The following is a 115,343-nucleotide window of genomic DNA, read 5'->3' on the forward strand; positions in this document are numbered from 1 at the left end:
TAATCTTTTGCGCGACTTTGGCATCGGTCGAGTACACGATACCAAGCGGTGCTTCGCCCTGTTCTACCAATGCTAGAGCGGCGCGGACATTGTTTGCTCTCGCCAGCAGTGGCTCGGCGGTTTTCCAAAGATTCAGGTTTTCAAGCGCTTGCTTGGCGTATTGTCCGGCTGGGACATGATCTGGGTCGCCCACCGCTAAGCGGCTGCCATTGACCGCGGCCTTAATATCCCAATCGCTGTTTAGGGTGACTTGGTCTACTGGGCTATTCTTTTCGGCAATCAGCACTAAGGTATTTTTTAACAGGGTAATGCGGCTATTGGCATTGACCGCCTTGGCCTCGACGAGGTAATCCATCCATTTTTGGTTGGCGGAGATAAACAGATCGGCGGGCGCACCATTAGCGATTTGTTTGGCGAGCGTTGAGGAGGAGGCGAAGGAGAAAATCACTTTCCTTTGATGTTCCTTTTCGTACTGCTGGCCAATCTCATTAAGCGCATTCGTGAGGGATGCGGCGGCAAAAACCGTCACTTGTTCTTGGTCTGCGGCAAAGCTGATGCTACAACTGAGTGCTAAGCCAACGACTGAGGCTGTGGTAAAACGCAAAAAGTGTTTGAGCGAGATCATGGTGTTCCTCCGTGATAAAAAGTGATCGTTATATATCAATCTATATATCGATCGTTCAAGTCCCGATGCGTAAATTAGTGATCTCGGCTCGGTTTATTGGCGAAAACGCTAATACCTCGGCGGAGAATTCCGACCGAACGTATTGGTATCTCAAGATTGATCGGGGACAATAGCATTCACTTAAGCTAAGGCGCGCAGGAACATGGACTTACACGCACTATTGACATTGTCATTGGGGGACAAACCCTTCGCCAATCCTCGGCGGATAGCTTTGTTGCGCCAAGTGGCTAATACTGGGTCTATCAGCCAGGGCGCTAAGTTGGCGGGGATCAGCTATAAGGCCGCGTGGGATGCAATAAACGAGATGAACACCACTATGCCCGAGCCCGTCGTCAGCAGTGAAAAGGGTGGTAAGGGCGGTGGTGGCGCCAAACTTACCGAGTTTGGTGAGCGTTTACTTAAGGTGTATTCCATCACCTCGCAGGTGCAGGAAATGGCGCTGTCGGCGTTGCTTGATGATTCGGTCGATATGCACAGTTTGTTAGATGTGATGGCGCATTTCTCCCTTAAAACCAGTGCTCGCAACCAATTAACGGGGCGTATCCACAGCATTGAGCCACTCGGTTTGAATGACAGCCTGAAGGTGACATTGGCGGGGGGGCAACAGATCCAAATCTCAGTGACCCATGCCAGTTTTGAGCGTCTGCAGTTAGCTTTGGACCAATCGATTTTATTGTTGTTTAAGGCACCCGCAGTGACGGCCAGTCGTGATGCCTGCCAGAGCGCTGGGCAAAATTGTGTCAGTGGGCACTTACTGAGTGTGACTGAACTTGCCGATAAGGCTGAACTAGCCATAGAAATTGGTGGCAAAGAGATTATCTATTCGGTGATGCCACTGGCCGATATTCAAACGCTCAACGTAGGCGAGCCATGCTTTGCCTGCTTTGATGCCACACAAGTGATTGTTGCCAGTATGAATTAAGGCATTAAGCTAAGATGCTAGGCATCCCTTGGTAGGCCTTTTTGAATGACCCGAACCAGTCGCTCCGTTTTACGGTTATTGGCTTGTGAGCCGCCCGCATGTTGCTGTGCTAGGGCCCAATCGATATGTTCTTTCACCATTTTATCGACATCTGCTTGGGCTTTACGTTGCTCAAGGGCAGTGATGATTTGCGGCGAACTCGGCGCATTGCCTAGGGCGACGGCGATATTGCGTAGCCAGCGCTGATGACCAATACGGCGAATGGCGCTGCCTTCGGTCTGTTTAAGAAACTCGGTTTCGCTCCACGCAAACAAGGTGAGCAGTTCAGGCTGCTTGAGTTTAGGCCGAATATGGAAATCACTCTCCTGAGTCAGCGGCGCCTCGCGATTGACCGGACACACCAACTGACAATCGTCACAACCGTAAATGCGATTTCCCATTAAGGGGCGAAACTCCTCGGGAATGGCACCCTGTAATTCGATTGTGAGATAAGAAATACAGCGCCGTGCATCCACGGTATAAGGCTCGACTATGGCGCCTGTCGGGCAGGAGGTGATGCAGGCCACGCAGGTGTTGCAGTCTTCTTGGATCGGAATGTCTACGGGTAAGGGCAGGTTGATCAGTAATTCCCCGAGGAAGAACCAACTGCCAGCATCGTGATTAAGGATAAGTGAGTGCTTACCTGTCCAACCTATGCCAGCTTTTTCGGCGAGTGGGCGTTCTAGCACTGGGGCCGAATCGACAAAGGGCCTGAAGTCGGCGGCATCAAACCCCAAGGCGACAAGCTCGCTACTGATTTGATCGCCCAGCTTTTTTAAGCGGGCACGGATAAGTTTGTGGTAATCCCTACCGCCTGCGTAACGCGAGATATAGCCCATATTCGGCGAGGCTAAGTTAGTGGCAAACCCCGCCTCTGGCGGCAAATAATCCATCCGAGCAGAAATCACTCGAACTGTGCCAGGGTGCAACTCGTGGGGGCGGGCACGCATCATGCCATGGGTGGCCATGTAGGCCATTTCTCCTTGATATCCTTTATCTAACCACGCTTCCAACTTAGCTTCTTCCGCGGTTAAATCGGTGTCACAAATCCCTATTTGGGCAAAACCGAGCGCCTTTCCCCAGTTTTTAATTTGTAAAGCGAGGCGGGATAGGGTGGCTGCATCGGGAATATTGGCGGGAGAGGTTGCTGTGGTTGACATGGAAGCTGCGTTGAACTTAATAAGATGGCGCTATGATAGCAGTTTTAAGCCGCTGCGGACGAGTTTAGTGTTTAGGGCATTTAAGCCAAACAGCAATTGTTACTTTCTTCTGTGCGTAAATCAGATCTATGATTAAGATTAAACTTCCCCTTTGGTCTTGCCTATGTTATCCGCCATCTCCAAGTACTGCTATCGATTGTTATTAGGTGTGAGCTTAGGTTATTCAGGGCTAAGCTTTGCGATAGTGGCTCCAGTGCGTTTAGTCACAGAAGCTTGGCCGCCTATGAGTTTTGAGCAAGATGGTGTACCCACTGGTTTTGGGGTGGAACTGGTGAATATGCTGCAAGCTCGCCTTGGACAGCAAGAAAAGATTGAAGTATTGCCTTGGGCGCGGGCGTATTCGATCGCGAGTACAACGGCAAATGTGCTGCTGTTTGCGACATCTATTAGCGATGAGCGGGAAGCCAATTTTGATTTTATTGGTCCCATCGCGACTAGTAACATTACTCTTTACACCAGAGCGGACGATCCTATCAGCATCAATCACTTGTTGGATGTGAATACGGCGGGAATTGTTGGTGTGTATCGAGAGTCTGTGGGGGCACAACTGTTGCAACAGCAGGGAGTTAATGCCCTCTTAGTGGCAAGTTTTCCACAGCAATCGGCTAAACAGCTGTTGTTTTCGCGGATACGATTCTGGTGTCAGGCTGATCTGGCGGTAAAGCATATACTTGAAGATGTTGGGGCGAAGGACTCGGCTATTAAACCTGTTTATATTATCGCTGAAATCCATCTTTATCTTGCTTTCTCGAAGGGGACACCTGCCGAGACTGTGCAGCGTTGGCAAGTTGAGTTAGAAAAGCTAAAAGAGTCAGGGGAGTTTGCAAAGGTCTATCAAAAATGGTTTGGTGCACTGCAGCCCCCCCTCGAAAATCAGATTTTTTGGCGTAAAAATAATTCAGCTAGCAGGTAAGTTCCGCAGCTTTAACACAGTTTCTTCCGGCATTTTTGGCTTCGTACAGCGCGCTATCTGCCCGTTTCAGTAAACGGGCAAAGCTTTCATCTTGAGGCTTTGTCTCTGGACATAAGGTGGCAACTCCTGCACTAACAGTCAGTTTTAACTCTTCCGGTAAATTAATGGTGCCGTAACGGCTGATTAAGCTTTGTAATTCATGGGCCAGATCCCAAACGCGTTCAGCGCTGGTATTGGGTAATAAGATCAAAAACTCCTCACCGCCGATCCTGCCGATTTGATTGCAGTCAGCGGCAAATTCTTTGCAGGCCTGGGCTATGGTTAAAAGTGCTTGGTCGCCAATTTCGTGGCCGAAGTTATCGTTGATTTTTTTAAAATGATCGGCATCGAAGATGATGATCGAAAAAGGCATTTGCTGTTTAAGCGCTTGCTGAAAATACTGCTCTGCTTGGGCGTATATATGCCTGCGATTAGGCAATTGGGTGAGATAATCGGTTAAGGCGATGGTTTGTAGTTGGCGGTTTCTGTGCACTTGCTTATAGGCAAATAGCGATACTATGCCCAAAATACAGCCCGTCAACAGCAGAATGATAAGCTGTAGTGACTTATTTTTTTCGAGCAAGGCTAATTCTTGCTCTTTTAATTTTTGATTATCAATCAATCGCTTGTTTTCAGACTCGATCCTACTGGTATCAAATTTTACTTTTAATTCAGTTGTCTGGTGAGCCGTGGAGTTGTTATCAACTTTCTTCGTTAGATCAACAAATTGCTGCAGAGTATAGTAGGCTTGCTGTAAGTCCCCCATCGCAGCATAGATATCACTCTTGAGTTGTAACAGTTGAATAAGACCACGGTCATTATGCATGGTCCGAAAAGCATTTTCGGCTGAGGCTAGTTCAGTTAGCGCCTCTGGGTAAAGAGCTTGTTGATAAAGGATTTTTGCCATAAAAAGCTTCATAAAACCATAAGCTCCGGGCTCTTTCTCTGTAATGTCGAGTGCAGCCTCCTTTAAATAGTTTTCCGCTTCCTGTAGCCGGTTTAATTGAATAAGACTGTAGGCTATATTCGTTGCATTTATTGCAGCCACAAGCTTGTACTTGTGATCTTTAAAATATTGGTAACTAAAGCGAAAGTTCTCTATTGCTTGCTCATGCTCCCCTATTTCATCTAGGGCGAGTCCAATATCTGAAGTTACACCAGCAACTTGATCCATATTGCCATTTTTTAAATATAACTCTTTGAGTTTTTGATAGTATTTTATTGCGCTTTCAGGGTCGCCATAGCGTCTAAAGCTGGTGGCAATATCGGTCAAGTTTATATTGGCCCAGCCTGTGAGATTTAATGATTCATAAAGCCCTTGGGCGGTGACAAGATCGTCTAATGCCTCTGAAAAGTCACCAATATAGGAGTGTAGTGCTCCACGAAGACTGCGGGCATCGGCAATGAGTTTTATATCTTCATGCGCGTATGCGCTTTTCACGCCTTTATTATAACCTTCCATAGCTCCGCTAATATCACCACTTAGCTGTAAAAACCAAGCATGGCAAAGGGTTATATCGGTAATAAAATGGGCCGAAGCGGTAGATGGAATATGTGAGAGCATTTGCTCGGCATAATTAAGCGCGTTAGTTATTTGGCCTTCATCATCTGAAGGTTGGCTCCAGCACTTGATTTGGTTCAGTTTTTCAATACGTTCTATATCATCACTTGAGATGTACTGCTCTAGTAAAGCAATATTTTTCTCGATGGCTTCACGGGACATTGTCTCGCCGCTATCAAATAATTTGAATATTTGTTCGACCTGTGGCGGCTCTTCAGCTAAAGCTAGGTATGCTTGCCCTGTGAAGAGGAGTAGTGCTATGGCAAAGAATCGTCGGCAATATCGCAAGAGATAGATTTCCTGTTCACTTTGAAACAGATAGCTAACTATTATCCTAACATAAGTTTTTCACTAATTGTTTACATTGTGTATTGGCAATTTTTGCATTCATTCCGCTATCAAGGTATAAACGTCGCCTTGGATCTCACCCAATAAGGAAAACCCTTGAAAAAATTACTCTGTGCCGCACTGTTACTGTTCACGGGAGCGAGTTGGGCAAACTCGGATGATATCGAGACCTCGGGCGATGTGGTTCATTTACTCCTGCCGGCGACGGCTTTGGGCGCGACCCTATTCTATGAAGAGGGGAATGAAGGCTCGTGGCAATTACTTAAAGCAGCAGTCTCGAGCCGAGTCATAGTCGAAGGGCTTAAGCTGGGTGTCAATAAGGATAGACCCGATGGCAGTGGTGATGATTCTTTCCCATCCGGGCACACCTCGGATAGTTTTATGGCAGCCACGTTTATTCAGCAGCGTTATGGCTGGCAATATGGTCTGCCGGCGTATCTTGCGGCGACTTATGTGGGTTATACCCGAGTCGAGAGCGATAAGCACTATTTAGAAGATGTCCTCGCCGGCGCTGCCATTGGCGCACTGGCGGGTTGGTATTTTACTGAGCCCTATAAAGGGATCACTGTGACACCTTTAGCCCACAATGGGGTTTATGGTTTGTATATTAGCGGCCAATTTTAAGCCGCTTAAGTTAAGAGAGAAATTATGGCTGAAGTATCAGTTGAGTATCGCGAAACCGCCGAGCGGATTTCTTACAATGTTGCCAATAAAGTGTTACCTATGGCGAAATTGCCCGAGAGCCTATTAGCGGCCTATCAAGGTTTATGTGCCGAGCTGTTAGAAGACAGAGAAACTAAATTTAGCCAAGCGTGGGATGCGTTACCCGCCAGTGCGCGTAATTTAATGCCACAGGCTGAATTCCATGGTTTTTATATCGCTAATGCTTGGTTGCAACTCAGCCGTGTTGCACAGGAGATTTCTGAGCAGGCGGATACGGACGAAGCGATTAACGAGAAGGAATACAATGGGATATTTACCCGTTTGGCCGATGAGTCGCTCAAAGAAAGCCTGCGTAAGTTGAAAAAGGCCCGCACCGATCGCTCTATGCTCAATAGCTTTAAACAGGTGATGGCGCCTTAAGCTGTGAGTTTGACCTAATAAAAAGCCCGTCGATTGACGGGCTTTTTATTGGAATAATGTCTGAAATTAGAAAGAAGTACGCTTATAACGGCGGTACTCTGGCTTCCAGAAATTATCTTCGATAGATTGCATCAGCAGCTCATCACTCGCAGGCAAGGATAAGCCTTGCTCAATCGCCACTTTACCGACGGCGAAGGCAATATGCTTACTCACTGAGTGAATATCTTCCAGCTTTGGCAGGAGTGGCCCTGAGCCATTAATGGCTAACGGTGAGCATTCGGCGAGCGCGCGGCTCGATGCCATTAACATCGCATCGGAGACATGGCGGGCACCCGAGGCGAGTACACCTAAACCAATGCCTGGGAAGATAAAGCTGTTGTTACATTGCGCGATTTCATAGGTCTCGCCATCAACAACCACAGGTTCGAACGGGCTACCCGTTGCCACTAAGGCTTGGCCAGACGTCCAGTGCAGAATGTCTTTTGGCGTCGCTTCAACACGGCTGGTGGGGTTTGACAGTGGGAAGATAATTGGGCGTTCGCAGTGGCTATGCATGGCACGAACAATTTCTTCGGTAAACAAACCCGGTGCGCCCGATACGCCAATCAGCACCGTTGGCTTAGCGTTATTGACCACATCGAGCAGTGAAATATTGTCGCTGAAGTTATTCCAGTTGCTGATATCGGCACATTTTTGGGCCAATTTTTGTTGGAATGGCAACAGGTTAGGCATGTTGTCGAGTAGCAGACCCCAACGGTCAACCATGCAGACTTGGCTACGGGCTTGCTCGTCGCTGATCCCTTCAGACACCATTTGCGCAACGATAGCTTCGGCAATACCGCAGCCTGCGCTACCCGCACCTAAAAAGGCAACTCGTTGTTTGTTCAGCTCTGTGCCCGCGGCTTTACAGGCGGCGAGTAATGAACCCACAGTCACAGCGGCGGTGCCTTGAATGTCATCGTTAAAGCAGCAGTAGCGATCCTTATAACGCTCAAGGATTGGCATCGCATTCTTTTGGGCAAAATCTTCGAATTGGATCAGAGTATCTGGCCAACGTACATGCACGGCTTGCATAAAGGCTTCGATAAACTCGGCATACTCTTCGCCACCAATACGCGGATGGCGCCAACCCATGTACATAGGATCTTCCAGCAACTGTGGATTGTCGGTACCTACGTCTAAGGTTATTGGCAGTGTATACGCGGGACTGATCCCACCACAGCTGGTATAGAGTGACAATTTACCAATCGGGATCCCCATGCCGCCAATACCCTGGTCGCCTAAGCCTAAGATGCGCTCACCGTCGGTCACAACGATGATTTTTACTTTTTGGCGAGTCGAGTTATTGAGGATGTCGTCAATTCTGTCTTTGTTTGGGTAAGAGATGAACAGACCACGGTTACGGCGATAGTTTTTCGAGAAGCGCTCACAGGCCAAACCTACCGTTGGGGTGTAGATAATTGGCATCATTTCGCTGATATGATTTTGCACTAAACGATAAAACAGGGTTTCGTTGGTGTCTTGAATGTTGCGCAGATAAATGTGCTTATCGAGATCGTTATTGAAACTTCTGAACTGATCGTAGGCGCGCGATGCTTGTTCTTCAATAGTTTCAATGGCATAGGGTACTAAGCCTTCGAGGTTAAAGAAAATACGCTCTTCTTCAGAAAATGCACTGCCCTTGTTAATCAATGGCGCTTCAAGAATGGCAGGTCCTGCAAACGGAAGATAGAGGGGGCGTTTATTATCGTCCATGGGTAACCTTTGAGTTATTGTTTAAGTGGTTCGGTACGTGCTTGAGACGTGCTATAGGTCACGTAAGGTTATCACGAAATGTGATCTTTGTTGCCTGTGTCGTGCGCTATTTGTGGCTTTTTTGCAGCACAGGCAATTCTTACTGTTTAAAACAGAGTTCTGTTAATTGATTGTAAATACATCTGCCAAGCAAAAGCTTGTTTAACGGCGAGATAAAAACAAAAACGCAGCCAAGGCTGCGTTTGTTATTTTAAGCGGAAGAAACATTAGACTCCGCGGTATTTTAGCGATAAGCCACGGATAAAGTTGCGCAGGATCTGATCGCCACAGGCTTTGAAGTTTTTATGGTCCGGGTTGCGGAACAGGGCACTTAATTCAGATTTAGACATTTGCACTTCGGCGAGCGCTAGGGTGGCCACAATATCTTCCTCACGCATTTCGAGGGCAACACGTAATTTTTTGAAGATTAAGTTATTGTTTAATTTTGATACTGGTTTAGGAATTTCAGCACCTTCACGTAGACCACGCTTTTCGATGATTAGACCATCTAAAAACTGACATAGGGTGGTATCGTTACAGGCTTTATAACCTTCTTCCTCTTCTTTGCGCAGTAAGTTAATTATCTCTTCGGTGGAGACTTCTCTACCCACTTTGGCAAAAATCTTAATCATTTTGGCGTTGCTAAAATCGAATACGAAGCGCAAACGGCGCAAAATATCATTGTTTATCATGGTCATCTCTAGGCGCGGCTGCGCAGTCTGGTTTAAGAGCAGATAGTATATACCCAAACAACCTGAAGATGCAGGATTCAGCGGTATTTGTGGTGTTAATCATTAATATCACGCTAGCGTTGAACACCTGCTAGGCCTTTACCCAGTACCAGTAAATAAAAAGTACGGCAAAAATAAGTAAATAACTTAAGCCTATCCAAGAGAGGCATTTCATTTTTGTGCCGTAGCGGTCAGCTTCTGGGAGTTGGCTGCTGGTCATTAGACGATAATTTAACCATGCAAAGACCACTGTGGTCATAAAGGCCAAGATCATCACAAACTCCAGTAATGGCAGCAGTGCGCCCTTAAAAAACAGGATTAATAACAATCCTAACGCACTGACACTGAGCATAATGCCTGTCAGAAGTTTATCCGCTTGTACTTCTGACACTACTGACTTGGAGAGTAGTTGCCAGCCCATGTTCAAGGTGCGGCTATAGCCATCGATGACGGTGACAGTGGTGCTGAAAATACATAAAAACGCCACTATGCCAATCAAATATCTGCTTTCACCGCCCATGACTTGGCTATATAAGTTGATTAACTGATTTGCAAATTGGGCACCCGATTCAGAAAAATGTTCGCCGCTGCCATGCATTACCAGGGCGCCCAAGGCCAGAAAGACCACTGCCAGCAGGGCGGTGACGATATAGCCTAAGTTAAAATCGAGCAGAGCTTGTGATGGTGTTACCGGCGAAGTCTTTTGTTTTTCCAGCAACCACAATGAATTCCATGCGCTGACTTCAATCGGCGCTGGCATCCATCCCATCATCGCGACTAAAAATCCCACATGGGCCCACTGCCAAGGTGAGGGCGACACAAACTGACTTTCCAGTGCTTTCATATGATCAAATGCCAGCGCGACCGCAATTAAAGTGGTGAGCGTCAGGGCAAACATAATGATTTTGGTCAGTTTATCGAGCAGAGAATAATGCCCTAAAATCAATAACAACAGTGAGCTTATTAGCACCAACAGCGCCAATACATCAATAGGTAAGGGGATAAACTGGGTGAGCATAGCGGCAGTTAACATGCACACACCCGCAGTACTGGCGATAGAAGCTATCACATTGAGGACTGTGAATAGCCATAGATAACCCCGACCTTGCTTAAGATATCCATGCAGTAAACTTTCGCCCGTGGCTGCGGTGTAACGCGCACCTGCGGCAAAGAAGGGGTATTTCAGCAAATTTACGCCAAGAATGACCCAAGCCAATTGCCAACCAAATTCTGCGCCGGCGCGAGTGGATGATACTAAATGTGAAGCCCCAATCGCGGCGGCGGCCATCAACACTCCCGGTCCCATGGCTTTTATGCCAAGGGCGAGCTGTGCAGTCCAATTGATGGAGAGTGGTTTAACTTCAGAGTTGTCCATGGCGTGGTGCGTACTTCCTTATCGGTGAAAATATATCTGTTTGATATTAATGCATACATTCTAAATTTGAATCGAATTAACTGTTAAGCATCGTGTTTGGATGCGAGTAAGCCTTCGATACGTTTTAAACTGGCGGTTATTTCGACAAGCTGGCCGAGTAGCGCATTATCGTTTGTAGCTGGTAATGCTTCAGATTGTGGATGCTTGTCACTCAAGCGTTCCTTCTGCTCCAAAATCTGTGCTCTAAAACTAGGGGCATCGACTATGCCCACTAGACTGATTAAGGCACCCGTTCCCGATTGTCCAGCAGTTTCGACTGTGAGTTTATGTAATCCCATTAGGCGCATTATGGGACCTTGGATTAAGGCGATATCGGTAATTTTATCCAAGGGAACGGTATTTTCGGTGCGGGTTAATATGCCTCTGCGCACGATCAGCTTTTTGCTGGTGAGACGCGCGCTCATATTGTTGATATAGCGACGCGTCCCCCATAAGCCAATAGGAAACCAAAGCAATAACAAAGGTATACCTACAATGCTTAGGGTGAAGTAAGCGGCCCCTGCGAGTAACCAATACATGCCTAAGTTGGCTTCAAATTCAGCTTCATGAATCGTTTGTTCTTGCATTTTCGTCCCTATTTTATGCAGTGAGTTGTTAACTATCTTGAGATGTTTGTGCTGAAAAATACATGGTTTTTATTAGTAACAAAAGTTTAACTTTTTTCAGTGGGCCATTGACTTTGTTTCACAACACATTACCTTGAATATTGTTAATAAAAAGTTGAATTAAAGTAAATTAATTCCAACAATACTAAAGTTAGGGAATGCAAATGAAAAGACCTCAGATTCTACCCAATGCTTGTGCTATCGCGATCGCAATGGCGTTTGCCCCGAATGTTAGCTATGCAGCTGAAAATGGTGCTGATAAAGTTGAACGTATTGAAGTGACGGGTTCTCGTATTAAGCGTACCGATATTGAGGGACCGTCGCCGATACAATCCATCGGCAAAGAAGATATTGCTAACATGGGGTTTGACAACCTGCAGCAGTTACTCGAGCGGATGCCTGCGAACGGTGCAGGTGCTTTCTCTACGCGTGGTAACAGCCAAGACTCGACCGCAAACGGCGGAGCCTCGATCAGTTTACGTGGCTTAGGCCCTGACGCCACCCTGGTATTGATCAACGGTCGTCGTGTCGCGGCAAGTGCTTTTGCTGAAGGTATCACTAACTCCTTCGTCGACATTAACAACATTCCGGTTTCAGCGATTGAGCGAATAGATATTCTGAAAGATGGTGCGTCGGCGATTTACGGTTCCGATGCGATTGCGGGCGTAGTCAACATTGTCTTGAAAAAAGACATCGAAGGGATTGAGGTTAACTTAGGTTACGGCGACACCCCTGGTACGGGTTACGATGAAACCACTGCGAGTGTTGTCTGGGGAACCAAATCCGAAAAGGGCAGTGCATCTATTATCCTTGATTACTTTAAAAACGAAACGCTGTCAGCGACCGATTTAGGCCGTTTTGGCACTGCGGATCAAAGTCCTTATGGTGGTGAGGATTTTCGTTCTTCCCGTGGTTTCCCCGGTTATTTTTATGTTGATGGCGTGAAGACTATCGACCCATCCTGTCCGCCCGATCGCGCAACAGCCAGCGGCAGTTGTCTATTCGACTACGGCCCTTACAACCTAGTGATCCCTGAAGCTGAACGTATCGGGGCTATTGGTCAATTCGATTACCATTTCAATGACGATTTAACTGCTTTCCTCGAGTTAGCGGCGCAACATAACTCTTCTATTGCGGGTGGTGCGCCCACACCTCTGGATGAAGATGCGGCCTTAACTGTACCGGGTACCCACCCTAATAATCCTTGGGGCAAAGATATTGAAATCGGTCGTTTCCGTACTGTGGATGCGGGCGCACGCCGTTGGGATATTGAGTCTGATACCCTGCGTTTAGTTGCTGGGTTACGTGGCACTATCAAAACTTGGGATTGGGAAGCCTCGGTACAACGCGGCCGCAGTGAATCGATGCAAACTGGCGATCGTAGCCAAGGTTGGGTCAGAACCGATTATCTACAAGCTGAGATCGATGCTGGCCGCTACAATCCTTTTGGTGGCACGATGAACTCGCAGGATGTGATCGATGCCATCACGACTAGCCTTGTCCGCCAAGGTTTGTCGAGCATGACTTCATATGCGGCGAACATTTCGGGTCAAGCGTTCACGCTGGCGGACCGCGATATTATGATGGCAGCGGGTGTAGAATACCGTGAAGAAAGCGTGAGCGACGTGCCGGATGAACAATTCCAACGTGGGCTGATTTTCGGTACCGAAGCGGTTTCTGCGGCGGCCTCTCGTGACCAATACGCGGGTTATGTGGAGTTCTCTATTCCAGTGACGGATAACTTTGAGCTGCAACTTGCGGGTCGTTATGACCACTACAGCGATTTTGGTTCAACCACTAACCCTAAAGTGGCGTTCCAATGGGGGATTACCGATGAGCTGACGAGCCGTGGTTCTTGGTCAACGGGTTTCCGTGCACCTTCATTAGCACAAATCGGTTTAGGCCCATCTCGCGAAAGTAGCTTCTTTATCGATACTTATCGCTGCGCCGCCGATGGTGTGGATTGTGAAGCGCTCGACTACAACACTGAATTCCAAGGTAACTCTGAGTTGGATGCCGAAGAGTCAGAAACATGGAACTTGGGGATGATTTGGGCACCAAGCCAGAAGTTTGATATCGGATTCGATGTTTACAGCATTACTCAAGATAACAAGATCGATAAGCAGCCATTGGGTGATATTTACACCGCAAACTGTAATGATCAAAACAGTACTGTGTGTGAGCGTTTAGCACCGCAAGTGGGTCAAACCTTAGGTCCTATCAGCATTATTCACTCAAGCTTTATCAATTTAAGCTCGCAGGATGTGCAGGGTGTTGACCTGTCAACCCACTATGGTCTTGAGTTAGATAACTTTGGTGATTTGAAGTTTGGTCTAGAGTACAGCTACTTACATAACTTCGAAAAAGACGGTCTCGATTACACTGGCGAGTACAAGTTCCCACAACATCGCTGGTTACTCACCACGAACTGGACCATGGATAACTTCGCGGCCAACGTAAACCTGAGTTATATCGGTGAATTCGAAGATACTCCAGATATCGACTTTGATGGCGTGTTAGACTTCGAAACCAACAAGTCTCGTATGGTTGATGCACAGTTATTAGTTGATATGTCAGGTAGTTACCGTTTCAACGAGATGTTTAAGCTGACATTAGGCGTGAACAATGTGTTCGATGAAGAGCCACCGTTTGCGATTGGTGACGGTGATACCGACCTCTATGGTTATGTGATTTCTGTACACAACCCTATGGGACGTTATATCTATACCAAACTGACAATGAACTTCTAATGAGTCATTGGCCGAGTCATTTGAAACGGCGCTTCGGCGCCGTTTTTGTATTTTACTCTGCCGCGACAGAGTGTATCTTCGTTCTCGTTAATCAGTCATCACTAAAAGGACGTTAATATGATCACCTTATATGGCATGCCCCGCAGCCGTGCATTACGAGTCGCCTGGGTGCTAGAAGAGTTAGGCGCCGAGTGGGCCTTTTCGTTTGTGGATATGAATAAGGGCGAGCACCGAAGCGCCGCTTTCTTAACGCTCAATCCCTGTGGCAAAGTGCCTGTGTTAACCGATGATAATCTTGTGTTGTCTGAGTCTGCGGCTATTTGCCTGTATCTGGCGGAGAAATTTGGCAAGTTGTTACCTGAAGCGGGCAGTGCGGCATCGGGTCTGCATCATCAATGGGTGAGCTTTATTATTACCGAACTCGAGCAGCCTCTATGGACCCTAGGCAAGCATAAATTCGCACTGCCGGAAGCGCAGCGTCATCCTTCTATCATGCCTTGCGCTGTGTGGGAGTTTGATAAGGCGGCGGCCTTGGCTGAAGCTATGCTGCCCGATAGTGACTTTTTACTCGGTGACACCTTATCGGTTGCCGATATTCTGCTGGCACATACATTGATGTGGGGCACTTTATTTGAGCAGCAGATCCCGCCTAAATTGGCGGCGTATCGCGATAGAATTGCAGCGCGTCCTTCGCGTAAATCGGCGTTGGCCAAAATGGATGCTGTCGCTGCTGCGACGCAGGCTTAATCTGATTTAGGCATTAAAAACAAAAGGGTAGAAGATTCACTTCTGCCCTTTTGATTAAGTTATTTTGCGTTTATAGCTGAGTCGCCGCCCATTTCGCGCGGCTTTCACGGCTCTCACTTAAGCCATTTTGCTCACGGAATGCCTTGTAGGCTTCGACATCGAGATTGACTAAGCTAACATCCACTTCGAGCACCAGTTTACACTCTTTCTTAATGCGCCATGCCGCTGTGTTGTACAGCTCAGTTAACGGCAGCGAGCTTAAAAATTCCGGATTATATTGGGTGTAAACGGCCTGGGTTGGATACACCACGAAGGCCAAGTGACGCTTAGGCTCTTTCTTAAATAAGGCTTCGATGCCGTCTGTGGTATTGAGCACTTGCATCTCGATAATATCGTCGAGATCTAACAGCTTTTTCTGCGCCAGTTCAGGGGCCTGTGTCTCAGCATTTTCCCAGGCTAATACATCGGCTTCGCTGTGGTTGGTCAGTTGTCCTACTTGAGCCGCACTGAGGCTGAGTGATTGGCGTAAGTAGCTCATTTCGATGGCGTTCAAGCCAATATTTTTAGACATAATGCGGTTCTCAAGTTGATAAATATAAAATCTCGGTAAAATCAGTATTTGTTTTTAAGCCAAATATCTTCGACCCATTCCCAGAAGGATTCCCAATAAGTATCGGTAAAGTCACCGTTTTGCCAGAAATGAACTTGGCCATCCTGATCGATACAGTAAAAGTCATCGCCCAATTGGCAGATGGCAATCAAGTCCCTCGGCAAGCCGATTGACCAAGCATAGCAGGTGACTTCGGGTAAATAGGTGTGCGAATAGGGATCGGCTGCGGTCACAGGCTCAATCGCGCCATAAATCACATCACTGGCATGGAGTAGGTATTCCTTTAATTCCCGAGGCAGTGGGATCAGAATCTGTTCCTCAACCTCCACTAACTGCTCGAATGTGGGTAACTCGAGTGGCACAGGTACGGTTTCACTGCGTTCTTGGAGTTGCTCAATAATGTCGTGCATGGAATGTCCTTAAGGGTCGCCTTATGGCGCGGGATTATATAGTGAAACAAGGCTGGATGCGAGGGAAGGGCTGTGAGCTTGTAGCAGGGATAGTTCGGCTTTTGTTTGCGTATTTGCAGCAGTGACGCTTTGGGCTAAGTCTGGTGTGACTCCGTAAAAAAAAGCGCTGGCATCTGTTTTCACAAATAGCCAGCGCAACAGTGGAAGTGGTACAGAGGTAAACGGTAAAGCGATTAAATAAACGAGCGATTAAGCAACTGAGTTAGTGAGCAGCAGTCCTTCATCGACGCGTTTATAGTTAAGCCATGCTTTGTGATACAGCTTATGGGACTCTTGGCGCAGCTTAGCGATCTGTGCCGTTTCAAATTCACTTAATGCACGTTGCTGTTTTATCGCATTCGCTTCAATCTGCTGAACCTGTTCATAAACTTTGTGTTCTGGGCCGCTTTTTATGTCGGCAATATCCTTAAGGTGCAATTGGACCTCGGCAATCATGCCGCTTTCGGGCAAACGCACCAGTAAGTTAAGGTCACGATAACCTGAGGCTTTAGGCTCGGCGAAACGGTTTTTCTGTTTTACGACCTGAGCTTGCTCGCTTAAGGCGTAATAGCTTTGCATCAGCTCAGAGATGCTGTTACTGACAATGCTGGCGCGGGCAAGGTCGGTGATCTGGCTGGCATCCCCCTTAAATTTACTGGCGACTTTCTCGGCGGCGCGTTGATAGCTTTTTACGTCGGGCAAAATCACCTGCGCCTGTGTATCCGCAGTGACTCGTTGCAATAAGTTACCTAGCTCATTTTGGGCAATAGGGGCATTTGAATACAGTTTATCTAAACAGCTTAAAGATTGGCGTGGTGTGTCGAAGGTTTGGGTATTTAGTGCATATAGCCCTTGCAGATCATGGCTTTGAGCTTGCCTTGCGCTATAGCTGCTACGTTCGGCTCTGCTGTCATTGATATCTAGAGGATTGGCTACACCAGTGCGGGTCGATAATAAGAGTAGAAAGATAAAAAAGGTACGAAACAACTTATTCATAACGGCCTACTTCCTTATGGGAGTGATACACATCACAGGGATACCATAGGCTGACGTGGCTTAATTAAAGCTGAATCAATGATGAAGACTTGTTCATGTTTGGTTTATACCAATCGTATTAAATATCTGTTCATTCAGCGGGAGTTAAACGGGCTTTAGACAAGGCGAAGGCTTGAAGGCATAGTGGCGCTCTGTCGAAAGCCTTAAACGCAGTATAAAGCACGTTCAACCCCGCCCTGCGGGAGCCTCACAGGCATCTCACTCCCGTGTTACATTGACTTAAAAGGGAATAACCATTTCTGCGTCAATGCGCCTTGGATTGAGATGCCTGTGAGGCTCTGAACTGATTAGATATTTAATGTGATTGGTATTAAGTTCACATTTTTCGCACCTAAAAAAATAGCGCCGCTATTGTGAGCGGCGCCATTGCGCTTTCATGATAATGTCGCGTTAACTACAATCTTGAATTAATTTGTCATTACCAAATTTTTACGCGTTTCTCTGGCGCGATATACATAGCATCACCTGGTTTTACATCATAGGTGGTGTAGAACTCAGGCATGTTAGACAGTGCACCCAGTGCGCGGAATTCCGCTGGTGAGTGTGGATCTGTCGCTACGCGGTTACGCAGGGCTTCTTCTTTGGCTTTTGCACGCCAAATTTGGGTGAAGCCGATGAAGAAACGTTGGTCGCCAGTCAGACCATCGATAACAGGGGCTTCTTTACCATTGAGTGACTTTTTGTACGCGCGGTAAGCAATCGTCACGCCTGATAAGTCACCGATGTTTTCACCTAAGGTCAGGCTGCCGTTCACGTGCAGATCGTCAAACACATAGTAACCATCGTATTGTGCGATCAGGGCTTTACCACGGGCAGAGAATTCTTCTAAGTCTTTCGCTGTCCACCAGTCACGCATATTACCATCGCCATCGAACTTAGCACCTTGGTCATCGAAACCATGGCCCATTTCGTGACCAATTACTGCACCGATACCACCGTAGTTGACAGCGTCATCCGCTTCCATGTTGAAGAATGGTGGTTGCAGAATGGCCGCTGGGAACACGATTTCGTTCATGGTTGGGTTGTAGTAGGCGTTAACCGTTTGTGGGGTCATATGCCACTCGTCTTTATCGATTGGTGCACCTAACTTAGCCAGTGACTTAGCGTGCTCAACTTCGCTTGCGCGTACCGCGTTACCAATTAAATCATCGGCTTTGATGGTCAGCTTGCTGTAATCTTCCCACTTGTTTGGATAACCAATTTTCGGGTTGAATTTCGCTAATTTTTCGGCCGCAGCTTGTTTAGTCGTATCGCTCATCCAAGTCAGATCTTTGATGCTGTCGCCGTAGGCTCCGCGTAGGTTTTCAACCAGTGCTTGCATGCGCTCTTTAGCTTCAGGTGCGAAGTGACGCTTCACGTAAACTTTACCAACCACTTCACCTAATACGCCGTTAACTGCGGCAACACCGCGTTTCCAACGAGGCTCTTGTTCTTCTTGACCGTTAAGGATTTTAGAGAAGAAGGCAAAGTTTTCGTTGTCGAAGTCTTCGCTCAAGTTGCTCGCCGCGTGGGTCAGCACTTGCCATTGCATGTAGGTTTTCCAAGTTGCTAGCTCGGTCGTTTTGAGGACTTCGTTCAGGCCTTGGATATAGCTTGGTTGGTTAACGATAATATCGGTTTGTTTGTCAGCACCTAATGCCGCTAAGTAGCCTGTCCAGTCGATATCTGGCGCTAAGCTTGGCAGATCTTTAACTTGATAAAGGTTATAGGATTTAGTGCTATCGCGGGTTTCAACCACATCCCAATGTTTAGCGGCAATGGCGGTTTCAAGTGCGAGGATAGATTCTGCACTGGCTTTTGGATTGGCAAGGCCAGCTAGCGTGAACATTTTTTCGATATGAGCCAAGTAAGCTTTACGAATATTAACGAAACGCTCTGACTCGTTAAAGTAGTAGTCTTTTTCTGGCAGGCTTAGGCCGTATTGATACAGGTGAGTCGCGTAACGGCTAGAGTTTTTTGCATCGATATCGATGTAGAACGCCATTGGTGTGCCTGCGCCCATGATCTGGCTATGGGCGAAGTATTTAACCAGTTCGTTTTTATCTTTTAAGGCGTTGATGGCATCAAACTCGCCTTTGAGTGGTGTTACACCTAGTTTGTTTAATGTGGCAGTGTCCATAAATGAACGATAAAGATCGGCCACTTTTTGCTCGTCAGTGCCTTCGGCCAGGTTTGGCGTAGCTGCGACTTCTTCGATAATCGCTTTGACATCGTCACGGGATTTTTCACGCAGATCGTAGAAGGCTCCAATGCTAGTGCGATCGGCTGGAATTTCAGATTTTTTTAGCCAAGTACCGTTAACATATTTATAGAAATCGTCCTGTGGACGTACTGATTTATCAAAGTTTTCAAATTCGATACCAGAACCCAATGCTTTAGTGACAGCGGCAGCTGTGGCGGTTTTAGCGGTTTCGGGCGCGCTAACTTGTGCTGGTTTGTCATTACAGGCAGTAAGGCCCGCGATAAGTGAGGCACACAGTCCCCCAATGAGTACTTTTCTCATGTCGTTTCCTTCGAGTTTGTTATTGTGCCCATATCTGGGGCTATTTGGGTTCTAAATGGGATTGCTTCAGGCGCAATGCAACGTATGTTAATGCTTTAGTGGGAATCGAAACAAGGTGATTACACTTTTAAAGATGGATTTATTATCTGGCAGTTGTAACTAAAAATTACCATAACTTAAATTGACCTAAAAAGCAGCAAACATACCGTATGCAAGCATTACCGAGTTAGTAGGTACTTATTTTATTTACGCCGACGCACTGATGTCGTTTTAGTTTAGGCTTTGTCCTTTTATTGATTGGGCTCATAATACGTCAGTTTTCATTTATTGAAGTTGAGTCATCAAGTGCGTTTAGACAAATTTATCTGTGAAAGTACCTCACTTACACGTTCCCTAGCTAAAAAAGCCTTACACCGTGGTGAGATTACCTGTGACGGCGTTGTGGTCAAAGACTCAGGCTTTAAAGTGCTTGAGGGGATGCAAGTATGCCTCGACGGCGAGCCTATTTCCCTCGTTGGTGAGCGTTATCTTATGCTCAATAAACCCGTTGATACGATTTGCTCGACCATAGATGAAGCCTATCCATCGGTACTGAGTTTGCTGGATATCGAAAAGCCTGAAACATTACACATTGCTGGCCGTTTAGATGCCGATACGACAGGCTTGGTGCTTATCACCAGTGATGGCCAGTGGTCGCACCGGATCACTTCGCCCAAAAAAGACTGTGGCAAGCGTTACTTAGTGACGTTAGCCGAGCCTGTGGATGAGAGTCTGATTGGCGTCTTTGCCGCTGGAGTGGAGCTTAGAAACGAGGACGGCCTGACAAAACCCGCGGTGCTTGAAATCATTGAGCCACAGTTGGTGCGTTTAACCATTACCGAGGGTAAGTATCATCAAGTAAAGCGGATGTTTGCCGCGGTGGGCAACCATGTGGTTGGCTTGCATCGTGAAAGTATTGGTAGAATTGAATTAGATTCCGAACTTGCCCTAGGCGAATGGCGCTATCTGACGAGCGAAGAAATCGCTTCGATTTAACACCGTTTGGCTAAAAAAATGCCGCTCCTGATGAGCGGCATTTTTATTGCTATTTTTATCGCTAATTCGTGTTTTCTGATAAGGCTATTGTTTTTTCAGGATCAGATTACCGCTAATAGTGTCCATCTTCACACTGGCGCTACCAGCACCCGTTTGGAAGCTTAAGGATTCATTCGGCACGTATTTTTGTCTTTGTGGCACATCTTGGCTCAAGCTGTTTTTGATTTTGCCGCCTGGGCCGCCATTGAGCTCGAAGCTGGCATCGGGCACATCGGCAAAGCTTAAAGTCATATCGCCACTGACACTTTCAAGATTGGCTTTATTAAAGGCTTTGGCTAGCGACACTTGGGCGTCGCCGCTAACGGTACGTACATTAACTTCTTTAGCGGTTTTAAAGTCGCCATTAATTTCGCCTGAAACCTGCTCGACGTTGACTTTGTCGGCTAAGGTTTGGCTGCTGAGATCGCCACTGACTAAGCGGTATTTTATTTCGCCTTTGCTTTCAGAATCTTTAATCTCGCCAGAAACTGTATCTAACATCACTTTACCTGTTAATCCTTTGGTGGTGATATCGCCTGAGACAGTGTGTAACGTCGGATTACCCCCTAAATTATCGGCGCTGATATTGCCACTAACGGTATTGAGTTCAAGCTCGCCTTGAGTCTGGCTGATTTGTAGATTAGCTGAAATCGTATCGGCATTGAGCTTAACGGTTTTAGGTACTTTAATGGTGAGCTTTGAGCCATTGTTGTCACTGCCGTTATAGTGGCGTGGCATTTTATCTTCGATATTCAGATTGTTACCTTTCTGCTCAAAGACAAAACCTTCGCTTAGCTCATCCAAAGTGCCGGTCACGCTGACTTCATTTTTATCCCAGCTTTGAATTTGCACGCTGCCCCGTTGGATTTTGATTTGCAGCAGAGTATCGCTGCTAATGGGTAACTGCTTATCCACACTTTCAGCGGCGAACACGCTGCCCATAAGGCCAAGGTAAAGTGTTGACACTAATAGACTGGTTTTCGTGAGGGTAAAATGGCTCATATGCTATTTCCTTGTGTTGAGTTTTGAATCGGAAGTTTTTGGCCTTGTTGTAGCAAATCGAGTTCACGTTGTTGCACCCAAAGCCAGAGTTGCCAAAGTTGTTTGTCGGTGGGATTAGCCTGTAATGCTTGATAAATCTGTTCGCCTGCACGACGTAATTCCGCTAAGCCTTGCTCTAACGGAGCGCTAAAGCGGCTCGTTTGCCAAGCGACTACCGTTGGGGTCTGTGCGAGGCTCGTCACCTGGGCTTGATGTGTCTGGGCTATTTGGCTTAGCAAAGCTTGCAGCACTTGCTCATCATCCGCAGCTTGGCTGGCGATTTGTTCTGGGAGCGAGGTTTTTACCGGAGCTTGAGTGTAGAACCCGAAGAACACCGCCAGCACTATAGTTGCGGCAATCGCCCATTGCGCACCTTGTAGTCGCGGCGCTTGGCGACTCGCTGGTTGCGACGCTAATGGCTTATCCATACGTTTTTCGATGCCTTGCCAAAGATCCCGTTCGGGCGTTAGTGTTTTGGGAGCATCATCAATCAACTGCTGGAGCTTGGCCTCGCGAGCATTATTAGATAAGGACATTACAGCATCTCCTGTAGTAATTGCTTGGCTCTGTGGTACTGGGTCTTACTGGTTCCCACGGCAATACCAAGTAATTGTGCAATTTCTTCATGTTGATAGCCTTCAATCGCGCAGAGTACAAACATGATACGCGCCCGCTCTGGCAGTTTTAGGATCAACTTGTCTAACCCTTGATAATGTTCATCGGCGCTTGAATGTTCATCGTCACTCTCCATTGGGATAAAACGTGCCCAAAACGACTTTTGCTTACGGATAAAGCTCAGTGCCTGATTTACACAAATACTGTGTAACCAAGTGGAGAACTGACTCTCTCCCCTAAATTGCGGCAATTTCTGCCACACCAAAATAAAGCACTCTTGGGTGATTTCTTCTGCCTGCGAGGCTTGGCCAGATAATCGCAGTGATAGGGCATATATCCTTGGATGATGGTGTAAATACAGCTGCTTAAATGCGGCTCTATTACCTTGGCTAGCCAAGGTGATGAGGTCAAATTCTGACATTGCATTGTTGAGTGGGAGTCTCCCTGCCGTCACAGCCTTTTCCTGTCATCTGAGTGAATGTTTATAGATTGGACGCTCTGAAAAGCACAAAAGGTTTGTATCCGATAAAAATAAATTTTTTATCAGTTCATTTAGCATCACTTGTTCGAGTTTTATAGTAAAATTAGCGGCAAAAATTTAGAGTTAAGTTTATGAACTTACAGGTTTTATACCAGTTGGTATTCTGAATGATAACTCTATGAAAGTAAAATCACAGACTATACTTCCATAGTTAGACACTTTTCTTGGCTGTTAATGTGAATCGAAAGATGGAGAAAGTTCAGAAGCGGATAAAACAATAAATGAAAAATGAACTTTTTATGTCAGGACAATATTTTCTGTAAAAGACGTGACTCCCAACTATCTTTTTAAGAGATGTTATTTATTAGGGGCTTTTTATGTTAATCCGCTCGAAATTGTTACTCAGTGCTGCCGTATCTGTAACGGCCGTGATAGCCATGTTTGGATTGCAGCTTTATACAAATTCAGTTGAGTCGGAACTCTCCCACGCGGCGCAAAACGTGCTCGAACTTGAGCGTGATGTGTTGTTACTGCGTAAAAATGAAAAGGACTTTTTTGGCCGTAAAGATATTCAATATGTTGAAAAACATAAACAAGTTCATGCCTCAATTGATGACATGATTCCTAAGCTTGAAAAAATCTTTAAAAAATACGATGTACCTATTACTTCCCTCGAAAGTTTTGACCGCAATTTAAATCAATATCAACAGGCCTTTAATGAGGTTGTTCAACTGCAACAAGAAATTGGCTTAACACCCAAAACAGGTCTCTATGGCACCTTAAGAACTGCGGTGCATAATGTGGAATCCATGCTGAAGGAATACGATCAACTTTCTTTGCAAGTTGCCATGTTGCAGCTTAGACGCAATGAAAAAGATTTTATGTTGCGCCGCGAAATGAGCTATGTCGAGACCTTCGATGCCAATATTGCTTTGTTTAATAGCAGCTTAAGGGCATCAAGTTTAGATATTGATGCGCAAAATAAAATTGTTGCATTGATCGAACAATATCAAAAAGACTTTAAAAGCCTCGTTAGTAAAGAGCAGCAACTGGGTTTAGATGAAAAACAGGGCACGATGGCACAGTTAATCGCCGCGAATAAATTAACAGAATCTAGCGCTGATGAGCTGCATAAACTTGCTCTCAAATCTATCGAAGATACAGAAAAGAGCAGCAGGAATATTGGAATCGCTGTCTTTCTGATGATTGCATTAATCCTCGGCATAATTACTTACTTAATAATCCGTAGCATTATTAATCCCGTTGCGCGCATTACACAGGTTATTTCACGCATCGAAGTGAGTAAAAACTTAACCCTAAGATGCGATGCATCAACGCAAGATGAGTTAGGCGAAATTGCACAGCATTTCAATAGCATGGTGGGCAGTTTCCAGCAGCTTATCGAGCAGGTTATTGACTCTGTCTCTACTATCAACACCTCAAGTAAGAGTGTCTCAGAGAATGCCATGCTTGCTTCTGAAGGTGTTGCGCAGCAACTTAACGAAACCGATATGGTGGCTACCGCGATTACCGAAATGGGCGCCACCATTGATGAAATCGCTAAAACGACCGAGCTTGCGGCACTCAAAGCGGGTAAAACCCATGATAACGCTCAGTTGGGGCAAACTGAGGTAGAGCAGACGATTCTTAAAATTAGACAGTTATCTGAGCAAATTAATACGAGTGCTTCAGTGGTGGACGAGCTTGAGCGCGATAGCGAAACCATTGGCAGTGTGCTTGATGTGATCCGCGGCATTGCTGAGCAAACCAACTTACTCGCACTCAATGCGGCGATTGAAGCGGCGCGTGCTGGAGAGCAGGGGCGTGGATTTGCTGTTGTGGCTGATGAGGTGCGTAGTCTAGCGATGCGAACCCAGACATCGACACAGGAGATTGCTAATATTATTCAAACCTTGCAAAGCCGAACCCGTTCTATTGTGCAATTAATGGATGCGAGCCAAAAACAAGGTGCAGAGAGTGCTGAGCAGGCCGCAGCAGCGGGGGAATTACTAAAGCTTATCAATAATGACGTTCGAAACATTATGGATATGAGTACGCAGATTGCTGCTGCAATTGAAGAGCAAAGTATGGTGGCTGCTGAAGTGAATAAGAATGTTGTGGTCATCCGCGATATCGCGGAGCAATCTTCCCATGCAGCCGATGCTAATGCTTCGGCATCGGACGAGTTAAGAACCCGAGCCGAGTATTTGGTGAGTGCTGTGAGCCATTTTAAGATCTAGACGATTATGCATGAGGCGCACCTTGGGGGGCATTTCTATCGCATTTTGAGGCGCGTTTGTGGATGGATAAGGCAGAAGTCGATTCAATCCTAAAATGTAAACTAAGACCAAAGCTAAAACGCGCAAACAAAAAACGCACCTTGAGGTGCGTTTTTTTATGCAAGTGCCGTAAGATTAGTGGCTGAACATTGCAGAGATAGACTCTTCGTTGCTTACACGGCGAATGGCTTCCGCCAATACAGCCGACATCGTCAGTTGAGTCACTTTCGCCACTTTCAGCATTTCAGGGCTTAAAGGTACGGTATCTGTGACGATCACTTCATCGATCACTGAGTTGGTGATATTTTCAGCCGCTTTGCCAGAGAACACTGGGTGAGTTGCGTAAGCAAATACGCGGTTTGCACCATGTTCTTTCAAGGCTTCAGCCGCTTTACACAGAGTGCCGCCTGTGTCGATCATATCGTCAACGATAATGCAGTCACGGCCTTGAACATCGCCGATAATGTGCATGACTTGTGCAACGTTTGCCTGTGGACGACGTTTATCGATAATGGCCAAATCAGAATCGTCTAACAGTTTTGCCACTGCGCGAGCACGAACCACGCCACCGATGTCAGGAGAGACAACCACAGGGTTATCTAACTTCTTCGCAACCATGTCTTCTAATAGCACTGGGCTACCAAATACGTTATCAACAGGAACGTCGAAGAAGCCTTGGATCTGCTCAGCGTGTAAATCACAGGTTAAAACGCGGTCAACACCGACGCTAGACAGGAAGTCAGCAACCACTTTTGCCGTAATAGGTACACGTGCGCTGCGGACGCGACGGTCTTGACGAGCATAACCAAAGTAAGGAATAACAGCAGTGATACGACCAGCAGATGCACGGCGTAGCGCATCAACCATCACGATCAGTTCCATGAGGTTATCGTTAGTCGGCGCGCAGGTGGATTGGATGATAAACACATCGGCACCACGTACATTTTCGTTGATTTGGACACTGATTTCACCATCGCTGAAACGACCAACCACTGCGTCTCCGAGTTTACAAAATAGACGATCGGCTATCTTCTTAGCGAGACTGGGGGTGGCATTCCCAGCAAAGAGCTTGATGTCGGGCACTGTATGAACCTCAGGCGTTTGCTTTATATTTTAGTGGCTAGAGCAACGACGATGCGGGGACGGGAGCGGACCCGTGGGCTATCGTGAAAAAAGTTGCTCTAGAAGAAAGTAGTTTATGGACGATTGAGTCGCACTATGAGCGGCGAAATATTCATCCCTTTTGCAACAAATCCTTGCATATCAGACGGTAATTTCGCCAAGGCTGCGAGAGCTTGCTGCTGCGACGAAAACTCCCCAAACACGCATGCGCCCGTTCCGGTCATTCTCGACGGCGCATATTCTAGCAGCCAGCCTAAGGCCTTGGCAACTTGAGGGTATTTAGATACGACCAGTTCTTGGCAATCATTTCTCCAAGATTGGCTCAGTAAAGTATCAATACCAAGCTTAGGCGTATTACGCGGCAGCTGCGGATCTTGGAATACCGCTGCGGTGGAAACATGGGCGTCAGGGGCAATGATTAAATACCATAATTCAGCGGGATTAACCGTCTGTAAACACTCTCCAACTCCCTCGGCAAATGCAGCGAAACCATGAATAAAAACAGGGATATCGGCACCGAGTTTTAATCCAATTGCCGCTAATTCATCATGAGACAATTGGGTATTCCATAACTGATTCAAGGCGACAAGTGTGGTGGCTGCATCCGAGGAGCCACCGCCTAAACCGCCGCCCATGGGCAGACGTTTATCGAGCCAGATTTCTGCACCGCCAGGATAACCTGTAGATTGTTGCAGTGATTTTGCGGCTCGCAGAATTAAGTTATCGCTATCCGCGACAACGTTTGACATGTCCGAGTGCAAAATCAGTTCAGGTGTGTCAGTCACTCGAAAGTCGAGTTGATCGCAACAGTCAACAAATTGAAACAGGGTTTGCAACTCATGATAACCGTCACTGCGGCGTCCGTTGATATGCAAAAACAGATTGAGTTTGGCGGGAGCTGGCCAATTGCGTGAAATCTCTTGGGACATGCTAAGGTTTTTCTCCGAGCAGTATTGAGGGTTTACCTAAGGCTTGCCATTGATTGAGCTGAAGCTTGAGCTGTAAATCACCGCGTTCGAGCGTTAATTGGTAAGGCACCTTAGCGCCACTTTGGGATTGCCAGCTTAAAAATGTGACTAACCAAGGCGGTGGCGTTTGCACATTTTGCAGTTGCTTAGTTTGACCTGTACTATCAACGGCGATAACACGATCTAAACTGCCAGTTTGTCCTGTGATCCACAGGGGCAAATCATTAATCGGGATAGACCAGCCGCTGACGCGCTCAAGCAAGGCTTGGGCGTTATTATCACGAAAATCTTTGCCATCAATATGTAGGTGAGCCGAGTGAGGCGTCGCCTCCAAAGTCAATACTGTAGTACCTAACATCGTCGTGAGCGTGAGCTCGTCGCGCTCCTCGCTGTGGCGCCAATAGAGATTGGCACTGAGCTTATCTTCAGGTGTGCGGATAGCGAGTTTACCCTGTAGCTCCCACGCTTTAGCTTGGGCTGCATTATCGACCGTAATAGGGCTGAGATCGGTCATAGGCGGCAGTGTTTCACAGCCGCCTAAAAACAATAGTCCGCTCAAGGCGATACAAGAGAAAATGGATTTTGTGAAGCGCTTCAAATTATTCATCTATAACTGATATACCAAAGTCCTTATGATACGAGGGCTTGGAAAGAATACCAATGCCATTTGTAAAATTTCCATTGGCAGTCACTTGGGATAACTTCAGTCGTGCTAATCGGTAATTGTCTATCATTGATAGAAAATTTAGGTAAGAAGTTAGACCTTTATTCGGTTTTGTTAAGCGTATTCTGTTTTTAGTTGGGCCAATTCAGTAGAATGCCCTTATTAAGATAGACGCCAAGAATCTAGAAAAGAGTCAGATGAGCCTTGTAGCAATCGGTATTAACCATAAAACAGCCACGGTAGACCTGCGTGAGAAAGTCGCCTTCTCTCCAGACACAATTCATGATGCCATGAAGAGTCTGGCCAGTCGTACGCGCTCCGGTGAAGCCGTTATCGTCTCGACCTGCAATCGCACTGAGTTGTATTGTAACAATGGCGATGAGGCCGATATCATTGAATGGCTTGAAGAATTTCATGGCCTAGAGCATAAAGATGTCGCGCCCTGCCTCTACAATTATCACGGACAAGAGGCGGTGAGGCATTTGATGCGCGTTGCCTCGGGTCTTGACTCGCTGATCCTGGGTGAGCCGCAGATTCTTGGTCAAGTTAAACAAGCCTTTGTCAAAGCCAAAGAAGCCGGCACTGTCGCCTTAACTATTGACCGCTTGTTCCAAAATACTTTCTCTGTTGCTAAAAAAGTGCGTACCGAAACCGAAATCGGTGCCGCTGCTGTATCGGTCGCTTTTGCGGCCGTGAGCATGGCAAAACATATCTTCTCTTCGCTGTCGACCACTAAGGTACTGTTAATCGGTGCGGGTGAAACGATAGAGCTAGTAGCTAAGCATCTTAAAGATAACGGTGTTGCCTCTATGGTGGTGGCAAACCGTACTTTAGAGCGCGCTCAAAGCATGTGTGAAGAGTTCAATGCTACGGCTATTACGCTGGCACAGATACCAGATTTTCTCCCTAAAGCCGATATCGTGATATCCTCTACCGCCAGCCCGCTACCAATCCTTGGTAAAGGCATGGTAGAAAAAGCGCTAAAGCAGCGTCGCCATCAACCTATGTTATTGGTTGATATAGCAGTTCCCCGGGATATTGAGCCGGAAGTCGCCGATTTGGACGATGCGTTTCTGTATACAGTGGACGACCTGCATAGCATTATTGAGCAGAATAAGGCTTCCCGTAAGGAGGCCGCCGAGCAAGCTGAATTAATTACTGAAGAACAATCTCACCTCTTTATGGAGTGGGTGCGTTCTTTAGAGTCGGTCGATAGTATTCGCGAGTATCGCAGCCAGAGCATGGCGATAAAGGATGAGTTAGTGGAACGCGCCCTGAATAAATTAGCGCAGGGGGGCGACACTGAGCAGGTATTGATTGAACTAGCCAATCGCCTGACCAATAGACTCATTCACGCACCCACCCAAGCCCTCACGGTGGCGAGCCGTCAGGGGGATTTGAATACATTAGGTCAGTTAAGAACAGCGCTCGGATTAGATAAAAACTAAGGTTAGCGAGTTAAATGAAGGAATCCGTTATCCGCAAGCTGGAAGGCTTGCTTGAGCGCAACGAAGAAGTCTTAGCTTTGCTTGGTGATGCGTCTGTCATTGCCGATCAGGATCGTTTTCGTGCGTTATCTAAAGAATATTCTCAGTTAGAAGAAGTAGTTGCAGGCTTTAAAGCCTACCAGCAGGCACAGGCGGATCTCGAGTCTGCTAAGGAAATGCTGGAAGAAGATGACGCTGAAATGCGCGAAATGGCGCAGGAAGAAATCAAGGCTGCTAAAGCTGAACTTGAACGTCTCGAGGCCGAACTGCAAATTCTGTTACTACCAAAAGATCCTAACGACGACACTAACGCCTTTATCGAAATTCGTGCCGGTGCGGGTGGCGACGAAGCGGCGATCTTCGCGGGCGACTTATTCCGTATGTATAGCCGTTATGCTGAAGCCAACCGTTGGCAGCTCGAGATCATGAGCTCGAACGAAGGCGAGCATGGCGGTTTTAAAGAAATCATCGTTAAAGTCAGTGGTGAAGGCGCCTACGGTAAACTCAAATTTGAATCCGGTGGTCACCGCGTTCAACGTGTACCTGAAACCGAGTCACAAGGCCGAGTTCACACTTCCGCAGTAACTGTGGTAGTAATGCATGAAGTGCCTGAAGCTGAGGCGATTTCCATTAATCCTGCCGATCTTAAGGTTGATACTTTCCGCTCATCGGGCGCCGGTGGTCAGCACGTTAACAAAACCGATTCTGCCATTCGTATTACCCATATTCCAACTGGGATTGTGGTGGAATGTCAGGATCAACGCTCGCAACATAAAAACCGCGCACAAGCAATGAGCGTGTTAGCGGCGCGTATCCAAGCCGTAGAAGATGAAAAACGCCGCAGTGCTGAAGAGTCAACTCGTCGTAGTCTGGTCGCCAGTGGTGACCGTTCTGAGCGGATTCGTACCTATAACTTCCCGCAGGGCCGCGTGAGTGAACACCGTATTAACTTAACCCTATATCGCTTAAATGAAGTGATGGAGGGTGACTTGGATGCGATTTTAGGACCGCTGATGCAAGAACATCAGGCAGATTTATTAGCCGCACTCGCTGACGAGCAGGGGTAATTTTGGCTGATCAATCCTGTATCGCCGAGGCCCTGCAATGGGCCTATGTACAGCTAGCTTCAACCTCTGAATCCGCCCATTTGGATGCAGAGGTTTTATTATTGTATTGCCTCAATAAGAATCGTGCTTATCTGTACACTTGGCCTGAAAAAGCCTTGAGCGTAGAACAGTGGAAACGCTTCCAGCAAATGGTGCAACGGCGTCAGCAAGGCGTACCTGTGGCTCACATTGTTGGCGAGCGTGAGTTTTGGTCACTGCCCTTTATTGTGAATGACACGACCTTGATCCCTCGTCCTGATACTGAGATCCTCGTCGAATCCGCCCTCAACCTACCCCTTGAAAGTCATGCAAAAGTGCTCGATCTGGGAACGGGAACCGGCGCGATTGCACTGGCTTTGGCTTCTGAACGCGCCGAGTGGCAAATTACCGCGGTGGATAAAGTGGAAGATGCGGTCGCGCTGGCAAAGGCGAATCGCACTAATCTGAAACTTGAACAGGTTGAGATACTACAAAGCGATTGGTTTAGCGCTATCACTTCCCGTGACTTTGATTTAATTGTTTCTAATCCGCCCTATATCGATGAGGCTGACGAGCATTTACATCAAGGTGATGTGCGTTTTGAGCCACAAAGTGCGCTTACTGCCGCCGATGAAGGGTTTGCTGATCTTTACTACATTGCAAAAACTGCTCGAGATTATTTAAAGCCGAATGGTTATATATTGCTTGAGCATGGTTTTGAACAAGCAGTAAAACTCAGGGCAAAACTCACAGAGCTAGGTTACCAAAATGTCGCTACCGTGCGGGATTTTGGCAGCAACGATAGATGCACTATGGGTAAGTGGATGGGATTGATTGGAATTTAATATTTGCTCCAATCCAGCTGAGTGCCAAAAAACGCCATTGATTACCCGTCAATGGCGTTGTTGTCTATGTATCTGTTGAAATTATTAGTCTTTATAAGCTCATAATAAGACGTCTTAAAATCACATTTTATCTTTAAGAAGACAGCTCCTTTACCATAAAGAATTTGCTGCCAGTTTTGGGATAGGCTTGCTGTACCCACTGCACTCGATATCCGTGGCGCTCATAGAAAGGTTTTGCTTGAAAATCTAAGGTATCGAGCAGAACAAATTGGCAGCCGCGTTGTTTGGCTTTGCTTTCAGCCTCGAGTAATAAGCGTGAGCCGATGTTTTGCTGGCGTAATGCTTCATCCACCCACAGATAGTCGATTAAGAACCAATTGCCGAAGGTCTTGCCGCTTAAGCCCGCAAGTAAGGTGTCTTGCTCATCCTGCAACTTTAAGCCTAGGTTTTGGCGTTGCAGCGTTTGCCAGTGCTGCTGATTAAATTCGACGATTTTTTGCTTTACCGTGTCGGCAAACTCGGTGGACTCATCGTCAATTATCATTAAATTCATCATGGTTTCCTGCAAAGTGCGCGACGGGGCCCGTCTGTGAATCTCGAGTGTTAGGCATTGGTCTGGCGTTATGATTAGGGTAAACTAGCGCCTTTGTCACTGGCCATAAGTATCACAATGGAAACTTTTTACAGTCTTTATCCTGCTGTTAAGCACCTGCACTTAACCTTAATTGCCGTGAGTGTGCTGTTTTTTGTCGTTCGTTTTGTGTTGCATTTACGTCAGTCAGCACTGATGGGCAAGAAGGTCTTTAAAGTCGCTCCCCATGTGATTGACACTTTCTTGCTACTTTCTGGTTTAACTTTGTGCTTTATGATCAAGCAATATCCCTTTGTGGATCCTTGGTTGACCGAAAAGATTGGCGCTGTCGTTGCTTATATTGCCTTGGGTGTAATTGCAATAAAAGCCAACAGAAACAAACTTTTCAAAGTATTCGCCTTTCTCGGCGCTATAGGTTGGTTGGTCTACGCGGCTAAATTGGCGCATTTTAAACAAGCGGTATTATTGGGTTAATGGGTAAATACACTCTGCAAGATGGCATTTCTTTGCCCGAGTCGGCATTGGATGTAGGTGCTCACCTTGGCTTTTCAAACCTCGAAGCGGCGAAATGGGCTTGGTTTGAATTGGCTGGAGCCGTATTAAGTCATTATCTGGTAGATCAACAGCAACGCTTAAAGGCTTTGTTTCGTTGGTTTTATCAGGATTTGGGGTTCTGTGTTCGCGATAATTACTTCAGCACCGAAGCGGCGGACTTAGGCACTTGTCTTATCACTAAACAGGGTAATAGCACCACGCTGGCAACGGTATTGATGCTACTGGCCAAGCAGCTCGATTTAGAGCTCGAGGCCCTGCTATTACCGGGTAATACCGTGCTTCGCAGTAACGTTGGTGGCGTTGTTCGTTATCACGATCCGCTGACGGGTAAAGAGCTGACGAAACACCAGCTGCATGTGTTAGTGCGCGGTGAGTTGGGTAATGCGGCTGAACTTAAGCCAAGTTACTTAAAGGCGGCGTCGGTAAAGAAGCTGATTTCGCGCATGCTGCATGAGCTTAAGGCGGGTTGTATTGTCTCCCATCAATTTGAGGCGGCGATGGAGTGTTGTAACTTGTTGCTTCAGTGGCATCCTGATGATGTGCATTTGAACCGTGAGCGCGCTTTTATTGCGCAGCAACTTGGATGCATTAATGTTGCTGCGGCCGATCTACAACATTTTGTCGATAACAGCCCACACGATCCTGTTATCGAAATCGTTAAGATGCAGCTCAAAGAACTCAGTGAACACGCTGAAATCTATCATTAAATCTTAAAGGAGAGCCTTACAGGCTCTTCTTGTTTTTCTAAAACAATAACTAACCGGGCGAATGGGAAGTTTGCCCACTAACTGCAAACGGCAGTTTTTAGCATAAATACAATAACAACTGTACCAAACAGGGAGAACACACATGGCAAGTACGGCATTAGTTACCAATGACGCGGTAGCGCTGGGGATTTTAGCGACGATTCTGGGATTTGTGTTTTATACCAGTACGAGCAGTCATCCATTTTGGCAAAAGTTTTACCGTTTCATCCCAGCGTTATTACTCTGCTATTTCTTGCCTTCATTGCTAAACACCTTTGGGGTGATTGATGGCCATACATCACAGCTTTATCCTGTAGCTTCTCGCTATTTATTGCCCGCCTGTTTGGTGTTGTTGATTTTAAGCGTGGATTTAAAAGCCATCTTAGGACTTGGGCCCAAGGCTGTGATCATGTTTTTAACGGGCACCATCGGTATTGTCATTGGCGGCCCGATTGCTTTACTCCTGGTGTCATTGATCGAGCCATCGCTGATTGGTGTTGATGGCCCTGATGCGGTGTGGCGCGGTATGACGACCCTTGCGGGTAGCTGGATTGGCGGCGGTGCTAACCAAGCGGCGATGAAAGAAATTTATGAAGTCGGTGGCAATATCTTCTCCGTGATGGTGACAGTTGATGTAATTGTGGCCAATATTTGGATGGCGGTATTGTTGTTTATGGCGTCAAAGGCCAAGGAAATCGATGCTAAAACCGGTGCGGATACGACGGCGATTGAAACTTTAAAGAACAAAGTTGAACAGTATCACGCTGAAAATGCGCGCATTCCAAGCCTACGTGATCTTATGCTAATCGTGGCAGTTGGTTTTGGTATTACGGGCGTAGCCCATATTGCTGCCGATTTCCTCGGCCCGTATTTTGAGGCCAATTATCCTTGGACCGAGGACTACAGTTTTACCTCGAAGTTCTTCTGGTTAGTGGTGATTGTGACCACCATAGGTTTAGCGATGTCTTTTAGTCCTTTGCGCCATTTGGAGGCAGCGGGGGCATCTAAGGTTGCATCGGCTTTCCTGTATATTCTAGTGGCGACCATTGGTTTGCATATGGATGTAAGTAAAGTCCTTGATACACCATTATATTTTTTAGTGGGTACTATTTGGATGATTGTGCACGCTAGCTTTATGTTATTGATTGCTAAGCTAATTAAAGCGCCATTATTTTATATGGCGGTAGGTAGTCAGGCTAACGTGGGCGGCGCGGCATCAGCGCCCGTTGTGGCTGCTGCGTTTCACCCTGCATTAGCTCCCGTCGGGGTGCTGTTGGCCGTATTTGGTTATGTGTTAGGAACGTATATGGCTTGGATTTGTGGCCAAATTTTACAGCTAGTTGCGGTATAGTCGCTCTAGTGCCAATATTCAGTTTTCCGCTGGACAGAGTCTAGTATTTGAGAGAGATGTTGCGATGAGTAATAAAATCATAAAGTTAGGTTCAATCGAAATTGCAAACGATAAACCTTTTGTGCTATTCGGTGGCATGAATGTGCTTGAGTCTCGCGATCTCGCGATGTCGATTGCTGAAACCTATGCCGAAGTGACTCAAAAACTAGGGATCCCCTATGTTTTCAAGGCATCGTTCGATAAGGCTAATCGCTCTTCTGTCAACTCTTACCGTGGTCCAGGCATGGAAGAAGGCTTAAAGATTTTTGAAGAAATCAAAAAGACCTTCAATCTGCCACTCATTACCGATGTGCATGAGCCTTACCAATGTGCGCCTGTAGCTGAAGTGGTTGATATTATTCAATTACCAGCTTTCTTAGCGCGCCAAACAGACCTTGTTGTCGCGATGGCGAAAACGGGCGCTATCATCAACGTGAAAAAGCCGCAGTTTTTAGCCCCCCACGAAATGCGCCATATCATCACTAAGTTTAATGAAGCGGGTAATGATGAAATTATCCTGTGTGAACGTGGTTCATGCTTCGGTTACAACAACCTAGTAGTAGATATGCTGGGTATGGACGAGATGAAGCAATCGGGTTATCCGGTGATTTTCGACGCCACCCACGCATTGCAACGCCCTGGTGGCCGTGCTGATTCAGCGGGAGGCCGTCGTGCTCAGGCGACTGAATTAGCCCGTAGTGGCATGGCATTAGGCTTAGCAGGTCTGTTTATCGAAGCTCACCCAGATCCAGATAACGCTAAGTGTGATGGTCCATGTGCGTTACCTTTGCACCAGTTAGAAAATTATCTGAAGCAGATGAAAGCGATGGATGATTTAGTCAAATCCTTCGAGCCAATTGATACCAGCAAGTAAAAAAAGAGAGGTTAAATTAACCTCTCAAAAATAGCTGGGAGCTTTTGAAGTCAGGCAATAAATTGATTGCCAATAATCATGATGAATAAAGCTTGCGATGAGATGTGACGAGAGGCGATTCCACGCCTCTCTGAACTAGTACATCTGAGCTTGAGTTACTTAGTTTCTAACGCATGTTTTGCCGCATTAGTGCCTGCAATTTTTCCAAAAATCACAGTGTCTGCAACGGCATTGCCACCTAAGCGATTATACCCATGTACACCACCTGTGACTTCGCCAGCAGCAAACAAGCCGACTAACGGTTTACTTTGAATATCGAGCACTTCAGCTTTGGTATCAATGGCGACACCACCCATAGTATGGTGGATACCAGGAGCCACTTTTACGGCATAAAAAGGCGCCTTTTCTAGTGGCAATGGCATTTGTTCGCGAGCAAACTCTTCATCCTTACCTTGTTTAAAATAACGATTGTAGTTTGAAACCGTTTTTTCTAATGAGCTTTCCTTCATGCCTGTAATTTTAGCAAGTTCAGAAACTGTATTTGCTTTTTCAAGCATATCTAAATGGTCATATCCCTGAACCATTTTAGCTTTTTTATAAAGCTCATTATCAAAGACTAACCAAGCATATTGTTCAGGCTGTTTAAGAATGGCATCTGATGCTTTATCGCGAGTAGTTAATTCACTGACAAAACGATTACCATCTTTATTAACCATAATTGCACCTACCCCTCGAACAGTTTCGGAGATTAAAATGCGGCTATCTTTTCCCACAGTTGGATGAGCTTGTACCCAATCAATATCGGTCATACTCGCTCCGATTGCTTTGGCAAGCTCAATACCATCACCAGTGGAAGTAATGTTATTAGAACTAGTCATCCCTTTAAACGTTGGACGATAAAATGCGACCATTTCCTTATTAAAACCATATCCACCGGTTGCTAGAACAACTGATTTAGCAGCAATCATATAGTGGCCAGAATGTTTTCCATGGACGACTACGCCGACAATTTTTTGGTCTTCATCAATCACAAGTTTGACAACTTTAGAATTAAGCCGAGTATCGACCCCTTCTTTTACTGAAGCTTTTCTCAATACATCAATGATATGTGGACCAACGCTTAAACCTCCTGTGGGTCTATGGGTGCGGTCAACTCTTGCGCCACCTGAGCGTTTTAAGTCATCCATGTTTGCACCTAAAGATTCTAACCATTTAATACCATCAGCAGATTGCTCAGCTAATATTTGCACTAACTTTGGATCATTGGCATAGCGACCACCTTTCATTGTGTCTTCAACAAACCACTCAATTTTATCATCCACTTTATGTTCTTTTTGCTGAGCAGTTCCTACTGCATTGTAACCGCCAGCGGCTTTGTTTCCTAATAGTGAAATCCAATGTTTTTCGGGTTTAAATCAAAATAATATTCTGATTACAGATAAACGACTGACGATGAAACAAGGGTTTTAAGCACCATACTGGCGCTCAGGAAGCACTCTGTAGTTATTTGTGCTTTTAGGAAACAAAGCCACCGCCAGCTGCAAGCATAGAGTTACCACCACTAAATGGGCCTTTTTCGAGTAATACTACTTGCGCTCCTGCTTTTTTCGCTGCGATAGCAGCATTAAACCCTGCGCTTCCCGCTCCGACAACAATGACATCCGTCGTTTCTTTTGGACCAGCTGCAATCGCCTTGCTGATTGCATCATTGTCCCAACCTTTATCCCATGGTTCTTTAGATTGTGCACTATTAAAAGGCATCTCAAGCCCTTTAAATGAGTGGCACTCATTACAGTATAATTTGGGTTTTTCATGACCTTTATGGCAGCTTGTACAGTTAATATCACCTAAATGTGATGCGTGAGGATCTAGCTTTAGTTTAGGATTAGCCAAAGCACTGTATTCACCATGACATGATTTACATTGCTGATTTTCATAAGTTTCACTGTCAGATACTTTGCCTGGTTGAGTGTGGCAGCTCTTGCATCCTCCCATTTCTTTATGAAAAGAGGCCAGATCATTTTTGTCATTTGCAGCCCAAGATGCTGTAGAAAAGATTGAGCACAAGACAAAACTTAAAAGTGTTAACTTCATATAATTCTCCAATTATAGTTTTATTGAGGTAATCATCACTTATGATATTTTTTTATTAATTGTTAAATGGTGATGTTGCGCAATAAATTATTATGGTTAAATAAAATTGAAATTGTTTTAAATAATTTTTAATTAATCATTTTTATATTATAGGTGTGATTAAAGTTCAAACGGAATCTTTAACATAGAATTAGCATAATTACGTTTTTATGTTAAAGGATGAAATTTATGAAATATACCAATTGTTTTGTGCCTGTTGCTTTATTACTTTGTTCTAATCAAGCTTTATCTGAGCCCTTAGATTTTTATGGGAGATTGTGGCTTGGTGTATCAAACTCTAGTCATGGTATTTCTGGTAATGAAAGGGTTAATGGTTTTTCACTTGAGAATTTTGCCTCATACGTTGGGATTAAAGGTGATTATGATGTGCATGAAGATTTTAGTTTGATATATAAGTTCGAAGCTGGAGTTGAAAGTTTTGATAATGATGATACAAATATTTTTAAACCGCGTAACTCATATTTAGGCTTTAAGGTTAAATATGGCAGTGTCGTTTTTGGGCGAAATGATACTGTATTCAAAACTTCAGAAGGTAAAGTCGATCTATTCAATATTACATCAAGTGATATGAATATGATTATTGCAGGTAATGACCGGTTAGGTGATTTAGTCACGATCAATACTGCAAAAGTTGCAGGCATGTCTCTTGGCATTACATATGCTTTCGATGATGATTTTAATCAAAAAAATCCAATGCTTGCTGACAATCAAAACAATTATGCTGTTAGTATAGTATATGGTGATCCTTCATTTAAAAAAGGAAATAGTTATCTTTCTCTCGCCTATGCTGATGGACTAAATTTGTTAGAGGCAACAAGAGTTGTTGCTGGTGTTGCTATTTCATCTATAAAAGTGGGGGCGATATATCAGTATTCTAAATCCAGTATCTATGAAAATGTTAAAGGCAATTCATATTTATTAAGTATGAGTATTCCTGTTAATAAATATGATTTCAAGTTTCAGTACCTTAAAGATGATGCTGGTCTGGGGAAAGTTACCAAAAATGCTGGTGCAGATCTTAAAACATTAAATAATAGTGATGCGAGTCAATATTCACTTGGTGTCGATTATAATCTGATGAAGGAATTAACATTTGGTGCAGCAGTAAGCTACTTTGAAGGCGAGTACTCAGATTCAAAAGGTAATAATGAGTTTGACGATACTTTGATTTCTTTTTCAACAAGATACCTTTTTTAGAACATATAAAATAAAGCGGTCTAATAGACCGCTTTATTAAAATTAGATATCAGTCATGTTAAAAAATGTATCTTTCATTTATCTTGTTCCAACTGGAGTTTATTGGGGATGTAGATGCGCATTACGTTAAGGCAGTTAATGATCTTTAAGGCTATCTGTACCGAGAGGCAGATCTCAAAAGCGGCAAAACTGATGCACATGTCAACTCCTGCAGTGAGTATGGCTCTGAAAGAATTAGAGAACTCGCTAGGATGTCGACTGTTTGAAAGAGCTGGTGGTGGCTTGGAGCTAAATGCCCATGGAAAAATTATTCTGCCTTATGCTAATGAAATGCTTAGTAAGGGAAATGAATTAGAGAAGCTTTTTAATTTTGCTGAGGATGGGGTTAAAGGTTGTTTAGTGATCGGTAGCAGTAAAACGGTTGGTAACTATGTTTTATCCAGAAAGATCCCATTATTTAAAGATAAATATCCAGACGTAAAAATTAAACTCATAATAGAGAATAGTCTGGTGATTGAAAAAATGGTATCAGAAAAAGAAATCGACTTAGGTTTCATTGATGCCAAGCCTGCAAGTAGAAATCTAATATGCGATCAATGGATGCAAGATAAGCTTTGCATTGTAAGTGGGTGCTCACATCCTGTAGCAAAGCAAGCATGTTCTAGTCATATTTTAAGTGAACAATTGTGGGTTTTTGACCATGAGTCCTCTCTGTCACATATTAGGGCTGTTCAATTGTTAAAAAGTTTAAACGTTTATGTCAGAAATGACATTTGTATGTCTACTATTGGGGCGATTAAACGTGCAATTGGAACGGGTATAGGTTTGAGTGTTTTACCCTATGTGGCTATAAAAGAAGAGTTAGAGCGGGGGGAGTTATGTTTGATCGATTTGAAAGGATGGGATTATAAACGCACTTATTGGTCAATCCAGCGAGAGTCTGATGAACTTTCATTACAGTCTAATATTTTTTTGAATTTTTTAAATAATGCTAGTTAGAAAGTGGGTGAAATAAATGATTTCTTCAGAATGTGGAATCGTTATGTTTTTAATCTCACTTCTTGTCGTTGTGTTATATTCAAACTCTTCATCTTGTCTTTTTTTTAAACGCTTTTATAGTGTTTTTCCTGTCATGTTCATTTGCTATACCTTACCAGCTGTATTTAGTTTTTTTAATGTGGTAGATGCAAGTAGGTCAAGTGTTGATGACTATTTTAAAGCGCACTTAATTCCATTTAGTTTATTTTTGCTAATTGTGAGTACGGATTTTATTACATTAAAGTCAGTCGGTGGAAAGATTTTATTGATGTTTTTCATCGGAACTGTTGGTGTTTGTATTGGAGGGCCAATTAGTTTATGGATTGGCTCTAAATTATTTCCAGAAGAGCTTTTATGGCAAGGTGGCGATGCAGCATGGCGTGGCATGGCAACATTAATGGCGAACTGGTTGGGTGGTACAGCAAACCAACTTGTAGTCAAAGAAATTCATCAAGTTGGCGAGGCCATTTTTGCAGTAATGATGACGATAAATGTGGTTTTTTCTGGCGTATGGATGGCTATTTTGTTGTTTTTGGCTAAAAAACAAAAAGCGATTGATAGAATGTTGGATGCTGATTTGAACAATTTACCTGTTTTTATTGAAGATGATATAACAAGGTTAAATGGCAAAAAACATTTTATTGGCTGTATGTTACTCATTTCTTTTTCATTATTTATTTTTTTGTTTTGTCATTCGGTCTCCGAATTTTTATCCCTAACAGTGAATAATCGTTTTCCTTATTTATTGCATTATAACCTAGGATCAAGTTTCTTTTGGTCTATGATTTTGTCAACACTTTTAGGTATTTTACTCTCCATGACCTATGCAAGACATGTGTTTGTTAAACAAGTCAGGTTTGTTTCATTTTTTTTTGCTGTACTTTATGATTATGAATATTGGATTAAATATTGAGTTTGCTTCATTTCAATCCATATTCTACTATTTTATTATTGGGTTGATTTGGTTTTTTACTCATATAATTATTCTATTATTATTTTGTTTGTATTTTAAACTGCCCATATTGTATTTTGCTATTGCAAGTCAGTGTAATATTGGGGGAGCAGCTTCAGCGCCTGTTGTCGCGAGTGCTTTCCATCCTAAATTAGGGTCTATCGCGGTTTTAATGGCTGTGTTGGGTTATACATGGGCGTCATTTATTGCATCAATTATTGGCTCTTTCATGCAATTTATACATCCATAATTAATATTCAAATTATTATGTATATTTTCTATTCGTTTTTATAGCGATTATTTAATCGATGACCATACTAGCGTATGATCTCAAAGGCATTTATCAGTCTTTGTGTCGTGTCTAATGTTTCCATGTGGGGTATGATGCTTGTCTTATCTTTTGCGTCGAAGCAAGAGAACATGCTTTGGTGGAAATAGGTTTATGTGGATTTTGTTTACCTTGCTCGCTGCGTTTATGCAGGCGTGGCGCAATGCCTTTCAGAGCCAACTGAGTAAAGAGGTTAAGGTCGCGGGCGTCACCTTAGCGCGGTTTATTTGGGCAGGCCCAATTGCGGCCTTGTATCTTGCACTATTATATCTTTGGAATAATGTCGGCTTACCACATTTTACGGCGGAATTTTTCAGCTTTATTATCGGCGCATCCATGATGCAGATCCTTGCGACCGGCCTGATGGTTAAGCTATTCCAGCAGCAAAACTTTGCTATTGGTGCCGGGCTTGCTAAGAGTGAGGCAATAGTCGCGGCAATCTTAGGAACATTGTTCTTTGGTACCCATTTATCCTTACTCGGCTGGGTTGGGGTTATCTTGGGCGGTATCGCTGTATTTTTGCTGAGTGCTAAGCAGGGGCTTAGGCAGCTATCCCTAAGCACAGTGCTCCTTGGCATTGCCAGTGGCAGCGCCTTTGCGCTGACTTCGCTTTGGGTGCGAGAAGCTAGTTTGAGGTTAGATGTCGGTTTTCCTCATAGTGCGGCTTGGGTATTGTTGTTGGTGATTAGTCTGCAAACAATCGTGCTAGCCAGTTACTTGGTTTTAAAGGATAAAGAAACATTAATCGGCCTGTTACAACGGCCTAAGTTAACCTTGCTGACCAGTACTACAAGTTGTTTTGGATCTATTGGTTGGTTCAGTGCGATGTCGTTACAAACTGTCCCTTATGTGAAAACCTTAGGCCAAGTGGAAATCTTTTTTATGATGTTGATTTCCGCATTCTGGTTGAAGGAACGCGTAAAAATAAAAGAAATGCTTGGTCTAGCACTCATTGCAGTTGCTGCCATACTCGTGATGTGGGGATGAGTATTTGAGCTGTTTTATATTTATCATATGCAACGCAATGTTTAACCAAGATAAATCGCTATAGCGGCAACAAGATAAGGATTCCGGATGCAGAATCGTATTAACAGCCTGTCGTCACTTTTACGCTTATTCATCTCCCAGTACGATCTTTCAGGCAAGCATTTATTCATTATGTTGTCTGTTCCTGTTGTCTTGGCTATCGCATCCAGTTTTATGGTGACGAGTTATTTGGTTGAGAAAAAGGTGCATGAAGTTGGTGAGTTTAATCTCAAACGGCTTGAGGATTTATTAAGCCAGTCTGAGTCAATTGGTCAGTATGCCATCACTCTTAGTCAAGGTGATTGTAGTGATCTCAATGAGTATATGAAGTTTAAGCCCTATTATCGTGGTGTACTGCTTTTTAATGCTTATGGTTTTTATTGTTCATCCACAAATGGTGAAATTGATTTTCCACTGAACACACTCTTACCTGAACCGACCCTAAAAGAGCCTACTTATTTTATTGTTCCTGAAACGCCTGCGCGTTTAGGTGTCCCTGCCATCATTGTTATTGCTACGCAGGCCAACCAAACGAGTGGAGCGGTTGTGATTATTGAAGGGCAATATTTTATCGACAGCTTTATTCAGCCAGAGGTGTTTCCTCGTCCTGTGCTGAATGTGGTATTGGGGTTGAAGGGCGCGACATTGCCGACTGTGCCACAGTTTGGTGATGGGAAAGTTGTTGCCGTAAAGGCTGATAATTCGGAATTGGTGATCCTACTTGAGGTCTCGCAAGCGTTTTTTTGGTACTTCTTCTGGATATCTTTTGGGCTATCGCTCCCCGTTTTTTTGGCATTTACTTGGTTAGTCGGTTTACATCTTTGGCGTAAAAATAACCGCTATTCACTGGCCGACGATATTAGAAGCGGGATCGAAAATAAAGAATTTTTCCTTGTATACCAACCTATTATTTGTACTGAAGACGGTAAGGCTAAAGGGGTTGAGGCATTAGTGCGGTGGCTACATCCGCAAATGGGCTTGGTGCGGCCAGATCTATTTATTCCCATCGCGGAGCAGAGCCAACTGATCGTGCCGCTAACTAATTATATTTTTGAACGCGCTTTAGCCGATTTTAGTCTGTTTTCCGTGCAGCCAGGGTTTCGAATTGGCTTTAACGTAGCGCCTGAGCATTTTATTCAAAGTGATATTGAAGCTAAATTTCGCTATTTAAAGGATGCTTTTTCTCAAATTGGTGTTCAACCTTTGATTGAGATTACCGAGCGGCAGCTATTAACGGCGGATATGTGCGAGCGAATTACAGCATTGCGTGAGCTTGGCATTTTAGTCGCTATTGATGATTTTGGCACCGGACAGACGACCTTATCGCTGCTGCAAACCTTTACCTTGGACTACCTTAAAATAGATAAGTGCTTTATCGATACCATAGGCCAAGATTCGGTCACTTCCCATGTGCTCGATACTATTATCGAACTCTGCCATAAAATGAATTATGTCGCTGTAGCAGAAGGGGTAGAAACACAGGAACAGGCGGATTATTTAATCAGTCGTGATGTGCATTTTCTGCAAGGATATTTATTCGCTAAACCGATGAAATTAGATGAGCTTGCCCTTTGGCTGAAGAAACGCAACTAACAACAACCGTCAGGATAGGTATCCTGACGGTTATAGGTTTTGCGCAGAGGTTGATGTGCTTACAGGCTGTAACCCGTTTCTTCATGTTCAGAAAGATCGAGCCCATTCACTTCTTGCTCACTGCTGACACGCAGTCCTCCAAGGAGTTTGCTAATAACGATAAACAAGAGCCAAGTCACTACTGCGGTATAACTAAAGGTCGCCGCGATACCAATCATTTGGACGCCGAGTTGGTCAATCATAGTGTCGTTAACAGTGGCAAAACCATAGCCGCTAAAGATCCCAAGTTGAGTCGAACTAAAAACGCCTGCGAGCAACGTACCGAGGATGCCGCCTACACCATGGACAGGAAATACATCGAGAGAGTCGTCAATCTTCAATTTTTGTTTAATGTAAACCGTTGAAAAGAAACAGACCACCCCGCCAAGAAAACCAATCACTAAGGCTCCTGCTGGGCCAACATAACCCGATGCAGGCGTGATTGTTCCCAAACCCGCCACCATACCTGTAACGATACCAAGTGCGCTGGCTTTACCAAATTTATACCATTCAATCCCAGCCCAAGTGATGGCACCCATCGACGCCGCCAAATGGGTCGCGAGTATCGCCATTGCCGCTGTACCATTGGCGCCTAAGGCGCTGCCGCCATTAAAGCCAAACCAGCCCACCCACAGCATGCCCGCACCTGTGACAGTCATGGTCAAGTTGTGGGGCATAATCGCTGAGTTTAAAAATCCCCTGCGTGGGCCAAGTACTTTTGCTGCAACCAGTGCCGCTACTCCTGCGGTAATGTGTACGACTGTGCCGCCGGCAAAGTCATAGAGCCCAAGCTCAGCTAACCAGCCGCCACCCCATACCCAGTGGGTGATAGGTGCATAGACTAACAGCAGCCAAGTGCTTGAGAATATGAGTACCGCAGAAAATTTCATTCGCTCAGCAAAGCCGCCGATAATCAGCGCTGGCGTGATAATGGCAAAGGTCATTTGGAATAGCATAAACAAAGGTTCGGGAATGTCACCGCTCATACTCTCACGACCAATGCTGGCTAAAAATGCTTTATTTAGCCCACCGATAAAACCATTGCCTGTATCGAAGGCGATGGAGTAACCCACGACAAACCAGAGTATTGAGGCAATAGCAGCAATCGAAAAACACTGCATTAAAATGGAGAGCACGTTTTTGCTACGCACCAGTCCACCGTAAAATAATGCCAGTCCTGGGAGCGTCATCAGTAATACTAAGGCTGATGAACTTAAAATCCACGCGGTGTTGGCACCACTTAACTGCACCTCATCGGCGAATACTGGAGCGGTAAAGCTACTCGCGATGAGGATAAGTAACGCTTGATAACTGCACTTAGATTTTGGATTGATCATATGGCATCGCTCCCTTCTTCAGAGGTGCGAACGCGGATCACTTGTTCGAGCGGAGTGACAAAAATTTTACCGTCACCGACTTTGCCTGTGCGAGCGGCTTGGATGATGGCTTCGATTACAGCTTCTTCAAGCTCTGAGTGGATCGCGATTTCAAGCTTCATTTTGGGAAGAAAGTCGACAGCATATTCGGCGCCGCGATAGAGCTCTGTGTGCCCCTTTTGCCGGCCAAAACCCCTCACTTCAGTCACTGTCATGCCGTGGACGCCCAGTTGAGTGAGCGCTTCACGTACATCATCAATTTTGAAAGGTTTAATAATTGCGGTGATGAGTTTCAACTTTATTCTCCAACGAACATCAGGCATCAGTTCGTTGGATATAGCAGGAATTAGGCCACAACAATAAACGTTTTATTATCATTATGTTAATAATGTGGTGCACCCAAATAAATCTTATTTTTGCTGCAAAATAGTGCAAAAATAGATGAGCACGCCCTGACTTGGTGCGCGCCCTTGGTGCGTTAAATGTAAAAAAGCCAATTAGGGTGCATTTAAACACTGTTAAGTATTATCGAAAATGATTTTCTACGGCAGGCTTATATTAAATCTATTTAAAATCAATTGAATATGCAGTTATCGTGGTAACGTTATTGCCGAAAGCTGTTTAATAGCGCTGACCATCTTGGCATTAGTTGCTGCACTTAAACTGTGCGCGTTGGCGCGGTCACAAATATAGCCATTAATTTGGTCTATCTCGGTGAGTCTGTGGTTTGCAACATCTTGGTGCATCGATGAGAAGTTTGCGGCTGTGAGTTCAATCACTCGATAGACGCGCTCCTCTAAGAAGTGCCTGTCGAGCTCAATCCCATCATGTGTGGCAACGTCGACTAATTCATCTAGGATACTAGCAATGGTGTCACTAAACTCCGCTTGAGCCAAAGCGCCGTTGGGGCATTGATGCAGCGCCGTAAGAGGATTGATTGCGGCGTTTACGGCCAGTTTTTGCCAAAGACAGGGGATAATCGCCTCAACCCACTCACTGTTTGGGATGGCATGTAATAGGTTATCTCGCAGCGTTTGTGGTAACGCCGGGCCGGTAAAGTGACCCAACTGGGTTAAGCCTTGGCCGGTTTGCTTAACTTGCCAACATGACTGACGTAATACGCCCTGCGAGGTCGTGCCTAAGCTTAGGCCGCGGCCATTTAACATTGGTGCGAGCGCGAGATGTGGCCCCATACCATTATGTAATAATAGGATATGACATTGTGGCGATAACTTGTTGAGTAAAGGACCTATTGCATCAATGACTTGATAAGCTTTTACGCACACAATCAACAGTTGTACTTGCTGTAAGTGGGCTTTGTCGGCGCTAAGCAGCGGGACTCGATAGGACACAGAGTCAGTAACGGCATCGCTTGGGGACAAAGGGCTAAATACCAAGTCTTGCCAATCAGTTGCTTCAAGGTTTGATACCGAGGAGTCCCGTGCAATTAAGCCTACCGCTAATCCCGCCGAAGTCAATTGATGGCAAATCAATTGCCCTACAGCACCTGCGCCTAAAATCGCGATGTTAGTGACTTGAGACTCTATAGCTAATGGCACATCTTGGCCTAACATTATTCTTCCTTGAGTTGTGCGGCACTAACATATTTTCGATAGGCCCAAAGACAAAAATAAAACAAGGCAATACCCGCAAAATCAGCCAACACATCACCTATTGAAGCGCTGCGATAGGGTAGGCGGGATTGCACAATCTCAATTAACATCGCGTAAGTTGCAAGTACCAGTGAGAGCCAATACCACTTAGGACGAAAGGCGAGATAGGTCAGATACGAGAGGCAGAAAAAGCTTCCAAGATGGCCTACTTTATCGATATGGGGGATGCTTTGCGAATAGGTTGGTCTGGAGAACACCAGATAACTGATCACGACAAAGGCTACGGCTAAAGCCAGTTTGAATAGGGTGTGTTTAGTTATCACAAATACAATTTGATTATCTTAGTGTGACGCCATAATAGGAAAATGTGTCGCCAAAGTCATCCCTAAGCCGAGTTTTATCTTGCTGGGACAAAGTTAACCTTCAACTTGGGGGAGGGAGTCGGTAAACTATGGGTATTTACAATCACCTAAGGGGCGGCAACTATGCCTTCATTTGATATTGTGTCTGAAGTTGACGAGGTTGAGTTACGTAACGCGGTCGAAAACTCTCGCCGTGAGCTCAGCGGCCGATTTGATTTTCGCGGTAAAGATGCAAGCATCGATTACAAAGATCATGTGGTGACGCTCACCGCAGAAGACGATTTCCAGTGCAAACAGTTAGTAGATATTTTACGTTCCCAATTGAGCAAGCGTAATGTTGAGCCTTCGACTATGGATGTCGACGAAAAGTCAGTTCACAGTGGCAAGACTTTCTCCCTGAAAGTGCGCTTTAAGCAGGGCATCGAGACGGATATCGCCAAGAAAATCGTTAAGATGGTCAAAGATAGCAAAATTAAAGTGCAATCGCAGATCCAAGGCGACACAGTGCGTGTGACGGGCAAAGCCCGCGATGATTTACAAGCTGTGATGGCGTTAGTGCGTCAAGCAGATCTTGGTCAGCCTTTCCAGTTCAATAACTTCCGCGATTAATCATGAAAATTGGCTTGAGTTCGCGTTAAGCTAACTTAAGCGTGGAAAATACAGTAAGCCCCAAACCTTTACGGTTTGGGGCTTTTTATATCTGATTATTCTTGGTCTGGTCTGGTTTGTTACTGACGTGGGGGGCGTATTTATTCACTAAATGAATAAGTAACAACACAGGAAAGCCTATCACACTGGCAGCGACAAAGAAGTTCACATAACCAAATGCGTCGACATAGGCGCCCGAGAAACCCGCAATAAACTTAGGGAAGAGCAGCATAATCGAAGAGAGCAGGGCGTATTGGGTTGCGCTATAGCCGCTGCTGGTGAGGCTTGATAAATAGGCGATAAAGGCCGCGGTGGCAATCCCCGCACTGAAGTTATCCACCGAAATGGCAAAGGTTAAAAAGCTGACGTTATAACCAATGACCGCTTGCCAAGCAAAGAGCAAATTAGTGACAGCAACCAACAGCGCGCCAAGAAATAATATCTTCATGGTACCGAAGCGGGCTAACAGGACTCCGCCAAAGGCTGCGCCAACCAAGGTCATGATAAGGCCATAGATTTTACTTAAATAGGCAATTTCTTCCTTAGTGAATCCCATGTCCACATAAAACACGTTGGCCATAATCCCCATCACAATATCCGAGATGCGATAGCAGGAAATCAGCAATAAAATCAAGATAGCACTACGGCCATAGCGTTTAAAAAAGTCGATAAAGGGCAGGATGCTGGCGGTATAAATCCACGAGAGACTCGCAGCTATAGGTTTAGGGTAACGCTCGCTTAAGCGTTGTTTGACCGCTAATTCGGTCTCATCGGCGGCGCGAGTATCGACCTGTGGCTCTTGGCTAAAGAGCGTAGTCAAAACCCCAATAAACATCAGTCCAGCCATGACTAAATAGGAAGTTTGCCAAGCGATTAAGTTATATTCGGTATTACCTGGCTCAACCCAAGCAGCGATGGTCAGCGCGCCTGCGGTCGCCACAATCATGGCGCTGCGATAACCTACTTGATAGGCCGCCGCTAAGGCTGCTTGCATTTTTTCGGGAGCCGATTCAATCCGAAAGGCGTCAATCACGATATCTTGGGTTGCAGACGCAAAGGCAACCATTAATGCAAACAAAGCTAAGCGTTCGAGATCTTTAACGGGATCACTAAAAGACATCCCCAAAATTGCACCGACCAGTAACAACTGGGCGAACAACATCCAGCCGCGTCGCCGGCCTAAAAAGCGCGTCAGTAAAGGGAGTGATAATCTATCTACTAACGGTGACCAGGCCCATTTGAAGGCATAGGCTAAGGCTATCCAACTGAAATAACCGATAGAGGTGCGATCGACACCTGCTTCCCGTAACCAAAATGACAAGGTTGAAAAGACTAGCATTAATGGTAGGCCAGCAGAAAAACCGAGTAATAGCAGGATCAAAACGCGTTTATGGTAATAAACACTCAAGGAATCTAAGGTGCGACGAGTAAAGCTGGGTACAGACATATGTATTAGCCGAAGAGTCGAATCCGCCTAGCTTACGGGTAAGATGTGGTTAGGTTCAAGGGGCAAGGTATCTCCTTTTGATACTCAGAGCGATTTTGTTTGCAAAAGCTAAAAATAAAAAGACTCAGCAAGCTGAGTCTTTTAAGAAGGGATTGTTCAAGGTCGGATACCGATACAACCCGAGGGCATTTGGCCTCCCAAACAGAGGAAGTCACAGCACGCATGCAACTGCTGACACAGGTACTGATTGCCGCGGATCATCCAGTCTGGCCACTTACTAAAGCTATGGAGCAAGTGCCAAAACACGGTTTCCATTTCTGTTTGCGCTTCACTTGTTGGAATGAGTTGTTGCCATTCTTCAAGTGTGTCCCATAAATAGAGCTGGATCTCGCAGAAATCGAGTTCATCACTCAAAAACGCTTTCCCATATACTGCAAGTTGGGGCGCTTTATTATCGATAAATTCTTCAATCGTCACCCTTGCCTCCTTTCTTTCTGCTTGTACAGTATAGATGGAGGATTAGGGCTTTTGCTCAAATTTTTTTCGATTATTTTTTGGGGAGTAATTTAGCTGTTTTCAATATGATAGGTGTTACTGGCACATCGGGCCAATTCAGTTTGGCATTAGTAGTGGTCTCTACCACAGCCATGGCTTCGAGGACTTGCTTACCTTCGATCACTTCACCAAATACCGCATATCCCCAACGACGTTTTGATGGGTCAAGCTTTGTATTGTCCGCAACATTAAAATAAAACTGGCGGGTGGCAGAATGGGGCTCATTATCACGCGCCATGGCGATGGTGCCCATGCTATTTGATAAACCATTACCCGACTCGTTGACTATCGGCTTGCCCGCTGGCAACTCTTCTAATTGTGGATTCAGCCCACCGCCTTGCACCACAAAGTCACTGATCACGCGATGGAAAATCGTGTTGTTGTACTCGCCTTTGACCACATAGGTGAGGAAGTTATCAACCGTAATCGGCGCGCGAGTTCTATCGAGTTCGACGACAATCTTACCTAAACTCGTATCAAACTCGACCTGGGGATACAAGCTATCGGGTTGAATGTCGATTGCCGCCCAGCTGCTATAACTTGCACAGAGAACTAAAAGTGCGGATATCCAACGAAACATCATTCTTTCCTTAATCATTATAAACTTGCGCAATTATTGTTGTAGAAACTGGTTTAACTCTGGGTCATTTAGAATCTCCCCTGTGAGTTGACCGAGGAGCTTATTCATATCCATTTCTAAGGTGGCAAAGTCAGGAGTTAATGGGCCTTTTAAGACACCCTTGGCTTTATAGCGTTTGACCAATTCTTGATTGGAATTACGTGCTTGAACTGCGATACGGACGCTGTGTTTGGCTTCGTAGCCAAAGGTCTTTTTGGTGACATCCATCTGTAATTCTTCTAATTGAATTTGAACAGAGTTGGTTGCGCTGGGATCGATTTGGTATCCCGCTTGAGTGAAACCGTTACGAAATACTTCGTCAAGCAATAACTTAGGGGGCTCGCTTGGGCCGACTAAACGGGTTTTGGTGCCTTCTTCCATAAAACGCGCAACGTATTCGGCGTTACGAGTGTCGATTGTGTCTAGTGAGATTTGCAGCGGTCTTGAAGTCTGTTGGCTAATATCTGGAACCTGTGGACTAAATGCCATATGAGTCGGATTTTGGCTCGCGCAGCCTACAAAAAGTAAAGGAAAAGTCAGCGTCAATAATAACCGTTTCATGTGGAATCTCATGCTAGTAAAAAGTGGTTACAGCATACCAGAAATCATCTCTGTTGCCACAATGCATAGGTGTTCAGTTTTTGTACAGGGTTGGGGGCTATGATATGACTACCTCATAATAATGGAATATTAACAATATGAAGTACTTAAAAATAAATGTTTGCGTGTTATTTCTCGCTTTATGTGCTGGTTTTGCTGGTAATGCCAATGCCACCGATTCACCCCATGTGTTAGGCGGCAGCTTAGGCTATGGTACCCAAGAGTTTGAAACTAAAAGCGGTAAATATGATGCGGGTGATACATTTACTGGCGACTTGTATTACCGCTATATGCTCATCGAGCATTTTGGATTTGAAGCAGGATATTTAGCGGGCTCTGGTGGCGTGGCGAGTGCGCTTGTTAGTGCGATCAGTGATATAAAAGACTTAGATTACCAAGGCGTGAGAGCTACTGCTTACGGTGAGTATGCTCTGTCTCGTGGTAATAGTCTGTATGCTAAACTTGGTGCAGCCTACACTAAAGTGAGTTATGAGTTTGAAAAGCAGGAGATGGATTCGGACGATGTGGGCTTTTACGGCGCTATCGGTTGGCAATATCGTTTTCGCTCGGGCTTTGGGCTAAACCTCGAATACCAATATGTGCCGATGAAAGAGTTAGAGTTGCAAGGGGTAAACTTTGGTATCAGCTATCGTTTTTAACGGCTAAGGTGTTCCACTGGATTCGTCAATATTTGATTAAGTGGGTTTGTCTCAACTAAGCGCCTTTGGGCGCTTTTTTAATGGTTTTTTGAGGAAACTAAACCGAACTCCTCTCGGTAACAAAATCACAACAATTTGAGCTTGCACTCTTTTAATGCAATGAATGACAGGTTAGAGTAAAAATTCAACATTAAATAAGAGAGCATAAATGCTCCCTCGAGTGCAAAAGCAAAGGCGAAGTTATGTCTAGGATTATCACCCAAATCGCCCCCGACAGTTTGATCAATGCCAAAGGTCAGCCACATTTTGGTCATTTCGACGGTATAGTCAGTCGCTTAGGTTTAGCGGATTTTGCCTATTTCGATACTATGGATAAGCCCGCATCGGCTTGGGCGAAACGGTTTGATTATAAGCAGTTCCAATTTATTTCTATCGTTACGCCCCGTTATATTATTGGTGTTGCGCTCGCGGATATCGCCTACCTTGGCAGTGGATTTTGTTATTTATACGATATTAAAAACAATAGGTTAACTCAGCAGGACTGGCTAAAACCCCTTGGGTTTGGCTACCGGATGACGCCTTCTCCAGCCAATGGCACGGCAACCATTGGCGGCAAAGGTAAGCGCATAACCTTTAAAATCCAAGAGGGGAGTTGGCATTTAGTCATTGATACTAAAAGCATTCAAGCCGATTTAACTTTACATGCATTGCCTTTAAGTTTACCTATGGCCATGTGTAGCCCCACGGGATACAACGGCTGGACCTATACCCAAAAACACAATGGTTTATCGGTCAAAGGACAACTCACCATAGACCATGAACCGCAGCCATTGAATTTCGCCTTCGCAGGCTATGATTTTTCCGCGGGATTTATGCGCCGAGATACCAGTTGGCGTTGGGCATCGCTGAGTGCGCAAATTGACGACGGAGTGATTGGATTAAATCTTGCTGCGGGCGTGAATGAAACTGGTGCTAATGAAAATGTGTTTTGGATCAATGGTGAGCGGCATTTACTCGGACCAGTGCAATTTGAATTTGACCGTCATGGCCAGCAGGGCACAGATCTCTGGCGTATTCATAGTCACGATGGCCGCGTCGATTTAGAGTTTACGGCGCGAAATTGCCGCAGTGAGAAACGCAATTTTATCTTGCTGAAGAGTAACTTCCGTCAATATCTGGGGCTTTTTAGCGGTTTTATCATTGACAATCAGGGGCGGAAATTCCAACTCAACAATGTATTGGGATTAACCGAGGATCATTACGCTCGCTGGTAGAACATAGGCAAATTTACGCTTTAATACAATAATAACAATAGGATAAAGGTATATGGATATCGCAGCGTTAATTAATCATCCCGAAGTACTGTTACTGGTACTTGCCCCGCTTTTTTTTGTCTGCATGTTGCTGGAATGGTACTTAGGTGACAGAAGACAAAAACTGCCCGTTAGCGCCCGTTACTATCCAAAGGAAGTGTTGTGTAATTTTAGCCTCGCCGCCATGCACCAAGGAATGGATATTTTGGCGGGCTTGCTGATTGCTAAGTTGTATCTGGCGGTATTTGGTTGGAAATTATTCGATATTCAAATGGGGCCAGTGAGTTTTGTGTTGCTGATGATTGCCCAAGATTTTTGCTATTACTGGTTCCACCGTGCGAGCCATAGAGTACGGTGGATGTGGGCGGCCCATGTGGTGCACCATAGTTCGGAGAATATGAATTTTAGCACCGCGTTTCGCCAGAGTTTGATGTATCCCTTCGCTGGTATGTGGGTGTTTTGGTTGCCGTTGGTAATTTTGGGTTTCGACCCTAATTGGGTGGTTTTTGTGGTGCTGCTCAATTTGGGATTACAGTTTTTTGTGCACACCCAAGCGGTGAGAAAACTCGGCCCATTGGAATGGCTGTTTAATACGCCTTCCCACCACAGGGTACACCATGGGCGTAATCCGCAATATATCGATAAAAATTATGCCGGTATCTTGATTATCTGGGACAAACTTTTCGGTACCTTTGTTCCTGAAGAGGAAACCGTGATTTACGGCATCACTAAACCCGTCAACAGTTTTAATCCAATCAAAGTGACCTTTAGCGAATGGCGCGATATGTTTAGTGATGTCACGACTAAGGGGCTGAGCTTTTCAGAGCGGCTTAAGCTGTTATTCGCCCCTCCTGCCAGTCAGCAAAAAGATAAGTGAGTTGCTTAAATTCAGGAATCATCCATCTTCAAATAGTGCAAATGGGTAATTGGAGTCAGATCTTAACCTTGCTAGCCTACTTTTCTTTTTTTGCAAATTAATCGCTGAAAAAATATACAGAATCACGCTTTGGTGGTAATTTTTTGTACAAGTGATTCATCTGAGTAGGTTGTCGTATGGTTGATGAGCCGCATTTAACCTTAGAGGAATTAGCTTGTTTTAGAGAGCTATTTTCCCCCAATCGCATAACCCATAGCACTGAGGACGCTCATCCTGAGCCTTTGGTTAACCATGTATTAACGGTCAAAACCGAGGTGCCACAGGCGCTCGCCTCGCTATTGGGTAAGGCCAAGCTGACCCTATTGGCTGAAGTCGGCTCCTATAAACTCTGGTTTCCCCTTGAGATGCGCCTCGATGATTTTGGCCAATTACAGCCAACTCTTGGGGTGCCTGAAGTGTTAGACGCAAAAGGGGCTGAGCGGAGTTGGCGTTTGACTCAGCCTGAAGATGTGTGGATCTTCGACCAAGATCAGGGTGAACAATGGTCTGTGGTGTCTTTATCTAGTTCTGGCATGGCGATTCGTGCTAAATCACCGCAACAGTTTGAACAGTTGGTCGATAGCCAAGAACTGCAATTACAGTTACCCGATGGTGAAACCATGCGGGTTAAAATCGAGCCTATCCGCCATGAAGAGGGACTGGCGATTGTCAGATTTCAGGCCGAAGCCGAAGAGCGAGAAGCCCTACGTCAATTCCTCTTTAATCGTCACCGCAGTCAATATCCCAAGCTCTATGCCAGCTTGCGCGGATAAGTGAGCCTAGTGGCATAATTCTGTTAGTTAAACTTCAGCCAATTGTTAAAATTTATTCCACTCTCAGGATCTTTGCCGAAGATGTGGCTTTTCCTAGATCCTAACCTGCCAATCTGCTGTGCTATGGATTAGAATAGCCTTGAATTCAAAAACATCAGAGCGAGCGGTATGCACGTACATATTTTAGGAATTTGTGGAACCTTCATGGGTGGTCTTGCACTCTTGGCTAGGGCAAAAGGGCACAGAGTGACAGGCTCGGATGCCAACGTCTATCCACCGATGAGTACGCAGCTTGAAGAGCAAGGTATTGAACTCATTCAAGGTTTTGATCCAAGTCAGTTAGGTGAAGCGGGCAGTTATCCCGATCTTGTGGTGATTGGTAATGCCATGAGCCGAGGTAATCCTTGTGTCGAAGCGGTATTAAACCTTGGGATCCCTTACACCTCTGGACCACAGTTTTTAGCCGATCATATTCTGCCTGAGCGTTGGGTGTTAGCCGTGTCTGGTACCCATGGAAAAACGTCCACCTCAAGCATGCTGGCGTGGATCTTAGAGGATTGTGGTTATCAACCCGGTTTCTTGATTGGCGGTGTGCCACAAAACTTTGGCGTGTCGGCACGTTTAGGTGAATCGGCGTTTTTTGTGGTCGAAGCCGATGAGTACGACAGTGCCTTCTTCGATAAGCGTTCTAAATTTGTGCATTATCATCCCCGTACGCTGGTGATCAATAACCTCGAATTTGACCATGCCGATATTTTTGCCGATTTAGCGGCGATCCAAAAACAGTTCCATCATCTGATCCGTACCGTGCCAGGGCAAGGCAAAGTGATTTGGCCTGCCGATTCCCACGCGGTAAAGCAAACCATTGATATGGGCTGCTGGAGCGAACAAGAGACTTTCCACACCGCTGAGGTAACCAAAGGCTGGCATGCTAAGGCTTTAAGTGATGATTGCCATGAGTTTGAAGTCTTCTTCGATGGTGAATCCCAAGGTGTACTCGAATGGGCACTGATTGGTCAGCACAATATCGAAAACGCACTAATGGCTATCGCGGCTGCGCGCCATGTTGGGGTTAAACCGAGTGCCGCTATCGCGGCATTAACTCGCTTTGTACCGCCGAAACGTCGTCTGGAGCTGTTGGGTACTGTCCACGGCGTCAGCGTATACGATGATTTCGCCCACCATCCAACGGCGATTGCGACCACTATTAAGGGCATGCGTGCTAAGGTCGGTCAAAGCAAAATCACTATCGTATTAGAACCTCGCTCGAACACGATGAAGAGTGGAGTGCATAAAGACACACTGGCTCATTCCATGCTGCAAGCGGACGAAGCCTTTTTATATCAAGCCGATACTATCGATTGGAATATGAAAGAGGCGATGGAAGCGGCGGTGATCCCTGTGACTGTCCTGCATCAAATTGATGATGTTGTCGCTAAAGTCGCAGCCTCGGCAAAAGCGGGTGACACTATCGTGGTGATGAGTAACGGTGGTTTTGGCGGCTTACATAAAAAGCTGTTGGCGGCGCTTGAAGTTAGCCCACAGTTTGTTCAGCAGGCGGACTAATATGGCCTATGCCAAATCTGAGAAAGCCATTAGCTTAGCCTGGACAGGAGCCTCGGGTGCGCCCTATGGTTTGAAGTTATTAGAATGCTTATTAGCCTCGGGCTACCAAGTTTTTTTAATGATCTCAAGCGCTGCACGTGTGGTGCTGGCGACTGAACATGGCTTGCAACTCAGTGCTAACAGCGATAAAGCTAAGGCGCAATTGTTAGAGGTGCTTGCAGAAAAGAATGCGACTTTATCTGGCGAGTTAGTGGTATTAGGCAAGGATGAGTGGTTTTCGCCGCCAGCCTCCGGCAGTGCTGCACCCAAACAAATGGTGATCTGTCCTTGCTCGACTGGGACACTGGCAGCTGTTGCGACGGGAATGAGCAATAATTTGCTCGAGCGCGCGGCAGATGTGGTGTTAAAAGAACGTGGTCAACTGATCCTCGTTCCGCGGGAAACTCCCTTTAATGCCATACACTTAGAGCATATGCTCAACCTATCGCGCTTAGGTGTCACTATTATGCCTGCGGCGCCTGGCTTTTATCACAATCCCAAATCGGTTGAAGATCTGGTAGACTTCATGGTCGCTCGAATCCTCGATCATTTGGGCGTTGACCATGCATTAACGAGTCGTTGGGGTTATGACAAACACTCCCCTACTGACATCGACAATTGAGACTGATATGAAACACACCACCGAAGTGATGATCTCCGCTGAAGAGATTAGCCAAAAATTGGATCAAATGGCCGAGCAAATCAATGCCCACTATGCCAACAGCGAGCGTTTGCTGATGGTGGGATTATTAAAAGGCTCAGTCGTATTTATGGCTGATCTGTGCCGCCGTATTAAAGGCCATGTTGAAATCGATTTTATGTCGGTTTCGAGTTATGGCAATTCCATGACCAGCTCACGGGATGTGAAAGTGCTGAAGGATGTGCAATCGGATATCGCGGGCCGCGACGTGCTGATTGTGGAAGACTTGATTGACTCGGGCAACACCTTAAACAAAGTGCGCGAAATGCTGTTATTGCGTGAGCCAAAGAGCTTAGCCCTGTGCACTCTGTTGGATAAACCCGAGCGCCGCGAAGTGGATGTCAAAGTCGACTTTATCGGTTTTACTATCCCAGATGAGTTTATTGTGGGTTACGGCATCGATTATGCTGAGCAATATCGCAACTTGCCTTATATCGCTAAAGTGGTGCCGCTCGAATAAGCCCAGATGCGTTATGACTCAAACTCCCGCCTAGGCGGGAGTTTTGTTTTGTGTAGAAAGTTGGTCACACCAATGCGGTTTGGTATAACTGACCTATGTATGGTGCTCTATTAGTTATTTTTAATAAATTAATAACTATTTTTTCAATCAATTAGAGTCATAATTCGTTTTTATACAGCTTAGCGTATTGCATTTGCTGTTTTCGTCACCATTTTAGTATTTCGTTTATTCTTTCAGGATCAGGTAGCACTATGGCCAAGCATGCCCATGCTCTCGTACTCGAGGGGCTAAAAAAAACCTACAAAGGCGGTGTAGAAGCGGTAAAGGGCATTAGCCTTACCGTTGAACAGGGAGACTTTTTTGCACTGTTAGGCCCTAACGGCGCGGGTAAGTCGACTACCATTGGGATTATCAGCTCCTTAGTGCAGAAAACCGCTGGCTCTGTGCAGGTTTTTGATTTTGATATCGATAAGCAACTCGAGGAAGCCAAGCTGTGCATAGGTTTAGTGCCACAGGAATTTAACTTCAACCAGTTTGAAACTGTGCTGCAAATTGTGGTGAATCAGGCGGGTTATTATGGCGTACCTAAGGCCGTTGCTCTTGAGCGAGCCCAAAAATACTTAAGCCAGCTGGATTTGTGGGAGAAGCGTAATAGTCAGTCCCGCACCTTGTCGGGGGGGATGAAGCGGCGGTTAATGATTGCCCGCGCCCTGATGCACGAACCTAAGTTACTGATCTTAGATGAACCAACTGCGGGGGTCGATATTGAGCTACGACGCTCAATGTGGGAATTCCTCAAGCAAATTAATCAGCAGGGTGTGACTATCATACTGACCACCCACTATCTTGAAGAAGCTGAAATGTTGTGCCGCAATATCGGCATTATCGATAAGGGCGTGCTGGTGGAGTGTACTAGCATGAAGGCCTTGCTGAGTAAGCTGAATCTTGAAACCTTTATCCTCGACCTTCGCCGCGATATCAATGTCGCGCCCACACTCGATGGCATGGTGTGCCGTTTAACCGATCCGCATACCTTAGAGGTCGATGTGGCAAAGGATCACAATCTCAACGATGTGTTTACCCAATTAACCGCGGCCAATGTGGAAGTGTTGTCGATGCGCAATAAGTCCAATCGGTTAGAAGAATTGTTTGTGGAGTTAGTGAAGAAAACCCAAGGAGCTAAGGCATGAAACAGCTGTATTTTATCGCCTTCAAAAGCATATTAACCAAGGAAATTAACCGTTTTACTCGGATCTGGATCCAGACTTTAGTTCCGCCTGCAATCACTATGACCTTGTATTTTTTGATTTTTGGTAACTTGGTCGGTAGCCGCATTGGCGATATGGGCGGTGTGTCCTATATGGAGTTTATCGCGCCAGGCCTAATCATGATGTCGGTGATCACTAACTCCTATTCGAATGTGGCGAGCTCTTTCTATAGCGCGAAATTTCAGCGTAATCTCGAGGAGTTAATGGTCGCTCCCGTACCTCACTATGTGATGATCGCAGGCTATGTGGGGGGCGGTGTCGCTCGGGGGTTATGCGTTGGTTTAATCGTGACGCTGGTGGCGATGTTCTTTGTCGACATCAGTTTGCACCATGCAGGCTTAGTCGTTATGACGGTATTTTTAACCTCAGTGTTATTCTCCTTAGGGGGATTAATTAATGCGGTATTTGCCAAGAGTTTCGATGATATCAGCATCATCCCGACGTTTGTGCTCACGCCATTAACTTACCTTGGTGGCGTATTTTATTCTCTGTCGTTACTGCCATCCTTTTGGCAAGGCGTTTCGGCACTGAACCCTGTGGTCTATATGATCAACGTCTTCCGTTATGGTTTCTTAGGTTTTGCCGATATCAGCATTCCGCTTTCTATTGGCATTATGGTGGGCTTTTGTGCCGTACTCTGGGGTGTTGCGTATTACCTGATATCCAGAGGCATAGGGTTGCGTTCGTAATCCGGTTCTTGTTGATACCATCATGTCTCACGTATTTCAGGACGGGACATTGAATAATAAAAAGGGAGTCATTTAGACTCCCTTTTGTTTACTTATATGAACAGATTACTTCATACGACGACGCATTGCCGCCAGAGGTAATAACAACGCCGTTAACCAACCCAGCGCACCGCCGGAGGTACCACCAGCATTGTTTGCTTTTGTTGTTTTAACTGTCACTGTTGATGTACCAGTATTACTATCATCTACCCCATCAGATGCGACAACGGTAAATGTGTAAACGTTGTCACCTGCAGGGGCTGTAAATCCAAGTTTATCTGAGCCGTTAACAAAACTTATTGCAGGACCAGATGTTTGCTTCCAAGTGTAAGTTAAAGTATCGCCATCAGCATCTTTACCATTTGCTAGCAAGGCTACATATGAGTTCTCAGTAGCATTTGCACTGGTAGGAGAGACTGTTGGCTTAGTGTTATTAATCAACACTGTCACTTTGGCTGGTGCAGAGGCATTCCCCATCGTATCTAGAGCAATAACTTCAACTTCCATAGTTTTGCTTTGCTGATTAATTACAGCGTCGTCACTTAAGCGTACTGTTCCATCTTTAGCAACCAAAACCATACTGCTATTCGAGCCTGTAGTCACAAATTCGGAGAACGGGCTTGTCAGCATATCAGGGTCAGTCGCTTTTATTTGTCCTAATACGGTTCCAGCAGCAGTACCTTTCTTAACTGATAGTGTTAAGTTTTCTACCGTTGGCGCTGAGTTACCTTCATCAGTGGTATTAGCTACAACAGACATAGAGCCTGAGTCCGACAGGAACATAAAGCCTTTAGCGTTATCACCAACTTGAGCTTCTAAAATCGCACTTTCACCTGGTTTGAGTTCAGTGACTTCTTTTCCATCGCTATCCACTAACATGGCTGATGTTCCTGAGCCATCAAGTACAAGCGATGCAACAACACTGTCTTCATCACCAGAAGGTGTCGGAGCCCAATCACTGTCTTCTACACGGTAACGAACTTTAATGGTTTTACCTAAGTCTGCTTCAGTTAACCCCATGTCTTCAAAACACACTTTGCTGGTTAGGAAGTCATTACCTGTGACGTGGAAAACAGGCTCAAGCGTACCTGATGAGGTGCCATATTTAGCCACTAAACCATAGATTGATCTTGGATAGGCATCATTAAACCAGTTTAGGTTTGCGGTTGCTGCTGTGTAGTCCCAAACACCGTCATTGTTGAGGTCATAGTCTACGTCATAACTGGCCACTAACGCATGAACGATAGGATCGCGCATTTGTAAGGTGTTATAGATTGCAATGCCAGTATCACATGAGCTACTGAGCAACAGTTCACTCGATGCATTTAACAAGTCATGGCGTTTAGATTCGTCGACAGGGCTTGTTGCGATCAATGGAGCTGTAAATGGATCGGTAATTGAGGTTGCACCAACGTTGGTTAGTGTACGAACTAAACCGTCTTCAGTGACTTCAGTTTCAACTGAAATTGCCGCCGCTGCTTTAGGTAACACGTGGTATACCAAGTGGAGTGCTTTCGATTCACCATCCATGAACTCAATTGCACCATCGTATTCAGATAGCGTCAGTGCTACTGATGCATCTGCAGCAGTTCCGTCTAGTTCATATGATGAGGTTAGCGTCCATTCTGGCAACTTAGTTGGATCAATCGTTGCAGTAACATCAAAATCAACGGTTTGTCCGGCAGGAATAGTGACACTGGCTGGTAATGCAAAACTTAAGGCGCCTGAATCAAGATCGTTTTGGAAACGTTGATCGACTTTTAAGGTGTAAGTTTTTTCAGCTGCAGAGAAGTTTTTAACAGTAACTGTCTTAGTGATTGATGTGGTTTTGTTGAGCGCTAATAAGCCAAAGGCTAACGCCGCTTGTTTGGTGTCTTTATTCCAAGCCGCAACGGGCAGATTAATGGCTTTTTCTACGTCAACTAAACCTGAACCGATATAGCTGATAGGTGCAAGCTCTGTATCAGGGTTGATTTCTTTAGGTTCCAGCGTTACATCAAGGTTAGCCGCGTTCATGATGGTCGCTTTTACCTCAAATGCATTGCGATTAGGTAAGGCTTCACGAATGATACTGACGGCACCTGCAGTAATCGGGCTAGAGAATGATGTGCCGCTGATTGGACTTAATCCTTCACCTAATCCTGGGTGTGCGGTGAGAATATCAGTACCAGGTGCGGTGATCTCAGGTTTTAAGGTTCCGCCGATTGATGGACCTCTTGACGTAAAGGTCGCAATGGCACCTGCGGTAGTGACTTCAGTTGATGTAATACTAAATGGAACATCGCCAGATGCGAGTGCAGCTTTGATTGCATCGCCATCTTCCTTAGAAACCATTACCGAAGGAATGGTGATCTTGTCGTCGGTCCCGCCCATCACAATCGCACCAGCATTGGCTGCGTTGTTAGCCACAATAACAAATGAGGCTCCTTTTAGTTGAGCATTTAGTACCTTAACTGTAAAACCACAGGTTCCGCGGTCAATTAGCACCGTTTTGCCTGTTAAATCTTCAGTATAAGCCGCGCAGCCATTTTTATTGGCAGCGGGGTAAACAATCGGTGCAACGGTATTTGTGAAGCTATAAGCATTGGATTTATTAAATCCAGCACCAATTGCTGTGACTGTATTACCCGCTATGGATGCTTCAATTTTGCCAACTTTAGTCGTTGGATGCGTCATTGCGCCAACAGAAAGAGCGCTATTAGTGGTACTTGGGCCACCGACCACAAAAGGTGTTGGACCATCGTTACCGGCTGAGATCACAAGGTTTACACCTAGTTTGACCATTTCATTGATCATGGCTTGAACGGCGCCGTCCTCAACATCACCAAAATCACCGCCTAACGACATGTTAACAGTGTCGACGCGATCGCTGATGTCTCCATCACCGTTTGGATCCATAGAGGCTTCAAGCGCGTTTAATTGAGCGATACCAGAACAGCCAGAGTTACATACTGAATATACGAGCAGCTCAACATCTGGAGCTATTCCAACAACAGAATGGCTTACATGAGTACCATGATTGGTTGTGACATCAATTGGGTTTGGATCATTATTAACAAAGTCCCAACCTCCAATGACTTTGCCTTGTGGCCAGTTTGGCATTTCACTTTTTGCTGCGACGGCTGCTTTGTAGTCAGCAACTAATCCTGAGCCACCTAAGGCTTTGTGGGTATAGTCAACGCCAGTATCGAGCACGGCAACTCGTTGACCTTTACCCGAAGCAATACCCGCATCAATAACCGCTTTTGCTTTGATGTATTCAGCGCTTGCGGCAACATCTAGTTTGTAGTCATAGATTGGCAGAATAGCCGCTACTTCAGCGTTGTTAAGCAGGGATGCAATTTGCTTATGATTACCTTCCACAACAATCGAGTTTACTAATTTTGACGTTGTTGCAACGATTTTTAAATCAGCATCCATGCTGTTAATTGCATTTTTGACTTTGGTTTGAGAGCTTTCAATTTGGCTCATGACCGATTGCTTATTAAATCCCTTTAGCTGGCTTTGTTGCGCAAGAGAAGGTGCCTTTAATTTTACCATCCAAGCTACAGCTTGTTTTTGTTCGTTACTATCATTTTTAGTAACGCTTAAGCCTGCATACTTATCAGTTGTTTGATTGGTTGTATTGTACTGAGCAGTTGTACCTGCAACAGCAGCACTTGATAATAGTGCCGCGGAGATAGCGATAGATAGTTTTGTCTTCACAACTTCATTCCTTGTCAATTAATGCTTGTAGTGCAAAATTAATCGCACTTGTAGCTAAATTGTTATAATTATGCTGCGCATTTTGTGGCTAGCAATGGAGTTGTAACACAAAAATATCGTACGGTTAACACTTTTGAAGTAAAAAAGACTTAAGTCATACTTTTGCAATATATCGTTCTGTTTGTTGAGCTTTATATTCGTGGGTTGATTAAGGCTTTACTGCCCGTGTAATCGGGTTTTGCAGGCTGATCAGGGTTTCAGTCGATTGAATTTCGTCGATTGATTGGATGCGGTTAATCAGCACATGTTGCAGGCCATCGATGGATTGGCACATGACTTTGACAAAAATGCTGTAGTTGCCAGTGGTATAGTAGGCTTCAACCACTTCTTCTAGGGCGTTTAGTTTGGCGATGGCGGCGGGGTAGTCGCCAGCACTTTTGAGATTAATTCCAATAAAACAGCAGACATCGTAACCCAGCGCCTTGGGATTGATGGTGATCTGGGCACCCGTGATAATCCCCGCTTGTTTCATTTTCTCGACACGCACATGAATGGTACCCGCACTCACGCCGAAACGTTTGGCAAGTTCGGCAAAAGGTGTGCGCGCGTCTTGCATTAAGGCTTCGAGGATATGGTTATCTAGCTGATCACGCTGAAATGCGGTTTCCATAAATAAACTCTCTATAACATAATGAATTGTCATAAAGTTACGTTTTTTTATAGGGAATGGCTACTGCTTTTGCGTTTTTTAATTGTTTTTAGTGATCATTGCTCACCTTCTGGTTCGCAAAAGGAGGCATTAGCGCTGAATGTCATAGGTTCACCCGTATATGGGTGTTTGATCGTAAGCTCTGCGGCGTGGAGTAATAATCGCGGTGCTAAGGATTTGGCCAGTGGATCGGCGTAAAAGCCATCGCCTAGGATCGGATGGCCGAGTGCCATCATATGTACTCTGAGTTGGTGTGAGCGCCCAGTAATCGGCTTGAGTTTAACCAGCGTCGAGCGCTTGGCGCGGCTTAACACTTCAAAATGGGTCAATGATGGCTTGCCAATGTCGTGGTCAACTTTCTGTTTTGGGCGATTGGGCCAGTCGCAGATCAGCGGATAATTTACGCTACCTGTATCGTTTTTGACATGGCCAGCGACTCTGGCGAGATAGGTTTTGCTGGTTTCTCTATCATGAAACTGGCGTTTTAATTCGCGTTCGGCGCTACGAATGAGCGCAACCACTATTACACCTGAGGTCGCCATATCAAGGCGATGGACGATTTGGCAATGGGGATGCTCAGCTTTTACTCGGGCGTACACACTGTCGTAATGGGCGGGATCGCGACCAGGCACTGATAACAACCCCGAAGGCTTGTTGACGACGATAATGTCTTTATCTTGGTAAAGCACATCGAGCCAGGGAGTTGTTGGTGGTTGGTAAATAAAATCAGTCATAATCGCGCCTATTCAATAATGCGCGGCAAAGATACTCCGCTAGGCTCTGGGGTGCAAGTTTGTTGTCTCTCCTCCTTATCTCGCCTCGCTTTAATCCAGCGAAAAATGATTTGCAGATAGAGCTGGATTTGAGTTTTTGTTATACTCGTCACCTTTTTCGTTATTGTTCATTTTGAGCCTGTGAAGTATGAGCCAGCCAGAGATTTACACCCCTGAGACACTTTTTCACGTTAATAACCGTCTAGAGTTATTGGCGCCAGCAAAAAATGCCGATTATGGTATTGAAGCCATTCGCCATGGTGCCGATGCGGTTTATATCGGTGGTCCAGCATTTGGGGCGCGTGCAACGGCGGGTAACAGTGTGGAAGATATCGCTCGCCTATGTGCTTTTGCACATAAGTATCATGCTCAAGTGTTTGTCGCCCTCAATACGATTCTGATGGACGATGAGCTCGAAACCGCAGAAAAACTGATTTGGGATGTGTATAACGCGGGCGCCGATGCGCTGATTGTGCAGGATATGGGGGTTTTACAGCTTAACCTGCCGCCGATTGCGCTGCATGCTAGTACGCAAATGGACAACCGTAATCCCGAAAAAGTTGCCTTCTTAGAGCAAGTGGGATTCTCGCAGGTGGTACTGGCGCGCGAGCTGGGCTTAAGCCAAATCCGTGAGGTTGCGGCTCATACCAATATGCAGATTGAGTTCTTTATCCACGGCGCGCTGTGTGTGGCCTACAGTGGATTATGTAACTTAAGCCATGCCTTTAGTAATCGCAGTGCTAACCGCGGTGAATGTTCGCAAATGTGTCGTCTGCCGGGAAATCTAAAGACTCGCCAAGGGGATGTGTTAGCACAAAACGAACACTTACTCTCATTAAAAGATAATAATCAAACCGATAACCTCGAAGCCTTGATTGATGCCGGTGTTCGCTCCTTCAAAATTGAGGGGCGTTTAAAGGATTTAAGTTACGTTAAAAACGTGACCGCTCATTATCGCCAAAAACTCGATGCCATTATGGCGCGTCGCCCTGAGTTTGTGGCTTCATCCCATGGCCGTACTGAGCATACGTTTACCCCTGATCCCGAAAAAACCTTTAATCGTGGCAGCACCGACTATTTTGTCCATGAGCGTAGCCAAGGGATTAAAGATTTTCGCTCGCCAAAATATATTGGCCAAGATGTGGGTAAAGTGGTCGCTCTTGGTAAGGATTTTATTCAAGTCAGTTCAACCCACGAATTTAATAACGGTGATGGGTTAGCGTATTTTCCACCCAATTATGCGATGGCAAAGCAGTCCGACGACAAGTTGCAAGGTTTACGGGTAAACCGCGCCGAAGGCCATAAGCTGCATGTGTTACAAGTTCCACGGGATTTACGTGTTGGTATGACTTTATACCGTAACCATAATCAGGCATTTGAAGCCTTGTTAGCGAAAGAGTCGGCCAAGCGAATTATCGGTGTAGATATGCGTTTAACCGATACCGCTACGGGCGTAGCGCTGACTTTAACCGATATCTACGGCCTCAGTGCTACGGTTGAGTTGGAAGTCGAAAAGACACCCGCCACCGACGCTGAAAAAACCTTGCAGACGATTCGTACACAATTATCAAAGCTTGGCAGTACCGATTTTACGGCGCGCCAGATTAGTATCGAAACTGCTCAGCCTTGGTTCCTGCCTGCTTCAACGCTTAACGGCCTGCGCCGTGATGCGGTAGCGGCATTAGAACTTGCCCGTGTAGAGGGCTACCAACGCCCAAAACCTTGGAAATATAACCAAGATGCTGTGTATCCATTCAAACACTTAAGTTACTTAGGTAACGTGGCAAACGAAAAGGCGAAGGATTTTTATCAGCGCCATGGCGTGATTGAAATTCAGGATACCTACGAGAAAAACGGCGTGACTGAAGACGTGCCTTTGATGGTGACTAAGCACTGCCTGAGATTTAACTTTAATCTTTGTCCTAAGGAAGTGCCGGGAATAAAGGCCGATCCTATGGTGCTCGAGATCGGTAACGATGTACTTAAGTTAGTATTTGATTGCCCTAAGTGCGAGATGCTTGTTGTCGGTGAAAACCGTCAGGTTCGCGGCCAAAAAGCGCTTTAATTAATGCCTTGATAGCAAGGGAGCATTGAGCATTCAATGCTCCCTTTTTTATTGTTTTTCAGCTGCTCAGCTTTCTCATTGTTGCCTATGGGTTACTGAAAGGATACTTTATTGAAAAATTTTAATAATAAAGGATGTCAGCATGGGACTATTAGATGGGTTGCTCGGAAATGCTTCTGAGGTGAATTTACAGGAGCTGGCCGAAGAGCTGCGCCCAATCATGGGGATTCAGGAAGAATTAAAGCTGGCCTATAAAGTGGTCCGTGATCTGTTTGTATTTACCAATAAGCGCTTGATCTTAATTGATAAGCAAGGGCTCACGGGCCAAAAGACCAGCTATCACTCCGTGCCCTATAAATCCATCACCCATTTTGAAGTGGAAACCACAGGCCATTTCGATATGGATGCCGAGCTAAGAATTTGGATTTCAGGTCGAAGTGAGCCACTGGTAAAAGAGCTTAAGCGCGGCACCGATGTGGTCGGGATCCAAAAGACTATCGCCACTTTTGCACTATAGTCTTGTAATTTAATACTTTTGTATCAAGATATTATAAGCAAGCTGGTGTGCTTGCTTATATCCAATCAATTTAATACTCGGTAGTTTAGGTCGTTAGACTGTTCTATTGGTTTTCCGCTCATAGTGTAAGTTTCTGATAGTGTGATTCGACCTTGCTCATCATATTGATTATGGATGCCGACCCAAAATTGCTCTTCTCCTTGGAAGTGTAGGTTACCCTCCTCAGCGATTTGGCTGTTGGGGTGATAGCGCTTCATGGCGTAGAGTTGGCTATCTGGGTCAAATTTTAAATGATAAGAGAGGATAGGAGCGGGTTGTTTTGCTTGCTGCCAGCTTGCAGTGTCTGCTCCAGTTGAAGTCACTTCTGTAAGATTCAAGTGAGTTTCATCAGCATCAGCTTGAATTGTTGCAGTTTGTTCCTGTGTATCCTCTGCGCCATCAAAATAATGGCGGCTTTCATTGAGCTTACCATCGTCGCTGAGCCACGCTTCACGATACAGTTGCCCTTGAGGCGTAAATCGTTGCCAATGGCCGACATCAAGGTAATCACCATCGATATAGGTGATAAAACCCGTTTCGATGAGTTTGCCTTGTTCAGAAAAGGATTTTGAGCTGTATCGTTCCCCTTCTAAGCGAGTCAACAACCAACGAATTGTCCCATCTTGATAGTATTCTATCCGAGTATCAGGAGTGCCTTCTTGATAGTATTGCCTTTGATTATTCTCAAGATGATAGCCGCAGCGAGTATTTGAGTGGCTCTCAAAGGATTCAAGGATGCCCTGCTTGTTGTAGGCGCTACTTTGTTTGAGATAACCCTGTCCCTCTCGAACGACATATTCTGTAATAGTGCGGATGGTGCCATCTTCATAAAACCAGCGTGCTGTGCCATCACGATTGCCTTGGGTATGGGGCAAATACATTTGAATTTGTTGGTTTTCATAGTATTCAATAAAGGGCGCAATTGAGAGATTATGTCGATATTGACCTTCGGCAGATAGGACACCGCTTTCATAGTAACTGCGAAATAATCCTTCTCTTAAGCCCTTTTCAAGGTAGATTTCAAGGGCGAGTTGGCCATTTTCATGGTACCAAGTGGCAAGGCCCTGCTCATGGCCATTTTCAAAGGGAATGCACTGTTCTAACTGCCCATTGGGATACCATTGTTCACTGTTGCCATGGGCGATACCGTTACTAAAATTGAGCTGTTTTGCAAGCACGCCATTGGGGTGCCATTCTTGTCGCAGGCCTTCATTTACCCCCTGTGAATTGAGTTGTACTTGCCACGCGAGTTGGCCATCTTCATAGTAAGTCTCAATGCGTTTGCCTACCTGATTGAAGTGGACCTCTTGCTTAAGATTGCCATTGGGATGATACCAAAGCTCGTTAACAGGCTGACCCATATCATGGGTTAATTCGGCTTGCAGCTTGCCATCCTCATAGTACATATACTCAATTCCGTGGATGTGATTTGCCACCATTGGGCGCGTCAGCCATAGATTGCCAGATTCATAATAGCGTTTTAACTGATTGATATAATTGCCTTCGCTATCCTTTTCTGCGGTTTCCCTTATCTGACCATTACTATGGTAGTAGGTGAGTAACATACCATCGAGCTGGCGTTCTTCGACTTGATTGATTTTTCCTTCATGGTCGTACCAAGTTTGGCGGCCAAGTTGTTGGTCATTAACGAAATGCCCCTCAAATTGCAGTACACCTAAGGCATTGAGCTGGCGCGTTATCCCGTTGCGCTCACCAAAGTAATTGCAATCTACCGCCTGAGTGATGTTAGGGGATAGGGTGATTATCCTCAGCAGCGAGCGCCCTTGCTCGGTATGAATTTGATGTAAAGTACGCTGCAATTTCCCTGTGAGGCTGGAGAAATCTTGCATATCGCCTTGAACGGTATGAGCTGAGTCGATAATAAAATGGCAAGTCACTAAATCTTGTTGGTTATAGAGTTCAACTTGCCATAGTGTTTGCTGGGCATTATTGGGATGAGGGAGCAGACTACAGGTTTTATCTTTGCCTAGATAAAAATATTGCCCAGGTCCATTGACCTCAATGCTGTCAAACTGAGTATCGTGAAAAGTACAGGACTCATGTTTATGTTCCCAGCCAAGGAGTTCAATGGTTTGCGGGTTATCAAAATAATATCGATTTATCGCTGCCTGAGTATCCACTCGATTGGCTTGCGCCGGAGTGGCCTGGATGGCAAGGCTAAAATAAGGCTTAAACGAGGAGGCTGCTTGAGTGGCTTGCGGCCGAGCTGCTTGAGATGGAATGTCTTGCTGGACGCCGCGTTTTTCTTTGGTATTAAACAACTTTGCTTTAAATGCGTTCAACAACGACATAGGTCAACATCTCCAAATCCATATGATACAACTGACTTATCTGGTAAATTTCTTAAGTCAAATAGGCCTATGATAACGGGTTATACTTTGGTTTCTCAATAGATTATCTTGCCCTTAAGTCGAGATCTGGATTCATGATGCTACAAAATTTTTATCAGTCACTCCCAAGTGATCTTTCACAAGAAGTGTTTGAAACCCTTGCCGGAAATGGCAATGTGAAGATTGAGCGCATTATCTCCAAAGGCCATTCAACCCCTGAGGGTGATTGGTACGATCAAACACAATATGAATGGGTGATGTTGCTCAAAGGAGAGGCACAACTCGAATTTGAGCAAGGTAGATTGTTAACACTTAAACCAGGAGATTATCTCACCATCGCGCCCCATGAAAAACACCGCGTCGCTTCGACTTGTATACAGGGCGAAACCTTGTGGCTAGCGGTATTTTATGATGCGTGAGGTCTAGCTGTTTTGCCATTGCCAACTGGGTGTATTGAGCAAATCCTGACCTAAGATTTGAGTTTGCCCTAGGGTTTTATCCAGAGCCAAAGTATTACATTCCTCAAACTGACTTAAGGCATTGATTAATCGATTAGCGTGTGACACTACCCATAATTGACATACCTCGGACGCCTTAGCGATAAGTCTCGCTAATGCGGGTAATAAATCAGGATGCAGGCTTGTTTCGGGTTCGTTTAACACCATGAGTTCCGGTGGTCTTGGAGTCAACAGGGCGGCAATTAACAGTAAATATCTCAGTGTGCCATCGGATAACTCGCTCGCATGCAGTGGTCTTAATAAACCTTGCTGATGAAATTCAAGTTGTAGGATCCCACCCGCTTGAGGCGTGATACGAACCTTCGCTCCCGGAAAGGCATCGCTCACCGCATGGTCAAAAGCGCTCTTATCGCCAATTTCAAAAATAGTTTGTATAGCAGAGGGAAGATCCCGGCCATCATGGTGTAGCACGGGCGTTGCTGTGCCAAGTTGAGGGCGGCGGGCCGGAGCCTCGGCATCGGTTCTAAAATGATCATAAAAACGCCAAGCACGAATGCTATCCCTTAGCGTTAACACTTCAGGGCTGCGTTCTGGATCGGCAAGTTCGGTAAACATACTGTCACCGGTTTGCAGGTGTGCGCTTAGGGTAATCCAGCCTTGGCCATCTTGGCTGCGACTTTTCACCATAGGGCCGCGGCGCTCGACTAAGACGCTTGCTGGACGGTATTTTGCACCATTCCAAATCGCCTCTCGTTTGATTTGGGGATCTAAGCCAAAGAGGGTCGTCGAGTCGGGTTTGGGCAGGCCAAGTTCAATCAGATAACTAAAATCTTCGCCCGCAAAGCCTAGCTTTAGGCGTTTTGGCGCTTGCCTTACGGTCGCTTCGATGGGGGTATCACCTGCTAACATGCCCTTGGTCAGATTCTCAGGTCCAGCCCAAAAACAGGAATCTAAGCCGCCCTCTTGTGCTAAAGCATTGACTACGCCACCCTGCGCCGTTTGCGCTAATAGACGTAATGCTTTGTATAAATTAGATTTGCCACTACCGTTAGCGCCAGTGACGACATTAAGTCGGCCCAGGGGTAAGACGACTTCCCTTAAGGTGCGGTAGTTAGAGATGGCAAGTGTGGTTAGCATGGTTATCCTGTTAGGTTTCCCATCATCCTCGAGTAAGCTGTCTTGGAGCTGTTATCTAAGTACCAGTTATGCGGTGATGGATTTAGATTAATACTTGATTTAACACTCGTTGCCAGTTGCCGCCCATAAAGCGGTCGCGGTCGGTCGATTTAAATCGGGCCTTGGCTAGGGCATCATCAATCCGACTCATGCGTTCGATATGGTTTAACTCAGGGATCACTACATGCCTTGGTTCAGCATCAAAGCCTAATACTTTTTTGGCCCTTAGGCTGTACCACCAATCCTGATATTCCTTAATGCCTTGGGCATTATCGTTATTCAGGGCTAACAGATTTTCTTGACCTCGCAGCGGAAAATCGTTGGCGATGGCCACACAATCAACTCCACCGACCCGGGCCACATATTCTAATTGGCGGATATAGTCATTGATCGTTGGGACGGCCTTATTGGTGAGCCAAAAGCTCATCATAAAGACACCAAAAACACCGCCTGAATTAGCAATAGCACGGATCACTTCATCTGGGCTACAACGGGCATGTTTAACGATCCCGCGCGCAGCGCCATGGCTTTGAACGATTGGCGCGCGGCTCAGTTTAGCCACATCTAACGCGGTCTGGGCGCTTGAGTGGCTCACATCGATTAATATATTGGCTTGGTTGAGTTTTGCGATAAGCGCTCGCCCATGATTCGTCAGCGGTTTATTGAGTCCGCCATTGGCATCGTTATCTAGCGCTCCGCCCGCAAAGGTATTGCCATAATGGTGAGTGAGTTGCAGTGCGCGTAGGCCTTGGCGATGAAACGCATCGACACGGGCCCATTGGTTGGCATCACTATCATCTTCAACACAGTCCGCACCTTGGATTTGAAAGAAAACTGCCGTGCGATTGCTCTCCCTCGCAAGCTGGATATCGCGTCCTGTTAAGCCTTGTAAGAGGATATCGGGATGCTCGCTCACCCGTTTTGCTGCTTGCTGGATGCTGTCCATGCAGGCTTTGTAGGTTCGCTTGTAGTTTAAGGTGCCGTCGGCTTGTTCAATGGTTTCAATGGCGGAGATATCACACAGAAAGGCATCGAGGCCTGAGGCGCGAACATCGGCTAAATCATCGGGCAAAAAGGATAAACCATCGATATATAAGCGCCGTGCACGTGGAGGAAGCAGCGCGGCAAGACTAGAGAAACTGGCAAAAGGGCTTAATGCACTGGCGGCGCTCAATCCAGTAACTGCACTGAGGCCTTTGAGCAGAGTTCGGCGACGGTGATTGATAGCCTTCATGGACGTGCACTCTCCTTTAGATTAAGCTCATTTGTACTTCTTTATACCCTGTTAAAGCATAGAAGTCTTTGATTAAATCCCTCTTTTGTCGATTTAACCCGCAGATTGATTTAGGGTTTTACCGCATCAATCATTGCCTTAGCTAAGGCATGTAAGCCGTTGGTTCGTGAGGGACTTAATTGGCCCTCTAGCCCTAATTGTTTGAAATAGGCGGAAGGGTCAAAGGCGAGTATCTCGTCGCTCTGTTTGCCGTGACAGGCACTCAACAGTAAACCGATTAACCCCTTCACGATGCGCGCATCACTATCGGCCAGAAAATAATGCTTACCGTCTTGCTCTAGATGGTACAGCCAGGCATCACTCTCGCAGCCCTTCACTTGAGCAGACTCAAGGCGAAACGCGTCCGCTAAAGTCGGTAAGGTTTTACCTAGTAACATGATTTGGCGATATCTTTCCTGCCAGTTTGGTGCCTGCTCAAACCGTGCTAGTAATGTCGCTGCATCCTCAACCTGATAAGCAAAATCGGTTGCTGGAGGCATGATTGGCAATGTCATGGGGAACTATCCTCTTTTTATCTGTTTTGCTGATGGCTTTAAGGATAAACCTTAGAGTAGCAATTCTTTAACTGAGGCCAAGGCGGCAATAAAGCGGTCGATATCGGTTTTATTGGTGTAGATACCAATTGAGGCGCGGCAACAGCCTTTAAGGTTAAGGGTTTGCATTAAGGGCATGGCGCAGTGATGGCCGCAGCGAACTGCAACGCCTTGTTGATCTAATAAAATGCCCACATCCTGATGATGTTCATCGGCAAGGTTAAAAGCGACGGTGCCAATATTATCGCGATGCGCGCCATACAGATGCACATCGCCAAGGGCGCGTAGTTGGTTTTGCAAATACTCAAGCAGTTCAGCTTCATGGGCTTTAACCTCTGACGTGAGGTGTTGTTGCAAAAAGCGGAGAGCGGCGCCAAGGCCAATCACTGCACTGATCGGCGGTGTGCCAGCCTCTAAGCGATTAGGCAAGCTGCCAAATTCGGTGCCATCAAAACTGACGCGTTTGATCATTTCGCCGCCCGTAAGTAGCGGTGTAAGGGTATCGAGTATCTCGAAACGGCCATAAAGCACGCCAATGCCCGTCGGGCCGTACATCTTGTGGCCAGAAAACACATAAAAATCACAATCGATGGCGGCCATATCAACACTTAAATGTGCCACGGCCTGCGCGCCATCGACTAAGGTGAGTGCCCCCTGGGCTTTTGCTTGGCGAACTAACTCCACCACCGGATTTACCGTACCTAAGGCGTTGGATACATGGCACAGGGCGACAACCTTGGGTTTCAGTTCCAGCAAGGCTTGGTAGGCATTTAGATCAAGTCGGCAATCTTGAGTCAGCGGAATAGGTTTAATGATAGCGCCAGTGCGTTTTGCCAATTCTTGCCACGGAACAATGTTGGCGTGGTGGGCGGCGCTGTCGATCAAAATCAGATCGCCTGATTTAAGTTGTGGCGTTAAGCCAAACGCGACTAAGTTGATGGACTCAGTGGTACCGTGGGTGAAAATGATTTCTTCACGGCGTTTGGCATTGATAAATACCTGCAATTGATCGCGCACCTTCTCGTAGCTAGAAGTGGCGCGCGCCGATAACTGGTGCGCTGCGCGGTGCACATTGGCATTGTCGTATTGGTAATATTGTGCCATTGCCTCTAACACACACTGCGGCTTTTGGCTGGTGGCCGCGGTATCGAGATAACACAGGGGATAATCGCCCAACATTTGGGTTAATGTCGGAAATTGTGAACGGATCTGGCTATTGAGATCAAACGCCTGCGTTAGTAATGTGCTTGTTTCAGGCACAACCTTCTCCGATACAAAATGGTCTGATGCAATGCTTTCTGGTGCAGTGCTCTGTGAGCCAATATCCTGCTGCGCAAGCTCTGCGTTGGGTAATGTGGTGTTGGTTGGGGCTGTGTGTGTCATCTACGGGCTTAACGCAATAAAAAAGGCTGTTGGATCTTCTGTTATCTCTCAGGTGAATGCAAGTTTTCGTCGGATCTGCATTCCCGTTATCGCAATATCCAGCAAGCGTTTACGCCATTTCATATAAACACCATTCCATATAAACACCATCACCTGTTTTGCTTTATATGTCGGACAAGGGTTGGGGGTAGGGATTAAATTTTTTGTTTAACCCAAGCGTGCTCATTGCAGCAAAGCTCAAAACTCCATCTATGCTATATAAAGACAAATAAGACATTGGCAGTTGGAGTAGCATCCTTATGCTTGGCTTCTTAAGAGATTTGCAGATCAGATATAAAATGGGCAGTTTAATCGGCATTATGCTGCTACTGATTCTGGTATTAGCAGGATTTAGCTTGCTTAAAATGAAGCGGGTTGCTGATGAAATTCACACAATTGCATTAGAAAACATACCATTAGTGAAATTGTCGAATGAAGTTACTATCTTGCAGCTTGAGAGTTCGATTAGCCTTGAGAAGGCTTTCAGAGCCTCTGAGATACCCGTTTCAGCGCAGGAGCGATTAATTGACGGCTTTATTGGAGAAGTGATTCAACATAAAGAGCGGATTAATAATGAGTTGATGTCGACCCAAACTATGCTCAATGAGGCGCTAGCATATCCCCAATCTTCAGAGTTACGAGATAAAACACAACAGTTAACTCAAGAAATTACCAATATTATTCGAGTTTATCGAGATTACGATCTAAAGCTTGCCACCGTGGTCGCCGCAATCCAGCAACGCACTAATCCTACTGCTTTGGTGCAGCAGGTTAACGAACTGGAACAAACCCAGAGCGAATTTAATACTCAGCTAAGTCAATTTGCACTGCGTTTAGAGCAAATGACTGAAACGGCAGTATCCATCACAGAGGATGAAGAGTTGCACGCCATTTATGGTTTAGTGGTCATTTCTGCTATCGCATTGATTTTGGGATTAGTTATAGGAATCGCCTTTAGCCAGTACATAGTGCGTTCAATCATGCGTTTACGTAACGCTGCTGCCATGATGGAGTCGGGAGACTTTAGTCGAGAGTTAAAAGTTGAATCGAAAGATGAACTGGGTGAGCTGACAGTTAGTATGAATCAAATGGCCCTAACCCTCAGTAAAACTGTTGGGCAAGTGATTGGTCGCAGTGAAGAAATCGCATCTATGGTTACAGAGCTTAATGCTGTAGCTGAAAATAACCGTAAAGCGATACTTAGTCAGCAGGAAGATACAGATCAAGTTGCCACCTCCATGACCCAAATGGCGGCGACAATTACTGAAGTTGCTAGCAGCGCCGAGAGTGCATCCTACTCCTCTGGACAAGCGGAAAGCCGAGTGAAAGAAAGCTGTGCCGTTGTTGACGCGAGTGAGAAAATTACTCAGCAATTAGTGGTTAGCGCCCAGCAGTCCAGTCAGCTTATTCAGCAGTTACAGGCAAGTACAGGTAAAATCTTAAACTTTGTGTCTGTGGTTGATGCAATAGCAGGGCAGACCAATCTGCTTGCTTTAAATGCCTCAATCGAGGCGGCAAGAGCGGGTGAGCAAGGTCGAGGGTTTGCCGTGGTTGCCGATGAGGTTCGTGCATTGGCAACTCGCAGCCAAACAGCCACACAGGAAATCAGTGAACTTATCCAAACCTTAGTACTTGATGCAAAATCTGCTGTGGATTCATTTGGTAAAAATGAATTACAAATCAAGGATTCATCTCTATTAGTTAACCAAATCAAACAAAACTTGCTTGAAATTTCGGATGCATTAACTCAGTTATCACAGGCTAATGCACAAGTGGCTACCGCGAGTGAGGAACAAGCTGTCACGGCTGAGGATATTAGTGAACGGATCAATACCATACGGGATTCAGGTGAGTCTGTGCTTAGCAGCGCTTTTGAAACGGCTAAAGCTAGTGAGTCACTCTCCCAACAGGCAAATTCATTACGTGAAGCGATGCTGCAATTTAAGGTGCGCACAGTCTAGGGATTTAGCACTATCGCTATCAATTTGTTTAGTAAAATAAAAATGCCCAGCGCTTAGGCTCTGGGCATTTTTATTGTGCATTTTTGGATAACTGGCTGAAGCTTAACGGCGATTAATTAGTTAACGCGATTAAGGCTTAACACGATTCGGGCGGTTATCTGCGCGATGTGAGTGCTGTTTCGGCTCATTCGAAGCCGGTTTTACACTGTGTGGATTGCGGCCTTTGGGCTGCTCTTGGCGGCGTCCATCATTGTTTGATTTGTCGCTTCGTTCTGCATGGCTACGTTGCTGTGCACCTGAATGCGGTTTCGCTTTTGCATTGTTCCCCGCCGTTGCACTGTTAGTTGTGCCGCCATCGCGCTGAGGATGCTTACTCTTTGGTTTTGGCGAGCGTGCAACTGCTGCCTCGGTATTATGATGTTCATTGCTGTTGCGTGATGGCGTGCTGTGCTTATCGTGGCAGCCATCTCGAACGCTTGATGTTTGAGACACATCACGGCCAGAACCAGATCGTGGGGCAGGTTTTCCTGCACTGCGGTGTTTACGCTGGCTTGCCACGGCTTTTACTTTATGATTTTTGCCTTGGGGAGTGAGCGTTGTTTCGGGCAGCGCATGCACTGGGCCAAAACCTGCAACTTCTTGGCGCTCGAGCACGCGGTTAATTAATCGCTCAATATCTTTAAGCAGTTTAATTTCTTCGCTGCTGACTAATGAAACGGCTTGGCCTGTGGCGCCAGCACGGCCGGTACGGCCAATGCGATGCACATAATCTTCAGGCACGTTAGGTAAATCAAAGTTAACAACTTGCGGTAACTGATCGATATCTAAACCGCGGGCGGCAATATCGGTCGCAACCAATACGCGAACTTCACCGCTCTTAAAGTCGGCGAGGGCTTTAGTGCGCGCACCTTGGCTTTTATTACCGTGGATCGCGGCAGCGCTAATGTCGGCTTGGATAAGGCTCTTCGCGAGTCGGTTTGCGCCATGTTTCGTACGCGAAAACACTAACACTTGCTGCCAGTTTTCCTGTTTGATGAGTTGGATCAGCAGGGCTGATTTTTGCGTTTTATCAACGGGGCAAATCCATTGTTTAACCGTCGTTGCTGCGGCATTGCGCGGCGTGACGGAAATCTCAACCGGATGATTGACTAACCCTTTTGCAAGCTCACGGATCTCATCGGAGAAGGTGGCTGAAAACATCAGGTTTTGTCGCTTAGCGGGTAAGAGTGCAAGGATTTTTTTGATATCACGGATAAAGCCCATATCCAACATACGATCCGCTTCGTCGAGCACTAAGATCTCAAGTTGATTAAACTTCACCGCATTTTGTTGCACAAGATCTAATAGTCGCCCTGGTGTGGCAACTAACACATCAACACCATGACGTAATTTATTGATTTGCGGGTTGATAGGCACGCCACCAAAGACCACAGCTGAACGCAGTGGTAGATATTTACCATAGGTTTCAACACTTTCGCCAACTTGTGCCGCCAGTTCCCTCGTAGGAGTTAAGACTAAGGCGCGAGTTTGTCCTGACTTGGCTTTTTGGCCTTTAGCGAGTAATTCCAGTAATGGCAGCGTAAAACCTGCGGTTTTTCCTGTTCCCGTTTGGGCCGCAGCCATGACGTCTTTGCCCGTTAGTACAGCTGGAATTGCTTGCACTTGGATGGGAGATGGCGTGTCATAGCCCTGTTCGGATACGGCTTTTTGGAGTGGTGCGGATAAACCTAAGGCGGAAAAACTCATTAATGGATCTCTTGTGGCAACATCGCATCGTTGCTTTGGTATAGCCTGAACGGCGGGCGTGCAGCTTACATTAACAGGGGCCTCAGTGCTACGACTGAAAGCATTTTGTTGTATAAAGGCATAAAAATCCTATTTCATTAGTGGCTAATTTATCGACCTATCAGTATCTTGTTCAGTATTTAGCGAAAGATCACGTTTATGTTAATTTGATTGCTTATAAGTAGTTCAACTTGAGGTAAAATTAACAAGATTCCTCAATAGGTTGCCAAAGTGTTGGCCAGACATATTCATAAACGGGATATGTAAAGATTCGCGGGATGTTTTTCCGTTTGCAGGTTGAATTCTGCACCATTGCATTCTTAAGATAGTTCTGCTCAGGAATATTAACGCCTCATGGCGGGTGGATTATGACAGCAATACAGCATATTGAACGCCTTGCACGTGGGCGAAGTGAGCAGGCCGTGGCTGTGATTAAAAACGTGCAGCAGATGTCGAATATTCCCATGCAGGAGATGCAGTTAGCACTCAAGCAATTATTTCAGTGTGGCCGCGTTGCACTGCATTTCCATCCCGACAGAATCGACAGCCGAGGTCTAACAGTCGCCGAAGGGCTTCTACGTGACGGGCAATACCGTAGTCAGTTCGAGACTCATATTTCCAATGGGCAGTTATCACCTGAGCTTGGAGGACCAAGGGATCATTGGGAAAATCAGCTATTTGGCGATGTGTATAAAGGAACCAAATCCCGCCCTAAGTATGGCGCTTTAGATTTAGGCATGTGGCAGGATGGCCCCGCCCCGCGTTTTGGCAGTTGTTATCTGCTCACCCACTCACAATTGCTCACGCGTTCGACCTTTACTTACCTTGATTCTTACCGTAATCCTAAGGAAAAGGGGACATTATCTTGTTTTGATGATGTGCTAGCGGCACTGCTGACCGAGAGTTTTGAGCGCCACTATGCCTTGGGTAAAGCGGACTTTAAGCCTCTAAATGTGATCCATTATTTGGCGCATCAGCTTAATTCGTCATTGCTTGCCCGCTTTGAACGCCCGATGTCGACAAATCTTGATCATTATATCGAAGCGCAAATTCACGGTGACGTGTCACTCGATGAAGATATTGCCATGCTGGTGGCTGATCCGAGTTTTAAAGGAACTGAAATCGGGGCAACGTTAACTAAGTTGTGCGACCGTTACGATATTGAGCTGCAATACCATAATGGTTTTAGCCTGCATACGGCTCAGATCCCTAGCGATTTCCGTGGACCCACTATGCCATCTCTGGCCGAACGTATTGCGATTGACGACAGCGTCGATGCTTATGCCATTGGGGTTGCTGCGCGGGATTTATACCATTCGCCCCAGCATTGGCGAGATCGAGGTAATCGTGCTCAAGTAGCCCATGAACTCAAGCTACTTTGGCATGTGTTAGTCAAATACGGTGGTATTCAGCCTTAGCGCGGAAATAGGGTCACTAAATATGGTTACATGCGCACTATTGACGTTTTGATTGCGCCGAAAACGTCAACAAGCCTCAGTGATTAGCAACCTGTGTCAACCTTAGTATAGGTCGGAACACCTGTTGTCTCCCATTTATAGTCTATATAACAATTAGTTGCTGATACCTCGGCTTGAGTCGGAGTCGCGAGATTTAACTTTTGCTTTGGGGTTGCAATGACTTGATAGGTGCCGTTGGATGTATAAATACGGTAGGACCAATCATTCACGCTTAAGCCTGCGGCATTAAAAATTTCAGGTGGTGTTGTGTAGCCCGCACTAGGTGCTGTGCCACTACTGCTTGCGGCCCAAGGTTGGTAATTCTCGCCCCTAATACCATCAAAAACCACACGATTAGTCGTACCTGTGTTGGCGATTTCTGATTTTGCCTTGAATAAGGTGACCGCAGACTTCATTGATGCCAATGCACCCGACAACTGACTTTTGTACGCATCAGACTGTAAATTAACAAATTTGGGGGCAGCCACTACAGCCAAAATGCCCAAAATAATAATCACAACAACAAGTTCTATTAACGTGAAACCGGAATGTTTGTTTGTCATTGCTATCTAACTCCTTGAAAATTATTCCTATCTTATCCAACAATTTCGCTAATGACCAGTTAGCTAATATTTTAGTCTTTATCCTCGTTAAATAGGGTTATCCCTAATCAACAAAGATTTTTAAGTTTGATGATATGTGAGAGTGCGAATACGTGGTTCTAGATAAGTGTTTATAGGCGTGAAGTATTTATCTGTGTGAGCTAAATCTGAATTTATTGATCATCATCGCATTTTCGTGAATCTTTTAGCAAAAGATACGTCCAAGGTTTCATCTGTTGGGGATGCCTGCGATACTGCGTCCCTATCGAAGCTTTTCGCTTATTGCAAGTCCTTGGCATTGATTGGTAAGCGTTAGATCGATTTCTACAATTTACTGCAGTGTTGGTTTTGTTGGAGCACCATGGATAAGTCGTTAGAAAAGTCCCTTCTTGTTTGGCTCAAGTCGCAAAAAAAGGCCTGTGGCTGGTTTCTTAAACTTTCGGTCTGGTGTGGAATATTAAGTGCTATTGCATTGATCGTGCAGGCTTATTTAATTGCTACTCTCCTCGATGGTGTGATTATTGGTAATGGATTGCTCGGATTCGGCGCCGATAGCGCTCAGACTGTTATCAGCGCGAGTGATTATCTGCCGCATTTTATGGCCTTGATTGGCTTAATGTTATTGCGAGCAATACTTGCCTATGGCCGCGAGCGTGCCAGTTTTGAAGCGGGTAGGCGTTTACGCCAACAGATCCGCAGTGTGGTAATGGATAAATTAACTCGGCTCGGCCCTGCGTTTATTAAAGGCAAACCCGCTGGCAGTTGGGCAAGCATAGTGTTAGAGCAAGTTGAAGATTTACAAGATTTTTATGCTCGTTATTTACCGCAAATGACGCTTGCTGGCGTGATCCCCTTATTGATCCTCATCGCCGTGTTTCCCATCAACTGGGCGGCGGGGCTGATTTTGCTGTTAACCGCGCCCCTTATCCCGCTGTTTATGATCCTTGTCGGTATGGGCGCTGCTGATGCCAATCGTAAAAACTTCAATGCTTTAGCCAGATTAAGTGGCCACTTTATGGATAGATTAAAAGGGCTTGCGACCTTAAAGCTATTCAATCGAGGCGATGCTGAGCTGAAGGTGATTGAAAAGGCATCGGAGGAGTTTCGCAGCCGAACCATGTCGGTGCTGCGCATGGCTTTTTTAAGCTCGGCGGTACTGGAGTTTTTTGCGGCGGTGTCGATTGCTGTATTAGCGGTTTACTTTGGTTTTAGTTACTTAGGTCACCTCGATTTTGGCTACTATGGCGCGCACGCTCAAATTGGGCCTAATACGAATGAAGGTTTACCTTTTAGCCTGTTTGTCGGTTTGTTTATCCTCATTTTAGCGCCTGAGTTTTATCAGCCGTTAAGGGATATGGGCACTCACTACCATGCCAAAGCGCAGGCGATTGGTGCCGCGCAGGCTTTAATGACTCTGCTTGAGCATCCCGAGCCTCAGCCAACAGACTCAGTCGTTGGTGATACCAGACTTGAGAAGATTGAAAGCCTGATAGCTGAAGAACTTGAGGTCTTTAGCGTTGATGGCAGCCGCTTATTAGGGCCCATTAGTTTTGAATTGAAACAGGGGGAACATTTAGCCTTAGTTGGCCCAAGTGGTGCAGGCAAAACCAGTTTACTCAACGCGCTATTAGGATTTTTACCCTATGAAGGCAAGTTACTGATTAATGGTGTTGAGCTCTCCAGCATTGATTTTGCCTACTGGCGGCGCCAATTAGCGTGGCTTGGACAAGAGCCACAGTTATTCCATGGCACAGTGCGGGAAAACGTAGCCCTAGCCAATCCTAATATTACAGACGAGCAGGTGTGGCACTTGTTAGAGCAAGCCAATATCCATGAATTTGTGCGCATGCAACCCCTTGGTTTAGCGACAGCTATCGGTGAACAATCATCAACCCTATCGGTTGGGCAGGCACAACGTATAGCTCTGGCGCGGGCGCTAGCACAGGCGTCGCAGGTGTTTATCCTTGATGAACCCTCCGCGAGTTTAGACAGTGTTAGCGAGCAACTATTAACGCTCACCTTGAACCGTGCGATGGCGGGCAAGATGTGCATTATGGTGACCCATCGATTAGATCAGCTCGATCGGATGCAGTCGATCTTAGTCTTAGATAAGGGATTGATTGTCCAGCGAGGCGACTTTGCGACTCTTTCTATGCAGGCGGGTTTATTCCAAACCATGTTGCATGAAAATACCGAGTCGGTAGCCGATATTGAGCTGGATACACCAATGCCTGATACTCGCGTCGATATTGCGTTAGGGACAACAGAGGGAGGTGCACAATGAGAATACTCCTTCCCTTCATTCGATTGTTCTCCCATCAATGGTTAATGATGGTTATTGGGCTAGTGCTCACCCTTACCACTTTGATGGCGGGGATTGGCTTATTGTCGTTGTCGGGTTGGTTTTTATCGGCGACGGCGGTGGCGGGATTAACTATTATCGGCTCCCAATCCTTTAACTTTTTTACTCCCGCGGGGGGCGTGCGTTTCCTTTCTATCGCGCGAACGGCCAGTCGTTACGGTGAGCGCTTAGCAACCCATGAGGCAACCTTTAAATTATTAACCGAACTACGGGTGTGGGCGTGGCGAAAACTCTTCCCGCTCAGCGCTAAAAATCTACAAGGATTGCGCCGCGCGGATATGCTCAATCGTCTCGTGGCGGATATAGATACGCTCGACCATCTGTATTTAAGACTACTGACGCCGATGGCGGCTTCCTTGCTGATGACGGCATTTTTGTATCTGTTCCTCGCATGGTTTGATGCCAAGCTGGCCTTAAGTTTGTGCCTGTTTTTAGTGGTGATTTGGCTGCTGCTACCACTGTTGTTTTATCGTCTCGGGCATGCGCCTAGCCGCAATATGCTGGAGACTAAACGCCAATATCGAGTGCAGTTACTCGATATATTACAAGGCCAAGCGGAGCTGAGTTTATTTGGTGCAAACGCCAGATACAGACACAAGCTCGACGAGGCTGAGCAGGCGTTATTTGCTAGCCAAGGGGCGATGGCGAATATCACCGCCTTAAGCCAAGCCATGCTGATCCTGGCGACGGGCTCGGCACTCATCATGATGCTATTTTTAGCCGCCAATGGCGTGGGCGATGCCGTGCCTCCCGGCCCGATGTTCGCCTTGATGGTGTTTGCCACTATGGCCTGTGTGGAAATGATGATGCCGATTGCGGGCGCCTTCCAACATTTGTCCGGTTGTGTGCTGGCGGCAACGCGTATTAACGAAATCACCGAGCAAGAAAGCGATATTCGTTTTAGTACAGATACAGATCTTAAGGCGACCTCTGGTGGATTGCTGATCCGCGATATCCAATTTAGTTATAGCGAAAGCCAGCACGTGCTTCAGGGCTTATCCCTCGAGATAAAGCCGGGCCAAAAGGTGGCGCTATTGGGCTCCACTGGCTGCGGTAAATCCAGTTTATTGTCCTTAATTACCCGAGAGTGGCAGGCGCAAAGCGGTCAGATTTACCTTGATGGTCATCAATTGAGTGACTATAGCGAGGGCGCATTAAGATCGGCGATGACAGTCGTGAGCCAGCGGATTTACCTGTACGCGGGCACGCTGCGGGAGAACCTTGCCATTGCCTTGCCTGTGCCAGAAGGGCAAAAGCGTACCGCCAATGACGAGCGTTTTATCCAAGTATTACAACAGGTTGGTTTAGGCGAATTACTTAAAGGCGACAAGCCTCTCGATATGTGGATTGGCGAGGGCGGCCGGCAGTTATCGGGCGGTGAGCAGCGCCGAATTGGCGTGGCAAGGGCATTGCTGCGTGATGCGCCTTTGTTACTGTTAGATGAGCCAACCGAGGGCTTAGATAAGCGCACCGAGCGGGAAATTCTAAGTTTACTACTTGAATTTGCAAAGGATAAAACTCTGTTCATGATTAGCCATCGTTTAACGGCGATGGCCAAGATGGACCAAATTCACCTTATGGCTGAGGGTAAAATCGTTGCTTCAGGAAATCATCAAAGTCTGCTCAAGGAATGTGCGGCGTACCAGGCTCTTTATCGTCGATTAGGTTGAACTAGGTTGTAATCATGGAGATAGTTGATGAATAATTTTATGCCTGCACAGCTTGCGCCGCAAATTAACGCTCATTTTAACGGCAAGTTTGAGGTTGAGCTTAAGTATCGGCTTACAGACCGTGAAGCCTTTTGGGCACGCCTAAGCACCAAATCCCCCGAGGTGATGCTCGAGGATAATCTTGAGCATGACTGCTATTTTGATTCGCCCTCAGTGTCGTTAGCGGCGGAGCATAAAAGCCTGTGTATTCGTGAGATGCAGCCCTCTGGCATCATGCTGTGGATTGTGAAAGGACCCGAGAAAGACCGTTGTGAGGCGGTCAATATCACGGATGCCAACAAGGCCAAAAGTATGCTACGGACTTTAGGCTATCAATGTGTGCTTGAGATTAAAAAACGCCGCAGCGTGTATTTTCTCGGGGAATTTCATTTAACGCTTGATTGGCTCGAAGGTTTAGGAGACTTTGCCGAGCTTGCAATCATGACTAATGATGAAGCTAAGTTGCCCATCTATGAAGCGCAGCTCCTCGCCTTAGCCGCAGAACTTGGGCTAGAGGAATCACAGCGAGAATTCTTATCTTACAAACAGTTACAGATGGCTATACAAGGATAAGCGAGGCATCCCAAGTCCATTTGGGGATGAATCGACAAAGGCGCGGCGGCTTATCTTCCTAAGCGCTGCGAAAAGGCTAAGTAACGTTTGACCTCTTCTTCGGGGAATCGCAATTCTTCACCGTCTTTCACGCTGCTGAGCAGGTTTTCCCGCGCATAGCGTTTAATCGTCGCAGGGCTCTTATCCAGCAACTTGCACACTTCATCCACTGTTAACAGATTATCACTCATGGTTCACTCCCATTATTGATTGGTGATTAACCCAATGAGTATAGAACAAGAATTAGACTGCGCTTTACTGGCGCAGTCTCAGGCTAAATGACGACTACTTGGATTGACGCTGAGTTTCTCGCGCTTGGTATTCGGTTCCTAAATGTGCCTTCGCAGCGGTAATGGCCATAACAGCACGGGATTTAAATTCGCGGCGATAGAGGGTGACCACCACAAACAGGCTAGCCAAAATAAATAGGATAGGGTGCACGAACCAGCAGAGCACGGCCATCGAAAAGTAGTAAGCCCGCAGGCCATAGTTATAGGAGTGGGCGGCTTGGTCTTGCACCGTTGCCATTTGCCGCGCGTAGGCTTTGAGGTTGTCGTTGGCGCCTTCGCTATCCATTGGGCCTGCGCCTATCATCACGTTCACAAAGCCGTATTGGCGCATCGACCAGGTAAATTGGAAAAACGCCATCACAAAAATGACCACTAATAACGCTAATTTAACTTGTACCAATGAATGATTTGGTGGCGTCGCATAGGGAATAGTGGCAATCACGGCCTCAAGGCGTTCAACCTGCGCAAATAGGGTTAGTACCCCTGCGAGCACGAATAGCGTGGTCGAGGCAAAAAAGGCAATATTGCGTTCAAGGTTCGCTAATAACGCCGCATCGCCTACCCGCACGCCTCGAGTCATCAGTTCGAGCATCCAGTAGATCCTGTGCTTATGCAGGCCACGGGCAATACAGTCGGTATCCTTCGCCTTACGTCGGGCAAAAGCGGTATAGCCAGCCCAAGAAACGATAAACCACGTCAATGCAGAAATATCTAATAGCGAGAATGTCATAGTTGCCTTGAGAAAGTGACGTTGAGAAAGTAAAAAATCAGTTGATTGAACGGCGATTATGAAGGTTTTTATCTCTTAGGCGCAATCCCCTCATATCGCTTTCAAATCTCGCCTATTCACAATTTGAAGCCGCTCACATTGGCTTTGAAACCTCTTGCTTAGTGAGACTCAGTTTTGAGGAAATTCTTGTCAGGTAAGTGAGTGAGAAAAATGTGTTGGGGTTGTGTCACGAATCTTGAATCATGGCCTAACGGCCGAGGTGAATCAACGTCATGGGGCTTCACCCCCTGATTTTTAATCAAGAGTCGACCAAGGAGGAATGCTCGTCCTATCCTCCTTGGATGCTCCAAGACGCCCCTAGCTGAGTTGAAAACCCTTTGGGCATTAAGCGTTTTTATGCTATCGCGTCAGACGCTCGTCCCTGATTCGACTGACGCTATCTCGGCATCTGATAGGCAGGATGCCTGAATGTCGTGAAGTGCATGGATGCACGTGAACGACCATGCCTCGCTCACGCACGCAACGAACGCAAATGCCCTGCGGCAACTCCGAGGGGATGGTGAACTTCTGTAGCAACTGTGCGAGCTATTAATCTCCAAAGATCTGCGCCTGTCCTGTCTTTTTAATCAAGGCTCACATTACACGAGCTTGAAATTCAGACAATTAATATGGCATCTTCAGATTGAGCAAAGCATGAGTCGTGGAAATTGTTGGGATAATGCACCAACGGAGCGTTTCTTTAGAAGTTTGAAATCTGAATGGATACCCGCAAGTGGTTATGGGAATTTTATAGAAGCACATAAATAGATCACAAACTACATCACTGGATATTACAGCAAGACCAGACCTCATCAATATAATGGTGGGTTAAGGCCAAATGAGTCAGAACGTTTATATTGGAATGACTCTAAAACCGTGGCCAATTTTACTTGACCACTACACTATCCATCCCATGTCACATCACTACACTCATTAGTGTTTGCCTCTTATGTCTACACCTGTCAATGTATCTGAATAAATTCACTTACACCATTTGGTTAAATGTGGCTAACAAAAAAAATCAACATATCGTACCAAGAGCCTATCTTAAGCACTTTATTGATGATTCTATATCAAAAGATAGAGAAGAGTTTGAAGCTGGTGTGTTCGTTAATTCATCTGACCTTGATAAACCTTGGAAAATGAGAGGATTAGGGCATAGTCTCTTTACAGAGACGAGGTTTTACAATTTAGAGTCTGATAACCCTGAAAGCCCTATTATCGAAAATTATCTTGCTGTAATTGAGAGCCATTATGCTCAAGCAGTAAAGAAGCTACTCGACGGAGAATTTTCTAATGAAATATTTTCGATTCTTTCATTGTTTGTAGCTGTTCAGTTTTTTAGAACGAAAAGCTCAGTAAAAACATACCAAAAATCATGGGATAAAGTATCAGAGTGGGCTGATATGTTTGAAGGAGGGGAGCTTAATAGAACTCTTTACGGTGAAATTTCATTAAAACGGCTTTTATATTTAGCTAATACAAAGGCTATAACTCGATTACATAAATGTGCGGTGATTATTATTAATAGCACTCGAATCCCTTTCTTAACCTCTGATAAGCCAGTTATACGGAGTTTTTATAACCGAGAAGATATTACAAAGTTCTTCTACCCGCAACAGCTAAAAACGTACATAGGCGAACAGCTCGAAAGTCCATTTTACTTTATGCCATTGACGCCATGGTTAGCTTATATATCACACAATGCTTTTGAAAGTGAAATCAAAGGGGTAGAGTGCGAAAATCACAATATTATTGTACAGTTAAATGACTTGATGCTACTGAACGCAGATGAACATATATACTCTTGTATAAATAATCCAGTAGCAAGCTTGCATGTTGTGAACAATATGAGTAGTAATTCCGACTACTTAATGGTCAAAGCTTTTACTAAATCGAGTAGAGTAATTTTTGAGGCAAAAGACTACCGGCGCGATAGTGGTTTACTTATCTTGGATTTATTCAATGTTTGTGATGAACTAATTGAAGGTGAACAGTTAGTTTCTGTCGAAGTTTTTGAACACAATTTTAGTAATCTTATTGGAGTAACTGGGTTACGCAACTGTAGAATAAAAACTATAAATAGAGCAAGTAAGCAAATTGTATTCGAAAGTAACATAAGTAGTTTTTGCGTGTAATTATAGAAACGATTTATCGAGACACCCATTGTTAAATTTTGCAACGAAAAGACAAAATTGAAGATGAGGTCAGGACAGGCATTACTCGACTATCAATGGTTGCACCAAATCAAGCATTGTTGCGCCAGTGACCTTCTAAAACATGGATGTTTTAGTAGAGCCTACAGGGACGTATTCACGGCGTGTCACTGGTGTAACAGTGCAAGGGCCTGCGGCAGGCAATGAGGGAATACGATAGCTAGAAACCATGATGCCGCCTATTGGCTCCACGAACCATTACCAAAACTACTGGCCTGAATTGAGACAGAGAAAGTCTCAGAGGATGAAAAAAGAAGCCACGACTGAAAGTGTAACGGCAGAAAAGTTCAGGGTGCCGCTGATTTCTGTGCTCATTTCTCGAATTGAATTTAAGGTATAAGCATTCATTAGCCAATAAAAAAGCCAGACTCCGTCTGGCTTTTGTTCAACTCTCACAGGTGAGAGAGCTTATTCTTCACTATCACCCAGTGACAACAGGGTCGCGTTACCGCCGATAGCGGTGATGTTATTAGTGCGGGTCTTTTCAGTCACAAAGCGAGTTAAGTAGTGTGGACCACCGGCTTTTGGACCTGTGCCCGACAGACCTTGACCGCCGAAAGGCTGAACGCCAACGACTGCGCCGATTTGGTTACGGTTGATGTACACGTTACCTACGTTCACTTTATCAGCGACTTCGAGGGCATGGCCTTCGTTACGGCTGTGGATACCTAAAGTTAAGCCAAAACCTGTGCTGTTGATTTCATCGATTACATGGGCAAGTTCAGCGGCCTTGTAGCGGATCACATGCAGGATTGGACCAAAGTGTTCTTTTTCAAGCACTTTGATTGAGTCGATTTCAACGGCAGTTGGCGCTACAAAGTGACCATTCTCAGTGCCCGCTGGCAGAGACATTTGCTTGATAAGCTTACCGACTTGCTTGATGTGGTCGATATGGGCGTCAAGGTTAGCCTTCGCGGTCGCATCGATAACTGGGCCTACGTCGGTTTTCACTGAACTTGGGTTGCCAATCACTAACTCATCCATCGCACCTTGCAGAACATCGATAACGCGGTCTGCAATATCTTCCTGTAGGAAGAGTACACGCAGCGCCGAGCAGCGTTGACCCGCACTGGTGAAGGATGAAGACACTACATCGTTAACCACTTGTTCTGGCTGAGAAGTAGAGTCAACCACCATTGCGTTTTGACCACCAGTTTCGGCGATTAACGGAATGATTGCGCCTTCACGGTTTGCCAGTGTGCGGTTAATGAGTTTGGCTGTGCCCGTTGAACCGGTAAAGCATACGCCACCGATGCGCTCATCAGCCGTCAGTGCGTTACCTACGGTAGCGCCAGTGCCTGGTAGATATTGCAGCACGTCCGTTGGAATACCCGCTTGGTGTGCTAACTGCACTGCGCGGTAACCAATGATAGACGTCTGTTCAGCGGGTTTTGCGACCACAGTGTTACCCGCAGCGAGGGCCGCCGATACTTGGCCTAAGAAGATCGCTAATGGGAAGTTCCATGGGCTAATACAGACGAACACACCGCGACCTTGGAGGAAGAGTTCGTTGAGCTCTCCTGTTGGGCCTGGGAGCAGTTCAGGTTTTGACATCAGCTTTTTAGCTTGCACCGCGTAGTAGCGGCAGAAGTCTACGGCTTCACGCACTTCGTCAATACCGTCTTGTATGCTCTTGCCCGCTTCACGGGTACACAGGGCAATCAGTTCTTCGCGGTTTTCTTCTAACAGATCCGCAAGCTTTTGCAGTGCCGAGGCGCGCACTTCAACAGGCGTACGGGTCCAAGAGGCGAAAGCTGCATGAGCAGAAGACACGGCTTGTTCGATAGCCGCTTTGTCGGCAAAGGCCACTTGGCCCACGGTTTGAGTGGTATCGAATGGGCTAACCACGGTTTTGTGCTCGCCAGTTAAGGTTTGACCATTAACCAGAGGGCCCGCTTGCCACTGCGTCGATTTGAATTTGTCTAAGGCCGCGAAGAATGGCTCTGCTTCTGAAATGATGTTCATATTGAGTCCCTTGGAATTTTTGCGATCGCTACCGAAGATGTCGGTAGGTAAAACGATTTTGTTGTTAGCCAGGGTTTTGTAGCCTGTCAGGGTTTTCAGTGGGTGAACCACTAAAGACTCGATAGGGGTTTTCGGATCGACCAGCTTGTGTACGAACGAGGTGTTCGCACCGTTTTCCAGCAGGCGACGCACTAGGTAGGGCAGCAGATCCTTATGGGCACCGATTGGGGCATAGATACGTACCGCTTTCGCGCCCGCTTCCGACAGAATCGTGTCGTACAGCTCTTGTCCCATACCGTGTAGACGTTGGAATTCGTGGTTACGATCGCCCGCCATATCGGAAATGGCCGCCACTGTTTGCGCGTTGTGGCTGGCAAATTGTGGGTAAATCGCGCCGCGGGTGGCGTCGGATAACAGGTAACGCGCACAGGCTAAGTAAGATACGTCGGTACCGGCTTTGCGGGTGTAGAGTGGGTAAGCAGCTTCGCCAGCTTGTTGTGCCCATTTCAGCTCGCTATCCCAGTAGGCGCCTTTCACTAAGCGAACGGGAATTTCGTCGCCTTGCTCTTTCGCTAGGCGGGTTAACCATACCAGCACTGGCAGGGCGCGCTTAGAGTAAGCTTGCACCACGATACCTAGTAAGCCCCAACCCTTAGTGGCGTCAGAATTAAACAGTTTTTGGAACAGTTTTAATGACAGCTCAAGACGGTCAACTTCTTCGGCGTCGATAGAAATGCCGATATTTAATCCGCGCGCGAGTTTAATCAGGCGAATAACGGTGTCGTATAGCTCGGTCAATACACGGTCTTCGTTAGCGACTTCGTAACGTGGGTGCAATGCCGACAGCTTGATAGAAATGGTTGGGCGTGGTGATTCACTTTCGTTATAGCTTTGCGCGCCTAACTCGGTAATCGCATTGGCATAATCGTTAAAGTATTTTTCGGCATCTTTACGCGTTAGCGCGGCTTCTCCCAGCATATCGTAGGAGTGGGTGTAACCTAATTTACGCTTGTCTTCGCTGTTCTTGAGCGCTTCTTTCATGGTGCGGCCGAGAACGAACTGCTTACCCATAATCTTCATCGCTGCCATCATGGCTTGGCGGATCACAGGCTCACCTAAACGATTGACTAAACGGCCTAATAGGCTACTTGGGCTACCATCGATTTTTTTATCTAAGCTAACAATTTTACCCGTGAGCATTAGGCCCCAAGTGGAGGCATTAACGAGCACCGAATCGCTTTTGCTTAAGTGTTCATCCCATTTTGCGCCTGAAAGTTTATCTTCAATCAAGGCGTCGGCGGTGGCCGCATCGGGAATACGCAGCAGGGCTTCGGCTAAACACATCAGGATGATGCCTTCCTGTGTTTCTAAGCTGTATTGCTGCAGGAAGGCATCGATGCCAACCATTAAGCCTTTTTTCTCAAATTGACGAACTTTGTTTACCAGTTCGTGGGCACGACGAGTGACGCGCTCGATGGCTTCATCACTGGAGGGTACTAGTTTGATTAGCTCTGACAAGTATTGTTCTTCATCGACAATGTAGTTGTCGGTGACGGCTTTGAACAGTTCGTCGAGATTGGCAGAATCGTAGCGGCCTGCCAGCACTTCACTCGCTTTGAACATAGTAATCGCTTCCATCTTGGCCAGTTGTTTTCGGCTCTATTGTTGAAACAAAAATGGGGGGCGCGAAACGCATTTGATATTTTGTATACAATATGAAGCTTTGCGCGCGCAGATTATACAACCAAAATGTGACGGACAACACTATAGCGTGAAAGAATGTGAGGATTGTTTGATTGGCTTGTTAAGCGTTAGTTGTAACGCTTGATTGACAAAAAGCCAGTGTTTGAAAACACTGGCTTTAGCTTTGACTTTCAGATTATTTGCGTAAAAATTTACATCCAACGCTTCTTGTTGCGGCGTTGTGGTCTTGGCAGATATACCAAAATTACCCCAACCACTAAACCGGCGGCGGCAATCAGTCCACCCTCACGCCATAGGGCAAATTGTGCCTCTTGGGCGCTACGATCAACCGCTACTTTGAGGTTATCACGCTCTTGAGTGGTTTTGTTCAGCATAGCTTCGGCTTCGCTTAGCTTGGCTTTGAGTTCATCCACTTCATCGGAATGGTTATTCGTCGAACTTAAGACTTCTGCAAGCTTGGCTTTGGTTTCGTTTAACTCATTAGTGAGTGTTGAAACTTGCTCACGAAAACTAGGCGTTGAACTGATTAAGTTGGTTGGCACCCAACCTTCACGACCTTTATGGTCGATTATTTTTGAATAATCACCCTGAGTTTCGCCAAGTAACGTAACGGGTTGTCCCGCTTCAATCGAACCCAAAATACGATAATCAGTACCAGGGCCGTTGAGAATATAAAGAAACACGTTATCCGAGATATAGCGGGGTTGGCCTTCGGCCAGCAGGTTAGGGGAGAGTAACATCATTCCCACCAGAGTCAGCATTCTTAACACTTTTGTATTCTCATCAACGAAATAGTGACCACATGCTAGGGATTTGAGGCCTGCAATGCAAGAGGGAAGTCATAGACTTCCCTCAACTTTGCCGCATCCATGCTAGCAATTCCTCTGTGTTTAGTACATTTCTACGGCGAGCTTGCCATAGTCGTCATGTGCTTCTTAGTTAAAGATGCCTTTAATCATATAGAAGAAGATGATCGATAGACCTGCACCCGCAGGTAAAGTAACCACCCAAGACACAACAATGTTACGCACCACACCAATATTAATTGCCGCAATACCACGGGCCATACCCACACCTAATACCGCACCGACTAACGTTTGTGTGGTAGAGATAGGTAAACCAGTACCAGAAGCAATCACTACAGTAGAGGCTGCGGCTAATTCGGCAGCAAAACCGCGACTTGGGGTTAAGTGAGTAATATTTTTACCAATGGTTTGCATTACGCGCTGACCGAAAATCGCCAGACCCATAACGATACCGACAGCACCTAAAGGTAGGATCCACCATACTAACGGTGATTTAGATGCAATTTGGCCACCACTATTAACTACAGATACCACCGCAGCTAAAGGACCAATCGCATTTGCAACATCGTTTGAACCGTGGGCGAATGCCATACAACAAGCGGTTAAAACCATCAGGATCGCAAACACTTTTTCGACGTTAGCGTACATGGTTTTGTGGCTTGCTTTCTCATCCATTTTTAGACGAGAAATAAACACTTTACCTATGATACCAACGACCAATGCTATTACGCCCGCCAGGATATAAGCTTCGGCACCTTTTAAATGAATGCCAACGTGTGACAACCCTTTGAGGATCGTGACTAATGACATCATAAAGCCTGCGAACGCCATGTAGAAAGGTACATAACGTTTAGCATTAGCAAGTGGGTTATCGGTGTTGAAAATCAGTTTTTGAGTGCTTTGGAACAGAATGAACGCCATAAAGCCAGAGATTGCTGGTGTAATGACCCAAGAACCAACAATACCGCCTACTTTTTCCCAAGCGACAGACTCAGTGCCAACGCCTACAGCCGCGAAGCCGATAATCGCGCCTACAATTGAGTGAGTCGTTGATACTGGCCAGCCTAATGCCGATGCCACGACTAACCAAATCCCCGCAGCTAACAATGAGCCAATCATGCCATATACCAGCAATTCAGGGGTTTGGGTAAAATAACTTGAATCAATAATACCGTTACGGATTGTACTGGTCACTTCGCCGCCGGCCAAAAAAGCACCTGCAAATTCGAAGATCATAGCGATAATAATCGCTTGTTTAATCGTAATAGCGTTAGAACCAACAGAGGTTCCCATCGCATTGGCCACATCGTTTGCACCAATGCCCCACGCCATTAGAAAACCAAACGCAGCCGCAATGGCAATAAGCCACGGCCCATTAGTGGCTAATACGTTAGCCACCTCCATACCTGCATCAACCATATTGATACCTTGATAACCTTATTTATTAAACGCGAGCAAGCATAAGCTCAAGACGCGAACCGACGCGTTCGGCCAGATCTGCAAGACCGCCGACCCATTCAATCGTTTTATAGAGGAACATCACATCGACAGGATTCAATTCTGATTCCAATGCGAATAATTGACGACGAAGTTGAATTTGTAAATCGTCAGTATCTTCTTCGATGATATCGAGTTCGTTGATCATTTTGGCCACTAAGTCGACTTCACGACCACGGAAACCTGCTTCGAGCAAATCTTCGAGTTCGTTAATGACTTCTTTTGCAAGACCAACAGCGTCGATACAACGTTGTAAGTATGCGATAAAGGGGACTTGCATGACCTGAGGGATAAGCAATTGACGGCCGATTACACGACCAGAGATATCTTTTGCTTTGTTAGCGATTTTGTCTTGTTGTGTCAGTAGTTCCAATAGATCTGTACGCTCAACAGGCATAAACAAACCGCTTGGCAGAGTGAGGCGAATTTCACGTTTGAGTGAGTCCCCTTGCTTTTCCGCTAAACTAATTTGTTTACGTAGTTGAACTGCAGCATCCCAGTTACCTGTGATGGTGGCTTCGAAAAAGGGGACCAGTAACGATGCGCAATCGTAGACTTTGTCCATGTGCTCTTGAAGAGGCTTAATTGGCGATTTTGCAAACACGCCCAAAATAGAGTTTACTGGCATTGCCGTTTACCTATTTAGATTGTTCCATGATTGGAAAAAGCGGGCGCATGTTACCCTATGCGTCCGCGTATTGAAACTGTGTTTTTTGAGAAAAAATCACAGCTTTATTCTAACGGGTTATATACCAACTTCAAAACCAAATCCTACGGGATTTTTATGACACATTTGTGACATTATGAACTAAAAATGACGCGTGAATGAATATTTGATGACAAAATGAGCGGTGCAGTAATGAATGCTGAGATTGAATTAAAACTGTTTTTCCTACCTAAATTTCTAGAAACCCTGATAAATAAGCTAGATAGCTTAGAAAATGCTGCTCCGCAAGGCACACGTCGTTTAACCAACGGTTACTTTGACACACCCACATTGCAATTGCGTCAATGGGATATGGGATTGCGGGTTCGTGGCTATGATGGACACAAAGAACAAACCATCAAAACAGCAGGGCAAGTGATTGGAGGGATCCATTCACGCCCCGAATATAATGTCACTATTCAAGCTGATAGCCCTGATTTAAGCCTGTTTCCGGCAAACATTTGGCCCTTAAATGCTAATCTAACCGCTGTACAAACTGAGCTTGGTTGCGTGTTCCATACTGATTTTTATCGCCGAGCTTGGCATGTAACTGTGGGAAATAGCCTAGTGGAGGTCGCCTTAGATACTGGCGAAATTACCGCCAATGGCAAGCACGAGGCGCTCTGTGAACTGGAATTTGAGCTGTTAAGTGGAGATGCTAATGCACTATTAGTATTGGCAACGGAAGTGGCTGATACTGTTCCAGTGCGTTTAGGCAAAGCCAGTAAGGCGCAGCGGGGCTATCGACTCGCGGGGCAATCTAAGCCGTTAGCCTTAAGTGCGCTGGAGTTTTTGCCTCTGCCTGTGCCTGAAGATTTGAATCTACATCAACCCCATCAACAGGATTTAACGGCGACCTGCCAAGTGTTACTTGAAACGGCACTTGAACGTTGGCAGTTGCTTGAGGCGATGATAGCTGATGAACAAGATAACGAAGCTCAGATAGCCCTTTGGTGGCGGATGCGTGCTTGTATTCGTTTATTGCGGATGACTCTGAGCCAGTTTGGTCTCGCTAATGCTACTTTGATGCAGCAATTTAATCTTATTGAATCACAACTAACGTTTATTGAAGAGGCACAGGCCTTAGCAGCCTTGCTCGGTAGTCAAAAAGGCTTATTAACTCGGCACGACGCCCGTCAAGCTTTGATGCAACAACTACAGCTGCAATTTGAAGCCATGGATATCTCTGGGCGGTTAAATTTACTCTGGCAAAGAGTTGAATACGGTCAATTGCAGTTAGCGATTGTCGAGATCCTATTGGCACTCAGCGCGGGGAATATCGAACTGCCCGCAGAGCTTGGATTATCCCACCATGCTGATCATGCTCAGGAAGCCTCATGGCAGGCGATTTTAGCTGCCATGCCTAGCGATAAAACAATGACCGCCGAGGATTATTTGCAGTGTGCCGCGTTGCTGGATGAGAGTATTCAAATAGGGCAAGCGTATGGGCTTTTATATGAGGCAAAATCCCGTGATGCCTTTAGGGCGCCATGGCAGGATTTAGTGTTAGGGATTAGAACCTTAGCCTGTTATCGACAATTAACACTTGCGGCCAAATCGCTTGGTGTCGATTTAACCGATTGGCTTGAGGACAAGCAGCAAAGCTTACTTTTTGCGATGGAGGCATCGAGACAAAACGCGATTGAGCAAACGACCTATTGGTAAACGGCCTGTTGGAATCGCCATATTGAACGAAGCTTAGGAAGGCAGTGCCTTCCTAATTTTTTTGGGCTTCTAAAGCTTGTTTTAACTCAGCAATTTTGGCCAGCATCTGTGCCTGATTTTGCTCCATTTGCCGCTGGGTTTCTTCCATTCTAGCAAGCGCTAGTTCAAGTTCTGACTTGATTTCTGCCTTATGGGCATCTTGGCGCTCCTGTCGTTCGCTTTCATCTGGTGCAACAAACACAGAAGCCATATACCCCGAAATTACCCCGAAAAAACTCACACCACTTACGATCACTATGCCACCCACAATATGCCCCGCGGTGCTGACGGGATAAAAGTCGCCGTAACCTACGGTCGAAATGGTCACTAATGCCCACCAAATAGCCTGCTCGGCGGTTTGGATATTGGCGCCTTCAGTGCCGCTTTCGACAATCAAAATAATAATTGAAGCGAAGGTTAAAATGGTCACCATCGCCACCAGCAAACTGGCAAGGGTGGCTTGTTTACGTTGTTTTATCAGTGGGATAAGGAAGGAGCGGCTCATACGGATTAAACGGATCACCCGTAGGATTTGGAAGACCCGAGCAATGCGTAGCGCCTCAATAGCAGGAATACTGGCGATGAAATCGATCCAATGATGGCGTAGGTAAAAGAGTTTATTCCGCGAGCGTAATAGGCCAGCAAAAAAGTTGACCATAAAAATCATGCAAATCGTGGTATCGATGAAAAAGAGTAATCGATAGGTTTCTGTATCGAGACGGCCAAAGGTCATCACTAGCACTATGATCACCGATAGCAGCGATAGCAGCATCATTGCAACTTCGATGGGTGAGGGATTACCAACGGCGCGGAGTGACCAAGAGGTTTTATCTGTCATGCCTAACATGATCCCTGTGTTTTAAGGCGAATGTTTAAGGTAAAAGAGTTTACGCTATGAGTAAATTAACTTTGTGATAAATCGCCCGAGTTAGTCCAGTCAGGCCATTTGACGCCGATTTTTGTGCAGGATTAACGCTGAAATTATTAGTCCTTTGCGACAAAGCGCACGAGATCTTCGAGTACTCTACGTTTAATTTCAAGCTGGGCATCAGCACTTAGGCCGTATTTTTCAGCAAGTTGCACATAATCGTCGGCGTTAAGTGACACGGTTAAACGGGGGCGAGTCGGACGTTTTGAAACACTTAAGCCCAAAATCGTTCTGATCTGATCGGAAGGGCTAACGCCCGCATCGAGCGCCGCTTTACGAATAGAATATTGAAACTTTTCATCGAGGTCGAAAGCCACTTGAGTTGCCTTTGCAGCATCTTGGTTCTTCTGCCATTGCTCTGGAAGAGGGTGTTTCATTTTACTCATTGGGTTTTACCTGTTGCTATCAACCGTATATTGCGAGCCAATTCAATGGGGATTGTAATGGCTTAAGCGATAAAGTGCGAGTCACGCACTTTATCTTTTGCCAAATTTTACTGACCGGGCCAGTAGTCGCGAATATCTGACAAGGGGCGGTATAAGGTCAGTACCACATCGGTATCGCCACCCTCATACACTTCAACTTCGACTGCGCGGCTTTCGTCATCATCGAGCAGCAAATAATATTCGAAGGGTTCACCGCTGGCGCCATTGGCATCCTGCGGCGGTTTAAGTCCTCGATAATCTTCACGGTGGAAGTAGCCAAAGAGTGCAAAACTCACTTGGTGGTATTGCTTGCCCAACCATTGTTCGAGCTGCTCGGCTAACGGTGGTGATAACTCTTGGGTGGTGAGCTCGGCGTGTCCAGGCTCATCGAACAGGGTGCTAAATTGCTCTAGGTCGAATAGTTGCTCAACCTGGGAGCGGGTAATTTTAAGGGAAAAAGCAAGGTAAGTTTCATCGTCTTCTTCGATGCTTAAAAACAAGGTGTCACTACCATGCCCTTTGAGTACCCATTCGGTTTGTTGTTTACGTTCAAATTCGTAGGTATTAACGGCTTCGACTTTGAGTTGTTGGCCGCGCAATTGTGGTGGCAGTGCAAAACTATTGTCGATGGAGATCATGTCACCGATCTTGAGCGCGGAGGGATGATTGAGTTCACGCGCTGGAGGCGCCTTTTTACCAAAAATACTGTTAAAAAATCCCATATTCGCTCCTAAGCTGTGCGCCAATGTTCTGAACTAACCCATGAGTTAGCTTAGACTTGGGTGAATGTTGGTATACCTAAAACAAAAAAGCCGAGCACAATAGGGGGTGATGGTCCCATCAGTGCTCGGCGTTTGGTCAATCTTAATTAGCTTTTACGTGCCTTGATACGTTCGAGCACAGCGTTAGCATTGGATTTTTGCTCACCAATGCCCGCTTCAGCTAACTTAGCCTGCAATGATTTATCACTGCCTTCTTCGGCTAAGGCTTCAGCTGCTTTTAATCTGTCATCAAACTGCTGCTGACGCGCTTTGATACGCTCTAAAGAGTCTTTTGCATTCAGTAGCTTAGAGTTGCTTGATGCGAAAGAGTCGGTAATCGTTGCCGTGGCTTTTTGCACGCTTTCGGTGGTTTTTACCATGCTTAACTGACGTTGATAATCAGACAGTTGACGCTCGGTCTTCTTCACTAAATCTTTCAGACGTACTGCATGGGCGCTGAAGCTGTCATTCGCAGTTTGCTGCTCGGCCAGCTCTTGCTCTAATTGAGCAATTTTTTCAGCTACTTCAATGGCTAAGGCTTCGTTGCCTTTATCTAATGCTTGCGTTGCATAGCCTTCGTGTTCGGCAATTGAGCGCTTTAAGCGGTCAACTTCGCGGCTGGCTTGCATTTCTTTCGCCATCACATCGGTCAGTTCGCGCTTGGCGTTGGTTAAGTGTTTCTCGGCATCACGGATTTCCTGTTCGAAAATTCGAGTCGAGTTTGCGTCTACGATGCTTTGGCCAACTTCGGTGGCACCACCGCGAAACGCTGTTAAAATTTTGTTCAGAATGCCCATAATTGTGGCTCCTTATTTCAGATAGTCGACCATTTCATCGATAACTTCTAAGCAGTTATCGGATAAGACTGCTAACTCTTGCTCGATTTCGAGCATGCTAGATTGCAGAGACAGCGCGCCGTAAACCACGTATTTGTCATCAATTTTGGCAAAGGCTGACAATGGCATTGGAATGTTTAATTCGAGCATGGTCTCAAACATTTCGCTGCGACGTTCTTGGTTTACTTCGTTCTCGCCCCACAGGTAGCTGATGCAGAGAATTTGGTTGTCCGTAACCGATACGAATACCGGGATTTCTTCACGGCCGACCACATTCACTTGCAACACTTCGACTTCACCATCAATTGGATAGCAATCGAATTGGAAGCCGGTCTGGCTGTTATTGCCAAGGCTGTTGAGGTGATTAGCAAGAGTATGGATATTCATATTTGTCCTTATTGACATATTATGTCTGTGTTCAAAGATAGCATCGGGACATAATATGTCAAGTACTATCTTTATCCGTTAAAAAAGATCCAGTCCTTGGGTTTCGGACCATGCCTGTTGATGGTAATGGTACAACTGCAACGAACCGAGTTCGTTAGGCTTAATATTGGCGGCGTCCTGATAAAAATTGGCAGGAAATTCAAAGGCGCCTTTGACTAAACCTAAGGTTAACCAGTCATCCGCTATCGGCAGTGCTGTCAGCTCGCCTAGGCGATGCTGGGCATCTTTTCCCGATACAGTGGCAATGCTCCAGCCCCATTCTCCAAAGCTTGGGACGTTATGGTGATACTGTTTTACGTCAAACCCCGCTAAAGCCAAGGTTTTCGCGACCGAGATAAAGGCCTTTTGCGCGTGATAGGGCGAGGTTGACTGTACAGTCAGAGCGCCATCACTGCTCATTAGTTCCTTGAGCTTGCGATAGAAATAATCCGAATAGAGCTTATTTAAATCGGGATGGCTAGGATCGGGCAAGTCCACAATAATGGCGTCGTATTTATTCCCTGTGGCAATCAATTTATCGACTCCGTTAAAGGCATCGTCGTGGATCACCTTAACGCGAGGATTGTTAAAGGCATTGCCATTGAGGGCTAACAGGGCTTGGCTTAAACGCTTAGGCATATCCGTATCGGGCGTTTTAAAGAGTTGCACCAATGCGGCATCAAGATCGAGTAAGGTCACTTGCTCAGGCTCCCAGCGCAGCACTTGTTTTAGGCCCAGCCCATCACCGCCGCCAATGATTAATACCTTGTTATGACGAGCGCTAGCTGCAAGGGTTGGATGAACTAAAAACGCATGGTAAATGTGTTCATCGCTACTCGAAAACTGTAAACGACCATTGATATACAAGGCATATACGGGGAGAAGACCATTGCCGCGTAGGCGCTCTGTAAAGGTCAACTGTTGAAAACGCGTTGCCTTGGCATAGACCACCTTATCTTTGTAAAGCAGATTGTTGAACTGTTGCTCCCAGCTTGGCCCTCGAATGGCGAGCAGCAACAATACGCCAGTGACGACTAAGTGGCCCACTAACAGTAATTTCGGTCTTTGGATCTTTGGCCAAAAGCGCCAGATAAATACAAACCCAGCTAACAAGTTAAAGCTGGCGGTGAGTGCTGCGGCCAGTTGTATGTCAATAGCCAGCATAAAGCCGACCCAAATGGCTGCGCCAATGCCCGCGCCAATATAGTCGGCGCCATAAATAGTACCAGCATTATGCAGCAAGTGCTCATCTGATAGAGATTGTCTTACCCTCGCGATCAGCGGAATTTCCATCCCGATCATCAAGCCGAGCAAAACGCCCCAGACATAGGGCAGATATTCGCTCAGCTTTTGCAGCGAGCCAATCATGCCACCCTCGGGCAGTTGATCCGGTGGTAAGCCTAAGGTGGAGGCGATAAGCATCGGCAGCTGCTGACCAAAACCTATTACGGCTGCGGTAATTAAAATCGCCAGCGAGCCGCAGAGCGCGACCGTGAGTTCGAGCACCACAAAGCCAATAAAGGCATCTTTAATTTTGCGAGCGGCAAAGGCACCAAGACCCATGGAGACGATCATCAGGCCGATCATAGTGTAAATGGCGGCTTCTAACGCGCCTAAGATCCTGCCTGCGTAGTGGGACAACAGGTATTCGTAGATCAGGCCGCACCCAGCGAGTACGGCCATAATGCCCAATAGTAGGACATCATCGAACCAGCTTAGGCGACTCGTTTTTACCGTTTGAGTCGCAGAGCCGGTTATTTGGGATTCGTGCATTGGATTACGCCATTAGGGCCGTGAGAATAAGTGCGATAGCAATACTGATGGCCATTTCCACGGCAGCGATACCAATATTATGTTGTCTTTCGACTTCATCCGCTAAATTGATACGTGCTAAAACCAGCTTTTTAATGATAAACAGCAGCAGTGTCAGTACGACTAACATTATGATTGAAAACACCAACCAACCAATGATGTTAGTGACATAGGCCGTTGGATTGAAAAGAATAAAGTGACTCGCAGCATTAAAGCTGAGCGCCATAGCGATCATAAATCCGGCGTGGCGGATGGCTAAAGCGGTATGACCTTGAGCGAGTGCCTGTTGCATTGATGAATCTTGGTTACGGCTTGCGAAACGTTTTTCACGTAAGCGGGTGAGAAGCACCAGCATGAGTTGTGAAATCGCAAAGGCGCTAAAGATGGCAATAAAAGTGTCGATTGTTAAATCTTCAGCCCATAACAGTACTGCGCGAATAATGATTGCGGTGGCGATAGCAACACTGGCATCCACAATGGCGACAGACACGTTACCTTTAACAATTTGCTGATTTTTATCGAGTTCATTTAACGCGATTTTATCGTGTAGAAAGCGCCCAAATTTAATCAGTATTAAACCAAATAAACCATAGGCACTCATGCCTATCGCTTCAGTTAAATAGGAGGGCGCTGCGGCACCAGTGATGGCGCCTGTGAGCACAATGCCTAACGCAGCAACGGCACCGGCGGTGCTGATCCCAAAGGCAAAGTTATCGCGTTCGGCCAGCTCTTTACTGCTGTTGACTCTAACGCTCCAACCCTGCAAATAACGCATTAATGTCAATAAGATAACCGCAATCGTGAGGTCAATTGCCAGTATGGTGACTAGCTCTGGTGTGATACCGAAATCCTGAAATAATGTCATGGGAGATCCTTTAGTTTACTTGCCTCGGCGCACACTGCGGGTCGTGCGGTTGCTGGAATTACGGAAACTGCTGTCTTTAGAATAATTTGAGCGGAATTTGCTGCCCGACTGCGCGCTCGACTTATTCGCTGTGGTATTGGTTTTAGGTGCGCTGCTGCTCTCACGGGAGAGAGCCGTGGCACCCGTGCGCGATTTTGAATAGGGGCTGTCGAAGCGTTTCCCTTGAGAATCGAAACGTTTTTTGGTCTGCTCGAAGGTTTTTTCCTGCGCCTGTGCTTGTTTTGGCGAGGTATAGCGATAGCGACCTACGTCGTTGTAATAGCTGTAGCCACGGTTACCCGACCAACGGTCGTAATAAATGGGGCGGTGGAAAATATTCGAAAACATCGAATACATGCCGTACCAAGCCCAGAAGGACATGCCGCTCGAGTCTGTCTGCCAGCTGCCGTAGGCTGGGTTACCCACTAGTTGACTACCAGGGCCATAGTCCTCGGCATTATTGGCAAGGGCCGCCGCTTCACGGCTGATGGCATTGACACGGGCAAGCTTACCCTCTGACATATCTGCGATCACGTTCACCGGATCGGATAGCATGTCGTTATACAGGCTAGGATCGGCTGCTTGATAGAGATTCTCAACCTCGGCTAATTGTTGGTCGAGATCGGTAAAGTTGGCCGAATTTTTGGCATCAGCTAAGCGGCGTTTGAGCGAGGCATACATGGGCCCTTCGGCGGTTGCATCCTTGGCTAATTCATCCACTAATGGCGCCAAATCGGGCTTTTGCTGTTTTAGCAAGCTGCTATATTGCTTGAGCAGATTAGCATTACGCACCTGACCGTCATCAAGCATGGTATTGAGGGTTGTGAGACGCTGCTCTGTGAGTTGTTGATACTTCTCTATTTTCTCCGGCCGATCATCGCCACAACCCGTTAGCGATAAGGTCGCGGCCAAAATGAGCATCGACGTGAGAACACGCATTAGCATTCCTGCCATGTTTTCTCCAAAAGTGCTGAAATAAAACTCAAATATGGGCGGACAATAATAATCAACTTGCCCAATATGTTTGCCTCACAGGTTATAGTACCCTAAACAGCCAAGAAAGAGGGGTTGCTCTCTTGAGGGAACTTAAGTTTTGCCATTTATAGAAACACGCGTTAAGGCATAGCAACTTTGTTAAACCTGATGCGATTTCATTCTATATCATTTGTGACATAATATGTCGATGTTTAAATTTGTTAGGGATTATTATGGCCGTACAAAAAGACAGTAATAAGTCATTGTCTCCCCTCGTTACTCAAGCCGCAGAGCGGCATTGGGCACGCCTCGCCGAAGTATGGTCAGAAGGACTGGCAAATTTAACGCCTGCGCAGCAGCAGGAACTGAAAAACGTTTTAGGATTAAGCGATTATATCGCAGCGCAGTTAACTCGTTCTCCTGAATGGATCAACACCCTGTTTGCCGATGATTTGCAGCAAGTCGAACGAAAATTGTTTGATGCCCAGTTACGCGAGCTATTAACTAGCGCCACTACCGAAGACATGGCAAAACGCCTATTGCGGCGATTCCGTAATTATCAAATGGTGCGGTTAGCATGGCGAGACTTTTTAGATTACGCCAGCTTAGAGGAGTCTTTGCTCGATCTTTCTGCGCTCGCAGAGGCGTTAGTTATTGGCGCAAGGGATTGGCTTTATAAAGAGATGTGCGCGCAATACGGGACACCAATGGATAAGGCGGGTAATCCTCAACCGCTATTAATTTTGGGTATGGGAAAACTCGGTGGCCGAGAGTTGAACTTCTCTTCTGATATCGATCTGATTTTTACTTTCCCAGAACATGGTGAAACCGTTGGTGGTCGTCGTAGTCTTGATAATCAACAGTTTTTCATCCGAATGGGACAGAGGCTCGTTAATTTACTCGACCAAATTACTGTTGATGGTTTTGTATTCCGCGTCGATATGCGCCTGCGCCCTTATGGCGAGAGCGGGCCTTTAGTCGTGAGCTTTAGTGGTCTTGAGGATTATTACCAAGAGCAAGGGCGTGATTGGGAGCGCTATGCCATGGTTAAAGCCCGCTCGCTCGGGCCTTGGGATCATTTTTCCGACGAGCTACACAGTTTGTTGCGCCCCTTTGTTTATCGCCGTTATATCGATTTTTCGGCGATTGAATCCCTGCGAAAAATGAAACAACTCATCGCACAAGAAGTCCGCCGTCGTCAGTTAACCGACAATATTAAGCTCGGTGCGGGAGGGATTCGTGAGGTGGAGTTCGTTGTACAAAGCTTCCAGTTGATCCGTGGTGGTCGTGAACCCTCGCTGCGCCAGCAAAGTCTGTTTGGTGCTATGGGCACCCTTTATAGCCTTGGGCAGTTTGAATATCTGGCGGTCGATGAGCTAAAACACAGTTATTTATTGCTGCGCCGTGTCGAGAATCTTTTGCAAGCGATTGATGATAAACAAACGCAAACCTTGCCGAATAATTCTCTCGATTGGGAGAGACTTTGTTATGTGCTAGAGATAGCTAATGAAACTGATCTTCGTACCCATATCGAGGCGGCGATGGCGAAAATTCATCGTCACTTTAAGGCTACCGTTGGCGGCGAAGAAGGCGAAGAAAAAGCCGAGCATTGGACGGCGCAGTTGTGGAACGTGCAGCAGGATGATCACGCAATCAACTTGTTAGCTGAGCAGCAGATTGATGATGAAAAACTCTGGCCTTTACTGAGTCGTTGGCGTGAAACCGTGACGAAACGCTCGATTGGCCCGCGTGGACGTGAAACTCTCGATAAATTAATGCCAAGGTTGCTCGACGAGCTGCTTAATCAACCTAGCCCGTCGGCGGCTTTTGAGCCCGTGTCTAAAGTGCTTGAGCAAATTTTAACGCGTACTACCTACCTTGAGTTACTGTGCGAAAACCCCGGCGCCCGTCAGCAACTGGTGAGTCTGTGCTGCGCAAGTCCTTGGATTGCGGTGCAACTTGCAAAGTTTCCTATGCTGCTTGATGAGCTTATCGACCCAGCGCATCTATACGATACAACTTCGTTGGATGATTATCCGAGTGAACTGCGCCAGTATTTGCTGCGGGTACCAGAGGATGATATGGAGCAGCAAATGGAGGCGCTGCGCCAGTTTAAGCTGTCGCAACAACTTAAAATTGCCGCTGCGGATGTCACCGGTGTATTGCCTGTGATGCAGGTGAGTGACCATTTGACTTTTTTGGCTGAAGCTATTATCGAACAAGTGGTGATGCAGGCATGGCAGCAGATAGCGGTGCGCCATGGCGTGCCGAGTTATCTAGCGGAAAGCAGCGACACGGGCTTTGCGGTGATTGGGTATGGCAAGTTAGGGGGTATTGAGCTGGGTTATGGCTCAGATTTGGATTTGGTTTTTCTGTATGAAGCGCCGGAAAATATGACCAATAGCCTAACCAATGGTGATCGACCGATTGAAGTTGGTCATTTTTACCTTAAACTTGCTCAACGTATTCTGCACTTATTCTCGACCCGAACGACCTCGGGTGAATTGTATGAAGTGGATATGCGCCTGCGTCCTTCTGGGGCATCGGGTCTTATGGTGAGTGAGATCGCCCGCTTTAGTGAATATCAAACCCAAGAGGCGTGGACATGGGAACATCAAGCGTTAGTGCGTTCACGTTTTGTGTTTGGTGATAATAGCTTGGCTGTCAAGTTTAGCCAAATCCGCGCTTCAGTCTTAGAGCAGCCAAGGGACAAAGACGAGCTTAAAAAAGCGGTTCGTGAGATGCGGCAGAAGATGCGCGACCATTTGCTTAAGGTTGCCGAAGGTGAGTTTGATTTAAAACAGAGTCCTGGCGGGATTGCGGATATTGAGTTTATTGCACAATACTTAGTGCTCGCCAATGCCCATGAGTACCCTGAGTTGTCAATTTGGTCAGATAATGTGCGTATCTTCGGCGTGTTGGCTGAGCTTGAGCTCTTGCCACTGATGAGCGCTCAACATTTAACCCAAAGTTATTGCTGGTTAAGGGATGAAAATCATCGCCTAACTCTACAGCAAAAATCAGGGAAGTTGGCTTACGCCGATGTAGCTGCTCATGCGGAGCGGATACTTGCTATTTATCAGGCGATACTTGAGTAAGTTATACGTGAATTCAGTCGTTAGTCTACGCTTGATAGAGAGCCATTAGCGGAGCGAAGTATGCTATTACCTCCCATTCCCGAGAATGAGTTAGCGCGTTTAGCAACCTTGCGAGCGCTGAATATTTTAAATACTGATGCTGAAGAGCGTTTCGACCGTATCACACGGCTGGCAAAAAGAATTTTTTCTGTGCCTATTTGTCTGGTCAGTTTAGTTGACGAAGATCGTCAATGGTTTAAATCTTGCCAAGGATTAGACGTCACCGAAACCTCCAGAAATATTTCCTTTTGTGGCCATGCAATAAATCATCCCGGAGTGTTTTTTATAGAAGATGCCTTAAAAGATTCCCGCTTTGCCGATAATCCCTTAGTGGTTGATGCGCCTCATATTCGTTTCTATGCAGGCTATTCTTTAACGATTAATCATTATCGAGTTGGGACTCTGTGTTTGATTGGTAGCTGTGCACGGATCTTTAGCGATGAAGATATTGAAACATTAACCGATCTCGGCAAAATGGTAGAGGCGGAATTGCTCTCTCTGTCGCAAAATATTTCTGACAAGTTAACCACAATTTCAAATCGTCGTGGTTTTGAATTATTGGCGAATAAAGCATTGGCAAGTTGTCGTCGTCAACGTGCGCAAGCAGTGTTATTTTTCTTTGATTTAGATAGTTTTAAGGAAATCAACGATAACTTTGGGCATTTAATGGGCGATCGGTTGCTGTACGATTTTGCCCATATTTTGATTGCCGCATTTAGGGAATCTGATGTTGTTGCTCGGCTTGGCGGTGATGAGTTTGTGGTGCTGTTAAGTTTTGTGAAACCCGATGCCGTTGACGTTGCCATCAAACGCTTTCAATCATTACTTGACCAATATAATCAACAGCATCCACAACAGCCCACCTTAGCGAGTAGCATAGGTATCGCCCATTGGTCGCCTGATTCGGATATCAATCTTGAGGATTTACTCGATGCTGCCGATAGGGCAATGTATCAAGATAAAGCCGAACATCATTCAAATAACCCTTAATGGCGGATATAAAAAGGGAGACCTGAGTCTCCCTTATGACAAATTGTTATCCGGTAATTTGCATTATCCAGTGTTGGTACAAGGGTAAACCGATTAACACGTTCACCGGAAAGGTAATCCCGAGGGATGCTAACATAGCGAGTCCGATATTCGCTTCGGGAATGGCGGCTCGTATGGCGGCGGGGGCGGCAATATAAGAGGCACTGGCACTTAAACCTGCAAGCACTAAGATGCTTCCGGCCGGTAACTCGAGCCATAACCCCACTCCAATCCCACACCATGCCAAGATAAAAGGTGTGACGGCGGCAAACACTAATAAGCGCCACTGCTGCAATGGGAGTGGTAAACAGACTTTCGCTGTGACTAATCCCATCTCCAGTAAAAACAAGGCCAGTAGCGTTTTAAAACCACCGAGTAATACAGGACTAATCGGTGCAAGCCCTGTCGGACCATAAAGCCAACCTATGACGACTCCACCCACTAGGAGTATTACGCCGCGGCTGGTCAAGGCCTCATGCAGTATGCTCGATTGCTGAGTATTAGGCACTGTAGCTTCTAGCGGCTGTTTAGCGCTTAAATATCGGTGTAACCAGAGCATAACCACAATCGCAGGGAGTTCGAGTAGCACCAAATATAAGGTGGTTTCCGGTCTTAATATCATCCCTGATTTTTCCACCATGGCGATAACAACGGCAAATGTGCCTGCGCTGACCGATCCATAATGGGCTGCGATACTAATGGCATCCGTGCGTCCGAGCCGAACTAAGCGCGTGAGCACAGGGTAAAGTACTAATGGGATGATCAAACCCAGTGCAACAACAGCAACGAGTTCAGTGATCACTAAGTGTTGAGTATGACCATGCAGTGCCATACCGCCCTTTAACCCTAAGGTCAGCATTAACAAAATAGACAGGGTTTCGTAAATGGCGGGTGGCACTTTAAGGTCGGATTTGACTAAGCCTGCGAGCAAACCTAAGGCGAAAAATGCTATGACAATATCTGGCATAAGTATCTCATTAATAAAGGCATTAATATTTTAAGGCTATCATTTTATTTGAAAACCATTGAACGCTGGAGATTCTGAACCTAATTCGATATATTGAAAAATAAATTATTTGCTAATTAGGTATAGATAATTATCTATGGATAAATCTTCTCAAGGTCAATTAAAACTACGGCATTTGAGTTTTCGGTTACTTGAGGTTTATGTGCAGGTGGTTCGATTGGGCAATATTTCGGCGGCGGCTCGCACCCTGCACCTTACTCAGCCCACAGTGTCACTGCAACTTAAAAAGTTAGCGGATATTTTGGGCGAACCTTTGCTGAACAGTATTGATGGCCGTATGTCGCCAACCTTAATAGGGCAAGAGCTTTACCGAGCCGCCTGCGACACATTGAGCCGCTTTGAAGATTTCGATGCCTTTATCCAGCAAGCCAGAGGTGGCAGCATTGGCCATATCAATATCGGTTTAGTGACTACGGCAAAATATGTGGTACCACGGATTTTGGGGGCGTTTTATCGGCAATTCCCGCAGGTCAAAGTGACCTTAAATATCGGTAACCGCGCGCATATTTTGGGACGATTTGAGCGCCAAGAAGATGATTTATATCTCTTCAGTCATCCACCCAGTGGTGAGCAAGTGTTATCGGCGAGGATCATTAAAAATCCGCTGCAGCTTATTGCGCCTAAGGATCATTGGGCGGTTGGCCGTCAACAAGTTCGCTTTAGTGAGTTGAAGCAAGAGCGTTTTATTATCCGCGAGCCCGGCTCGGCAACTCGGCTGATGTTTGAATCTTGGTGTAGCGCTCAAGGGATCGCCTTGAGTGAAACGATGCAAATTGAGAGTAATGAAGCGATCCGCTTGAGCGTGGCATCAGGCTTAGGCTTATCGGTTATTTCTGCCCACACCCTACAGGAAGGGCGTGAAAAACCCGCAATCTTGTCAGTGAACGGATTTCCACTGGAGAGTAATTGGTATCTTGTTGGCCGTCGGGACAAGCGTTTGCCCTATGCCGCAATGCAGCTTGTGGCGTTTATGGCGGCCCATCTTGCCGAGTGTATCGAACCAGAGTGGGTTGCGGCAGATATCCAGCAGTTAAGTGCTATCTTTGCGCCTGAAAGTTTGTCTCGGTAAAGGGTTATGGCAGAGGTTGACCGCTGCCGTTTCTTCGGGCGTGTTGAGGGGTCAGGATTGTTTTGTGCTGTGGCTCATTTCGATTAGCCGACTATAGGTGCGTCGAAACTCAAAACTGAGGGCGCCGCCTTGGTAGAGATCCATCAGTGGGACGTCGCAGCTTAAATATAAACTGGCATCTTGATCGTATAACTCATCGATAAGGCTGATAAAACGCCGAGCAGGATCATCGTTGGCGGCGTAAGAGAGTTGCCGCTCACCGGTAGCGGCCGCTTGGTTCTCGCCAGTGCCATCCTCAGTGCCACGGGCGCGGATCCAGCTTTTTACTTCGCCGCCCAGTTTGGGAACACCGCTCAGCATTACGATCTTAAATCGACAGGCAATTTCGATGTAATCGAGTTGTGAGCGCGGGCCATCACACAGGGCATAAAAGTCGAACCAAGCAACGGAGGGGAGTTGGTCTTCAGCAGTGGCGCGCACGACGGGGATATCACGCTGACAGACTCGTAGCGTATTCGCTTGAACAGTGTTTGCGCCTTGAGTGAGTGTGGTAAAAATACCATCAAAATCCAGTGTGCCAGTCAGCCCAATATGCTTTGAAGTGGCGGCAATGGCCTCTGCCGACGGTTCGTGATTCAAGGCGTGCAACCTGTGGTCTTGCTCGCCATTCAGATGCAGCATTTGGGTATGGGCTAGGAGCTGGGCAATGCAGGGTAAAAATCTGTGCCTTGCTAGGCCATTTTCATATAAACGTTCGATGGGAATGTTGGATGTGGCAACCAGCACGACTCCTTGGGCAAACAAGGTTTCAAACAAACCAGCGAGGATCATGGCATCGCCAATATCTGAGACAAAAAACTCATCGAAGCAGAGTATCTTACACTCCTTTGCTAAATTTTTTGCAATCAATTTAAGGGGATCGCGCTGCCCCGCATGTTCCTTTAAGGCTTGGTGCACTCGCGCCATAAAGCGGTGAAAGTGCAATCTCAGTTTTCCTTGCTGTGGCAGAGCATCAAAGAACAAATCCATCAGAAAGGTTTTACCGCGCCCGACATCGCCCCATAGATATAAACCTTTGAGTGGCTGAGCGTCTGTTCGACCAATAATCTGCTGATACAACTTATCTAAGGCGAGCACTGCCTGCGCCTGCGCGGGATCTTCAATCAGCTCGGCGCCGATTTTGGCTTGATAAATGGCTAATGGTGTTTGGTTTTGAGTTGAGGGTGACAACGGGTTGAAGGTCATGGAATTTGTCATAAATTGAGTCAATTTTAGGCGGTGCTAGGACCAATATGGGTTGAGATATCAGCCCAATCGTCTTCAGCCTAACATAGATTGTTGCAGGGCTAAAATCTTGTCTAAAACACAGCCTGGTTAAATATCAAAGGAATCCAATGCTTTATTATTGAGAACTTTTAACCTAACATCTTTTTCACAAAAATAATGATCTGGAACTAAACCTATGGGTAGCAAAGGCCATAGTGCCACATTTATCAGTGCTTCAACCGCAATTGAAGGTGAGATGCAACTGGCGGGCACGGCATTCGTTGCGGGGGCATTAACAGGTAAGATCCGCGGTGCTGGACTGATTAAAATTGAGTTTGGCGGTGAGATCATGGGTGAAGTGAGTTGTGATGAACTGAGAGTTTGCGGGGTTTTTCGTGGCAAAGTGCGTTGTAATAAGTTAGTGATTGTGAGTTCTGGTGTCGTTGAAGGCGAAGTGTTGAGCCATCAATTAGAGATTTATGAGGGCGGACAATTTATCGGTCAGCGCCTAAAAAATACTGAATTGGATCATTTGCCCGACTTACTTCAGACCTTAGCGCCAGACGTTATTGCTTCCAATGCGAAAACCGCTCACGTTAACGCCTTATATGCCAGCGAGCCTAAAGATCATCGGCAGGGAGTACACAAATGGTTGTCCTATGGTGCTGCTGCAGTTGCGCTCATCGCGGTTGCTGGAATGATGGCACCAACACCGTTGACTTCATGGTTCACAACCCTTGGTCAAACGGCTTCAACGTCAGTGAGTACTGAGCAGAGTCCGTCAGTGACAACTGAGTCTATGTTGTTATCGCCAGTAAAAGATGACTCTTTAGCGCCGAATGGCGTTATGGCCGCTACCGATAACGAGTCGCAAAATGCTGCATTGATAACCTCGGATAAGGTCGAGACCAGCAGTGCTGAAAATCATCAAGCCCATACGAATATCGACTCGGGCGCTGCTATGGAAGACTTAGCGCAAATGGAACAAGGCCATGCCCAAATGTTACAGCAAGGCAACGTGAGTGATGTTCCTAAGGATAAATTATAACGAGATCAATCATTCACCTTGACCTCCTCTAGTTGCCATCCCGGCAGCTTAGCTGAGAGATCCGCCGAGATTTTGGCGACATCTCCCCGTAAAATGATTAGAGGTTCACCATAAAACGCTTGTTGTGCTAATTGCATCAACTGACTAGGCGATAGCGCCTGCAGTTTAAGGTTTATGGCTTGTATCGATTGTGGAGCTAATCCAAGCACCTGTTGATGAATAAATTGGGTTTCGCTCAGGTTAGGGTTATCTTGCGTTAACAAGGCTTCGCCAATCAGATAGGTTTTTAGGGCGGCTAATTCCCCTTCGCTTGCAGGCGTTGAAGCCAGCAGTTTCAAATGTTCTAAGATCCCCACCACAAAGGCGCCCGTATGTTCTATTGCCGTGCTGCCATAAAACTTGATGCTAGTGGAGAGTGGTGCATTGGCGCACTGACCATAGATCCCGTAGGTCAAACCACGCTTCTCTCGCAAATCGTAATAGAGTCGCCCAGAAAAACTGCGTCCTAAGAGTGCGGCTAAGCTGCGGCAAGCTAACGGCATATCCTGCGCTGACAAATGCTTATCGTCGAGGGCATACCCTATTCGCACTTGTGTTTGCACACTACCCGGTGCATCAATCAAATACAGCGTGCGGGATTGTGGTGGCTGTTGAGTGTTGATGAGGTGTGATGGAGAGTCCGTATTTATGCGAGTTGGCCACTGGCTGAGGCTCTGCTTAATATCAAACTCGGTTTGCGCATGATTAGGTAAAAATAACTGCCAGTTTGCCTGAGCAAAGGTGTTCTGCTGTAGCCGCGACAGTTCGCTTAGGCTAAGTGAGTCAAACAAGGCCTGATTGTTGATGTTCTTGTTGTAGGGATGTGCTGTCCCTAGGAGTTTGTCCCGCCAGACTTTATCGATTTCGGCGCCACTAAAGGCATTTAAATGCTTATTAAGCTTCAATTGACGACGAATATTATCGATATCGATTGCCGCCGCTTCACTAAATGCATCGGGTTGCCAAAACTGTATCAGTAACTGGTAGAGATGATTAGCTGATGCGGGGCACGTTAAGCTGATATTAATGCTATGCAGCGTGACACGAGTTTCGAAGGTTTCAAGGCAAGCATCGGCTTGGGTCAGCGCTAGGCTACGAGCTTTTTCCTGAAAGGCGACTTGTAAAATATCAGGATTATCAAAGGGTATAGTGGGGCTAATTGCTACTAGGCTCATTCTGTTACTAAGGTTTTGAGTCGCGCTAGTCGTACGCTGTAACTGGTAAGGTAGGGTGACGCCATTGGGGGTGACATCAATAAAAGGTTGCTCATTGGGAAGATAAATATTCCCAACTTGAGGTAGGTTGGGTTGGGTATCAAAGTTTGCCAAACTGGGCGCTTGAGTTGGGGTAAAGCTAAGCGGTGTCTGCTGACAGGCACCCAGTATGACAGCAATAAGACCAATACTCATGGTTTGCAGTGCGTTAGATAATCTTGAGGTTGGCATTAAGCAGTTGTATCTGAATGTTTTCATCATAGCACTGCATCCTCTAAATCGTCGCTAACACCTGTGGGTAACCATTCGAGTAAGGTTTTTCCAAAGCGGATATACCAAGGCGGTAACAGATCAACCCTGACCATATTGGGAGTAAAGTATTGCAGGGCAACGCGCTGGATATCCGCTGTGGTTACTGCGTTAATCCTTTCCCATTGCGCCGTTAAGGGATGGGCTTGATCCTGTTTGTCGGTGGCTGATAGTAAGGTGGCTAGGGATTGAGTGTTGTCGAGCTGCCCCAAACGCTGATTTAACCAGGTTTGCTTGAGCTGACAAAGCGTTGCATCACTTATGCGAGTTTGTTGGGTTTGCTTAATTAACGCTAAGACCATGTCGGTTAGCGCATTAAGGGAGGTTTTTGCCCTTGGCACTAATACCAGATTGGTTATGCCATGATTTTCTAGCTCAAAGGGCAGTGAATAACTCAACATTTGTGCCGGATCGTGCAGGCTGATTTGTGCGAGGGCGCTGCGAGTATTTTGAAATAAATAGCCTTCGAGCAGTCGAATAGCGGCAGCATCGGGATGATTTTTACCTACCGTATGCCACGCAAGCAGTAAGCCGGGCCAAGGGCCACGTTCATCAATGAGCTCCGCATGCACGGGCTTAGGGTTAATTTTTAGCTCGTCAAATTTGGCAATCGGCTGATTAGGCGTGGGCCAAGCACTAAAGTGTTGTGCTATAAGCGACTTGACGTCGGAGGGAAGTGTGCCGACCAGAGATAGCTGCATCGCATCGGGACGATAATGGGCGCTATGAAAGGCGATTAACCGCTCGGGACTTGCCTGAGTAATATCCTCACGGCTACCGATAATACCGTGGCCATAGGGCGTATCTTTAACCTGTGCTAGCAGAAATTCCATCGCACTACGCACATAGGGTTGATTATCTATGGTCTGCGCCATCTCTTGGAGCACGGTTTCTTGCTGATTTTTCACTGTGGTTTCGGTCAAATTGGGGCGAATAAAACGATCGGCCTCGAGGAACAAGCCCAAGGCGAGGGCTTGGCTCGGCAGAGTGACATAGTAATTGGTGTAATCGAAGTGGGTGCTGGCATTAAAGCGGGCGCCTAAGGCACTTAGCTGTTGTGCATAGGTGTCGCCTGGTGCCTGTTCACTGCCCTTGAATAACATATGCTCGAACAAATGCGCGTATCCCGTTTGCCCCTTAGTCTCGTTGCGCGCCCCCACAGTAAATTGGCTGGCAATGGTGAGGGTGTGTTTATCCTCAAGGGGCAATAAGTGTACGGTAAGGCCATTCGCGAGGGAGTAAGTTTCGATGCGTGATTCTAATTGATATAGCGTTGCAGCGCCTTCGATTTGACATTGTGCCTTGAGTGCTGGACTAAGCAGCATCACCAATATAGCAAGTCCAAGGCGGGTGTGTGTGTTCATTTGGCATCCCATCTCAATTTCCGATTGATGGCATAACGCAGTGGTGGTGTTGGCGCGTCAGGCACTCGTCGGATTTCATCTAAATCAGTTGAATAGCATTCAGTTTTTGTAAAGAGCTGCTATGATGGCACAGTTCTTTTTCTGGCATAAGTACAAGATATGGTAAGCAGATCTCCGTTCGAATCCTTTCAGTGGAAAAGCGATATTTTTAACTGTGAAAGCACTGATATCGATAATTTTTATCTACAGCTTGAGCAGGAAATGTCCCGTTTGGGGATGGTTGAGAAAAAACTCGGTGACGTGGGTAAAT

Annotated in this window: 102 protein-coding genes and 1 pseudogene (2 of these 103 cut by a window edge); 47 read left to right on the plus strand and 56 right to left on the minus strand. The window is 46.1% G+C overall.

The genetic code is table 11. The annotated features are described in order from the left end of the window. Window positions 1–625: the 5' portion of a molybdate ABC transporter substrate-binding protein gene (gene modA, locus AEA42_RS10730; protein WP_055647708.1), read on the minus strand. Its footprint begins 161 nt before the window's first position; 625 of the gene's 786 nt are visible here — the first part of the coding sequence; its start codon is at window positions 623–625; the stop codon falls past the left edge of the window. 202 nt (window positions 626–827) lie between these two features. Between modA and AEA42_RS10735 the strand changes: the two genes are divergently transcribed. Then, a complete protein-coding gene (locus AEA42_RS10735; RefSeq protein ID WP_047539382.1) occupies window positions 828–1,607 on the plus strand; it encodes a TOBE domain-containing protein in 780 nt (259 codons plus the stop codon). Window positions 1,608–1,624: 17 nt separating this feature from the next. Here the strand turns inward: AEA42_RS10735 and queG are convergent, their stop codons facing one another. After that, on the minus strand, window positions 1,625–2,806 hold the full coding sequence (gene queG, locus AEA42_RS10740; protein WP_055647709.1) for a tRNA epoxyqueuosine(34) reductase QueG: 1,182 nt from the start codon (window positions 2,804–2,806) through the stop codon (window positions 1,625–1,627). A gap of 163 nt (window positions 2,807–2,969) precedes the next feature. Here queG and AEA42_RS10745 point away from each other — a divergent pair, with 163 nt between their 5' ends. Continuing rightward, window positions 2,970–3,779, plus strand: coding sequence for a transporter substrate-binding domain-containing protein (locus AEA42_RS10745; RefSeq protein WP_047539388.1), 810 nt, complete (start codon window positions 2,970–2,972; stop codon window positions 3,777–3,779). Here the strand turns inward: AEA42_RS10745 and AEA42_RS10750 are convergent. Next, window positions 3,769–5,709: a GGDEF domain-containing protein gene (locus AEA42_RS10750; protein ID WP_055647710.1), complete on the minus strand. Its 1,941-nt coding sequence runs from the start codon at window positions 5,707–5,709 to the stop codon at window positions 3,769–3,771. The genes AEA42_RS10745 and AEA42_RS10750 overlap by 11 nt on opposite strands. 114 nt (window positions 5,710–5,823) lie before the next feature. On the opposite strand from AEA42_RS10750, the gene AEA42_RS10755 reads away from it, so the two are divergent. Further along, window positions 5,824–6,351 (plus strand): phosphatase PAP2 family protein, encoded by a 528-nt coding sequence (locus AEA42_RS10755; RefSeq protein ID WP_055647711.1) that lies wholly within the window; start codon window positions 5,824–5,826, stop codon window positions 6,349–6,351. Between the two features lie 24 nt (window positions 6,352–6,375). Continuing rightward, window positions 6,376–6,810 carry a DUF3069 domain-containing protein gene (locus tag AEA42_RS10760; protein ID WP_037422197.1) on the plus strand — a complete coding sequence of 145 codons (435 nt, stop codon included), beginning with the start codon at window positions 6,376–6,378 and terminating at the stop codon, window positions 6,808–6,810. Between the two features lie 66 nt (window positions 6,811–6,876). Here the strand turns inward: AEA42_RS10760 and AEA42_RS10765 are convergent, their stop codons facing one another. The 4 genes from AEA42_RS10765 to AEA42_RS10780 form a co-directional block, all read right to left on the minus strand. Then, entirely contained in the window at window positions 6,877–8,565 is a 1,689-nt protein-coding gene (locus AEA42_RS10765) for an NAD-dependent malic enzyme (protein ID WP_023268525.1), read from the minus strand. A 266-nt stretch (window positions 8,566–8,831) separates the two neighbouring features. Beyond that, window positions 8,832–9,296, minus strand: coding sequence for a DUF1456 family protein (locus AEA42_RS10770; protein WP_055647712.1), 465 nt, complete (start codon window positions 9,294–9,296; stop codon window positions 8,832–8,834). Between the two features lie 130 nt (window positions 9,297–9,426). Continuing rightward, complete coding sequence (locus AEA42_RS10775) at window positions 9,427–10,710, minus strand: Nramp family divalent metal transporter (protein ID WP_055647713.1); 1,284 nt, start codon at window positions 10,708–10,710, stop codon at window positions 9,427–9,429. 83 nt (window positions 10,711–10,793) lie between these two features. Then, entirely contained in the window at window positions 10,794–11,336 is a 543-nt protein-coding gene (locus AEA42_RS10780; RefSeq protein WP_055647714.1) for a PH domain-containing protein, read from the minus strand. Window positions 11,337–11,539: 203 nt separating this feature from the next. Here AEA42_RS10780 and AEA42_RS10785 point away from each other — a divergent pair, with 203 nt between their 5' ends. Both AEA42_RS10785 and AEA42_RS10790 read left to right on the plus strand, forming a co-directional pair. Beyond that, the gene (locus AEA42_RS10785; RefSeq protein WP_037422221.1) at window positions 11,540–14,125 is read left to right on the plus strand and encodes a TonB-dependent receptor; all 2,586 of its coding nucleotides are present in this window, start codon (window positions 11,540–11,542) and stop codon (window positions 14,123–14,125) included. 117 nt (window positions 14,126–14,242) lie between these two features. Next, window positions 14,243–14,872, plus strand: a complete 630-nt coding sequence (locus tag AEA42_RS10790; RefSeq protein WP_055647715.1) for a glutathione S-transferase family protein — start codon at window positions 14,243–14,245, stop codon at window positions 14,870–14,872. Between the two features lie 70 nt (window positions 14,873–14,942). Here the strand turns inward: AEA42_RS10790 and AEA42_RS10795 are convergent, their stop codons facing one another. The 4 genes from AEA42_RS10795 to AEA42_RS10810 form a co-directional block, all read right to left on the minus strand. Further along, the gene (locus AEA42_RS10795) at window positions 14,943–15,443 is read right to left on the minus strand and encodes a DUF4447 family protein (RefSeq protein WP_011623924.1); all 501 of its coding nucleotides are present in this window, start codon (window positions 15,441–15,443) and stop codon (window positions 14,943–14,945) included. Between the two features lie 41 nt (window positions 15,444–15,484). Next, on the minus strand, window positions 15,485–15,892 hold the full coding sequence (locus tag AEA42_RS10800) for an SMI1/KNR4 family protein (protein WP_011623923.1): 408 nt from the start codon (window positions 15,890–15,892) through the stop codon (window positions 15,485–15,487). A 249-nt stretch (window positions 15,893–16,141) separates the two neighbouring features. Beyond that, window positions 16,142–16,927, minus strand: coding sequence for a RelA/SpoT domain-containing protein (locus tag AEA42_RS10805; RefSeq protein ID WP_037422229.1), 786 nt, complete (start codon window positions 16,925–16,927; stop codon window positions 16,142–16,144). 478 nt (window positions 16,928–17,405) lie between these two features. Then, entirely contained in the window at window positions 17,406–19,490 is a 2,085-nt protein-coding gene (locus AEA42_RS10810; RefSeq protein ID WP_055647716.1) for a M13-type metalloendopeptidase, read from the minus strand. A gap of 345 nt (window positions 19,491–19,835) precedes the next feature. Here AEA42_RS10810 and rsuA point away from each other — a divergent pair, with 345 nt between their 5' ends. Further along, on the plus strand, window positions 19,836–20,525 hold the full coding sequence (gene rsuA / locus AEA42_RS10815) for a 16S rRNA pseudouridine(516) synthase RsuA (protein WP_037427857.1): 690 nt from the start codon (window positions 19,836–19,838) through the stop codon (window positions 20,523–20,525). Between the two features lie 84 nt (window positions 20,526–20,609). Here the strand turns inward: rsuA and AEA42_RS10820 are convergent, their stop codons facing one another. From AEA42_RS10820 to AEA42_RS10830, 3 genes are read right to left on the minus strand one after another with little or no spacing between them, the layout of a single operon-like run. After that, the gene (locus AEA42_RS10820) at window positions 20,610–21,566 is read right to left on the minus strand and encodes a DUF4097 family beta strand repeat-containing protein (RefSeq protein ID WP_037427855.1); all 957 of its coding nucleotides are present in this window, start codon (window positions 21,564–21,566) and stop codon (window positions 20,610–20,612) included. Next, window positions 21,563–22,141 carry an anti-sigma factor gene (locus AEA42_RS10825; protein ID WP_037427854.1) on the minus strand — a complete coding sequence of 193 codons (579 nt, stop codon included), beginning with the start codon at window positions 22,139–22,141 and terminating at the stop codon, window positions 21,563–21,565. Before AEA42_RS10825 ends, AEA42_RS10820 begins: the two co-directional genes overlap by 4 nt. Further along, a complete protein-coding gene (locus tag AEA42_RS10830; protein WP_055647717.1) occupies window positions 22,141–22,674 on the minus strand; it encodes an RNA polymerase sigma factor in 534 nt (177 codons plus the stop codon). Before AEA42_RS10830 ends, AEA42_RS10825 begins: the two co-directional genes overlap by 1 nt. A gap of 404 nt (window positions 22,675–23,078) precedes the next feature. Between AEA42_RS10830 and AEA42_RS10835 the strand changes: the two genes are divergently transcribed. Beyond that, on the plus strand, window positions 23,079–24,941 hold the full coding sequence (locus tag AEA42_RS10835; RefSeq protein WP_055647718.1) for a methyl-accepting chemotaxis protein: 1,863 nt from the start codon (window positions 23,079–23,081) through the stop codon (window positions 24,939–24,941). Between the two features lie 174 nt (window positions 24,942–25,115). Here AEA42_RS10835 and AEA42_RS10840 read toward each other — a convergent pair whose 3' ends face one another. From AEA42_RS10840 to lolB, 3 genes are all read right to left on the minus strand, one after another. Then, entirely contained in the window at window positions 25,116–26,063 is a 948-nt protein-coding gene (locus AEA42_RS10840) for a ribose-phosphate pyrophosphokinase (protein ID WP_037422243.1), read from the minus strand. Window positions 26,064–26,176: 113 nt separating this feature from the next. After that, window positions 26,177–27,031, minus strand: a complete 855-nt coding sequence (gene ispE, locus AEA42_RS10845; RefSeq protein ID WP_055647719.1) for a 4-(cytidine 5'-diphospho)-2-C-methyl-D-erythritol kinase — start codon at window positions 27,029–27,031, stop codon at window positions 26,177–26,179. 1 nt (window position 27,032) lies between these two features. Continuing rightward, window positions 27,033–27,677 (minus strand): lipoprotein insertase outer membrane protein LolB, encoded by a 645-nt coding sequence (gene lolB / locus AEA42_RS10850; protein ID WP_037427848.1) that lies wholly within the window; start codon window positions 27,675–27,677, stop codon window positions 27,033–27,035. A 254-nt stretch (window positions 27,678–27,931) separates the two neighbouring features. Between lolB and hemA the strand changes: the two genes are divergently transcribed. From hemA to prmC, 3 genes are read left to right on the plus strand one after another with little or no spacing between them, the layout of a single operon-like run. Then, window positions 27,932–29,182 carry a glutamyl-tRNA reductase gene (hemA, locus tag AEA42_RS10855; RefSeq protein ID WP_037422253.1) on the plus strand — a complete coding sequence of 417 codons (1,251 nt, stop codon included), beginning with the start codon at window positions 27,932–27,934 and terminating at the stop codon, window positions 29,180–29,182. Window positions 29,183–29,196: 14 nt separating this feature from the next. Continuing rightward, a complete protein-coding gene (prfA, locus tag AEA42_RS10860; protein WP_037422256.1) occupies window positions 29,197–30,288 on the plus strand; it encodes a peptide chain release factor 1 in 1,092 nt (363 codons plus the stop codon). Between the two features lie 2 nt (window positions 30,289–30,290). Beyond that, window positions 30,291–31,151 (plus strand): peptide chain release factor N(5)-glutamine methyltransferase, encoded by an 861-nt coding sequence (gene prmC / locus AEA42_RS10865; protein ID WP_037427846.1) that lies wholly within the window; start codon window positions 30,291–30,293, stop codon window positions 31,149–31,151. Window positions 31,152–31,284: 133 nt separating this feature from the next. On the opposite strand, the gene AEA42_RS10870 is transcribed toward prmC, so the two are convergent. Beyond that, the gene (locus AEA42_RS10870) at window positions 31,285–31,704 is read right to left on the minus strand and encodes a GNAT family N-acetyltransferase (RefSeq protein WP_055647720.1); all 420 of its coding nucleotides are present in this window, start codon (window positions 31,702–31,704) and stop codon (window positions 31,285–31,287) included. 117 nt (window positions 31,705–31,821) lie between these two features. Here AEA42_RS10870 and AEA42_RS10875 point away from each other — a divergent pair, with 117 nt between their 5' ends. The 4 genes from AEA42_RS10875 to kdsA all read left to right on the plus strand — a co-directional run bounded on the left by AEA42_RS10875 (window position 31,822) and on the right by kdsA (window position 35,308). Beyond that, window positions 31,822–32,217, plus strand: a complete 396-nt coding sequence (locus AEA42_RS10875; protein ID WP_037422264.1) for a SirB2 family protein — start codon at window positions 31,822–31,824, stop codon at window positions 32,215–32,217. Further along, window positions 32,217–33,005 (plus strand): tetratricopeptide repeat protein, encoded by a 789-nt coding sequence (locus AEA42_RS10880; protein ID WP_037427842.1) that lies wholly within the window; start codon window positions 32,217–32,219, stop codon window positions 33,003–33,005. Before AEA42_RS10875 ends, AEA42_RS10880 begins: the two co-directional genes overlap by 1 nt. 142 nt (window positions 33,006–33,147) lie before the next feature. Next, entirely contained in the window at window positions 33,148–34,395 is a 1,248-nt protein-coding gene (locus AEA42_RS10885) for a DUF819 family protein (RefSeq protein WP_055647721.1), read from the plus strand. 64 nt (window positions 34,396–34,459) lie between these two features. Next, window positions 34,460–35,308, plus strand: coding sequence for a 3-deoxy-8-phosphooctulonate synthase (gene kdsA, locus AEA42_RS10890; protein WP_037422272.1), 849 nt, complete (start codon window positions 34,460–34,462; stop codon window positions 35,306–35,308). Window positions 35,309–35,463: 155 nt separating this feature from the next. Here the strand turns inward: kdsA and AEA42_RS10895 are convergent, their stop codons facing one another. Together AEA42_RS10895 and AEA42_RS22295 are read right to left on the minus strand one after the other, a co-directional pair. After that, window positions 35,464–36,630 carry a flavocytochrome c gene (locus tag AEA42_RS10895; protein WP_231640381.1) on the minus strand — a complete coding sequence of 389 codons (1,167 nt, stop codon included), beginning with the start codon at window positions 36,628–36,630 and terminating at the stop codon, window positions 35,464–35,466. A 193-nt stretch (window positions 36,631–36,823) separates the two neighbouring features. Then, complete coding sequence (locus tag AEA42_RS22295) at window positions 36,824–37,402, minus strand: cytochrome c3 family protein (RefSeq protein WP_156312331.1); 579 nt, start codon at window positions 37,400–37,402, stop codon at window positions 36,824–36,826. A gap of 228 nt (window positions 37,403–37,630) precedes the next feature. Here AEA42_RS22295 and AEA42_RS10900 point away from each other — a divergent pair, with 228 nt between their 5' ends. From AEA42_RS10900 to AEA42_RS10920, 6 genes are all read left to right on the plus strand, one after another. Next, on the plus strand, window positions 37,631–38,659 hold the full coding sequence (locus AEA42_RS10900) for a porin (protein ID WP_055647722.1): 1,029 nt from the start codon (window positions 37,631–37,633) through the stop codon (window positions 38,657–38,659). Window positions 38,660–38,773: 114 nt separating this feature from the next. Continuing rightward, window positions 38,774–39,658, plus strand: coding sequence for a LysR family transcriptional regulator (locus AEA42_RS10905; protein WP_055647723.1), 885 nt, complete (start codon window positions 38,774–38,776; stop codon window positions 39,656–39,658). 16 nt (window positions 39,659–39,674) lie between these two features. Next, complete coding sequence (locus AEA42_RS10910) at window positions 39,675–40,610, plus strand: DUF819 family protein (RefSeq protein ID WP_231640382.1); 936 nt, start codon at window positions 39,675–39,677, stop codon at window positions 40,608–40,610. Continuing rightward, window positions 40,588–40,899 carry a DUF819 family protein gene (locus AEA42_RS23045; protein WP_280938059.1) on the plus strand — a complete coding sequence of 104 codons (312 nt, stop codon included), beginning with the start codon at window positions 40,588–40,590 and terminating at the stop codon, window positions 40,897–40,899. The genes AEA42_RS10910 and AEA42_RS23045 overlap by 23 nt, the downstream gene beginning before the upstream one ends. 192 nt (window positions 40,900–41,091) lie before the next feature. Next, the gene (locus AEA42_RS10915) at window positions 41,092–41,964 is read left to right on the plus strand and encodes a DMT family transporter (RefSeq protein ID WP_055647724.1); all 873 of its coding nucleotides are present in this window, start codon (window positions 41,092–41,094) and stop codon (window positions 41,962–41,964) included. Between the two features lie 87 nt (window positions 41,965–42,051). Beyond that, a complete protein-coding gene (locus AEA42_RS10920; RefSeq protein ID WP_055647725.1) occupies window positions 42,052–43,596 on the plus strand; it encodes an EAL domain-containing protein in 1,545 nt (514 codons plus the stop codon). A 59-nt stretch (window positions 43,597–43,655) separates the two neighbouring features. On the opposite strand, the gene AEA42_RS10925 is transcribed toward AEA42_RS10920, so the two are convergent. The 4 genes from AEA42_RS10925 to AEA42_RS10940 form a co-directional block, all read right to left on the minus strand. Then, on the minus strand, window positions 43,656–44,972 hold the full coding sequence (locus AEA42_RS10925; protein ID WP_055647726.1) for an ammonium transporter: 1,317 nt from the start codon (window positions 44,970–44,972) through the stop codon (window positions 43,656–43,658). After that, on the minus strand, window positions 44,969–45,307 hold the full coding sequence (locus AEA42_RS10930; protein WP_037422289.1) for a P-II family nitrogen regulator: 339 nt from the start codon (window positions 45,305–45,307) through the stop codon (window positions 44,969–44,971). The genes AEA42_RS10925 and AEA42_RS10930 overlap by 4 nt, the downstream gene beginning before the upstream one ends. A gap of 294 nt (window positions 45,308–45,601) precedes the next feature. Further along, window positions 45,602–46,585, minus strand: a complete 984-nt coding sequence (locus AEA42_RS10935) for a 2-dehydropantoate 2-reductase (protein ID WP_055647727.1) — start codon at window positions 46,583–46,585, stop codon at window positions 45,602–45,604. Continuing rightward, the gene (locus tag AEA42_RS10940; RefSeq protein WP_037422291.1) at window positions 46,585–46,947 is read right to left on the minus strand and encodes a VanZ family protein; all 363 of its coding nucleotides are present in this window, start codon (window positions 46,945–46,947) and stop codon (window positions 46,585–46,587) included. The genes AEA42_RS10935 and AEA42_RS10940 overlap by 1 nt, the downstream gene beginning before the upstream one ends. A 162-nt stretch (window positions 46,948–47,109) precedes the next feature. Between AEA42_RS10940 and AEA42_RS10945 the strand changes: the two genes are divergently transcribed. After that, window positions 47,110–47,595 carry a YajQ family cyclic di-GMP-binding protein gene (locus AEA42_RS10945; protein ID WP_037422293.1) on the plus strand — a complete coding sequence of 162 codons (486 nt, stop codon included), beginning with the start codon at window positions 47,110–47,112 and terminating at the stop codon, window positions 47,593–47,595. An 85-nt stretch (window positions 47,596–47,680) separates the two neighbouring features. Here AEA42_RS10945 and AEA42_RS10950 read toward each other — a convergent pair whose 3' ends face one another. The 4 genes from AEA42_RS10950 to AEA42_RS10965 form a co-directional block, all read right to left on the minus strand. Beyond that, on the minus strand, window positions 47,681–49,081 hold the full coding sequence (locus AEA42_RS10950; protein WP_055647728.1) for an MFS transporter: 1,401 nt from the start codon (window positions 49,079–49,081) through the stop codon (window positions 47,681–47,683). Window positions 49,082–49,237: 156 nt separating this feature from the next. Then, window positions 49,238–49,558, minus strand: a complete 321-nt coding sequence (locus tag AEA42_RS10955) for a hypothetical protein (RefSeq protein WP_037421860.1) — start codon at window positions 49,556–49,558, stop codon at window positions 49,238–49,240. A gap of 70 nt (window positions 49,559–49,628) precedes the next feature. Further along, window positions 49,629–50,216: a peptidylprolyl isomerase gene (locus tag AEA42_RS10960; RefSeq protein WP_011073582.1), complete on the minus strand. Its 588-nt coding sequence runs from the start codon at window positions 50,214–50,216 to the stop codon at window positions 49,629–49,631. A 33-nt stretch (window positions 50,217–50,249) separates the two neighbouring features. Further along, on the minus strand, window positions 50,250–50,816 hold the full coding sequence (locus AEA42_RS10965) for a YajG family lipoprotein (RefSeq protein WP_037421857.1): 567 nt from the start codon (window positions 50,814–50,816) through the stop codon (window positions 50,250–50,252). A gap of 137 nt (window positions 50,817–50,953) precedes the next feature. On the opposite strand from AEA42_RS10965, the gene AEA42_RS10970 reads away from it, so the two are divergent. The 9 genes from AEA42_RS10970 to AEA42_RS11010 all read left to right on the plus strand — a co-directional run bounded on the left by AEA42_RS10970 (window position 50,954) and on the right by AEA42_RS11010 (window position 59,238). Next, entirely contained in the window at window positions 50,954–51,514 is a 561-nt protein-coding gene (locus AEA42_RS10970; protein ID WP_055647729.1) for a porin family protein, read from the plus strand. 242 nt (window positions 51,515–51,756) lie between these two features. Continuing rightward, the gene (locus AEA42_RS10975; protein ID WP_055647730.1) at window positions 51,757–52,788 is read left to right on the plus strand and encodes a DUF2804 domain-containing protein; all 1,032 of its coding nucleotides are present in this window, start codon (window positions 51,757–51,759) and stop codon (window positions 52,786–52,788) included. Between the two features lie 52 nt (window positions 52,789–52,840). Continuing rightward, the gene (locus AEA42_RS10980) at window positions 52,841–53,704 is read left to right on the plus strand and encodes a sterol desaturase family protein (protein ID WP_055647731.1); all 864 of its coding nucleotides are present in this window, start codon (window positions 52,841–52,843) and stop codon (window positions 53,702–53,704) included. 176 nt (window positions 53,705–53,880) lie between these two features. Next, window positions 53,881–54,516: a hypothetical protein gene (locus tag AEA42_RS10985; RefSeq protein WP_055647732.1), complete on the plus strand. Its 636-nt coding sequence runs from the start codon at window positions 53,881–53,883 to the stop codon at window positions 54,514–54,516. 168 nt (window positions 54,517–54,684) lie between these two features. Then, on the plus strand, window positions 54,685–56,082 hold the full coding sequence (gene mpl, locus AEA42_RS10990) for a UDP-N-acetylmuramate:L-alanyl-gamma-D-glutamyl-meso-diaminopimelate ligase (protein WP_055647733.1): 1,398 nt from the start codon (window positions 54,685–54,687) through the stop codon (window positions 56,080–56,082). Window position 56,083: 1 nt separating this feature from the next. Beyond that, window positions 56,084–56,743, plus strand: a complete 660-nt coding sequence (locus AEA42_RS10995) for a flavin prenyltransferase UbiX (RefSeq protein ID WP_047539467.1) — start codon at window positions 56,084–56,086, stop codon at window positions 56,741–56,743. Window positions 56,744–56,750: 7 nt separating this feature from the next. Beyond that, window positions 56,751–57,281 carry a hypoxanthine phosphoribosyltransferase gene (gene hpt / locus AEA42_RS11000; protein ID WP_037421839.1) on the plus strand — a complete coding sequence of 177 codons (531 nt, stop codon included), beginning with the start codon at window positions 56,751–56,753 and terminating at the stop codon, window positions 57,279–57,281. Between the two features lie 251 nt (window positions 57,282–57,532). Beyond that, a complete protein-coding gene (locus AEA42_RS11005) occupies window positions 57,533–58,471 on the plus strand; it encodes an ABC transporter ATP-binding protein (RefSeq protein WP_047539469.1) in 939 nt (312 codons plus the stop codon). Then, complete coding sequence (locus tag AEA42_RS11010) at window positions 58,468–59,238, plus strand: ABC transporter permease (RefSeq protein WP_011715945.1); 771 nt, start codon at window positions 58,468–58,470, stop codon at window positions 59,236–59,238. Before AEA42_RS11005 ends, AEA42_RS11010 begins: the two co-directional genes overlap by 4 nt. A gap of 105 nt (window positions 59,239–59,343) precedes the next feature. Here the strand turns inward: AEA42_RS11010 and AEA42_RS11015 are convergent, their stop codons facing one another. The 3 genes from AEA42_RS11015 to rluA form a co-directional block, all read right to left on the minus strand. Beyond that, window positions 59,344–62,982, minus strand: a complete 3,639-nt coding sequence (locus AEA42_RS11015) for a S8 family serine peptidase (RefSeq protein WP_055647734.1) — start codon at window positions 62,980–62,982, stop codon at window positions 59,344–59,346. Window positions 62,983–63,190: 208 nt separating this feature from the next. Then, a complete protein-coding gene (asnC, locus tag AEA42_RS11020; RefSeq protein ID WP_011073571.1) occupies window positions 63,191–63,652 on the minus strand; it encodes a transcriptional regulator AsnC in 462 nt (153 codons plus the stop codon). Window positions 63,653–63,747: 95 nt separating this feature from the next. Continuing rightward, window positions 63,748–64,425: a bifunctional tRNA pseudouridine(32) synthase/23S rRNA pseudouridine(746) synthase RluA gene (rluA, locus tag AEA42_RS11025; RefSeq protein WP_055647735.1), complete on the minus strand. Its 678-nt coding sequence runs from the start codon at window positions 64,423–64,425 to the stop codon at window positions 63,748–63,750. 187 nt (window positions 64,426–64,612) lie between these two features. Here rluA and AEA42_RS11030 point away from each other — a divergent pair, with 187 nt between their 5' ends. Then, the gene (locus AEA42_RS11030; protein WP_055647736.1) at window positions 64,613–66,529 is read left to right on the plus strand and encodes a U32 family peptidase; all 1,917 of its coding nucleotides are present in this window, start codon (window positions 64,613–64,615) and stop codon (window positions 66,527–66,529) included. Window positions 66,530–66,671: 142 nt separating this feature from the next. Continuing rightward, on the plus strand, window positions 66,672–67,046 hold the full coding sequence (locus tag AEA42_RS11035) for a PH domain-containing protein (protein ID WP_037421824.1): 375 nt from the start codon (window positions 66,672–66,674) through the stop codon (window positions 67,044–67,046). Window positions 67,047–67,111: 65 nt separating this feature from the next. On the opposite strand, the gene AEA42_RS11040 is transcribed toward AEA42_RS11035, so the two are convergent. After that, window positions 67,112–69,397 (minus strand): toxin-antitoxin system YwqK family antitoxin, encoded by a 2,286-nt coding sequence (locus AEA42_RS11040; RefSeq protein ID WP_055647737.1) that lies wholly within the window; start codon window positions 69,395–69,397, stop codon window positions 67,112–67,114. Window positions 69,398–69,534: 137 nt separating this feature from the next. Here AEA42_RS11040 and AEA42_RS11045 point away from each other — a divergent pair, with 137 nt between their 5' ends. Beyond that, a complete protein-coding gene (locus AEA42_RS11045; protein WP_055647738.1) occupies window positions 69,535–69,855 on the plus strand; it encodes a cupin domain-containing protein in 321 nt (106 codons plus the stop codon). A gap of 3 nt (window positions 69,856–69,858) precedes the next feature. Here the strand turns inward: AEA42_RS11045 and AEA42_RS11050 are convergent, their stop codons facing one another. The 4 genes from AEA42_RS11050 to AEA42_RS11065 all read right to left on the minus strand — a co-directional run bounded on the left by AEA42_RS11050 (window position 69,859) and on the right by AEA42_RS11065 (window position 74,280). Beyond that, window positions 69,859–71,031, minus strand: a complete 1,173-nt coding sequence (locus AEA42_RS11050; RefSeq protein ID WP_047533314.1) for an AAA family ATPase — start codon at window positions 71,029–71,031, stop codon at window positions 69,859–69,861. An 82-nt stretch (window positions 71,032–71,113) separates the two neighbouring features. Next, a complete protein-coding gene (locus tag AEA42_RS11055) occupies window positions 71,114–72,304 on the minus strand; it encodes a dipeptidase (protein ID WP_055647739.1) in 1,191 nt (396 codons plus the stop codon). A gap of 110 nt (window positions 72,305–72,414) precedes the next feature. Continuing rightward, window positions 72,415–72,858, minus strand: coding sequence for a SufE family protein (locus AEA42_RS11060; protein ID WP_055647740.1), 444 nt, complete (start codon window positions 72,856–72,858; stop codon window positions 72,415–72,417). 51 nt (window positions 72,859–72,909) lie between these two features. Further along, window positions 72,910–74,280, minus strand: coding sequence for a cysteine desulfurase (locus AEA42_RS11065; RefSeq protein ID WP_082389639.1), 1,371 nt, complete (start codon window positions 74,278–74,280; stop codon window positions 72,910–72,912). 299 nt (window positions 74,281–74,579) lie between these two features. Here AEA42_RS11065 and AEA42_RS11070 point away from each other — a divergent pair, with 299 nt between their 5' ends. Then, on the plus strand, window positions 74,580–76,280 hold the full coding sequence (locus AEA42_RS11070) for a methyl-accepting chemotaxis protein (protein ID WP_055647741.1): 1,701 nt from the start codon (window positions 74,580–74,582) through the stop codon (window positions 76,278–76,280). 129 nt (window positions 76,281–76,409) lie between these two features. Here AEA42_RS11070 and AEA42_RS11075 read toward each other — a convergent pair whose 3' ends face one another. Beyond that, window positions 76,410–78,026, minus strand: coding sequence for a DEAD/DEAH box helicase (locus AEA42_RS11075; protein WP_055647742.1), 1,617 nt, complete (start codon window positions 78,024–78,026; stop codon window positions 76,410–76,412). Window positions 78,027–78,433: 407 nt separating this feature from the next. On the opposite strand from AEA42_RS11075, the gene AEA42_RS11080 reads away from it, so the two are divergent. Further along, on the plus strand, window positions 78,434–79,483 hold the full coding sequence (locus AEA42_RS11080; RefSeq protein ID WP_037421804.1) for a DUF3626 domain-containing protein: 1,050 nt from the start codon (window positions 78,434–78,436) through the stop codon (window positions 79,481–79,483). An 83-nt stretch (window positions 79,484–79,566) separates the two neighbouring features. Here AEA42_RS11080 and AEA42_RS11085 read toward each other — a convergent pair whose 3' ends face one another. Beyond that, the gene (locus AEA42_RS11085; protein WP_055647743.1) at window positions 79,567–80,085 is read right to left on the minus strand and encodes a type II secretion system protein; all 519 of its coding nucleotides are present in this window, start codon (window positions 80,083–80,085) and stop codon (window positions 79,567–79,569) included. 400 nt (window positions 80,086–80,485) lie between these two features. Here AEA42_RS11085 and cydD point away from each other — a divergent pair, with 400 nt between their 5' ends. The 3 genes from cydD to cyaB are packed head-to-tail and all read left to right on the plus strand — an operon-like array spanning window position 80,486 to window position 84,768. After that, window positions 80,486–82,408: a cysteine/glutathione ABC transporter permease/ATP-binding protein CydD gene (gene cydD, locus AEA42_RS11090; RefSeq protein WP_055647744.1), complete on the plus strand. Its 1,923-nt coding sequence runs from the start codon at window positions 80,486–80,488 to the stop codon at window positions 82,406–82,408. Then, entirely contained in the window at window positions 82,405–84,156 is a 1,752-nt protein-coding gene (gene cydC / locus AEA42_RS11095) for a cysteine/glutathione ABC transporter ATP-binding protein/permease CydC (RefSeq protein WP_055647745.1), read from the plus strand. Before cydD ends, cydC begins: the two co-directional genes overlap by 4 nt. 27 nt (window positions 84,157–84,183) lie before the next feature. Beyond that, the gene (cyaB, locus tag AEA42_RS11100) at window positions 84,184–84,768 is read left to right on the plus strand and encodes a class IV adenylate cyclase (RefSeq protein WP_055647746.1); all 585 of its coding nucleotides are present in this window, start codon (window positions 84,184–84,186) and stop codon (window positions 84,766–84,768) included. Window positions 84,769–84,818: 50 nt separating this feature from the next. Here the strand turns inward: cyaB and AEA42_RS11105 are convergent, their stop codons facing one another. Both AEA42_RS11105 and AEA42_RS11110 read right to left on the minus strand, forming a co-directional pair. Further along, entirely contained in the window at window positions 84,819–84,998 is a 180-nt protein-coding gene (locus tag AEA42_RS11105) for a helix-turn-helix domain-containing protein (protein WP_011623867.1), read from the minus strand. Between the two features lie 94 nt (window positions 84,999–85,092). After that, on the minus strand, window positions 85,093–85,827 hold the full coding sequence (locus AEA42_RS11110; RefSeq protein ID WP_037421785.1) for a DUF599 domain-containing protein: 735 nt from the start codon (window positions 85,825–85,827) through the stop codon (window positions 85,093–85,095). Window positions 85,828–86,454: 627 nt separating this feature from the next. On the opposite strand from AEA42_RS11110, the pseudogene AEA42_RS21820 reads away from it, so the two are divergent. Beyond that, window positions 86,455–86,760: pseudogene (locus AEA42_RS21820) on the plus strand (integrase core domain-containing protein); the annotation flags it as partial. Between the two features lie 110 nt (window positions 86,761–86,870). Continuing rightward, window positions 86,871–88,004, plus strand: a complete 1,134-nt coding sequence (locus AEA42_RS11115; protein ID WP_181160263.1) for a DUF4238 domain-containing protein — start codon at window positions 86,871–86,873, stop codon at window positions 88,002–88,004. Window positions 88,005–88,490: 486 nt separating this feature from the next. Here AEA42_RS11115 and putA read toward each other — a convergent pair whose 3' ends face one another. The 4 genes from putA to AEA42_RS11135 form a co-directional block, all read right to left on the minus strand. Then, window positions 88,491–91,685, minus strand: a complete 3,195-nt coding sequence (gene putA, locus AEA42_RS11120) for a bifunctional proline dehydrogenase/L-glutamate gamma-semialdehyde dehydrogenase PutA (RefSeq protein ID WP_197278434.1) — start codon at window positions 91,683–91,685, stop codon at window positions 88,491–88,493. A gap of 257 nt (window positions 91,686–91,942) precedes the next feature. After that, window positions 91,943–92,491, minus strand: coding sequence for a TIGR04211 family SH3 domain-containing protein (locus AEA42_RS11125; RefSeq protein ID WP_037431483.1), 549 nt, complete (start codon window positions 92,489–92,491; stop codon window positions 91,943–91,945). Between the two features lie 195 nt (window positions 92,492–92,686). Next, window positions 92,687–93,976, minus strand: coding sequence for an inorganic phosphate transporter (locus tag AEA42_RS11130; RefSeq protein ID WP_080612413.1), 1,290 nt, complete (start codon window positions 93,974–93,976; stop codon window positions 92,687–92,689). 25 nt (window positions 93,977–94,001) lie between these two features. Beyond that, a complete protein-coding gene (locus AEA42_RS11135; protein WP_037421779.1) occupies window positions 94,002–94,682 on the minus strand; it encodes a TIGR00153 family protein in 681 nt (226 codons plus the stop codon). A 231-nt stretch (window positions 94,683–94,913) separates the two neighbouring features. Here AEA42_RS11135 and AEA42_RS11140 point away from each other — a divergent pair, with 231 nt between their 5' ends. Then, window positions 94,914–96,425, plus strand: a complete 1,512-nt coding sequence (locus AEA42_RS11140; RefSeq protein ID WP_055647748.1) for a CYTH and CHAD domain-containing protein — start codon at window positions 94,914–94,916, stop codon at window positions 96,423–96,425. Window positions 96,426–96,477: 52 nt separating this feature from the next. On the opposite strand, the gene AEA42_RS11145 is transcribed toward AEA42_RS11140, so the two are convergent. From AEA42_RS11145 to AEA42_RS11180, 8 genes are all read right to left on the minus strand, one after another. Further along, on the minus strand, window positions 96,478–97,302 hold the full coding sequence (locus AEA42_RS11145) for an ion transporter (protein WP_037421864.1): 825 nt from the start codon (window positions 97,300–97,302) through the stop codon (window positions 96,478–96,480). Window positions 97,303–97,448: 146 nt separating this feature from the next. Continuing rightward, window positions 97,449–97,778 (minus strand): hypothetical protein, encoded by a 330-nt coding sequence (locus tag AEA42_RS11150; RefSeq protein WP_037421772.1) that lies wholly within the window; start codon window positions 97,776–97,778, stop codon window positions 97,449–97,451. Window positions 97,779–97,885: 107 nt separating this feature from the next. Next, complete coding sequence (locus AEA42_RS11155; RefSeq protein ID WP_047539554.1) at window positions 97,886–98,539, minus strand: hypothetical protein; 654 nt, start codon at window positions 98,537–98,539, stop codon at window positions 97,886–97,888. A 146-nt stretch (window positions 98,540–98,685) separates the two neighbouring features. Continuing rightward, window positions 98,686–99,375 (minus strand): PspA/IM30 family protein, encoded by a 690-nt coding sequence (locus AEA42_RS11160; RefSeq protein ID WP_055647749.1) that lies wholly within the window; start codon window positions 99,373–99,375, stop codon window positions 98,686–98,688. Between the two features lie 12 nt (window positions 99,376–99,387). Further along, window positions 99,388–99,801: a DUF2170 family protein gene (locus AEA42_RS11165; protein ID WP_007645549.1), complete on the minus strand. Its 414-nt coding sequence runs from the start codon at window positions 99,799–99,801 to the stop codon at window positions 99,388–99,390. A 78-nt stretch (window positions 99,802–99,879) separates the two neighbouring features. After that, complete coding sequence (locus tag AEA42_RS11170) at window positions 99,880–101,613, minus strand: polyamine aminopropyltransferase (protein ID WP_055647750.1); 1,734 nt, start codon at window positions 101,611–101,613, stop codon at window positions 99,880–99,882. 4 nt (window positions 101,614–101,617) lie between these two features. After that, window positions 101,618–102,517 (minus strand): DUF350 domain-containing protein, encoded by a 900-nt coding sequence (locus AEA42_RS11175; protein WP_037430257.1) that lies wholly within the window; start codon window positions 102,515–102,517, stop codon window positions 101,618–101,620. A gap of 15 nt (window positions 102,518–102,532) precedes the next feature. Beyond that, entirely contained in the window at window positions 102,533–103,510 is a 978-nt protein-coding gene (locus tag AEA42_RS11180; protein WP_055647751.1) for a hypothetical protein, read from the minus strand. 254 nt (window positions 103,511–103,764) lie between these two features. Here AEA42_RS11180 and glnE point away from each other — a divergent pair, with 254 nt between their 5' ends. Continuing rightward, window positions 103,765–106,629, plus strand: a complete 2,865-nt coding sequence (glnE, locus tag AEA42_RS11185; RefSeq protein WP_055647752.1) for a bifunctional [glutamate--ammonia ligase]-adenylyl-L-tyrosine phosphorylase/[glutamate--ammonia-ligase] adenylyltransferase — start codon at window positions 103,765–103,767, stop codon at window positions 106,627–106,629. A gap of 60 nt (window positions 106,630–106,689) precedes the next feature. Next, window positions 106,690–107,658, plus strand: coding sequence for a sensor domain-containing diguanylate cyclase (locus AEA42_RS11190; protein WP_055647753.1), 969 nt, complete (start codon window positions 106,690–106,692; stop codon window positions 107,656–107,658). A gap of 46 nt (window positions 107,659–107,704) precedes the next feature. On the opposite strand, the gene AEA42_RS11195 is transcribed toward AEA42_RS11190, so the two are convergent. Further along, window positions 107,705–108,664, minus strand: a complete 960-nt coding sequence (locus AEA42_RS11195) for a sodium-dependent bicarbonate transport family permease (RefSeq protein WP_055647754.1) — start codon at window positions 108,662–108,664, stop codon at window positions 107,705–107,707. Window positions 108,665–108,800: 136 nt separating this feature from the next. Here AEA42_RS11195 and AEA42_RS11200 point away from each other — a divergent pair, with 136 nt between their 5' ends. Beyond that, a complete protein-coding gene (locus AEA42_RS11200; protein WP_055647755.1) occupies window positions 108,801–109,793 on the plus strand; it encodes a LysR family transcriptional regulator in 993 nt (330 codons plus the stop codon). 51 nt (window positions 109,794–109,844) lie between these two features. Here the strand turns inward: AEA42_RS11200 and zapE are convergent, their stop codons facing one another. After that, window positions 109,845–111,050 (minus strand): cell division protein ZapE, encoded by a 1,206-nt coding sequence (gene zapE / locus AEA42_RS11205; protein ID WP_055647756.1) that lies wholly within the window; start codon window positions 111,048–111,050, stop codon window positions 109,845–109,847. A gap of 205 nt (window positions 111,051–111,255) precedes the next feature. Between zapE and AEA42_RS11210 the strand changes: the two genes are divergently transcribed. After that, window positions 111,256–112,107 (plus strand): polymer-forming cytoskeletal protein, encoded by an 852-nt coding sequence (locus AEA42_RS11210; protein ID WP_047539572.1) that lies wholly within the window; start codon window positions 111,256–111,258, stop codon window positions 112,105–112,107. Window positions 112,108–112,112: 5 nt separating this feature from the next. Here the strand turns inward: AEA42_RS11210 and AEA42_RS11215 are convergent, their stop codons facing one another. Next, entirely contained in the window at window positions 112,113–113,591 is a 1,479-nt protein-coding gene (locus tag AEA42_RS11215; RefSeq protein ID WP_109277728.1) for an insulinase family protein, read from the minus strand. A 26-nt stretch (window positions 113,592–113,617) separates the two neighbouring features. Next, window positions 113,618–115,033: a pitrilysin family protein gene (locus AEA42_RS11220; RefSeq protein WP_055647758.1), complete on the minus strand. Its 1,416-nt coding sequence runs from the start codon at window positions 115,031–115,033 to the stop codon at window positions 113,618–113,620. Window positions 115,034–115,192: 159 nt separating this feature from the next. Between AEA42_RS11220 and AEA42_RS11225 the strand changes: the two genes are divergently transcribed. Continuing rightward, window positions 115,193–115,343 carry the beginning of a M14 family metallocarboxypeptidase gene (locus AEA42_RS11225; protein WP_037421721.1) on the plus strand. The gene runs 677 nt beyond the window's last position, so 151 of the gene's 828 nt are visible here — the first part of the coding sequence; its start codon is at window positions 115,193–115,195; its stop codon lies off the right edge, out of view.

Source organism: Shewanella sp. Sh95 (assembly GCF_001308045.1).
Taxonomy (GTDB): Bacteria; Pseudomonadota; Gammaproteobacteria; order Enterobacterales; family Shewanellaceae; genus Shewanella; species Shewanella xiamenensis.

Excerpts from the sequence above, each read along its gene's own strand:
- AEA42_RS10735 (WP_047539382.1), top strand. The coding sequence starts at position 828 with ATGGACTTACACGCACTATTGACATTGTCATTGGGGGACAAACCCTTC.
- queG (WP_055647709.1), bottom strand. The coding sequence starts at position 2,806 with ATGTCAACCACAGCAACCTCTCCCGCCAATATTCCCGATGCAGCCACC.
- AEA42_RS10745 (WP_047539388.1), top strand. The coding sequence starts at position 2,970 with ATGTTATCCGCCATCTCCAAGTACTGCTATCGATTGTTATTAGGTGTG.
- AEA42_RS10760 (WP_037422197.1), top strand. The coding sequence starts at position 6,376 with ATGGCTGAAGTATCAGTTGAGTATCGCGAAACCGCCGAGCGGATTTCT.
- AEA42_RS10765 (WP_023268525.1), bottom strand. The coding sequence starts at position 8,565 with ATGGACGATAATAAACGCCCCCTCTATCTTCCGTTTGCAGGACCTGCC.
- AEA42_RS10770 (WP_055647712.1), bottom strand. The coding sequence starts at position 9,296 with ATGATAAACAATGATATTTTGCGCCGTTTGCGCTTCGTATTCGATTTT.
- AEA42_RS10775 (WP_055647713.1), bottom strand. The coding sequence starts at position 10,710 with ATGGACAACTCTGAAGTTAAACCACTCTCCATCAATTGGACTGCACAG.
- AEA42_RS10780 (WP_055647714.1), bottom strand. The coding sequence starts at position 11,336 with ATGCAAGAACAAACGATTCATGAAGCTGAATTTGAAGCCAACTTAGGC.
- AEA42_RS10785 (WP_037422221.1), top strand. The coding sequence starts at position 11,540 with ATGAAAAGACCTCAGATTCTACCCAATGCTTGTGCTATCGCGATCGCA.
- AEA42_RS10790 (WP_055647715.1), top strand. The coding sequence starts at position 14,243 with ATGATCACCTTATATGGCATGCCCCGCAGCCGTGCATTACGAGTCGCC.
- AEA42_RS10795 (WP_011623924.1), bottom strand. The coding sequence starts at position 15,443 with ATGTCTAAAAATATTGGCTTGAACGCCATCGAAATGAGCTACTTACGC.
- AEA42_RS10800 (WP_011623923.1), bottom strand. The coding sequence starts at position 15,892 with ATGCACGACATTATTGAGCAACTCCAAGAACGCAGTGAAACCGTACCT.
- AEA42_RS10805 (WP_037422229.1), bottom strand. The coding sequence starts at position 16,927 with ATGAATAAGTTGTTTCGTACCTTTTTTATCTTTCTACTCTTATTATCG.
- AEA42_RS10810 (WP_055647716.1), bottom strand. The coding sequence starts at position 19,490 with ATGAGAAAAGTACTCATTGGGGGACTGTGTGCCTCACTTATCGCGGGC.
- AEA42_RS10820 (WP_037427855.1), bottom strand. The coding sequence starts at position 21,566 with ATGAGCCATTTTACCCTCACGAAAACCAGTCTATTAGTGTCAACACTT.
- AEA42_RS10825 (WP_037427854.1), bottom strand. The coding sequence starts at position 22,141 with ATGTCCTTATCTAATAATGCTCGCGAGGCCAAGCTCCAGCAGTTGATT.
- AEA42_RS10835 (WP_055647718.1), top strand. The coding sequence starts at position 23,079 with ATGTTAATCCGCTCGAAATTGTTACTCAGTGCTGCCGTATCTGTAACG.
- ispE (WP_055647719.1), bottom strand. The coding sequence starts at position 27,031 with ATGTCCCAAGAGATTTCACGCAATTGGCCAGCTCCCGCCAAACTCAAT.
- lolB (WP_037427848.1), bottom strand. The coding sequence starts at position 27,677 with ATGAATAATTTGAAGCGCTTCACAAAATCCATTTTCTCTTGTATCGCC.
- hemA (WP_037422253.1), top strand. The coding sequence starts at position 27,932 with ATGAGCCTTGTAGCAATCGGTATTAACCATAAAACAGCCACGGTAGAC.
- prfA (WP_037422256.1), top strand. The coding sequence starts at position 29,197 with ATGAAGGAATCCGTTATCCGCAAGCTGGAAGGCTTGCTTGAGCGCAAC.
- AEA42_RS10870 (WP_055647720.1), bottom strand. The coding sequence starts at position 31,704 with ATGAATTTAATGATAATTGACGATGAGTCCACCGAGTTTGCCGACACG.
- AEA42_RS10875 (WP_037422264.1), top strand. The coding sequence starts at position 31,822 with ATGGAAACTTTTTACAGTCTTTATCCTGCTGTTAAGCACCTGCACTTA.
- AEA42_RS10880 (WP_037427842.1), top strand. The coding sequence starts at position 32,217 with ATGGGTAAATACACTCTGCAAGATGGCATTTCTTTGCCCGAGTCGGCA.
- AEA42_RS10885 (WP_055647721.1), top strand. The coding sequence starts at position 33,148 with ATGGCAAGTACGGCATTAGTTACCAATGACGCGGTAGCGCTGGGGATT.
- kdsA (WP_037422272.1), top strand. The coding sequence starts at position 34,460 with ATGAGTAATAAAATCATAAAGTTAGGTTCAATCGAAATTGCAAACGAT.
- AEA42_RS22295 (WP_156312331.1), bottom strand. The coding sequence starts at position 37,402 with ATGAAGTTAACACTTTTAAGTTTTGTCTTGTGCTCAATCTTTTCTACA.
- AEA42_RS10900 (WP_055647722.1), top strand. The coding sequence starts at position 37,631 with ATGAAATATACCAATTGTTTTGTGCCTGTTGCTTTATTACTTTGTTCT.
- AEA42_RS10905 (WP_055647723.1), top strand. The coding sequence starts at position 38,774 with ATGCGCATTACGTTAAGGCAGTTAATGATCTTTAAGGCTATCTGTACC.
- AEA42_RS10910 (WP_231640382.1), top strand. The coding sequence starts at position 39,675 with ATGATTTCTTCAGAATGTGGAATCGTTATGTTTTTAATCTCACTTCTT.
- AEA42_RS23045 (WP_280938059.1), top strand. The coding sequence starts at position 40,588 with ATGAATATTGGATTAAATATTGAGTTTGCTTCATTTCAATCCATATTC.
- AEA42_RS10915 (WP_055647724.1), top strand. The coding sequence starts at position 41,092 with ATGTGGATTTTGTTTACCTTGCTCGCTGCGTTTATGCAGGCGTGGCGC.
- AEA42_RS10920 (WP_055647725.1), top strand. The coding sequence starts at position 42,052 with ATGCAGAATCGTATTAACAGCCTGTCGTCACTTTTACGCTTATTCATC.
- AEA42_RS10925 (WP_055647726.1), bottom strand. The coding sequence starts at position 44,972 with ATGATCAATCCAAAATCTAAGTGCAGTTATCAAGCGTTACTTATCCTC.
- AEA42_RS10935 (WP_055647727.1), bottom strand. The coding sequence starts at position 46,585 with ATGTTAGGCCAAGATGTGCCATTAGCTATAGAGTCTCAAGTCACTAAC.
- AEA42_RS10945 (WP_037422293.1), top strand. The coding sequence starts at position 47,110 with ATGCCTTCATTTGATATTGTGTCTGAAGTTGACGAGGTTGAGTTACGT.
- AEA42_RS10950 (WP_055647728.1), bottom strand. The coding sequence starts at position 49,081 with ATGTCTGTACCCAGCTTTACTCGTCGCACCTTAGATTCCTTGAGTGTT.
- AEA42_RS10960 (WP_011073582.1), bottom strand. The coding sequence starts at position 50,216 with ATGTTTCGTTGGATATCCGCACTTTTAGTTCTCTGTGCAAGTTATAGC.
- AEA42_RS10965 (WP_037421857.1), bottom strand. The coding sequence starts at position 50,816 with ATGAAACGGTTATTATTGACGCTGACTTTTCCTTTACTTTTTGTAGGC.
- AEA42_RS10970 (WP_055647729.1), top strand. The coding sequence starts at position 50,954 with ATGAAGTACTTAAAAATAAATGTTTGCGTGTTATTTCTCGCTTTATGT.
- AEA42_RS10975 (WP_055647730.1), top strand. The coding sequence starts at position 51,757 with ATGTCTAGGATTATCACCCAAATCGCCCCCGACAGTTTGATCAATGCC.
- AEA42_RS10980 (WP_055647731.1), top strand. The coding sequence starts at position 52,841 with ATGGATATCGCAGCGTTAATTAATCATCCCGAAGTACTGTTACTGGTA.
- AEA42_RS10985 (WP_055647732.1), top strand. The coding sequence starts at position 53,881 with ATGGTTGATGAGCCGCATTTAACCTTAGAGGAATTAGCTTGTTTTAGA.
- mpl (WP_055647733.1), top strand. The coding sequence starts at position 54,685 with ATGCACGTACATATTTTAGGAATTTGTGGAACCTTCATGGGTGGTCTT.
- AEA42_RS10995 (WP_047539467.1), top strand. The coding sequence starts at position 56,084 with ATGGCCTATGCCAAATCTGAGAAAGCCATTAGCTTAGCCTGGACAGGA.
- hpt (WP_037421839.1), top strand. The coding sequence starts at position 56,751 with ATGAAACACACCACCGAAGTGATGATCTCCGCTGAAGAGATTAGCCAA.
- AEA42_RS11005 (WP_047539469.1), top strand. The coding sequence starts at position 57,533 with ATGGCCAAGCATGCCCATGCTCTCGTACTCGAGGGGCTAAAAAAAACC.
- AEA42_RS11010 (WP_011715945.1), top strand. The coding sequence starts at position 58,468 with ATGAAACAGCTGTATTTTATCGCCTTCAAAAGCATATTAACCAAGGAA.
- asnC (WP_011073571.1), bottom strand. The coding sequence starts at position 63,652 with ATGGAAACCGCATTTCAGCGTGATCAGCTAGATAACCATATCCTCGAA.
- rluA (WP_055647735.1), bottom strand. The coding sequence starts at position 64,425 with ATGACTGATTTTATTTACCAACCACCAACAACTCCCTGGCTCGATGTG.
- AEA42_RS11030 (WP_055647736.1), top strand. The coding sequence starts at position 64,613 with ATGAGCCAGCCAGAGATTTACACCCCTGAGACACTTTTTCACGTTAAT.
- AEA42_RS11035 (WP_037421824.1), top strand. The coding sequence starts at position 66,672 with ATGGGACTATTAGATGGGTTGCTCGGAAATGCTTCTGAGGTGAATTTA.
- AEA42_RS11040 (WP_055647737.1), bottom strand. The coding sequence starts at position 69,397 with ATGTCGTTGTTGAACGCATTTAAAGCAAAGTTGTTTAATACCAAAGAA.
- AEA42_RS11045 (WP_055647738.1), top strand. The coding sequence starts at position 69,535 with ATGCTACAAAATTTTTATCAGTCACTCCCAAGTGATCTTTCACAAGAA.
- AEA42_RS11050 (WP_047533314.1), bottom strand. The coding sequence starts at position 71,031 with ATGCTAACCACACTTGCCATCTCTAACTACCGCACCTTAAGGGAAGTC.
- AEA42_RS11055 (WP_055647739.1), bottom strand. The coding sequence starts at position 72,304 with ATGAAGGCTATCAATCACCGTCGCCGAACTCTGCTCAAAGGCCTCAGT.
- AEA42_RS11060 (WP_055647740.1), bottom strand. The coding sequence starts at position 72,858 with ATGACATTGCCAATCATGCCTCCAGCAACCGATTTTGCTTATCAGGTT.
- AEA42_RS11065 (WP_082389639.1), bottom strand. The coding sequence starts at position 74,280 with ATGACACACACAGCCCCAACCAACACCACATTACCCAACGCAGAGCTT.
- AEA42_RS11070 (WP_055647741.1), top strand. The coding sequence starts at position 74,580 with ATGCTTGGCTTCTTAAGAGATTTGCAGATCAGATATAAAATGGGCAGT.
- AEA42_RS11075 (WP_055647742.1), bottom strand. The coding sequence starts at position 78,026 with ATGAGTTTTTCCGCCTTAGGTTTATCCGCACCACTCCAAAAAGCCGTA.
- AEA42_RS11080 (WP_037421804.1), top strand. The coding sequence starts at position 78,434 with ATGACAGCAATACAGCATATTGAACGCCTTGCACGTGGGCGAAGTGAG.
- AEA42_RS11085 (WP_055647743.1), bottom strand. The coding sequence starts at position 80,085 with ATGACAAACAAACATTCCGGTTTCACGTTAATAGAACTTGTTGTTGTG.
- cydD (WP_055647744.1), top strand. The coding sequence starts at position 80,486 with ATGGATAAGTCGTTAGAAAAGTCCCTTCTTGTTTGGCTCAAGTCGCAA.
- cydC (WP_055647745.1), top strand. The coding sequence starts at position 82,405 with ATGAGAATACTCCTTCCCTTCATTCGATTGTTCTCCCATCAATGGTTA.
- cyaB (WP_055647746.1), top strand. The coding sequence starts at position 84,184 with ATGAATAATTTTATGCCTGCACAGCTTGCGCCGCAAATTAACGCTCAT.
- AEA42_RS11105 (WP_011623867.1), bottom strand. The coding sequence starts at position 84,998 with ATGAGTGATAATCTGTTAACAGTGGATGAAGTGTGCAAGTTGCTGGAT.
- AEA42_RS11110 (WP_037421785.1), bottom strand. The coding sequence starts at position 85,827 with ATGACATTCTCGCTATTAGATATTTCTGCATTGACGTGGTTTATCGTT.
- putA (WP_197278434.1), bottom strand. The coding sequence starts at position 91,685 with ATGGAAGCGATTACTATGTTCAAAGCGAGTGAAGTGCTGGCAGGCCGC.
- AEA42_RS11125 (WP_037431483.1), bottom strand. The coding sequence starts at position 92,491 with ATGTTACTCTCCCCTAACCTGCTGGCCGAAGGCCAACCCCGCTATATC.
- AEA42_RS11130 (WP_080612413.1), bottom strand. The coding sequence starts at position 93,976 with ATGGTTGATGCAGGTATGGAGGTGGCTAACGTATTAGCCACTAATGGG.
- AEA42_RS11135 (WP_037421779.1), bottom strand. The coding sequence starts at position 94,682 with ATGCCAGTAAACTCTATTTTGGGCGTGTTTGCAAAATCGCCAATTAAG.
- AEA42_RS11140 (WP_055647748.1), top strand. The coding sequence starts at position 94,914 with ATGAATGCTGAGATTGAATTAAAACTGTTTTTCCTACCTAAATTTCTA.
- AEA42_RS11145 (WP_037421864.1), bottom strand. The coding sequence starts at position 97,302 with ATGACAGATAAAACCTCTTGGTCACTCCGCGCCGTTGGTAATCCCTCA.
- AEA42_RS11150 (WP_037421772.1), bottom strand. The coding sequence starts at position 97,778 with ATGAGTAAAATGAAACACCCTCTTCCAGAGCAATGGCAGAAGAACCAA.
- AEA42_RS11155 (WP_047539554.1), bottom strand. The coding sequence starts at position 98,539 with ATGGGATTTTTTAACAGTATTTTTGGTAAAAAGGCGCCTCCAGCGCGT.
- AEA42_RS11160 (WP_055647749.1), bottom strand. The coding sequence starts at position 99,375 with ATGGGCATTCTGAACAAAATTTTAACAGCGTTTCGCGGTGGTGCCACC.
- AEA42_RS11165 (WP_007645549.1), bottom strand. The coding sequence starts at position 99,801 with ATGAATATCCATACTCTTGCTAATCACCTCAACAGCCTTGGCAATAAC.
- AEA42_RS11170 (WP_055647750.1), bottom strand. The coding sequence starts at position 101,613 with ATGCACGAATCCCAAATAACCGGCTCTGCGACTCAAACGGTAAAAACG.
- AEA42_RS11175 (WP_037430257.1), bottom strand. The coding sequence starts at position 102,517 with ATGACATTATTTCAGGATTTCGGTATCACACCAGAGCTAGTCACCATA.
- AEA42_RS11180 (WP_055647751.1), bottom strand. The coding sequence starts at position 103,510 with ATGGCAGGAATGCTAATGCGTGTTCTCACGTCGATGCTCATTTTGGCC.
- glnE (WP_055647752.1), top strand. The coding sequence starts at position 103,765 with ATGGCCGTACAAAAAGACAGTAATAAGTCATTGTCTCCCCTCGTTACT.
- AEA42_RS11190 (WP_055647753.1), top strand. The coding sequence starts at position 106,690 with ATGCTATTACCTCCCATTCCCGAGAATGAGTTAGCGCGTTTAGCAACC.
- AEA42_RS11195 (WP_055647754.1), bottom strand. The coding sequence starts at position 108,664 with ATGCCAGATATTGTCATAGCATTTTTCGCCTTAGGTTTGCTCGCAGGC.
- AEA42_RS11200 (WP_055647755.1), top strand. The coding sequence starts at position 108,801 with ATGGATAAATCTTCTCAAGGTCAATTAAAACTACGGCATTTGAGTTTT.
- zapE (WP_055647756.1), bottom strand. The coding sequence starts at position 111,050 with ATGACAAATTCCATGACCTTCAACCCGTTGTCACCCTCAACTCAAAAC.
- AEA42_RS11210 (WP_047539572.1), top strand. The coding sequence starts at position 111,256 with ATGGGTAGCAAAGGCCATAGTGCCACATTTATCAGTGCTTCAACCGCA.
- AEA42_RS11215 (WP_109277728.1), bottom strand. The coding sequence starts at position 113,591 with ATGCCAACCTCAAGATTATCTAACGCACTGCAAACCATGAGTATTGGT.
- AEA42_RS11220 (WP_055647758.1), bottom strand. The coding sequence starts at position 115,033 with ATGAACACACACACCCGCCTTGGACTTGCTATATTGGTGATGCTGCTT.